The organism is Paracoccus sp. M683 (assembly GCF_007096355.1).
In the GTDB taxonomy this organism is placed as follows: domain Bacteria; phylum Pseudomonadota; class Alphaproteobacteria; order Rhodobacterales; family Rhodobacteraceae; genus Paracoccus.
On record NZ_VKDF01000013.1, the window covers coordinates 1 to 82,241 of the forward strand.

At 64.1% G+C, this 82,241-nt stretch carries 72 protein-coding genes and 7 pseudogenes; 30 read left to right on the forward strand and 49 right to left on the reverse strand.

Features of this window, described 5'->3' with window-relative positions; all coding sequences use genetic code 11:
* Together FNJ84_RS17650 and FNJ84_RS17655 are read right to left on the reverse strand one after the other, a co-directional pair.
* Positions 1-153: winged helix-turn-helix transcriptional regulator (locus FNJ84_RS17650; protein ID WP_143794630.1), on the reverse strand; the 153-nt coding region annotated here is incomplete at its 3' end.
* Between the two features lie 98 nt (positions 154-251).
* Positions 252-860 carry a DNA adenine methylase gene (locus FNJ84_RS17655; RefSeq protein ID WP_143794631.1) on the reverse strand — a complete coding sequence of 203 codons (609 nt, stop codon included), beginning with the start codon at positions 858-860 and terminating at the stop codon, positions 252-254.
* A gap of 125 nt (positions 861-985) precedes the next feature.
* Here FNJ84_RS17655 and FNJ84_RS17660 point away from each other — a divergent pair, with 125 nt between their 5' ends.
* The 11 genes from FNJ84_RS17660 (at position 986) to FNJ84_RS17710 (ending at position 12,639) form a co-directional block, all read left to right on the forward strand.
* Positions 986-1,366 (forward strand): hypothetical protein, encoded by a 381-nt coding sequence (locus FNJ84_RS17660; RefSeq protein ID WP_143794632.1) that lies wholly within the window; start codon positions 986-988, stop codon positions 1,364-1,366.
* 77 nt (positions 1,367-1,443) lie between these two features.
* The gene (locus tag FNJ84_RS17665) at positions 1,444-1,884 is read left to right on the forward strand and encodes a hypothetical protein (RefSeq protein WP_143794633.1); all 441 of its coding nucleotides are present in this window, start codon (positions 1,444-1,446) and stop codon (positions 1,882-1,884) included.
* Positions 1,885-1,931: 47 nt separating this feature from the next.
* A complete protein-coding gene (locus FNJ84_RS17670; protein ID WP_143794634.1) occupies positions 1,932-2,639 on the forward strand; it encodes a DUF6682 family protein in 708 nt (235 codons plus the stop codon).
* 12 nt (positions 2,640-2,651) lie between these two features.
* A complete protein-coding gene (locus FNJ84_RS17675) occupies positions 2,652-3,305 on the forward strand; it encodes a hypothetical protein (RefSeq protein ID WP_143794635.1) in 654 nt (217 codons plus the stop codon).
* 3 nt (positions 3,306-3,308) lie between these two features.
* On the forward strand, positions 3,309-4,886 hold the full coding sequence (locus FNJ84_RS17680) for a hypothetical protein (RefSeq protein ID WP_143794636.1): 1,578 nt from the start codon (positions 3,309-3,311) through the stop codon (positions 4,884-4,886).
* Positions 4,883-8,308, forward strand: coding sequence for a hypothetical protein (locus tag FNJ84_RS17685; RefSeq protein ID WP_143794637.1), 3,426 nt, complete (start codon positions 4,883-4,885; stop codon positions 8,306-8,308). Before FNJ84_RS17680 ends, FNJ84_RS17685 begins: the two co-directional genes overlap by 4 nt.
* A complete protein-coding gene (locus FNJ84_RS17690; protein WP_143794638.1) occupies positions 8,305-8,853 on the forward strand; it encodes a hypothetical protein in 549 nt (182 codons plus the stop codon). The genes FNJ84_RS17685 and FNJ84_RS17690 overlap by 4 nt, the downstream gene beginning before the upstream one ends.
* 102 nt (positions 8,854-8,955) lie before the next feature.
* Positions 8,956-9,450, forward strand: coding sequence for a hypothetical protein (locus FNJ84_RS17695; RefSeq protein WP_143794639.1), 495 nt, complete (start codon positions 8,956-8,958; stop codon positions 9,448-9,450).
* Positions 9,451-9,481: 31 nt separating this feature from the next.
* Positions 9,482-10,387, forward strand: a complete 906-nt coding sequence (locus FNJ84_RS17700; RefSeq protein WP_185968590.1) for a tail fiber domain-containing protein — start codon at positions 9,482-9,484, stop codon at positions 10,385-10,387.
* Positions 10,384-11,175, forward strand: coding sequence for a phage tail tip lysozyme (locus FNJ84_RS17705; protein ID WP_143794641.1), 792 nt, complete (start codon positions 10,384-10,386; stop codon positions 11,173-11,175). Before FNJ84_RS17700 ends, FNJ84_RS17705 begins: the two co-directional genes overlap by 4 nt.
* Positions 11,176-11,178: 3 nt before the next feature.
* On the forward strand, positions 11,179-12,639 hold the full coding sequence (locus tag FNJ84_RS17710; RefSeq protein WP_143794642.1) for a hypothetical protein: 1,461 nt from the start codon (positions 11,179-11,181) through the stop codon (positions 12,637-12,639).
* Positions 12,640-12,642: 3 nt separating this feature from the next.
* On the opposite strand, the gene FNJ84_RS17715 is transcribed toward FNJ84_RS17710, so the two are convergent.
* The gene (locus FNJ84_RS17715) at positions 12,643-12,864 is read right to left on the reverse strand and encodes a hypothetical protein (protein ID WP_143794643.1); all 222 of its coding nucleotides are present in this window, start codon (positions 12,862-12,864) and stop codon (positions 12,643-12,645) included.
* A gap of 138 nt (positions 12,865-13,002) precedes the next feature.
* On the opposite strand from FNJ84_RS17715, the gene FNJ84_RS17720 reads away from it, so the two are divergent.
* The 6 genes from FNJ84_RS17720 (at position 13,003) to FNJ84_RS17745 (ending at position 30,359) form a co-directional block, all read left to right on the forward strand.
* Positions 13,003-27,126 carry a PLxRFG domain-containing protein gene (locus FNJ84_RS17720; RefSeq protein WP_143794644.1) on the forward strand — a complete coding sequence of 4,708 codons (14,124 nt, stop codon included), beginning with the start codon at positions 13,003-13,005 and terminating at the stop codon, positions 27,124-27,126.
* An 80-nt stretch (positions 27,127-27,206) separates the two neighbouring features.
* Positions 27,207-27,452, forward strand: coding sequence for a hypothetical protein (locus tag FNJ84_RS17725; protein ID WP_143794645.1), 246 nt, complete (start codon positions 27,207-27,209; stop codon positions 27,450-27,452).
* 446 nt (positions 27,453-27,898) lie between these two features.
* Complete coding sequence (locus FNJ84_RS17730; RefSeq protein WP_143794646.1) at positions 27,899-29,491, forward strand: hypothetical protein; 1,593 nt, start codon at positions 27,899-27,901, stop codon at positions 29,489-29,491.
* A 37-nt stretch (positions 29,492-29,528) separates the two neighbouring features.
* The gene (locus tag FNJ84_RS17735) at positions 29,529-29,789 is read left to right on the forward strand and encodes a hypothetical protein (protein ID WP_143794647.1); all 261 of its coding nucleotides are present in this window, start codon (positions 29,529-29,531) and stop codon (positions 29,787-29,789) included.
* Positions 29,758-29,976: a hypothetical protein gene (locus FNJ84_RS17740; protein ID WP_185968591.1), complete on the forward strand. Its 219-nt coding sequence runs from the start codon at positions 29,758-29,760 to the stop codon at positions 29,974-29,976. The genes FNJ84_RS17735 and FNJ84_RS17740 overlap by 32 nt, the downstream gene beginning before the upstream one ends.
* Positions 29,964-30,359 carry a hypothetical protein gene (locus FNJ84_RS17745; RefSeq protein WP_143794649.1) on the forward strand — a complete coding sequence of 132 codons (396 nt, stop codon included), beginning with the start codon at positions 29,964-29,966 and terminating at the stop codon, positions 30,357-30,359. Before FNJ84_RS17740 ends, FNJ84_RS17745 begins: the two co-directional genes overlap by 13 nt.
* A gap of 37 nt (positions 30,360-30,396) precedes the next feature.
* Here FNJ84_RS17745 and FNJ84_RS17750 read toward each other — a convergent pair whose 3' ends face one another.
* From FNJ84_RS17750 to FNJ84_RS17760, 3 genes are all read right to left on the reverse strand, one after another.
* Positions 30,397-30,678, reverse strand: coding sequence for a BrnA antitoxin family protein (locus FNJ84_RS17750; protein WP_143794650.1), 282 nt, complete (start codon positions 30,676-30,678; stop codon positions 30,397-30,399).
* 95 nt (positions 30,679-30,773) lie between these two features.
* On the reverse strand, positions 30,774-31,169 hold the full coding sequence (locus FNJ84_RS17755) for a type II toxin-antitoxin system HicB family antitoxin (protein ID WP_143794651.1): 396 nt from the start codon (positions 31,167-31,169) through the stop codon (positions 30,774-30,776).
* A 47-nt stretch (positions 31,170-31,216) separates the two neighbouring features.
* Entirely contained in the window at positions 31,217-31,405 is a 189-nt protein-coding gene (locus FNJ84_RS17760) for a type II toxin-antitoxin system HicA family toxin (protein WP_143794652.1), read from the reverse strand.
* Between the two features lie 117 nt (positions 31,406-31,522).
* On the opposite strand from FNJ84_RS17760, the gene FNJ84_RS17765 reads away from it, so the two are divergent.
* From FNJ84_RS17765 to FNJ84_RS17780, 4 genes and pseudogenes are all read left to right on the forward strand, one after another.
* Positions 31,523-32,161, forward strand: a complete 639-nt coding sequence (locus FNJ84_RS17765; RefSeq protein ID WP_143794653.1) for a glycoside hydrolase family 108 protein — start codon at positions 31,523-31,525, stop codon at positions 32,159-32,161.
* Between the two features lies 1 nt (position 32,162).
* Positions 32,163-32,360 (forward strand): hypothetical protein, encoded by a 198-nt coding sequence (locus FNJ84_RS17770; protein ID WP_143794654.1) that lies wholly within the window; start codon positions 32,163-32,165, stop codon positions 32,358-32,360.
* On the forward strand, positions 32,357-32,575 hold the full coding sequence (locus FNJ84_RS17775; protein WP_143794655.1) for a hypothetical protein: 219 nt from the start codon (positions 32,357-32,359) through the stop codon (positions 32,573-32,575). Before FNJ84_RS17770 ends, FNJ84_RS17775 begins: the two co-directional genes overlap by 4 nt.
* Before the next feature lie 673 nt (positions 32,576-33,248).
* Positions 33,249-33,476: pseudogene (locus tag FNJ84_RS17780) on the forward strand (transporter associated domain-containing protein); the annotation flags it as partial.
* Between the two features lie 22 nt (positions 33,477-33,498).
* Here FNJ84_RS17780 and FNJ84_RS17785 read toward each other — a convergent pair.
* Positions 33,499-34,479, reverse strand: coding sequence for a calcium/sodium antiporter (locus tag FNJ84_RS17785; protein WP_143794656.1), 981 nt, complete (start codon positions 34,477-34,479; stop codon positions 33,499-33,501).
* A gap of 93 nt (positions 34,480-34,572) precedes the next feature.
* On the opposite strand from FNJ84_RS17785, the pseudogene FNJ84_RS17790 reads away from it, so the two are divergent.
* Positions 34,573-34,946 (forward strand): annotated as a pseudogene (locus tag FNJ84_RS17790) (IS5 family transposase); the annotation flags it as partial.
* A gap of 65 nt (positions 34,947-35,011) precedes the next feature.
* Here the strand turns inward: FNJ84_RS17790 and FNJ84_RS17795 are convergent.
* Positions 35,012-35,560 (reverse strand): annotated as a pseudogene (locus tag FNJ84_RS17795) (HAD-IC family P-type ATPase); the annotation flags it as partial.
* A 129-nt stretch (positions 35,561-35,689) separates the two neighbouring features.
* Here FNJ84_RS17795 and FNJ84_RS22440 point away from each other — a divergent pair.
* Complete coding sequence (locus tag FNJ84_RS22440) at positions 35,690-36,190, forward strand: transposase (RefSeq protein ID WP_231572757.1); 501 nt, start codon at positions 35,690-35,692, stop codon at positions 36,188-36,190.
* A 304-nt stretch (positions 36,191-36,494) separates the two neighbouring features.
* Here the strand turns inward: FNJ84_RS22440 and FNJ84_RS17805 are convergent, their stop codons facing one another.
* Positions 36,495-37,532, reverse strand: coding sequence for an FUSC family protein (locus FNJ84_RS17805; RefSeq protein ID WP_036732773.1), 1,038 nt, complete (start codon positions 37,530-37,532; stop codon positions 36,495-36,497).
* Positions 37,533-37,541: 9 nt separating this feature from the next.
* A complete protein-coding gene (locus FNJ84_RS17810; RefSeq protein ID WP_081791410.1) occupies positions 37,542-38,780 on the reverse strand; it encodes an HlyD family secretion protein in 1,239 nt (412 codons plus the stop codon).
* 117 nt (positions 38,781-38,897) lie between these two features.
* On the opposite strand from FNJ84_RS17810, the gene FNJ84_RS17815 reads away from it, so the two are divergent.
* Complete coding sequence (locus tag FNJ84_RS17815; RefSeq protein WP_161596482.1) at positions 38,898-39,323, forward strand: MarR family winged helix-turn-helix transcriptional regulator; 426 nt, start codon at positions 38,898-38,900, stop codon at positions 39,321-39,323.
* A 281-nt stretch (positions 39,324-39,604) separates the two neighbouring features.
* Here FNJ84_RS17815 and FNJ84_RS17820 read toward each other — a convergent pair whose 3' ends face one another.
* A complete protein-coding gene (locus FNJ84_RS17820) occupies positions 39,605-40,303 on the reverse strand; it encodes a hypothetical protein (RefSeq protein ID WP_036732777.1) in 699 nt (232 codons plus the stop codon).
* An 87-nt stretch (positions 40,304-40,390) separates the two neighbouring features.
* Here FNJ84_RS17820 and istA point away from each other — a divergent pair, with 87 nt between their 5' ends.
* On the forward strand, positions 40,391-41,848 hold the full coding sequence (istA, locus tag FNJ84_RS17825; RefSeq protein ID WP_051578232.1) for an IS21-like element ISPve1 family transposase: 1,458 nt from the start codon (positions 40,391-40,393) through the stop codon (positions 41,846-41,848).
* Entirely contained in the window at positions 41,845-42,600 is a 756-nt protein-coding gene (istB, locus tag FNJ84_RS17830) for an IS21-like element ISPve1 family helper ATPase IstB (protein WP_028720244.1), read from the forward strand. Before istA ends, istB begins: the two co-directional genes overlap by 4 nt.
* Positions 42,601-42,700: 100 nt before the next feature.
* Here istB and FNJ84_RS17835 read toward each other — a convergent pair.
* The 12 genes and pseudogenes from FNJ84_RS17835 to FNJ84_RS22450 form a co-directional block, all read right to left on the reverse strand.
* Positions 42,701-43,186, reverse strand: a pseudogene (locus FNJ84_RS17835) (YcbK family protein); the annotation flags it as partial.
* Between the two features lie 160 nt (positions 43,187-43,346).
* Positions 43,347-43,634, reverse strand: coding sequence for a DUF6127 family protein (locus FNJ84_RS17840; protein ID WP_028720243.1), 288 nt, complete (start codon positions 43,632-43,634; stop codon positions 43,347-43,349).
* Between the two features lie 19 nt (positions 43,635-43,653).
* Positions 43,654-44,730: a DUF2793 domain-containing protein gene (locus tag FNJ84_RS17845; protein ID WP_143794658.1), complete on the reverse strand. Its 1,077-nt coding sequence runs from the start codon at positions 44,728-44,730 to the stop codon at positions 43,654-43,656.
* A 10-nt stretch (positions 44,731-44,740) separates the two neighbouring features.
* Complete coding sequence (locus tag FNJ84_RS17850) at positions 44,741-48,592, reverse strand: glycoside hydrolase TIM-barrel-like domain-containing protein (RefSeq protein WP_370454609.1); 3,852 nt, start codon at positions 48,590-48,592, stop codon at positions 44,741-44,743.
* 59 nt (positions 48,593-48,651) lie between these two features.
* Positions 48,652-49,781, reverse strand: a protein-coding gene (locus tag FNJ84_RS17855) for an IS3 family transposase (protein ID WP_370454610.1) whose coding sequence is annotated in 2 segments (ribosomal slippage) — positions 48,652-49,535 and positions 49,535-49,781 — 1,131 coding nt in all. Because the reading frame shifts where the segments join, the coding sequence is not laid out codon by codon here.
* A 186-nt stretch (positions 49,782-49,967) separates the two neighbouring features.
* Positions 49,968-50,189: pseudogene (locus FNJ84_RS22445) on the reverse strand (acyl-CoA transferase); the annotation flags it as partial.
* Positions 50,190-50,192: 3 nt separating this feature from the next.
* Positions 50,193-50,729 carry a DUF6653 family protein gene (locus FNJ84_RS17865; RefSeq protein WP_052174853.1) on the reverse strand — a complete coding sequence of 179 codons (537 nt, stop codon included), beginning with the start codon at positions 50,727-50,729 and terminating at the stop codon, positions 50,193-50,195.
* Between the two features lie 74 nt (positions 50,730-50,803).
* Positions 50,804-51,436 carry a DUF6441 family protein gene (locus FNJ84_RS17870; RefSeq protein WP_089389384.1) on the reverse strand — a complete coding sequence of 211 codons (633 nt, stop codon included), beginning with the start codon at positions 51,434-51,436 and terminating at the stop codon, positions 50,804-50,806.
* Positions 51,433-51,744, reverse strand: coding sequence for a hypothetical protein (locus FNJ84_RS17875; RefSeq protein ID WP_036707952.1), 312 nt, complete (start codon positions 51,742-51,744; stop codon positions 51,433-51,435). The genes FNJ84_RS17870 and FNJ84_RS17875 overlap by 4 nt, the downstream gene beginning before the upstream one ends.
* Positions 51,744-52,079, reverse strand: a complete 336-nt coding sequence (locus FNJ84_RS17880) for a DUF2190 family protein (RefSeq protein ID WP_036707950.1) — start codon at positions 52,077-52,079, stop codon at positions 51,744-51,746. The genes FNJ84_RS17875 and FNJ84_RS17880 overlap by 1 nt, the downstream gene beginning before the upstream one ends.
* Positions 52,080-52,153: 74 nt before the next feature.
* Positions 52,154-52,942, reverse strand: coding sequence for an IS66 family insertion sequence element accessory protein TnpB (tnpB, locus tag FNJ84_RS17885; protein WP_081962565.1), 789 nt, complete (start codon positions 52,940-52,942; stop codon positions 52,154-52,156).
* A gap of 35 nt (positions 52,943-52,977) precedes the next feature.
* Positions 52,978-53,106: a hypothetical protein gene (locus FNJ84_RS22450; RefSeq protein WP_255435433.1), complete on the reverse strand. Its 129-nt coding sequence runs from the start codon at positions 53,104-53,106 to the stop codon at positions 52,978-52,980.
* Between FNJ84_RS22450 and FNJ84_RS17895 the strand changes: the two genes are divergently transcribed.
* A complete protein-coding gene (locus FNJ84_RS17895) occupies positions 53,064-53,549 on the forward strand; it encodes an IS5 family transposase (RefSeq protein ID WP_131023395.1) in 486 nt (161 codons plus the stop codon). The genes FNJ84_RS22450 and FNJ84_RS17895 overlap by 43 nt on opposite strands.
* Before the next feature lie 13 nt (positions 53,550-53,562).
* Here FNJ84_RS17895 and gltS read toward each other — a convergent pair whose 3' ends face one another.
* The 9 genes from gltS to FNJ84_RS17940 all read right to left on the reverse strand — a co-directional run bounded on the left by gltS (position 53,563) and on the right by FNJ84_RS17940 (position 66,270).
* A complete protein-coding gene (gene gltS, locus FNJ84_RS17900; RefSeq protein WP_036707945.1) occupies positions 53,563-54,768 on the reverse strand; it encodes a sodium/glutamate symporter in 1,206 nt (401 codons plus the stop codon).
* Positions 54,769-54,860: 92 nt separating this feature from the next.
* Positions 54,861-55,625 carry an enoyl-ACP reductase FabI gene (fabI, locus tag FNJ84_RS17905; RefSeq protein WP_035745640.1) on the reverse strand — a complete coding sequence of 255 codons (765 nt, stop codon included), beginning with the start codon at positions 55,623-55,625 and terminating at the stop codon, positions 54,861-54,863.
* A complete protein-coding gene (locus FNJ84_RS17910; RefSeq protein WP_035745643.1) occupies positions 55,622-56,791 on the reverse strand; it encodes an acetate/propionate family kinase in 1,170 nt (389 codons plus the stop codon). The genes fabI and FNJ84_RS17910 overlap by 4 nt, the downstream gene beginning before the upstream one ends.
* A complete protein-coding gene (locus FNJ84_RS17915) occupies positions 56,788-58,182 on the reverse strand; it encodes a bifunctional enoyl-CoA hydratase/phosphate acetyltransferase (protein WP_089389382.1) in 1,395 nt (464 codons plus the stop codon). Before FNJ84_RS17915 ends, FNJ84_RS17910 begins: the two co-directional genes overlap by 4 nt.
* A gap of 4 nt (positions 58,183-58,186) precedes the next feature.
* Positions 58,187-59,944 (reverse strand): alpha/beta hydrolase, encoded by a 1,758-nt coding sequence (locus FNJ84_RS17920; protein WP_089389381.1) that lies wholly within the window; start codon positions 59,942-59,944, stop codon positions 58,187-58,189.
* Between the two features lie 318 nt (positions 59,945-60,262).
* Positions 60,263-61,339: an alpha/beta hydrolase gene (locus tag FNJ84_RS17925; RefSeq protein WP_165456311.1), complete on the reverse strand. Its 1,077-nt coding sequence runs from the start codon at positions 61,337-61,339 to the stop codon at positions 60,263-60,265.
* Between the two features lie 8 nt (positions 61,340-61,347).
* Positions 61,348-62,460: an ABC transporter permease gene (locus FNJ84_RS17930; protein ID WP_089389379.1), complete on the reverse strand. Its 1,113-nt coding sequence runs from the start codon at positions 62,458-62,460 to the stop codon at positions 61,348-61,350.
* Positions 62,461-62,467: 7 nt separating this feature from the next.
* Positions 62,468-65,206 (reverse strand): ribosome-associated ATPase/putative transporter RbbA, encoded by a 2,739-nt coding sequence (gene rbbA, locus FNJ84_RS17935; RefSeq protein WP_036707940.1) that lies wholly within the window; start codon positions 65,204-65,206, stop codon positions 62,468-62,470.
* Positions 65,203-66,270 carry an HlyD family secretion protein gene (locus tag FNJ84_RS17940; protein ID WP_036707939.1) on the reverse strand — a complete coding sequence of 356 codons (1,068 nt, stop codon included), beginning with the start codon at positions 66,268-66,270 and terminating at the stop codon, positions 65,203-65,205. The genes rbbA and FNJ84_RS17940 overlap by 4 nt, the downstream gene beginning before the upstream one ends.
* Positions 66,271-66,568: 298 nt before the next feature.
* On the opposite strand from FNJ84_RS17940, the gene FNJ84_RS17945 reads away from it, so the two are divergent.
* Positions 66,569-67,156: a TetR/AcrR family transcriptional regulator gene (locus FNJ84_RS17945; RefSeq protein WP_255471282.1), complete on the forward strand. Its 588-nt coding sequence runs from the start codon at positions 66,569-66,571 to the stop codon at positions 67,154-67,156.
* 398 nt (positions 67,157-67,554) lie between these two features.
* Here the strand turns inward: FNJ84_RS17945 and FNJ84_RS17950 are convergent.
* Positions 67,555-68,667 (reverse strand): annotated as a pseudogene (locus FNJ84_RS17950) (phage terminase large subunit family protein); the annotation flags it as partial.
* 46 nt (positions 68,668-68,713) lie between these two features.
* Entirely contained in the window at positions 68,714-69,274 is a 561-nt protein-coding gene (locus FNJ84_RS17955; RefSeq protein ID WP_143794659.1) for a hypothetical protein, read from the reverse strand.
* Between the two features lie 111 nt (positions 69,275-69,385).
* Here FNJ84_RS17955 and FNJ84_RS17960 point away from each other — a divergent pair, with 111 nt between their 5' ends.
* Both FNJ84_RS17960 and FNJ84_RS17965 read left to right on the forward strand, forming a co-directional pair.
* The gene (locus FNJ84_RS17960; RefSeq protein WP_089389376.1) at positions 69,386-69,646 is read left to right on the forward strand and encodes a hypothetical protein; all 261 of its coding nucleotides are present in this window, start codon (positions 69,386-69,388) and stop codon (positions 69,644-69,646) included.
* A gap of 90 nt (positions 69,647-69,736) precedes the next feature.
* The gene (locus tag FNJ84_RS17965; protein ID WP_089389375.1) at positions 69,737-70,309 is read left to right on the forward strand and encodes a DUF3489 domain-containing protein; all 573 of its coding nucleotides are present in this window, start codon (positions 69,737-69,739) and stop codon (positions 70,307-70,309) included.
* 48 nt (positions 70,310-70,357) lie between these two features.
* Here the strand turns inward: FNJ84_RS17965 and FNJ84_RS17970 are convergent, their stop codons facing one another.
* The 15 genes and pseudogenes from FNJ84_RS17970 to FNJ84_RS18035 form a co-directional block, all read right to left on the reverse strand.
* Positions 70,358-70,555: a hypothetical protein gene (locus FNJ84_RS17970; RefSeq protein ID WP_089389374.1), complete on the reverse strand. Its 198-nt coding sequence runs from the start codon at positions 70,553-70,555 to the stop codon at positions 70,358-70,360.
* Between the two features lie 44 nt (positions 70,556-70,599).
* The gene (locus FNJ84_RS17975) at positions 70,600-70,815 is read right to left on the reverse strand and encodes a hypothetical protein (RefSeq protein ID WP_089389373.1); all 216 of its coding nucleotides are present in this window, start codon (positions 70,813-70,815) and stop codon (positions 70,600-70,602) included.
* Entirely contained in the window at positions 70,812-71,210 is a 399-nt protein-coding gene (locus FNJ84_RS22455; protein ID WP_255471283.1) for a hypothetical protein, read from the reverse strand. The genes FNJ84_RS17975 and FNJ84_RS22455 overlap by 4 nt, the downstream gene beginning before the upstream one ends.
* A 202-nt stretch (positions 71,211-71,412) precedes the next feature.
* Positions 71,413-71,922: pseudogene (locus tag FNJ84_RS22460) on the reverse strand (DNA cytosine methyltransferase); the annotation flags it as partial.
* A gap of 1 nt (position 71,923) precedes the next feature.
* Positions 71,924-73,264 (reverse strand): site-specific DNA-methyltransferase, encoded by a 1,341-nt coding sequence (locus tag FNJ84_RS17985; RefSeq protein ID WP_143794661.1) that lies wholly within the window; start codon positions 73,262-73,264, stop codon positions 71,924-71,926.
* 406 nt (positions 73,265-73,670) lie between these two features.
* Entirely contained in the window at positions 73,671-74,117 is a 447-nt protein-coding gene (locus FNJ84_RS17990; RefSeq protein ID WP_143794662.1) for a DUF6362 family protein, read from the reverse strand.
* Positions 74,110-74,304, reverse strand: a complete 195-nt coding sequence (locus FNJ84_RS17995; RefSeq protein WP_172321752.1) for a hypothetical protein — start codon at positions 74,302-74,304, stop codon at positions 74,110-74,112. Before FNJ84_RS17995 ends, FNJ84_RS17990 begins: the two co-directional genes overlap by 8 nt.
* A gap of 5 nt (positions 74,305-74,309) precedes the next feature.
* Positions 74,310-74,828: a hypothetical protein gene (locus FNJ84_RS18000; RefSeq protein ID WP_281827336.1), complete on the reverse strand. Its 519-nt coding sequence runs from the start codon at positions 74,826-74,828 to the stop codon at positions 74,310-74,312.
* 359 nt (positions 74,829-75,187) lie between these two features.
* Entirely contained in the window at positions 75,188-77,482 is a 2,295-nt protein-coding gene (locus tag FNJ84_RS18005; protein ID WP_143794664.1) for an AAA family ATPase, read from the reverse strand.
* Complete coding sequence (locus tag FNJ84_RS18010; protein WP_143794665.1) at positions 77,479-78,246, reverse strand: hypothetical protein; 768 nt, start codon at positions 78,244-78,246, stop codon at positions 77,479-77,481. The genes FNJ84_RS18005 and FNJ84_RS18010 overlap by 4 nt, the downstream gene beginning before the upstream one ends.
* Positions 78,246-78,671 carry a DUF6511 domain-containing protein gene (locus FNJ84_RS22465; RefSeq protein ID WP_255471281.1) on the reverse strand — a complete coding sequence of 142 codons (426 nt, stop codon included), beginning with the start codon at positions 78,669-78,671 and terminating at the stop codon, positions 78,246-78,248. The genes FNJ84_RS18010 and FNJ84_RS22465 overlap by 1 nt, the downstream gene beginning before the upstream one ends.
* A complete protein-coding gene (locus tag FNJ84_RS18020; protein ID WP_143794666.1) occupies positions 78,668-80,332 on the reverse strand; it encodes a DEAD/DEAH box helicase in 1,665 nt (554 codons plus the stop codon). The genes FNJ84_RS22465 and FNJ84_RS18020 overlap by 4 nt, the downstream gene beginning before the upstream one ends.
* A 14-nt stretch (positions 80,333-80,346) precedes the next feature.
* Positions 80,347-80,976, reverse strand: a complete 630-nt coding sequence (locus tag FNJ84_RS18025; protein ID WP_143794667.1) for a hypothetical protein — start codon at positions 80,974-80,976, stop codon at positions 80,347-80,349.
* Positions 80,977-80,995: 19 nt separating this feature from the next.
* A complete protein-coding gene (locus tag FNJ84_RS18030) occupies positions 80,996-81,871 on the reverse strand; it encodes an ATP-binding protein (protein WP_143794668.1) in 876 nt (291 codons plus the stop codon).
* Positions 81,843-82,073, reverse strand: coding sequence for a hypothetical protein (locus FNJ84_RS18035; protein WP_143794669.1), 231 nt, complete (start codon positions 82,071-82,073; stop codon positions 81,843-81,845). The genes FNJ84_RS18030 and FNJ84_RS18035 overlap by 29 nt, the downstream gene beginning before the upstream one ends.
* Positions 82,074-82,241 lie beyond the last annotated feature (168 nt).

Below are 82,241 nucleotides of genomic sequence, written 5' to 3' on the forward strand. Positions count from 1 at the left end.
CGGCGTGGCGAACTTCGGCTCGATCGTGCCCCCCGCCAGGTGCTTGGTAATCGTGTTGCGCGAAAGGCCGGTGCGCCGCGCGATCTCGCGGACCGACAGCTTCTGCCGCAAGTGCATGCGTCGGATGATGTTCAAAAGTCCCATGTGGATCACTCCCGTTACCCCCGCCGCTCAACGCTTTGGGGAAAGGTTCACATGGCTCACTTCTCAGTGGAAATTACGCGCCGATCCGCCTCAGTTCTGGGTGGAAATCAACAGGCATGATCGTCTGGCGTCATTTCGTGCCGGTAATCTTTCCCCCGACCACGTGTTTCCGGAAGATAGGGCGGATCGACATAGTGAACGGTCTTTGGTCCATCGTGCGCCTGCATCACCTGCACAGCTGGCCGCTGCTCAATCACTACACCGCGCATCCGCTCGGCCGAGACCCGCACCGTTTCAGGCATGCTTGCCCAGCCATGTACCGGAAGGGTGCCTGCCCGCATTCCTGCTGCGCGAAATCCGGTGCGCTTGTGGATCCCCGATGATCCGTGACCGAAATGCGATCGCGCCAGAACTCGGCGTGCGCGCTCGATATCTGATGACGCTTCCTGATAGCCCGTCTGATGTTCCGCGCGGGCGAATGGCGTCAGGGCTATGGCGGCTGCCAGCGCGTCGGGTTTGTCGCGGAGGACGCGAAACAGCGTCACCATGTCTCCATCCAGATCATTATAAACCTCAAGGCGGGATCTCTGCTTAGCCAGCAGCACAGCGGCGCCACCCCCGAAAGGCTCCACATAGCAATCATGCTCCGGGAAAAGGCCGATGATTTTGCCGGCCACCAGCACTTTTCCGCCATGGTATCTGATCAGTGCGCCCATAGGCTTATCGCTCCGGCGTCAGGTGGAATTTTGGTTCCGGTCTCTCCCGGATGTCACGACAACGGCGGCTCCACGCCCAATATCTCTATTACACCGTAGCGCCGGGCTTACTACCGAAAGCGCGCATGAGCCGTCTCTTTCCCGGATGCCTCTGCGGTGGTCGTTCACCTTCAGCATTCCACCCATCCGGTCGGTGGCCCTCCCCTAGCCAGTCTCGGGGTAGGAAGCTCCGCTTTTATGACCGCAGGTCAAACTGGCGTCGCGAATATCGTGCCCATTCGGGCGATTTTGGGAAGAAGGATGACGCCCGTGTCCTGGACGCAGGGAAAACCATCCTCGCCTCCGGATCAGCGTCGCTCGCCAAAGCCACCACCGCCAACATTCTGGCGCTGTCCGCGTCGCAGAACGGCAAGGATGTCGGAATCGGCGTGAAGCCCTCGGCCAACATCGCCTATGTCCCCGCGACGCCGGCGAACATCAAGCTGATCGTCACCTACAAGGCCTGATCAGCCAATCGCGCATCTGTGCGCCCGGACAGGGCGCGCGGTTGTCCTGCCACTCAAGCGAAGATTGGAGCCGATAAATGGCCGTCATCGAGAGCATCATTCGCCGCGCTGCCGGGACCATCGTCAAGATGGACGGCACCACCTACCATTTCAAGGATACCGGCGAGCATGACGGGGCTCACGTTACCACCGTCACCAACGTCAACCATGCTGGCCGCTTCCTCAAGCACCCCGAAGGCTATCGCCTGCTGGGCGATGACGGCAGCGATTTCACCGCGCCCAATCCCAGCGTGCAATCGTCCGAGACCCCGCCGATTGACCCGGACACCGGCGACAACATGACGGCGCTGGAAGGTGGAGACGGCAGCCAGACGCCCGCCCTGACCGTCGAGATCATCGATGCGATGACCGACGAGGAACTGGCTGAAGCGTATGAACAGGCCGAGGGGCGCAAGCCCGGCAACACGAAGCCCGAAACCATCCGGGCCAAGCTGAAAGAACTGATCGGCGCGAACTGATCCGCGCCGCAGTCGCAACACAGTGATCCAGAAGGGGATGCACGACCATGGCATTTACAGCAGCCGCAGTCATGAAGCGTGCATCCACCATTCTGCAGGACGCCGGCGCCGTTCGCTGGACCGCCATCGAACTGCATGACTGGCTCAATCAGGCTCTGGTGGAAATCGCCACCATGAAGCCCAATGCCAAGACCGCCGTGGTCGAACTCGATTTGGTGCCGGGCACCGTGCAGGAACTCGCCGCCGAATATACCTGCCTCTCGCGCGTCATGCGTAACGCTGGTGCCACGGGCGGTCGCGCCATCACGACCCTGTTCCGCCGCGAAATCCTCGACCAGCAGATGCCAGGCTGGCAGGACAGCACCGTCCTTCCCAATGCCGCAGTGGTCAGCATGGTCTTTCAGGATCTCGCCGCGCCACGCACCTTCTGGGTCGTTCCGGGCAACACAGGCACCGGGTCGATTGAGGCCATTGTCGGCATGAACCCCACGCCGGTCGCTCTGCCCGTGCAGGTGGCGGATCGCCTTCTGGTCGACAACTACACGAACAACGTGGATCTGCCCGACGCGTATCAGACCATCGTCCTCGATCTTCTTCTGTTCCGTGCCTTCTCGAAGGACAGCGCCGCGCCCGATGCCGCCGGCCGGGCCAATGCCCATTTCCAAAAGGCCGCCGCAGCCGTCCAGGCGCTGATTGCCGGGGAATCGGCCATGTCCCTCGCGGGTTCAGTCGCCGCTCAAGCCGCTGCCGGCTGATAGGGGGACACCATGCCCCTTGCGCGCCTCAACACCCTCTTGCCGCTCATCCTGCCAAAGGCGACGAACTGCCCCCCATCCGTCGCTGCGCAGCAGGCGCGCATGGCGGCCATCGAGTTCTGTGAACGCACGCGCTGCTGGCGACAGGTCAGCACCGTGACCGTGACAGGGCCGAACGAGGCGCTGACCGTCGCTCCGCCCGAGGCCGCGATCTACGAGATCGAAAGTGCCAGCTTCGGTGAAGGTGACACCCCGCTTTACCCGACGCAGCATACTGACTTGTTGGGCATGCGCACCGGACGCCCGGCCTATATCACGCAGGTCAGCCCCAATCAGGTGACCATCTTTCCGTTCGACCAGGCAGTTGACCTCGATATTTCGCTTTTCCTCAAGCCGCGGGTCGAGGATGAATATGGCACGGATCCGCTTGACCCGCTGTTCAACCGATACGACGTGGTGCCGGACTGGATGCTGACCCAGCACGGCCACAGGCTTGTCGACGGGGCCCTTGGACGCATCCTGGCAATCCCGAACCAGCCATGGACCGATATGGCCCGCGCCGGGTATCACGCCGGCCTGTTCAATGACGCCTGCAACGCCAAGTTCCACCAGCAGGTGCGCGGCCAACAGCGGGCGCGGGCGCGGTCCCGATTTCAGGATTTTTGATCCATGGCCAAGATCGAACTCAGGGGCTTTGCGGGGGAAATGCCGAAGGCCCAGCCCTTCTATCTGCCTGAGACGCACGCATCGTCCTGCCTCAATGCCCGGCTTGAGAACGGCGAACTGTCGCCCTTCCGCATGCCAGACGATATCCACACCCTGCCCGCATCCGCCCAGCAGATTTACCTGCACGGCGCGACATGGATCAGCGCCGGCACCGATGCCGATTTTGTTCCGGGCCCGGTGGCTCATGACCGGCTCTATTTCACACAGGACGGTGGCCCTGCATCGGTTCGCGTGGCCGGGCAGACGTATGATCTTGCCATCCCGACACCAATCACCGCGCCGACGCTGGCCCGTAATGGCACACTTGTCACGGCCGCTGCTGAGGATTTCGCCTATGCGTGGACCTGGGTGACGAGTCTGGGCGAAGAAACCGCCCCATCGCCCTTGTCAGCCCGCATCGCCATGTCGCCCGGCAATACCGTCACCCTTAGCAACCTGCCCGGCGCGGTGCCGCCCAATCGCCTGATCACGCACAAGCGCATCTATCGAGCGGCAACAACCGCATCCGGCGCAACCGAACTGTTCTACATTGCCCAGATCGCAGCCTCGGCGGTTTCGTATCTGCATGACCCTGCCGCTACCCCGGATCAGGAAGTCATCTCGACGCTGAATTTTGGCCCGCCGCCGGTCGGTCTCGAAGGTCTGACCGCGATGCCCAATGGCATGATGGCCGCCTTTCGTGGCAAGGAACTCTGGTTCTGCGAACCCTATCAGCCTCACGCATGGCCAGCGGCCTATATGCTGACCACCAATGACCTGATCATCGGTCTGGCCGCCTTCGGAACGTCGCTGGCGATCCTGACGACAGGGACGCCCTATGTGGCCCAAGGCCTGCACCCCGACCAGATGGTCATGGAGAAGTCGGAACAGCCATTCCCGTGCATCGCCAAGCGCAGCATCGTGGACATGGGATATTCGGCCATCTATGCCTCGACCGATGGTCTCGTTGAGATCAGTTCCGGCGCACAGGCCCGACTGATCAGCGCCGAGTTCTGGAGCAGACAGCAATGGAACGCGAAGCAGCCCTATAACATTCGGGCCGCGCGCCTCGGCACGCGCTATGTCATGTCGGCACTGCCGGAAGGCGAGACAACGCGCCGCATCGACCTGATCGACACATCGGGCCAGCAGCCCTTTCTGGTGCCAACCAGTTATCTCGCCCGCGCCCTCTATTCGCACATCGAATCCGGTCGACTCTATATCTTGCGCCCCGATGGCGTGACCATTGCGGAGTTTGACAGCCCAGACGGCGGCCTCTCGTCCTTCACCTGGCGGTCCAAGCCGTTCAGGATTGTGCCCGAGCAGTCGTTTGGCGCCGCCATCATCAGCACCGAAAGCGGCGATGGCGCTGTCACCATGAACGTCTATGCCGATGGCGCGCTGTTCCATTCGTCCGCGGTCAAGGACCAGATATTCCGCCTGCCCTCGGGGATGGCAAAGACCTGGCAGATCGAATTGACCGGAACCGCGACTGTGATCCGCGCGGCGATCGCCCATGTGATGGGAGACCTCGCCGGATGAACAACCCGACGCTTGATCGCGCCCTGCGGGCCAAGATCGAAGAAATTCTCGGCGAGCGCGGCACGAAGCCAAACCAAGCAGTTCGGTTCAGGGATATTGAGGGGCTGGCCTTCGGTGCAGGACTGGCCAAGCAGGTCAAGGATATCGCCGAGAAGGTCGCGCGTGACATCGCAGAAAGCTACGACGGCGCTGACACTGACCTCGCTGAACTGCAAGCCGAGGTTGCTGATCTGCGACACCGCGCCGATGCCGCAGCAACGGCCGCCGCCAACGCCGAGGCGGCCGCGGCCAACGCCACAGCTTACACCGACGCCGAGGTGCAGAGCGCACGCGATGATCTGGCGGTCGATTATCAGACGGCGGTCGCTGCGGCACAGGACGCGCTTGCGCACGCTGACGAAGCGGAGCAGTGGTCAATATCGTCTGAGGCCAACGTGACGCGGCTCTTTCCAGAGGATTTTCGCGACGACGGGGCCTTCTGGACCGAAAATCTTGGCCTTCCACCAACGGCGGCCAGCGTTCTTCCGCCATTCTCTCAAATCATGAGCGAGGCCCTTGTCGGAGATTTCATCAGGCTTGAGGCTGTGGCCAGCCGCGACCAGAGGGTCGTATCGCGCGGCGTGATCAGGTTTTCCGAGGGTCGGACAATCCGCGTGACGGCAAAGGTCCGAACTATCGGCGGCACGTCTGGAAAACTGCGCCTGCTATTCGCGGTCAAACGGGCAGACTACACAAACGCACGAAACCTGTTCTGGAGTAATGCCTTAACCACGTCCACAGCAGACACATGGCAGACGTTCACCTTTGATCAACTGTTGCCAGCACCGCAGGCCAACGAGGTCTGGTTGCAGATCGGGCTTTATGCCAATTCCAACGCTACCCCGGACGTGGATTGCGATATCGCGTTCATCCGCATTGAGGACGTGACCAGTCTGGTTGCAGGCGAACAGGCGGCAGCCGCCGCCGAAATCGCCAGGACCGACGCCATCGCCGCCAAGGGCGACGCTGAAAGCGCATCGGCGGCGGCTCAAAGCAGCGCCACCCTTGCGGCCAGCAGCGAGGCGGCAGCCGCTTCGCAAGCCGACGCAGCGGGCAACAGCGCCGACGCAGCGGGCAACAGCGCCGACGCAGCAGCCAGCAGCGCCACGCTGGCAGGCACAGAGGCAGATGCGGCGGGCAGCAGCGCCGTCGCGGCCAACACCGCGCGACTGGCGGCCGAGACGGCCAGAACCGGATCACAGAGCGCGCAGGCCGGGTCACAACTGGCGCGGGATGAAGCCGTCACCGCCCGACAGAACGCAGAAACTGCCGCCGCATCGGCACAAACCACCCTGACCCTCAATTCCAAGGTGTCCTCTCGTGGCGTCGGAGTGCTGGAGGATCAGTTCCTTCAGGCGTCGGAATGGTCTGAAATCAAACCCGCCGGCAACACCATCACCAAGACCGCCAATGCCCTCTATCCGATCGGGCAGACATGGGAATTTCAGACCGCCGGAACCAACGATGTAGGTATCCGCATTCTGGACAGCCCGTCATCCATCTGGTCCGGCACGAAGAACGCCAAGGCCTATGTCGCCGAGGTCGAGTTCACGCCGGTTTCCGGGTTACTGACGGGCGCGGCGGTGCGCCTGTTCTGGAAGAACACGGTCGGCACGGGTTTCGCGACGACGGCGCTGTTCAGCAATGATGCGCTGGCAGCGCCGAGTGATAATGGCAGGACGAACACGTTCCGGGCCCTTCTCAAGCGCCCGGCAGGATTTTCGGGAACCTTCTACAGCCACACCCTCATCGTTTATGCGGACGTGGGCCCCAATCGCTATGCCAAGACTATCCGCTTTCACAGGGTCAACCTTCGGCCCGCGACCGAGGAAGAATTGGGGCTCGGCGAGGTCAGCGCAGCGGTTCAGGCCACGCTGGCCGAAAACTACTTCACGCGCGCCGAAACCAACATCGCTATCGCAAATGCCGACCTGACCCTGAATGCCTCGCTGGGTGAGACGTTTTCGTCGGTCGAGAGTTCGAAAACCGCCATCGCCTCGCTGAACGGGTCGGTGGCGCGGTTCCGCAATGTCGTGACGGTCAATGGTGAACAGCGTGCCGGGATTGAGGTTGTGGCCTTTGACGGCGCCGGGTCAGGCACCGGATCGGTGATGAAGCTGATCGGTGATAACGTGATCGCCGAGGGCACACTGTCCGGCCGCGAGGTCGTGGTGCATGACGGATCGGCCAATATGTTCCCCGATCCCGCTTTCTTACTCAAATCCTTCTCGGGATGGACGCTAAACAGCGTTGCGGCCAGCAACTTCTCCCTGATCGCCACCTCTGCGATCCCCGGAGCGATTAGCGTCAACAATGCCAAATCCGAAGCCTGCCTTTACATAACGAGCCATCCGGGTCAGGGCGACGCCATCATGTCCAGCCCGAAATTTAGCGTCGCCCCTGGCGAGCAGTTCGAGCTTGGTTATGACTTGGCCGTGCAGTTAGGGCAATATCACATGTTCTCGCTTCGCCTGCGCGTTCACGACAAGGACGGTGCACTGCTGGCCACGCTTGGCGTTCAGACCGATACGGCGACCGCAGCGTGGCGGACCTTTTCCGGCACCGTAACGATCCCAGCCAATGCGACACATGCCGATATCCAAGTGGTCAGTAGGGACGTCACAGGCATGCAGACAGGCTATGCCGCCGCCAGCAACTTCACCGTGATCCGCAAGCGGACCGGCCGGACGCTGATCACGCCCAACAGCCTGACCACCGATCTGGTTGACACGAACGATTTCAACGCCTCTGGTCTGGCAGTGTTCGGCGGCACGCTGCAGTCCGACAACTTCAATCAGGCCAACGGCACGGGCTGGCGGATCACGAAGGCCGGTCAGTTGATTGTTCCATCTGCATCAATCACCACGGCAAATCTGGAAGATGCGTCGATCACCTCGGCCAAGATCGGAAACACGATCCAGTCGGACAACTTCAATCAGGCCAACGGCACGGGCTGGCGCTTGTCAAAGAACGGCGGCCTGATCGTGCCGCACGCTTCAATAGGGACGCTGGATCTGGATGGCCGCGCCGTGACCGTGCAGCATCGCAAGGTGGTCAGCGGCAATTCCTTCAGCGCCAGTTCGTCTCTGGTCATCAGCTCGACCCCGGCCTCTGATCTGATCGTCGGCTATACGATCAATCTGGGCTATTATGCCGGACCAGGCAGCGACGGAGCCGCCTCGACCAGTATCAGCATGTCGCTTAACGGAACCCAGTTGATCTACGGCCTGCTGCCCGGCGCATATGGCGTGATGAGCTTGCTGGCAGGCGGTCCGGCGCGGGCCGGGAACAACAACTTCACTGTTACCTACGAGACCAACGTTCACGTTGGCAACGCACCCACGTTCGAAATTCATCAGATCATACTTGAGGCTAAGCGTTGATTTTCTCGATCATCAACCCTGACGGATCCTGCGCGGCAGTCCTCGATGTCCCGGACAGGGAGACGGCAGAGCTGAACTGCGAGCCGGGGCAGACGGTATTTGAAGGCGAGCTGGATCAGCTGACTGAATATCTGCGTGACGGGGTGGTCAGGACCTATCCGCCCCGGCCCGGCCAGTGGGCGGCGTTCGATCTGGCCACTGAGGCGTGGTTCGACCCCCGAACCACCGCTGACCTGGAGGCCGAATTGCAGGCCCGCCGCGATGGCGCATCGCTGAGCAAGTCGGCTTTCCTCGTTTCCTGCATGTCTTGCGGCCTTCTCAGCCCAGCCGAGGCCAGCGAGGCAGCCCAAGGCCTGATCCCGGCATCTTTCGCGCCTGCTGTCGCTGGGCTAAATCCTGAGCAGCGGGATACGCTGGCGGTCATATGGCCATCCGTGACGCAGATCGATCGCACCGATCCATTTATTCTGGCGCTCGCCTCATCCCTCGGGATCAGCGATGAAACGCTCGACATGGTGTTCGGCCAGATCCCATTTAGTCCCTGAGCCGCTCACACCAGCCTATTCCGTCAGCGCCGACAATCGGCTATCATCCCGCAACGATGCATGCAGGACGCCCCGCATCACCTCTCATTCAGGCGACCGCGCATGTCGGATTCCGAAGCTGACCGCAAATCCGGGCTGCACCTCAGCAGGCAACCGCAATACTTCCTTCTCGATTGGGCGCGGCAACGCTGTGGCTTAGGCGATGACCTGTGGCCGCGAGAATCCGAGGCTGTCGGGGTCCGCGACGCCGATGGCAGGGTCCGCGCTGTCATGGTGCTGAACGCCTTCTATGGCGACACCTGCACCGCGCATATCGCATCCGACCACACCCGCGTATGGGCCAGCCGGAAAATCCTCGCAGGCCTGTTCGGCTATACCTTCATTTATCGGCGCATGAACCGCATGCAGTTGATCGTGCCGGTCAGCAACAAGCGCGCGGTCATCCTGGGCGTGAAACTCGGGTTTCGCCCCGAGGGCGTCGTCCGAGCGCATTGCGCCAATCATGAGGATGGTTTCCTCATGTCCATGTTGAAGCACGAATGTCCGTTCATTGAGGATGACGTGATGCCCGAAGAATTGGAGAACGACCATGGGTAAGGGCTCAAGCGCACCGTCGCCAGATCCTAAGATGGGTGAAGCCGCGCTTCTCTCGGCCAAGACCGGCCAAGACTATCTCAAGATCATGCGCGGGCAGATGGACATCGCCAATGAATGGGCGGCCACTGATCGCGAACGCCAGCAGGACGTGTTCATCCCGCTTGAGGACGAATACATCAAAGAGGCCCAGAATTGGGACAATCCGGGCCGGATCGCGCAGCGCGTCAGCGAGGCGCGCAGCGATGCACAGTTGCAAGGTCAGCTGGCCGAAGAAGGCGCGAAGCGGCAGGCGATGGCCATGGGGGTCAACCCCGGCTCTGGCCGGTTCCTCGCCGGGTCGCGAGCTGCGAAGATGAACACGGGGCTGGCCCGGCTCGGCGCAGGGAACACCGCGCGGCGCATGGTCCGCGCCGAGGCCGACCAGCGCGAGGCGAACGCGATCAACCTTGGCAAAGGACTTGCCGTCAACCCCGGCACATCGCTGGGACTCGCTAACGGGGCGGCAAGCAGCGGTTATCAGGGCGCCATGCAGGGCTATGGTCAGCAGGCCAATATTCTCGGCCAGGAGTTTGATCAGCGCATGTCGAAATGGCAGGCCGATCAATCATCCAGCGCCGGGCTGTGGGGCGCGATCGGCACCGTTGCTGGCATGATGCCGATGCTGTCCGATGAGGATGCCAAGACCGACAAGAAGAAGCCGGGCCGGTCATTGCTCAAGGCGGTCGAGGACATGCCCGTAGAGGAATGGTCCTACAAGGACGGGCGCGGCGACGGTGGCCGCCACGTTGGCACCTATGCCCAGGATTTCCAGCGGGCAACTGGCGTCGGTGATGGCAGGACCATCAACGTGGTCGACGCCATCGGCACGACCATGGGTGCCATCAAGGAACTGTCCAAGAAGGTGGACAAGCTTCAGGGGCGGAGGATCGCGGCATGAGCCGTTCCTTCGCCGCATTCGCAGAGGGCTTTGCCAGCAGCCGGCGCGCGCGCGCCGATGCAGATGAACGCACGGCGCAGCGTCAGATTGAACGAGACCGGATCACAGCGGATCGTGATCTTGCGGCCTCTAGTGGTCGCCGTGTCATTCCTGATGCCGATTATCGCCCCCGCGAGGGTTCCGCGCCGCCATATCGCGATATGGCCGCATATGTCACTGATGGTCTGATCAACCGCGGCATGTCCCCGATGTTCGCCGACGCCTTTGTCATGAATTTCGATGATGAAAGCGGGCTGGATCCCGATATCACCGAGGGCGCGGCCAACGTTCACGGCACCTATGGGCGCGGCCTTTACCAACTGACCGACACCGCGCCGGGCGTGGGGCGCAGATCAGCCTATGAGAAATGGGCTCAGGATCGCGGCGACGATCTATACGGCGTCGATTCGCAGTTGGATTACCTCATGCACGAATTGAACGGATCAGAGGCCGCCGCTTGGAAGAAAATTCAGCGCGCCACGACGCGCGGTGAGGCGGCGTCCGAGATCGTTCGTTCGTTCCTGCGGCCGGCACGCGAGCATCGTGATCGCCGCATCGCAAAATATATGGGCCGCGATCTTCCGCGTTCTGATGCATCGGGGCGCCGCCTGCCTGCACCGGAACTGCCCACCGCCACCCCCGGCGCCGATATCGCTTCATCGTCCTCGGGCGCCGCGGGGCGCAAGTTCACCATGAACCCCGGCGCTGCCGGGCCGTGGCTGTCGTTCGGCCGCGCAATAGGAGCGTAAGACATGAGCAGCGCCGGTATCGCCAGCTTCATCGACGGTTTCATCAGCGGGCAGGACATTCGCCGGCGCCGCGCGGACGAGGACAAGGACCGCGCATGGGATGAAAAGTCCCGTGCGCGGCAGGAAACGGCGTGGGGCCAGGACGATCAGGACCGCGGCCGCCGCATGGCGTGGGAAGATGAAACCCGTGGTCGCACCCGGACGGAATGGGCTCAGGGCGACGTTGACCGTTCCCGGCGGCATGCCCGCGAGGATTGGAGCTTTGACCGTGACAAGGTCGAAGCGGGCCGCGACGATACCCGTTTCGGATGGGAGGGCGAGCGTGAGGCGGATCGCAGGTCTGATCGCGGCCGCCGCATGGCGGTGGAGGATTACGAACAGGATCGGCGGCGCGCTGCAGATCAGCGCGAGGACCAGTTGCGCGAGGATATTGCCGCCGCCTATGACGAGGCGGAGCAGATGCACACGATCAGCAATGCGCCCGGCCCCGTGATCCCCGACACGGCCCCGGCCCAACCCCAATATGAAGGCGGCCGCAATTTCGTCCTGCCGGGGACAGAGATCGCGCCGCAGCAGCGCGCCGCACCGCCCCAACAGTCCGCGCCGCAGGACCGGCGTTTCTCTGCTCAGTCGGAACCCGCCGCCCAGCCAACCGGGGCAAGGAATCAGCAGCCCGCCATCGCCCCGGCCAGCTCGGGACGCACCGTGGTGCCAGCCGATGTCGACCAATTCGATGCCAAGGCCGTGAAAGCGGGTAGCAGCTTCATGGACGCCTATCGCGACGGCCCGGCGCAGAAGATCATTGGCGCCTATATGCGGGCGGGCGATATCGACAAGGCCGAGAAGTTCGAGACCTTCATGGATAATGGCCAGACCAAGGAAGCCCTCGGCCACTGGTCCAAGGCGATCTATGCGGCGCAGGCCGGCAATGCGCGCTCGTTTGCCGAAAACCTCGCCCGCGCCTACAACACGCGCGGGTATTTTGACGACGGAATTGATGCGGTCATCGAGAAGTCGGAAATCGTCCAGGACGACAAGACCGGGCGCATTTCCGGCCACATCACCTTTGTCGACACCCGCACGGGCGAGGAAATGCAGATGCCCTTTGACGGGCTCGATGATCTTTACCGTTCCGGCATTGGCATGCTGTCGCCCGAGCAGGTTTTCGAACGGGGCTATGAGCAGGTGCAGAGGGCCGATGAGCGGCAAGCCGCGATCGTGGACGCCTATCAAAAAGGGTTCGACAAGGAGCCGACCGACACCGACATGGACCGGATCACCGATGCGCTGGACATGATCGCCAAGTCGCCCGAGGGTATGGGCATGTCGGCAGATGAGCAGATGCAAGCTGCGCTTGCCTTCGTGGCGCAGTTCGACGGGAAAGGTCGCTATGTCGGCAAGCCCGCCGGTTCTGGCGAGGCCGCAACCGCACCCAGCAACGACGTTCCGATCTTCATCCGCTGATCATCAGCAATCAGAATACCAACCGCCGCGGCCATTGAACCGGCTGTCGCAATCCAGATCGGTTGATGCGTCGGGCGGGATCACCGCCAATGCGACGATGGTAAACCCGCCGACCGCGACAAAGAACCAGACCTGAAATAGGAACTGGTTCGCATTCGTCTGTGCGTTCCGCACCGTCAGGGCGGCGCCAATAGCGAGGATGACAAGGCCGATCAGCAGCATCATGCGCAAAATCCATTGTTGATGCCTTTATCATGCCTTGCGCGCCGCCGGGTGTCCATTCTTCCCTCGCATCGGTCGTTCTGTTAGTCTGACGCAATAACGGGCCAGGACGTGCCAAAACCTCAACCGATGGGGCTTTCATTGGCACGCCTTCCCTTCTCGACCGACCCGTATTCCGAGCAAATCGAACAGGAAAAATCCGCACTGCGTGGCCGGGGCGTGGTCCTGCCCGGCGATGAGCCGGTGAAGGAGAAGCCAAAGGTCGACGGGGCAAGCACGAAAGCCGAGATCGAGGCGATTTCGCGAGAATCGAACGTTCCGGCAAACGTTCTGATGGCGCTGGCCGAGAAGGATGGCGCGGGCGATGGCGCCGCGGCGATCGAAAGCGCGCGGCGCAACGCCCAATCGCTGCGCGGGAAGGATCTGGCGGCCACCGTTGATGGCGCCGTCCTTGACCGCGCCGAGGCCATCCGAAAGGCCGTCTATCCCGATGCCCCGAACACGGTCTCGGTGAAGAAGGATGACCCTTTCGAGGGCGAAGGCGTCGGAAGTCTGCTGAAGCGGCGCGGCCAGCAGTTAATCGCCGGGGCAACAGATGCAGTTGCGGGCGTGGCCGAGGGCGCGGCGCTGGCCGAGCGGGCGCGGCGCGACGATGCCAACGACCTGATGACCGTTCAGGCAGAGGAATTGTCCAAGCGCATCGACGCAATGCGGGCAAACCTTCCGAAGATGACGCCAGCGCAGCGCGAGAGCGCGGAACGCATTCTTCCGAACCTGGAACAGAAGCTGTCGACCTATCAGCGCGGCATGGATGCAACCCGCAAAGGGCGCAGTCTGGCCGACACCGGCGCCTATCAGGCTGGCACCGCCATCAAGGACGCATCGAAGGAAACGTTCGGCGAGCCTGACAAGCGCGATGATGGCCTTTGGAGCCAAGTCGCCCGAGGCGGCGGCAACGTTGTGGGCATGATCGGCACAGCCCTCTCACCCGTTGGCGCGGGCGGGGCGGCGCTTTCCGGCATGGGCATGACCCAGCGCCAGATGTATGAGGAAGCGCTTGCATCAGGGGTCGACGAGAAAACGGCCACCCAGGTCGCCCAGATCGGCACCGCCATCGGCATGACTGAAATGGTGCCGGTGCTGAACGCGATCAAGCCTTTGGCCAAGCCGCTGCAGCAACGCATCACCGGCACGCTGTCCCGGCGCCTGATGAAGATCGCGGAATCCTCGGGCGAGGAAGCCGCACAGGAGGCGCTGTCGCAGCTCATGCAGAACGCGACGGCGAAGGGCTATTATGACCCGGATCGCGGGATCATGGATGGCGTGGGCATGGCGGCGCTGGTCGGCGGGATCATTGGGGGCGGCATGGGCACCGTGGGTGCCATGCGCACGCCTGGGGAAAAGCCCCAGCCCGAGGCCTTGCCTGCCCCTGATCGTCTCGCGTTGCCTTCGCCCGGCGCCTTTGCCCTTCCCGCGCCGTCAGATCGAAGCCGCGCTGGCCTGAATTTCCCCGGCGCCCCCCGGATCGTCAATCCGCAGGGTGGCGCGGCTGCGCCCGCCTCTGACCCTTTCCCGCAGGTCGATGAGAAAGGACGGCTGGAAAAGGCGCTTGAGCGCGCCCCCGGCGCTGCGCCTGTGGCCGCCGGCATTCCGGGTGTCGAGCCAGGTTCGACCATCACCGTCACTGATGGGCCGACCGGAGAGGTCTTTTCCGATGCGGTGTTCATCGGCGCCACGGATCGCGGCATTGAGGTAGAGATTGCGGGCGAGCGCCTGACGATCGATCCGAACGAAATCACCAGTGGCGCGGTTTCGATCGCCCCTGTCGCTGCCCCGGAACAGGAGGCCGGAACTGATGCAGACATCATTGCCCGCGATGAAGGTGAGCCCGCGACTGAACCTGTCCTGCCTGACAGTGCCGATGACGCGCGTGATGGACGCGGAGCGGGCGACGCTGGACCTGTGCTGCATGGGGATACTGACGCCCGCGCTGGCGCAGGAAATGCGGAAACTGATGCTGAGCGAGGCGATGCTTCCGTTCTCGCATCCGATGATTCCGGTCTTGCAGGCGGTCTGGCTGTGGAGCCTGATGCCGGGCAGCGCGATGCAGCACTGACACCGCGTGATCCGCTGGGCGCAAAGGCTCAGTCTGCCGTCGATCAGATCACACCGCCCGGTGCGCGCCGCGTGACGATCGAGGACGAGATCGCCGCCATGTCGCCGGAACAGGCGCGAAAGTCCCTGACCAGCCTCCAGCAGGCCGCCAGATCGCAGGGCTGGAACCTTCGCAGGACGCGGATGCGCGATGCGCTTGAAAAGGTGATTGCCGCCGCGCCGCCCGCCGTGATCGACACGGAAAGCGAGGCGCTGACCGGCGAAATCATCACTCCCGAGGACGATGCGGCGCGTCAGCAGGATGCTGCCAAGCAAGCCGGTTTCGAATTGACCGCACCGCCTGTGCCTGCCCGCGCCCCGTGGTGGACCAACGCCGACGAGGCAACCCGCGCGGCCATTGTGAAGGAGGCCGGGCCCATCGCTGCGCGCGACCTCAAGGATGCGATGGTCTGGGATCGCATGACCAATGATGGCAAGCGTGCGCTTCAAGATGCCTATGGCCGGCTTTACCGTGCAGGCAAGATCGAGAATGCGGGAACGATCGAGGCACCGCGCCCCGCACTTGCCGCGATGGATAAGGCATCGCTCGTGATCGAGCCGATCCGCGCCAAGGCTGCGATCCTGCGGGGCTGGACCGGGCCCGATGCGCCCGAAGTGCCTGGCGTGTCCATCAAACACGACGCCAAGGAAGGCGGCTGGATCTTCTCGCGAAAGCATGAGGACAAGGTTCGCAGTGCTTTGGGCCTTATGGGCACCCCAGCGCCCGAAGTCATCGCGCAGGCGCCAACCGTGGCCGATGCCGCAGCAGAAACGGCACCTGATCCAAATGACGCGCCGGAAACCGTGGAATCTGGACCTAAGCCGCTGCCCAAACCGAGCGAACGCGCCGAAATGATGGCCGAAGCCATGGGGCTGGATGACCCTTACTCCGCAGGACGCATTCAGGAGGAAGCAGAGCGCGAGGGTTGGGAAAATCTGGCATTCCAGTTCAAGATCGAAAAACCAGATGGTCGGCATTCCTATGCGTGGACGGACTCGCAAGGCAAGGTGATCGCGCGGATGAAGCGCATGGGCATGCCTGCCGCGCTCAAGGACGGTCGGTATCGTGATGCCCTGTCGGCGGCGATCCCGGTGGCCGAGGCGAAGTTCAAGCCCGCATGGGCGTTCCGTAAAGCGTGGGAGGCGCCGGGCGAAGTCAGGGCACCGCAGAAGAACACACCGGCTCAGGATAGGCCAAAGCCGGGTGATTCCGCCTATACCCGCGACGACGCGGTTGCCGACCTTCACGCACTGGAAGGACAGCGTAACGGCGGGATGATCGCCGATGCGAGGCTGGAAGAACGCATCAACAAGCAGCGAAATCTAGTCGAAAGCCTGTCAAAGTCGGAGGCCGACACGACAGCGGGCAGCCGCGAAGATCCCGCGCCGGCGCGGGAACGCGCATGGAGCAACCCACCCGCGCCCCTATCCCCGCAACCACACGGCCCGCGCCGTTTTGATTGGTGGTGGACGAACAACCCGAACAAGCGCGGTGTGGCGCTGGCAAACGCGCGCCTTGACACCTCGCTGAGTCGGAAACTCTCGGGGGAGGTGAGCGACGCCCTGACGCCGGATCAGTATGGCGCGCTGACGGATGCCATCTTTGGTCCGCATGCCGAAAACAAGCCCACAAAGTCTACGCCGAAAATCCAGCAGGCGCAGGCGCAAGCGGCCCAGGTGGAAGAACCTGCACAAGTTGCGCCGAAAGTAGCCCAGCCCACGCAGGGCGTTCTGGGGGTTCTGTCGCAGGAGAAGCAGGACCGTGCGGCGGAACTGAAAGCCCGGCTGGCCGCCAAAGCGCGCAATCAGGCCAGCAGCGGCATTGACCCGGAATACATCACTCTGGGCGGCGAACTGGTCGCGCTCTATATCGAGGCCGGCGCCAAGCGGTTCGGCCAGATGCTGCGCGATTTCGCGGAATCGACCGGGCTGACGCTGCGCGAGGCTCAGGCGCCGATGCGCGCAGCCTATAATCATGTTCGCGACGACATGGACCTGAACGGACAGGACGTGTCCGACATGGACGATGCGGCGGCCGTCATGGCCGAGGTTCGGGCGGCGCTGGCCGAGGCCGACGCGGCACCTGACCAATCCGCCATCTCGCAATCCCCGGCGGAAAATGATAACATCGCTGCAGGACAAGAGCCCGAGGAAGCGAGCGATGATCGGCGAACTGATGGCAGCAATGCGGGAGCAAGCCCCCGGCGAGGGCCGGAAGCTGACCAAAGCGGGCGGACCCAAAGCCTGGGAGAACCGGGTGCGAGAGGTGGTCGCCCGAACGCGCGCGACGATGGACCCGGACGGGAAGATCGCGGCGCAAGGGCCGAACGAGGCGCAGATGCTGAACGAGACGATCTTTCACGAGTCGCTGGCGGAACTGACCGCGCCGACCGAGGCGCCCGAAACCATGTAATTCCCGAGGGCGGTCTTGCCCTCGCCGGGGGCGACAAGACGCGCGCCCGCAATGCCGTCAAAGCCATCGAGACACTGCGCACGCTCGAACGCGAAGGACGACCGGCAAGCCGGGACGAGCGCCAGGCCCTATCACTCTATAGCGGATCCGGAACGCTGGCGCCCGCGCTGCCCAACAGCGAGGGCAAGGTCCGTTTCCCCGATATCGCTGCCGATCTGGACCGCCTCCTGACGCCAGAGGAACGGGCAACCGTCGAAAAGACCAGCCAATATGCCTTCTACACGGCTGAACCCGTTCTGCGGAATATGTGGAACCTCGCGATGCAGTTGGGCATCACAGGGGGTCAGGTGTTCGAGCCGGGCATGGGCGTCGGTGGCTTCGCCGGAACCATGCCGAAAGGCTTCTTCGGCAAGTATTCCGGTATCGAACTGGATCACATCACGGCCAAGATCGCGGCCGCTCTCTATCCCAATCACCACATCAAGCATGGCGACTTCATCAAGACGCCCATGCCTCAGGACTATTACGATCTGGCCATCGGCAACCCGCCTTTCGCGCGCACCCAGATCAAGGCCGACCCTTCATATCCGCAGGGGTTCATGATCCACGACTATTTCTTTGCCAAGACGCTGGACAGCGTAAGGCCGGGTGGCCTGCTGATGTTCGTGACCTCGGCCGGGACCATGAACAAGATCGACAGCAAGGCTCGCGACTATATGGCCGACCGTGCCGATCTGGTCGGCGCGATCCGCCTGCCGAACACGGCCTTTGCCGAAAACGGGACGCAGGTCACGACCGATATCATCGTTCTGCGCAAGCGCCATGCCGGGGAGGCCGAGGCAGATCCGTCATGGCGGGAATCGACGGCTGTTGCGCTGCCGGACAAGGACGGCGGCACGGTGGAACTGGCGGTGAACCGTTATTTTCAGGCGCATCCCGAAATGATCTTGGGCGAGCAAGGCGCATTTGACACGCTGGTCGGGCGGCCGCGTATCGGCGTGCGGGCCAAGCCTGAGGCGGATCTTGCCACCGATCTGGCAGCTGCTGTCGCGCGCTTCCCGCGCAAGATCACATCTATGGGCGATCCGCAGCAGATGATGATCGGGCCTCGCGACGCCAAGGCGGGCGAGACAAAGGCCGGCTCGTATTACCTGAAGGATGGCGACCTGTGGCAGTTCGACGGGTCCGAGGGCAAGCCGGTTCAGCGCCGCGCCAAGGGCCAGTCTGGTCTGACCAAGGCCGACTATGAACTTGTCACCGACCTTCTGCCGTTGCGGAATGCGTTGCGCGAGGTCTATTCCGCCGACCTGGCTGGAGCGGACGCCGTAAAGGCACGAAAGCGGCTGAACAAGGAATATGACGCCTTCGTTTCCAAGCGCGGGCCGATCAACAAGGTCGAAACGACATTGCGCCGCCCCAGTGCCGTGCAGATGGAGGGACTGCGTCAACAGGCGGCAGAGGACGCCCGCGCCGCCGGCGCCTCGTTCGATATCGGCAGCTTCGATGCCGGACCGATGATAGAGGGAGGCGCAACCCTCGCCCAGATCGCCCGCGCGAGGCGCGAGGCATCCCAGCAGACCGGATACCGGGAAGGCGATTTCGACCCTGATGCGGTCGATGACATTGAGGTCAACAGCTTCCCGAACATCGACGCATTCAGCGATGATCCTGAGAATTTCAGGCTGCGGGCGATCGAGAAATATGATCGCGAGACCGGCATCGCGACCAAGACGCGCGTGTTCACCGAGAATGCGATCAACAAGAGTGTTCGGCCCAAGATCAACTCGCCAGAAGATGCGCTTCTGCACCTGCTGGCTGAGACCGGCCGCGTGGATATCGACCGCATTGCGGATTTGTCGGGGTCAAGCGCAGCAACGGTTCGCGAGGAACTGGCTGACAAGGTATTCGAGAACCCGGCCACGGGCGAATTTGAGACCCGCGCGAAATACCTGTCGGGGAACGTCCGGGCAAAATTTCGCGAAGCGGAAGCGGCAATGCGCCGTGACGACCGTTTCAAGACCAACGTTGACGCTCTGGCGGCCGTCCTGCCCGATCCTATCCCGCGATCAGCAATCGTCGTTCCGTTGGGTGCGCACTGGTTCGACCATGGCCTCTACGGCGAATTTGCCAAGGCCAAGGGTCTGAACCTCAAGGCCGAGTTCAAGCCTGCTCTGGGCTTGTGGGTGGTCGATGGCGACACGCGATCATTGGACGCACGGAACGCATGGGGGACCGAGGATCTGCCATTTGCCGATCTGATGCGCCGGGCCATGAACAACAAACCCATGCGCGTGACAAGGACGGTCAAGAGCAGCGACGGCAGCACGTCCACCACCGTCGATGAGGAAGCCACACAGGCGGCAGCCGAGAAAGCGACCGAGATCAAAGCCGCATTTCAGGAATGGCTGTGGTCGGACGAGGCGCGCGCGGACCGGCTTGAGGAACAGTATAACGAAACGTTCAATGCCGAGGTCGCGCCATCATACGATGGTGGATATCTGACGACGCCCGGTGTCTATTCCGATTGGTCCTGGCGCCCGCACCAGACAGCGGTGATCGCGCGTATCCTGCAATCGGGGTCGACCTATATGGCCCACACGGTCGGCGCCGGCAAAACGTCTGCCATGATCGGGGCCGGGATGGAGGCGCGGCGCCTCGGGCTGGCCAGGAAGCCTTGGTATGTGGTGCCAAACCATATGCTCGTGCAGTTCGCGACCGAATTTCAGCACCAGTATCCGCTGGCCGATATCCTTGTGGCAGACGAAAAGCGGTTCCACACCGACCGGCGCAAGCAGTTCGTCGCTGACGCAGCGACCGGAGAGTTCGATGCGGTGATCATCACTCATTCCGCGTTCGAGAAGATCCCGGCGAGCGAGGCGGCCAAGGGCCGCGTGGTGCAAGGCATCCTTGATGATATCCGCGAAATGGTGGATTCGGGAAACGACACCGGAGACCGCGGTAAGGATGCAGGCCAGCAGCAGGCCACGCTTGGCGCGCTTAACTCCATCGCCGCCCAGCTTGGCATCAAGATCGAGAAGGAAAAGGGTGTCAGCACAGCCAAGAAGATCGCGCAGGTTCTGGAACAGGCTGAACAGCGGCTGTCGAAGCTGACCAGCGACACCCGCAAGGATGCAGTGTTCGATTTTGATGAGATCGGCGTGGATATGCTGTTCGTCGACGAGGCGCATCTGTTCCGAAAGCTGTCCTTCGCGACGACCAACGGCAATATCAAGGGGATCGACCCGGCCGGTAGCCAAGCGTCCATGGACCTGTTCATCAAGTCACGGATCGTGAACGAGCGAAATCCGGGGCGCGGGCTGGTCTTGGCATCGGGAACACCCATCACCAACACCATGGCCGAACTCTATACGCTTTCGCGGCTGATGCAGCCGGAGGCGCTGGAGGAACGCAATATCACGGCGTTCGACGCTTGGGCTGCAACCTTTGGCGAGGTGGCTTCTGAACTCGAACAGACCCCCGATGGCGGCTACAAGGAGGTCTCGCGCTTCTCGAAATTCGTGAACACGCCGGAATTGTCGCTGATGGTGCGGCAGATCATGGACGTTGTGACCTCTGCCGACCTCGAACAGTATGTGACCCGACCGAAGCTGAAGGATGGCGGGCGAAATCTTGTGGTGGTCGACGCAACACCTGAGCAGCAGGCGTTTCAGGGTGCACTTGCGGCACGCATGACCGCGATTTCCAAGCGCAAAGGGCCGGTGCAGAAGGGTGATGATATCCTGCTTTCGGTCATCAACGACGGGCGACTGGCCGCAATCGACATGCGTCTGGTCGACCCGTCGAGCGATGGCGCCGGCTCGAAGCTGGAGCGCATGATCGGCAATATCTTCAAGAGGTGGAAGGACGGTGCTGACGCTGGCTTTCATTCGGTCAAGCCCGGCGGCGGCTATGCCGACAAGCCCACCATGCGCGGCCCATCCACGCAGATCGTCTTTTCCACGCTTGGAATCGACGCCAGCAAGCACAACCCGGATTTCTCGGTGCATCGCTTCATCAAGGCCGAACTGATGCGCCGCGGTGTTCCAGAGCGGGATATCGTGCTGGCCAAGGATCTGAAATCGCATGCCCAGAAACAGCGGGCATTCAACGACATGAACGAGGGCAAGAAGCGTATCCTCGTTGGGTCGAAATCCATCTTCACGGGCGTTAATGCGCAACGCCGCATCGCCTCAATCCACAACCTCGATCCGCTCTGGTATCCGGCCGACGATGAACAACGCAACGGTCGCGGGCTGCGCCAGGGCAACATGAACCCCGAAATCGAGATTCTGGATTACTCTACCAAGGGCACCTATGACGCAACCATGTGGCAGATGATGGCGCGCAAGGCGGCGTTCATCGAGGCCTTCTATCGGGGCGACCCGACCCAGCGCGACATGGAAGACATGGGTGAGGCCAGCCAATTCGAGCAGGCGAAGGCCATGACGACGCGCGATCCGCGCATCCTCAAACTGACCGACATGAAGGCTGCGCGCGACAAGCTGCGGCGACGTGCCGGCGCTGTGGACACCCAGCGGGCCCGGTTGCGCAGCGAGATCCGCACCAAACTGCGGGAAATGGAGTTCTACGACGAGAAGATCGAGCGTGCCGAGCCAATCGCGGCCAGTGTGCCGGACCTGAGCGGCGACAAGTTTGCAATCAAGATCGGGGGCAAGAACTTCGACAGCCGATCGGACGCCGGAAAGGCGTTGATCAATGTAGCCGAGGAAATGGCTGCAGCCAACGTCTATGTCGAGGAACAGCGCGTCGGCGAGATCGGCGGATTTACCATCGAGGCCATGCACCGGATCACGGACGGGTCGACCAGCTTCTCGGTCAGGTTCGCGGCTGATGAAGATCAGGATGCGGGATGGAGTGATGATGCTGTCGGGCTGGTCCGCAGGATCGAAAACGCGCTGAACGCGCCGGCGAACAAGCTTGACTATTACCGGAAGAACCGCGCGCAGTCCGAAAAGGCCGCAGAGGCCGCCCGCAAGTCCCTTGCCGAGGTGAAGGACTTTGCCCAGGCCGACGAACTCGCGCAGACAGATAGTGATATCGCGGCTCTGGAAGCCGAACTGCTGGCCGACAGCGCCAGCAACGACGCGCCGAAGGAATCTCGCTTCGGCGATGAACCTGTTGCCACCCTGACCGGGAACGAGTTGGGCGAGTGGTCCGATATGCTGGACCTGCAGCGCAAGGCGCGGAAATGGTATCGTGAAAACCTGCAAGGTTCCACGGTCGTCAACCTTGCCACGGGCTGGCCGATCAAGTTCACCCGTGCGGGAAGCGGCAAGATAGGCGGCAAGCGGCCCGACTACCTGTTGAAGGCTGTCCCCGGTTTGTTTGACCTTCTCGAAAATGCGAAACTGGATGGACAGCCAGAAGCTGATCGGTATGCCCGTGAAGGGATGAAGGCATTCCATCGGTTCGTAGCGCCTGTTTCGATCGACGGAGATACCAAGCTGGTCCACATGGTCATTCGCGAAATGCAGGATGGCCGCATGTTCTATGACTTGAACTTGGGTTCTGATGTCAGCGCCCGAGCCGAGGGCCCGATGGACGCGCGGGAAGCCCGCATGGAGCCAGAATTACAAATCAGCGCCGACACGCTCAATATAGCGTTTGCCGACGCGGAAATCAATTCCGACCCTAAGCTGACGCCCGCGCTGGCCCGACAAATAAACGAGGTGGCCCACGCAGAACTGGCCAAGGTCGGGATTGGCAGGCAGGTAAGCGCCGAGGCGGGCGGCGCCGGCAAGGCAACCGGCAGCTATCACGCGGGCGTCATCCGTATCCTGCGCAATCGAGGGCGAGGCTGGAAGCACACGCTGGATCACGAGATCATCCATGCGCTGCGCGACGGCGACCTGTGGGGCGGCAGTCATGGCCTTTTCACCGCCGAGGAATGGCGCACACTGGTCAAGGCAGCACGGAGCGATGCAGCGATCAAGGCGCGCGTCGAGAAGGCATATTCCGACAAGTCGACAGTCCAGCAGACCGAGGAAATGGTTGCGGAACTCTATGCCGATTGGGCGCAGGGGCGGCGCACAGAGGCATCTGGCCCCCTTGGCCGCGCATTCCAGCGGATCCGCGACTTCTTCAGGGCTGTCGCCCGCGCCCTGCGGGGCGAGAACATGAACGAGGCCGCCGCGATCATGGAGCGCATCGCATCGGGCGAGATCGGCGGGCGCGGTCCTGACGGGCCGGGCGGTGTCGACCGGCAGGCGATGCGGGAACAGCGAGAAATGGGGCCGTTTGGGGCTGTCATTCGGGGACATGAAGGTAACTGGAAAGATGCCGCGCTAGCTTTGGAGGCGATCAAGGACGGCGAGGCCGTCGATGCGCTGACCCATCCTGAAGTCGGAGGCATAGCCCTTGTATGGGGAAAGGAAGGAACGAGCCGTAGCGACGGATACGGCCTGTCCAAGCTGATCGCCTGGCATCCCGAAATCTTGGACGATCTTCAAGGCCGGATCTCGCGCATGGTGGTGACAAGTCGGTCGGATAACCGCATCCAGCTTGAAAGCAAACGTGACCGCGCGGGCGTTCGCCTTGATTGGGATGGAAAAACCGGCAAGTGGCTAATCGGAGCATATGAGAAAGGAGCACCGCGTCTCACCGAGAAGTTTACAGGCACTCTCAGTGAATTGTGGGGCGGCATGTCTCCGCAACCCCGGCGCGGCAATGGTGACTATACCACGACATCGCGCGAGGTCAAAGAGCAACGCGACATGGGCGGCACGACGCCGGAACAGGATCGTTCCTTGGTTCGGTCCATCCTCGACGGTGTGGCAGGTGCCGCGAAGGATGCCGGCCGCATTGCCAAGGGCCTGCCCGGCGAGATCAGGAAGCGCGGCACCAAAGAGGGCTTGTCCAATGCCCTGACTGACGCCATGGCCATGGGTGACAAGGGGAAAACCTCGATTCTGTCTCTGGTGCCGGGGCGGGCCCTCTTTACCGAACTGTCGAGCGAATTGCCCTCGGCGCGCACCTATCTGCGCACCAAGGATAATATGGACGCTCTGCGTAACGAATGGCATGCCCGCGCTGATGAGACGGCGCAGGGCTGGCGCAAGCTGCTGTCCGATGCGGACATGAACGCGGAACTGATGGACCTCATGCACGAGGCCACGCTGGCCCAGGTTGACCCCTCGGAGCGGCGCCAGTCCACCATCGATGAAAACGACCGGCGGCTTGTCGATGAGTTCGCCGCGCACCCGCGCGTGCGTCAGGCGGCCCGTGATCGGATCGCGGCCGACGAGCGCGACGCCGCGCGCTGGTCCGATCTGCGCACCCGGTTCAACAAGTTGCCCAAAGCCTATCAGGATATGTTCCGCCGGGTGCGCGACGACTATTCGGCGATGGCCGATGCGACCGAGGAAGCGGTTTTGGACAACGTGAAGAAGTCCATGGCGGCCGCGACGCGGCGGGCGCAACAGGTCTTTGACCGCCGTATGCGCGAGATCGCGGACGAGGGGTTGAAGGGCGACGAGAAGGCGCGGGCCGAGAAGGACGCGAAAGCAGCACTGACCCGCGCCAAGGCCCGCGGTGCTTTCGCCGCGCGACAGAAGGTGTCCGGGCTCAGGTCTCGATTCGAGGCGAACCGGCTGCAAGGCCCGTATTTCCCGCTGGCGCGCTTCGGCGACTTCTTCGCCACCGTCAGGGACGCATCCGGCGAAGTGGTGTCCTTCTCTCGCTTTGAGCGCGAGCGCGATCTGAAGGCCTTTGCCGCCGAGATGAAAGCCACGCCGGGCTTGACCGTGGAACAGGGCGTGCTGTCGAACGCCAAGGACGTGCGCGGTTCGGTCGACCCCAATTTCGTGGCCGAGGTCGAGGCGATGCTGGGCGATGCTGGCGTCGGGGGCGACGTGATGGATCAGGTCTGGCAGCACTGGCTTGCGACGCTTCCCGATCTGTCGTTGAGGACGAACCGCATCCACCGCAAGGGCCGGACCGGGTTCAGCGCCGACGCCTTCCGCGCCTTCGGTCGGCAAATGTTCCATGGCAGCCATCAGTTGACCCGCCTCAAGTATGGCGTCGACCTGACCGAGGCTCTGGACAAGATGGATCGCGAGGCGCAACTGGCCAAAAATCCGGTGCGGGCCGGACTGGTCGTCAACGAGATGAACCGCCGGCACCAGTTCACCATGAACCCGACCAATGCGAGTTGGACGCAATGGTTCTCAAGCGGGGCCTTCGTGTGGCACCTCGCAATATCGCCGGCTTCGGCCATGGTCAACATATCGCAGACGACGGTTGTCGGCATCCCGATCCTGTCAGCAGCGTTCCAGAAGCAAGGTGCGACCGGCGCATCGCGCGAACTGGCGCGGGCGCTGGCCGACTTCACGCGCGGCCGCGGCCTGGCTGGAAAAAGCAGCAAGGTCAGCGATGATGAAATCCGGGCACTCGCTGCGGCCTATCATCGCGGCATGATCGACAAGTCGCAGGCGCATGACTTGGCGGGCGTGGGCGAGACAGGGGTGGAATACAGCGATGTGCGCGCGCGCTGGATGGCGAAAGCATCGTTCTTCTTCCACCACGCCGAGAGGCTCAACCGGGAAGTCACCTTCCTTGCCGCCTATCGAATGGCCCGGAAGGACGGACGGTCCCATGATACTGCGGTCGATCAAGCCGGGGATCTGACGTGGAAAACCCATTTCGATTACCAGAACACGAGCAAGCCTCGCTTCATGCAGGGGGATTTCCCCAAGGTGCTACTGACCTTCCGCAATTTCACGGTCAACATGCTGTGGCGCCTGTTCCGCGACACGCATCAGGCGATCAACGCCGAGAAGCCCGCGGATCGCGCCGTCGCGCGGCGCCAGGTGCTGGGTATGACCGCCTCGATGATGCTGCATGCAGGTATCAAGGGGACTTGGGGCTATGGTATCGCGATGATGCTGGCGGGCCTGTTCTTCGACGGTGGCGACGACGAGGCAGAGGAAGAATTGAAGCGGATATTCGTCGGTTCGCCTGATGATACCGGCGCTGCTGCGGCGCTGCGCCGCAATATCGGCGGCCTGATGTTGAACGGACTGCCCGGCCATGTCACCGGAACCAGTCTGTCGGAGCGCATTGGCATGCCGAACCTCTGGTTCCGCGACAGCGGAAAGAACCTTGAAGGCAAGGACGCCTATCTTGAAATGCTTCAGGGTTTGGTTGGGCCGGGCGTTGGCCTGTTGGCGATCCCCTATGATGTGGCATCGGCCGCGTCTGATGGTCATTACTGGCGCGCGCTGGAGAAAGCCGTGCCCGGCGCGGTCGGCGACGGCATGAAGTCCGGTCGGTATCTCTATGAGGGCGTCACGACCTGGAACGGTGATGACGTGGTGCCCGATGTTTCGGCCTATCAGGCACTCGTTCAGGCAATCGGTTTCACGCCTGCAGAGGTCGCGGAACGATACGAGGCCAACCGGCGAATGATGAATGAGCAAGAGCGGCTGATGAACGAGCGTGGTTCGATCCAAGGCGCAGCAGCGAAGTCGATCATCAGCGGCGAGCCTTTGTCACCGAAGATCATGGACCAAATCAGGGATTGGAACCGCGAGGTGCCGGAATACCCGATCACGGCTGATACCATCCGGCAATCGGTGCAGGGCCGCCGTCGATCGAGCCAGCGGAACGAGTATGGTATCCAGTTGAACCCCAAGCTGAATAACCGGATCCGTGGTGAGCAGGCGGCCATGGTCTACTAGGTCTAGCGCCGCAAGCCACCATCAGGTATAGTTTGTCCATCTGAGCGCATGACGTGCTTTCGCCTTTCGCGGAGCGTATCATGGCAGACTATCCCGTAACCGTTGCAGACCAAGACGATTGGAAGGCGCTGCCAGTGCCGGCCGCCGATGCTATCGTCCAGTGTCAGGGCCGACCGATCAAGATCACGGTCAGCGTGGACCTGAACGACGTGGCGGGAATCAACCTGCAGCCCAATCAGGTCGTTCGCATTGCTGCCGGACAGCAAGCCCGAATTCGGCCGAACGGCGGATTCGGTGGGGTCGCGGTTATGGAGGCCCTGTCCTGATGCTCGGCCTCGGCCTTGATGACATGCGGCTTTCCCCCGGCCGTCATAGGATATCTGGCGGATCCCAGCCGCCGGCCGACGTTGCGCCCGCATGGACAACGAACCCGATGCTGGCCGGGGGCACTGTCGTTGGCGACACGCTGACGGCGACGCCCGGCACTTACACGGGCAGTCCAGCTCCAACCATCCAGTATCGCTGGCACCGTCGTATCGGCGCCGACCCTTGGGTGCAGATTGCCGGGCAGAGCAGCGACACCTACGTCATCGTCGCAGGAGATGAAGGTTACAACATCCGCGCGCAGGTGCGACTTGTAAATAGCGCGGGCGCTACAGGTTGGACGGCGGCTACGCCCAACATCGGCGTCGATACGACGGTGCCAGGGGCAAGCGTCCTGGATCCTGCTACGGCGCGGTTCATGTTCATGCCGTATTCTTTCGCAAGCAACATGCTTTACCTGCCTTGGCGCGATGGTGTGGCCGACCATGGTATGTCCGATCTGTTCCGGCCGGGCTATTCAGGGCCGGCCGGTGTTGCCCCGGTGCCGGGCCTGCCGGGATATAGCGTGAGCCAACTGGTCGCGCCATATGAGCGGCTGTTGCCGGAAATGATAGACGGCAGCCTGACCTATAATCCGGGCACTGATCCAATCGCGGATATTGCGGGGTATGATGCGCTGGTCATCAGTCTGGGCGATTGGGGTTGGCACTCTGATACTGGTGGACACCTCTGGCAGCCTGACCAATGGGGCCGCACGGATCACCATGACGGCTTGGCTGCGAACGTTGCGGCTGCGCTGGATCTGGTCGAGGCTGCCGCCACGGCGGGCGCTAAAGGGATTCTGATTTACGGTCAACCGCCGTTCCTGCCGAGCGAAACGGATTTCAGTAACGATGGCCTCTGGCGCAGTCATATCGACGGCTATGAGGGCGCGCATCAATACCTCGCTGACGCCATCAGGCAGTGGCTCGATAATAACGGTCACGCGGACATGTTCTGCCGGATCGTCCCGGCGCATCGCCTGCTGGCCCGTATTTATGATGATGTGCAGGCTGGTGGCATCGTGCCCGGCGGGGTGACGGATCATCGTTATTTTCGGAGTGGGTATGATACGACCGGCGGCGCATCGACCCATCAATATATGCTGTCAGAACCCGGCATCTGGGCCATGCAGGCGCTTTTCGCCCTGGTCGCCTATAATCACTTGTCGTCGCCGCTTCCGTCGCCGCTGCCGATGACAACCTATGTCGATGCGGCTATGGCGGCCTATCTCGCAGGCATCGCGACCGAGATCGCCGACGACTATGCCTATGCAGGCCGTGGCGGATCGGACCGAAGCCCCGTTGGTCTGGTGGCCTCGACCGGCGCAACCCCCGCCGAAATATTCGCGGCCGCGCGGATCGTCCAGATGGATGCAGTGTCTGATGCCAAATGGGCGGATTCGGCGCGGACGACCCCCGCTGTCGATGGCGGACCGGTCGCCGCAATCGGCGATAGCTGGGCTGTCACAGACCCGGCCCGCGTGCCGATTCTTGATGGCGACGTGATCCATTTCGCCGGCGACCCCATGCGGGCGAATGTCTCGCCGGCAATGACACCGGCCTATCAGGCGATGTTGGTCGATCTGCGTTATATGTCCGGGGATCACCGGATCATCGAGATGGACGGTTCAGAGGTCTGGATCAACAGCGGCGGGCAGTGGGCTCAGGCGTCTGGTGGGGCCAACCCGCAAGCAAGCTTTGGCGGCGGCGTCGATGGAGATCGCGCGCTGATCGAGGTGATCTGGTCGGGCGGTCAAAAGACCATCCGGCTGACCAATCTCGCCCGGCTGTCTGGCGAGGATCTGGTGCGGCAGTCGACATGGACCAGCGCGCCGATACCGGCGGCGGTCAACTGGGCGCAACTGTCCAGCACGGCCTATGGCGAGGATCACCAGAGCTGGATCAACTGGGTGCTGGTTGCGGATCAGGTGCCTACATATGATCAGCGGATCCTGCTCTACGATTGGATTGCCGCCCGCGTCGGACAAGAGGTGTGGTGATGCGCGGCCATACCTGTCGCAGCCGGGGCTGGTGCTGATGGACCCATCCGCCATTATCCAAGAAATAGGTGGCGGCCTTTCGGCGGTCGTCAATGTCGCGCTGGCGGTGGCCCTTGTCGCGCTGTGGCGGCGCAACCTCACCCTGACCGACCGCAACGACTCCCTCAACGACAAGATGCTCGAAATCACGCAGACGATGGGCCGCGAGAACCGGGAACTGATCGTCGCGACCAACACCACCCTGACAGCAGCAACGGGGGCGATCAATGCAGCAGTCAACCGATTGGATCGGCGTTGATATGGGCAAGCTCTGGAAGGCGATCTTCGGCAAGAACACGGGCGAGCGCGAGGCGCGTGTGGATGATCTGCTGCGCGAGCATCATGCCGCCTCTGATCCGCAAATCGCAGCGGTCAAGCAGCAGGCCAATGCAGCGCAGAGGCTTGTAAATCAACTTCAAAGGGACGTGACGCAATGGCCACGCTGAGTTCAGTTCTTTCAATCGTGACCATTGTCGGCATGACCTGTCTGGCATGGGGCTATCGTCACGCGCTGGCCGTGCGCGGCACCGCGACATGGCATTTCACCATGAGCATGATGGTTCTGGCGACCACGTTCAGCCTGCGCCGGGTCTATTGGGACGTGGTAGCCCCCATCGTTCGGCATCGCTGGCCCGAGACATGGGCCGAGATTTTCGCGATCCACGGCGGCACAAACATCAACATCCTGTTCAACCTGGTCGCGCTGATGGCGATTTATCACGGCCTCAAGGCGCGCTGGTTGCTGTTGCCGGACGATGAGCGCGCGCGGTGGCATTGGTGGTCGGCATGGACGCATCCTGATGGCATCTATTTTCTTCGGCGGCGATAAGCGGCTGCGAAATTGCGGAGTTGGCCGGGGTTAGGGGTCAGTCCATAGCCTTGCGCAGAGCTTCGTTCATTCGGGTCTGCCACCCCTGACCCGTCTGCCTGAACGCTTCCACGATGTCCGGATCGAGGCGCAGCGAGACCGCAACCTTCGGGTTGCTGGATTTCGGGCGCCCGGCTCTGCGGGCTTTTTCTGCCAGGGCGGGGAACACCTCGGCAAAAGGCTTGGCGCGGGCCAGTTCTTCGTTGGCCCATTCGGGGGTGTCGGGGTCGGAGGCGATCATGGCCTGAACCTCAGGTTCGGTCGGTTTCTTCGTCGTCATCATAATTCCCACACAATTTGCTACGCCGGTCCGCTATCTGTAATTACTGTATATGCATTAATTGATCACAATGAAATAATGCATATACAAAAATATCACGTCCCGATCAGTTCACGGCGGGCGGCAGAGGCCAGAAATGACGACCGATTCATACCGCGGTTCCTGGCCGTCTCGTCAATGGCGCGCAGCAAGCCGCGCTCTATGGTGATGTTGACACGTTGGACGGCGGTATCGGCGGGGATATAGGGCACCGGGATCAGGACAGCGCCATCGGCAAGTTCGGCAGCAACATCGTCCCGCTTGCGGATCGCATCGAGTGATGCTGGCTCAACATCAGGCATATCCTCGAACCATAAGTCGAGGGCTTCGGCGGCGGCGGCAGGAATGCCGTCCCAATCGTCGGCGGCGGCGAATGCGCCGGGAAGATCGGGGAAGGTCAGGCCAAGGGCGCTGTATTCGTCCTCGTGAACAATGGCGATGTAGTAACGCATGAGTTTGCTCCATGACATGGGTGCGGAGGGGCGATGGATCGGCCGGGCTATAAAAGCCCGGCCTGTCTGTAGATGCTTCTGACGGTCCCGAGCGGAAGGTCCTTCTTCGGGTGAGGCAGGATGACGGTCCTGTCGCCCTTCCGAAGCTTGAGGTGCGAGCCTGTCTTGCTGACTTCCTCGAACCCTTCGCTCTTGAGCCGTTTCAGGAGCTTTCGGGAATTGGTCTCTAGCTCCATCGCCCCTCCTTTCTGAATACATTTATACACACCGGCTATTATGGTGTCAATTATAATATGTATATAAATACACAAAATTTCATCAACCTGCCTGTGAGAAATCAAGGGAAATCCGACATGAGAGATAATTTCGACCGGTGCTTGCGCGCCGTGCTGGCGCATGAGAGCGGCTGGGCGGATCACCCGTCCGATCCGGGCGGCGCGACGATGAAGGGTATCACCATCGGCACCTATCGCGCATGGAAGGGTCGAACGGTCAGCAAGACCGAACTGCGAAATATCAGCGATGCCGAGGTCTCCGAGATCTATCGCAAGAACTACTGGGACAACGTTCGCGGCGATGACCTGCCGTCCGGGCTTGATCTTGTGGCGTTCGATGCAGCGGTGAACAGCGGCGTTTCGCGGGGTGCAAAGTGGCTGCAAGGTGCCGTTGGCGCTGCGGCTGATGGTGCGGTCGGGCCGAACACGGTTTCCGCCGCCCGCGCCGCCGATCCGTTCCGCGCCGTCAACGCCGCCTGCGATGCACGGCTTCAATTCCTGCACCGCCTCAAGACGTGGCCGACCTTCGGCAAGGGCTGGTCGCGCCGCGTGGCCGAGGTCCGCGAGATGGCGCTGTCGATGGCGTTTCAGGCGAATGTCATTCCCCCCGCCGGACCCAACACCCCAATTGGCGAACCGTTCGCCGTCACCAATCCGCTGGCCACGTTCTTCGCCGCGCTGGCCCGCATTCTCGGCAACATCTTCGGAGGCAAGTGACATGTTTCTTTATATCCGCATGGTCCTGTATTTCGTGTTCGCGTGGCTCGCAGGCATGGGATACGGCGAAATGAGCGCAGACGGGGCGTTCTACCGCGTACCGCTCGATCTGCTGACCCAGATCATCGCCGGGGCCGTGGGCTTCGTCGGCACGTTCATCGTCGGCAGGATCGCCGAGGGCCGGGGCGGCAAAACATGATCGCCCTGCTGCTTAGCCGTGCGGGCCTCTTGGCGCTTGCTGTGGCGGGCGTGGCGGCCCTTGGCGGCTGGGTCTACTGGCAGGGCGGCAAGGACGCCCGGCGCGAGGCTGACGGCTTGCGCGATCATATCACCACAAGAGAGAGGATCGACAATGCGCTGGATCGCCCTGCTGGCTGTAGCTGGCTTGACCGCCTGCAATCAGCCTGCGAATGACAGCGGCCTTTGCGCCGGGCTGTCGCGCCCCGTGACTGCGCTGCGCGGCGCGCTGATCGAGAATTCCGCGCAGGTGCCCGAGCCGGTGGGTGAGGCGGGGGCTGACGTGGTTCTGGGATTCAACGCAGGTTGTGGCAAGTGATCGCCGCCGGGGGGGCGTTGACCTGCACATTGAGCAGATGAGCGATGGCGTTTGGTGGATCGGTATCACGCACACTAGCGGGTCAGTCGATCATCTGACGCTAGCAACGCGTCGGGGAGCACTTATCTCAGCGACACTCGAGGTCGATGTGTGACCCATTCCAACTGACGCGGAGAACGGGATGAACTGTTTCATGATCCGGTGGGGCCTCGGCGGCGGCTATAGCGACTATCATGGCCGCTGGTGGCTGCATATCGGCCCGCTTCTGCTGCTGGCCTGACACATTCCACGAGACGCACCTGATCGTCCCAAGATCGGCTGATATTTGCTGCACATTATGCAGCGCATTTTGCGGCGCGTCCATTTCAGATTGGCTAATACCTGCGCGATTTCATGAAAAATTGTGGCGGAGGGGATGGGCCTGACGTCGAACCTTCTCCAGTCTAAGTCATTGTTTTTATTGATCGCACGCACCCTCGACGGAATGGCGAGACCCGACCTCCTGTATGACCTGCGACGCGGGCCGACGGATCCTACCTGATCGCGGGCTGGATGCCGGTCGACGAGTTCGCCGATCTGCTCTCGCTCGACTTGGACGAAGATCGCGACTTCGAGACAGTTGCAGGACTTGTCCTCGACGAAGTGGGCCAGTTGCCGGAAGTGGGGCAGCGCATCGACCTGCAAGGCTGGGGGGTCGAGGTGGTCGATATGGACGGTCGGCGCATCGACAAGCTTCTGGTGCAGAAGGCGGCGGCCTGAGCCCGCCGCCGCTATCCTGGATTTAGGGCCAGATCGCCCAGACATAGACGAGGTAGCCGGCGAGCAGGACCGCGCCCTCCCATCGCGCGATCCTGCGCCCGGTCCAGGCGAAGGCGACCAGCGCCAGCGAGACGCCGATCATCACGAGGTTGTCGAAGCTCACGATCTCGGCCGGGACCACGCCTGGCGCGATCAGCGCGGTGAAGCCGCCGATGCCAAGGATGTTGTAGATGTTCGAACCGACGATGTTGCCGAAGGCCACGTCGCCCTGCTTTTTGAGCCCGGCGACGATGGAGGTGACGAGTTCCGGCATGGAGGTGCCGACCGCGACGATGGTCAGCCCGATCACTGTCTCTGAGATGCCGAAGCCACGCGCGAGCGATACGGCGCCGTCGACGAGGAACTTGCCGCCGAACACGACGAGCACCAGTCCGGCGACGGCGATCAGGGCTGAGACGAGGAGCGACGCCTGTGGTGGCGCCGGAGGGGCGAGCGCGGGATCTACCTCCTGCAAGGCGATGCTCTTGTCGTAGACCGCTCCGTGATCCGGGGTGGCGGCGCGCTCTTGCCGGAAGGCAAGAAAGATGTACCCAACGAGCGCAAGGATGAAGACCGCGCCTACGGCCCGCCCCATGGGCATCACCGCAGCGGCTGCCGCGAAGGCCACGGCCACGGCCAGCATCACCAGACCGTCGCGCTTGAGAGCCGACGACGCCACGATAATCGGGCTCAGGAGTGCCGCGATGCCCGCGATCAGCAGGATGTTGGCGATGCTGGAACCGACGATGTTGCCGTACGCGATCCCCGGCGCATCCGAAAGCGCGGCCTGCACGGACGTTACGAGCTCGGGCGTCGAGGTGCCGAAGCCCACCAGCGTTAACCCAATGACAAGTGGCGAAACGCCCAAGCCCGTGGCGACCTGCACGGCCCCGCGCACCAACAGTTCGCCGCCTGCAATCAGCAAGACAAGGCCGCCAATAAGCGGCAACCAGATTTCCAACACGTTCAAACTCCGTACGTTTTTTGATTGAGACCCTAGGGTCAGTCCCTATAAATCTTTCTTGCACGCCAGCATGTTGACTGATTCATGCTGGTCATGAACCAGAGCAATACAAGATACTTCTGGCTGAGCGCGGAGCAGATGCGACGCATTCAGCCCTTCTTTCCCAAAGCGCGAGGGCGTGCCCGATCTGACGATTGCAAGGTGCTGAGCGGCATCATCTATGTCAAGCGAAACGGTCTTCGCTGGCAAGATGCGCCAGCGGTCTATGGCCCTTACAAGACCCTGTATAACCGGTTCGCCCGCTGGTCCCGGATGGGCATCTTCGCCAGAATATTTCAGGAGCTGGCGCAACCAGGCGCTCAAGGCGACACGCTGATGATGGACAGCACATTCCTGAAGGCGCACCGCACCGCGGCCAGTCTTCGAAAAAAGGGGATCGTCCGCGCGCGATCGGACGCACGAAAGGCGCGGAGGGGATGGGCCTGATATCCAACCTTCTCCATGTCGGAAACGAGTTGGAGAGTCGTCGCGTTCAACCGGCGCGCCGCGGGATCTTCCTGCGGTAGGCATGCCGTTGGACGGGAGCAACGATGCTGGCGGCCGTCGCGACCTGATCTCGTGACGTTGGCTTGGCTTTGCCGCGCCTGATAGGGTCCCTCAGCAAGCGCAGGCCGTTGAGCACCACCAGAACCGTTCCGCCTTCGCGACCGATCACGGCGAGCGGTAGGGGAAGCTCGAAGAACAGGCCGCCCGTGACAAGGATCGCCATCGCACCCATGGCGAAGGCGAGGTTCTGCCGGATGATCCGCGAGGTGCGGCGCGCCAGGCGATGGGCTTCCGCAAGACGCCCCATATCCTCCGAAAGAAGAGCCACGTCCGCCGCCTGCAGTGCGACGTCCGACCCGGCGGCGCCCATAGCGATACCCACATCGGCGCGAGCCAGGGCCGCTGCGTCATTGACGCCATCGCCGACGAAGGCGACCTTGCCGCGGGCAGCCAGTTCGCCAGCCATCCGGACCTTGTCCTCCGGAAGCATGTCGGCGTGGATTTCCTCGGGCCTCAGGCCAAGCTCTTCGCCTATGCCCGTGCGCCGTCATTGGAAAAGGTGATTGCCGCCGGCGCCGATTTCATCGTCCGCTCAGGTTGGCGCACCATACGCATCGTCATTATGGATGGCCATCCGGTCGACTGGAATGCCGTTTATGCGCCGATGCGGATTGGCCAAGTCCGCGAGATCGATGTCTTCATCGAACACTCTGGCCACAAGCAGAAGGGACGCGGCAAGCCTCTGTTTCAGGCAAGGCTCATCATCAAACGGAAAGATGCCGAAGCGGCGGAACGCTCCTTGAAGTCGGCAATAAGTAGACATCAGCGCCGCCGTTCCAGTCAGGTCATGCTGCCGACAACCGTCGCGGCGACGGGGTTCGTCATGTTGCTGACGTCGATCCCGGCAGCCGACATGACGGCTAAAGCCGTTCTGGACGTCTATCGGCTGCGCTGGCAGATCGAACTCGCCTTCAAGCGTCTCAAGAGTGGTCTTGGCATCCACAAGCTTCCGGCCAGGGACGTGCGATTGGCCAGAACCTGGCTGACGGCGCATCTTATCCTGGCGCTGATGATCGAAGAGGCCGTCACCGACGTTCTCGACTCTCCCCCCTGCGACGACGAAACCGTGGTCAACCAGGCCCATGTCGCTGTGGCGGCTGCATAGCCTCCTACGGCATGCGATCCTCACCGTTATCTTGACGGTGCGAACGGCGAGCGAAATCTCGAACAGCTTCGCCGGCATCATGCGCCACATTTGCGATCCACCGAGACGCAGGAAGAACCAGGCTGCTGATGCAAGGAATGCAACCATCCCCTTGACTTAACGCTTGTGGGGCATGGCCTTCCCTTTCGTAGGTAGTTTGCGGAGGGGTGTCAATCAGGCGACAGATCCGGATGACGCTGGACCCGACTGCACCGGGCTGAAGACCTGCACCGATCGCGGGCACGCCGCTATGCTGGCGGGACAATCACGGCTCCGGGACAATCAGCCTGTCATGCGCTTCGTCGCCGATCAACAGGCGTTCGAGGAGGGCTGTCAGGAATGCGGCTCCGACCGCTCCGACAAGCGTGAGCACGATGCGCAGCGTGCTGGCCGAAACCGGGTTCTGCGTCGACAACGCGCCGGCCACGAGCGAGATCATGACCGAGAAAGCGAACTGGTAGACCATCGGCGGATGGGAGCCGTTCATCATCCGGCTCGCGAGAAAGAGACCACCCAGGAACACAAGGATCAGCAGGACGGGAAAGTGCGCCATGTAGTCGAAGGAATAGAGGATGGCGAACGAGATCGCCGCGCCAATCATCGTGGCGAGAGTACGTTCCCACGCCTCGGCATAGAGCTGTTCGCGTGTCGGAAATACCAGCACGAAGACGGCGGCGACGGCGAGCATCAGATTGGCCGCATCGAGAACGGCATAGAGCCAGAACGACAGGAGCAGCAGGACGCCGCCCCGGATGAATGCGCGCAGCACGTGATGGCCTTCGCTGGCCGGCTGGTAGATCTCGACCATCATTTCCTTCGCACGCGGCGGGAACACAGCGTAGAGAAGGGGTATGGCGACAAGGGCGCACAGGCTCGCCTCGATGAAGCCGTCGCGCATGTAGTCCATCATCACGGCGGACGACATGCGCATGACGGACATCAGAACCGCGACGATCGCGACCAGCATGCCGATCGGGTTGCCGGTGCTGAGGATGATGTAATAGGACAGAACGCACAGCGCGCCCGTCAGCGTGATGAGAACCAGCGGCATCGGCCGCGCCAATTCCACCAGCCCGGATATCAAGATCACCATGATGATCATCGCCACAGGCCCGCCGACCGCCTTCTTCGGATCGAACGCCTTGCGCATGCCGGCCATCAGGCCGACGATCAGCGCCGGGGGCAACATCGGCATCGGTGACTGAAGCAGGATCGCCAGGCCGAAGCCGACGACCGCCGCGCTCGACAGCCGGACCGCGAACAGCGGATCGTCATCGACATGCGGGCGCGGTGCGACATACATGGATCGACCTCAATACAGATAGGATAGCCAGGACTGTATCTTGAGAAGTGTCGAGGCCACGCCCGAGATCGGCGTTCCGGTCCCTCCCGCATAGACGACGACGCTGACCTTGGCGCCTGCCTTGACGGTCAATGGCCACGCCTGCATGCCGCCCTCAAGCTCGATGTGGACCGGCATGCGGCGGGCCGGCTCGAACCACTGGTTTTCCGGACGGTTCTGCATCAGGCCGCCGGCCGAGGTGCGGCCCGGATCGATACCCCATGCGATCGAATGGACGCGCCCCCTGAAGGTCTGGCCCGGCATGGCGTCGAACAGGATTTCCACTTCGTCGCCGGGTTCGATGTTGCCGATCTGGTTCTCACGCAGATCGGCGGTGATCCACGCTCCGCGCGAATCGAAGAAGGTCATTACGGGCGAGCCCGCCGCCGCGAACTGACCGATGGCAAGTTGCAGGTTGGTGACGACGCCACGGGTCGGCGCGGTGACGGTCGAATAGAGAAGGTTGAGCTGCGCCTGCTCCAGTTGGAGTTGCGCCGCCATGATCTGCGGATTTGACGCGCCGCCGTCCTTGCCCAGTTGCAGCAGGGCGCTTTGCAGGTCGGCCTCGGCGGCTTCGAGTTGGGCTTCGGCGACACGCAACTCGGCCCTTGCGTTGTCGACCTGCGCCTGGGCCACCACTCCTCGCTCGAAGAGCGACGCGGTCCGGTTGGCGGCGGTGCGCGCGTTCTCGAGACTGGCCCGCGCCTGGGACACGCGTGCCTGAGACGAGGCGATCGCCGCTGCCGAGGCGTCAGTCGCCTGAACGGCCTGCGCCAGACCAACCTCCGCCTGACGGACCGCCAGTTCGAATGGACGGCGGTCGAGCTGGAACAGCGGCTCGTCCTGATCGACGATCGTGTTGTCCTCGACGAAGACTTCGGTCACCTGCCCGGCGACCCTCGGGGCAATCTGCGCAACATAGGCCGACACCGTGCCTCTCGACGAATAGGGCGCGAGCCGGTCCGAGACCGCATACCAACTGACGAACACCGCCAGGACAACCACGAGCAGCGCCGCGATTTTCTTTGCGGGGTTTCCTCGATTTCCGGGCAACGGCTCCGCATTGGGAGCAGCTTCGTCCTCGAGGGTGACGGGAGCCGATTCAGGCTCCGGCTCACTTGCATCTTGCCTGGTGACCAGTGGTGTCGCCGGCGCGTGTTCAACGTCACCGGCATCGTCTCCAGGCTGTGGGGTCCTCTCGGTTGTCATGCGGAACAATCCATCTGGCGCTGTGGGCAAGTCGGCATTATATGTGCTGTCAAGTAACTCTATGGTAGAGCCATATAGATGCAACGGCACGACATGACAAGGGCAGCGGATTCCCGATTGGAAAAGGAGCAACAGTTGCGGCGCGATTTGCGGTCGGTGCTTCGCAAGGTGCTAAGGCTGGACGCCACCGTCGCACGCAGGCTGGGTATCCACGGAACCGATCTCGCTTCGCTGGAATTGCTGGAGACGGCCGACGAGCCGGTGACGCCGACAATGCTGTCGGACTATCTCGGCATCTCGACCGGCTCGGCGACCGCGGCGATCGACCGGCTGGAACGGGCGGGCTTCGTCCGGCGCGTTCCCAACAGCCACGACCGGCGCGGCATCATCATCGAACCCGTAGAGGGCCAGCAGGAGCGGTTGCTTTCGGCATACCATCAGCTCCGGTCGCGCTATGCCGAATTGATCGAAGGCATTTCCGACGACGAACTCGACGTGATCAACCGCTTCCTCAAGGGGATAGAGCGGATAGAACTGTCCTGAAACCCGGATTCGACAGTTTCGCCGCAGATGGAAAGACACGCCGCCGCATGCGCACGCCGGTCTCCCGCGCCGTCGCTTCGAGATCAACGGATTGCGACAGCCGCGTTATCAGAGACTGCCAGTCCGATCAGGGCCTGCCAGTTAATGTTTATGGAATCGGTCGTTCGCATCTGCCCGAGGAATTGCATCATGATTCCAAGTGCCCACCCTTAAGTTAGCGCCTATGGGGATGCCCCCCCCCGCAGCCAAAAAGCCCGGCGTGGCCGGGCTCGGGCAGTCGATCAGGAGAATCGGATATTGAGGCGATAGCGGCCGCGGCGGTCGGACTGGATCAGCTTGCGCCATTCAGGCTGCGTCTTGAACAGGTCCGACATGCGCGTGCAGGAGGAGCCGGCCTCGGCCAGCACCATCTTCCCATGCCGCCATGGCAATTCGCTCGAGGCGGCATCATGGAGAATGCGCACCACGCGCGCCTGGATCGGCCCGAGCAGGAAGGTCCGTTCGCCCAGAATGATCTCGCTGAACTCGTGGCGTTGCTGGAAGACGGTCTCGGATGTCCGTCTTCTGCCGCCCAGCCCATGCCTGGCCTCGGCGCGATGGCGCTCCTCGCGCCGAACGACCAGTTCTTCCTTATGCACCAGGATCCCGTCCTCGGGCTTCAGCACGACGCAATAGCGATCCTTGGGAGCGTCGAAGTGAGAGACCCGGATCGATCCCTCATGGAACAGGCGGTAGACATCATGGGTGCGAAGATCCTGAAGCCCATGGAATGGCGACCGATCCTCGGGAATGGTGAACCACTGTCTGTCGTCTTCCACCTCGTAGCTGCCCTGCTCGAGGAGGGCGCCATAAAGGCGGACCGAGACCTTCAACAGGCCGTTCTCGGCGAGATAGGCCAGATCGCGTGAGAATGGCGGTGCGAAATTAGTCCACGTTAGCGGCGGCATGGTGCTGCTGCGGGCGGCGTAAAAGTCGTCCACCTTTTCCCTTTCTGCGGCTGCAGGGAGGATGGGAGGATCTACAGCGTGGAACTCTATCTCAAGGTTCGTCAGGCCTGTGCTGCTGGTATGAGCCAGCGTCAGGCGGCGACGGAATTCAACATATCGCCGCGCGACACGGTCGCGAAGATGATGACGTTCTCGGTTCCTCCGGGCTACCGGCGGACGGCCGAGGTCAAGCGCCCGAAGCTTGATCCGTTCATCCCGATCATCGAGGATTGGCTGGAGGCGGACCGGACCATGCCGCGCAAGCAGCGGCATACGGCGAAGCGGGTGTTTGACCGGCTTCGCGAGGAATGCGGGTTCACCGGGGGCTACACGATCATCAAGGATTATATCCGGGAACGTAAGCGTCGGGGCCAGGAGGTATTTGTGCCGCTGGCGCATCCCCCGGGGCACGCGCAGGCCGACTTCGGCGAGGCAATGGTTCGGATCGGAGGTGTCGAACAGAAGGCGCATTTCTTCGTGCTGGACTTGCCGCATAGCGACGCCTGCTACGTCCGTGCCTATCCGGCGGCGGTTGCCGAGGCCTGGGTGGACGGTCATGTCCATGCCTTTGCCTTTTTTGGGGCGGTTCCGCAGTCGATCGTCTACGACAATGACCGCTGCCTGGTGGCGAAGATCCTGCCGGATGACACCCGCAAGCGGGCGGCGCTGTTCAGCGGGTTTCTGTCGCATTACCTGATCCGGGATCGCTATGGCCGCCCTGGCAAGGGGAACGACAAAGGCAATGTCGAAGGCTTGGTGGGCTATTGCCGCCGCAACTTCTTGGTGCCGATGCCTGAGTTCGCCAGTTGGGAAGAATTCAACCTCTGGCTGGAGGAGCGTTGCAAGCGGCGTCAGCACGATGTCCTTCGCGGCGAGAGCGAAACGATCGGCGAGCGACTGCAGCGCGATCTCGCCGCGATGCGCCCGCTCCCGGCGGCGCCCTTTGATGCCTGCGATCAAGCGACCGGCCGCGTGTCGTCGCAATCGCTGGTGCGCTACAAGACCAACGACTATTCGGTGCCTGTCGCTTACGGCCATCAGGATGTCTGGATCCGGGGCTATATCCATGAGGTGGTGATCGGCTGCCGGGGCGAAGTGATCGCCCGCCATCCCCGGTGCTGGGATCGCGACGAGATCGTCTTCGACCCGCTCCATTACCTTCCGCTGATCGAGCAGAAGATCAATGCGTTGGATCAGGCGGCACCATTGCAGGACTGGGACCTGCCAGAGGAGTTCGCCACCCTGCGCCGGCTGATGGAGGCACGGATGAACCGGCACGGCCGACGCGAATATGTCCAGGTCCTGCGGCTTCTGGAAACCTTCGATCTGGCCGATCTGCATGCGGCCGTGAGGCAGGCGCTGCAGATGGGGGCGATCGGCTTCGATGCGGTGAAGCATCTCTTGTTGTGCCGGGTGGAGCGCCGGCCACCCCGGCTGGATCTGGACTGCTATCCCTACCTGCCCAGGGCCAGGGTCGAGAAGACCGAGGCCCGCTCCTACATGCGGCTGCTGTCTGTCAATGCGGAGGGCGTGGCATGAGCGACGCCCCGGAAATCCTGCTTGCCCATCACCTCAAGACGCTGAAACTGCCGACCTTCCTACGAGAACACCAGAAACTGGCCCGGCAATGTGCGGCGGAAGGCGTGGACCATGTCCGATATCTCGCCCGGCTCGTCGAACTGGAACTGATCGATCGGGAACGGCGGATGGTCGAGCGGCGCATCAAGGCCGCCAGGTTCCCGGCCGTCAAAAGCCTGGACAGCTTCGACTTCACGGCCATCCCGAAGCTCAACAAGATGCAGGTGCTGGAACTGGCCCGGTGCGAATGGATCGAGCGGCGCCAGAACATTATTGCTCTCGGCCCCAGTGGCACGGGCAAGACGCACATCTCGCTCGGCCTTGGTCTGGCCGCCTGCCAGAAGGGCCTGTCCGTCGGCTTCACCACCGCCGCGGCCCTGGTCAGCGAGATGATGGAGGCCCGCGACGAGCGCCGTTTGCTCCGCCTTCAGAAGCAGATGGCCGGATACAAGCTTCTCATCATCGACGAACTCGGCTTCGTGCCCTTGTCGAAAACCGGCGCCGAACTCCTGTTCGAGCTGATCTCGCAACGCTACGAGCGCGGATCGACCCTGATCACCAGCAATCTGCCTTTTGACGAATGGACCGAGACATTCGGCTCCGAACGCCTCACCGGCGCGCTTCTCGACAGGCTGACCCACCACGTCAGCATTCTCGAAATGAATGGCCAGAGCTATCGTCTCGCCCAAAGCCGCGCCCGAAAGGCCGGCTGACCCCTTTCAAAAAATACCAACGGCACAAGCACGGAACTCTGGTCGGGCTACGCCCTCCCGACGTTCCGTGCTTGTGCCGCTAACTGGCAGACTTTTGCGCCGCCGCGTGGCCGGGTTTTACTCCGCCGTTGACAGCCAAGACCTCGCGCGCCGGCGGGGTCTCGGCCACGAAGGGAACGGCACGCACCGGGAACCGCTCGCCCCACTGGCGTGCCGGCCCGAGATCGACATGGATGAACCCCGATCTCGGGTAGAAGCCGAAGCCGAGGAATCCGACCTCGCGCGCCGCGGCCTCGAAAGCCACCGGGTCGTGGTTCGCCATGGCGATATCGAAGGCGGCGCCGTCGAGGTGCTTCGATCGGGTCGCGCCGCCCACGGCGCGGTTGTGCTCGGGGCTGCGATAGGCGGAACGCACGATCAGCGGCTTGCCGAGCCGGTCGCGCAGCGCCTGCAGCTTGTCGAGCGCAGGTTCGTTGATGAGCAGCTTGCCAGTGCCCCTGCATGCGATTTCGGCCGGGCTGAAGTTCGGCCAGCGCCAGGTGCTCTCCGGCACGTCGCGCCAGTGGCGGTGGAAAGTCGTGGTCATGGGGTCCTCCAGAAAAGAGTTTCCGGCCCCTCGCAGGGCTCGGTGCGTTCGCCGCTCGGGAAGGTCCACTGGACCTTCCCGTCTGCCTGCCAAGCAGACCACGGCTCACCCCGCCACGAGGGCGGGTGCGGTTGGGCTGATGGGTTTGGGTGTTGAGCGGCTACGGGCCGCCGCCGAAGATCTTCAGCTTGATGGCGATGCCCGCGAGCAGCGCCAGCATGACGGCGGTGGTGATCATGCGGACGGCGGTCTGCATGGCGGTGCGGCGCACCAGCCGGATGCAATCGACCAAGGATCGCAGGTCGCGGATGTCGAGCGCGGCCTCGTCGCCGTCGAGCCCGACATCGGCCAGCGCGCGCTTCGCGCCTTCCTCGGCCGCCCGGGTCAGGATCGCCTCGAACTCGGCGTCGGGCATGCGCACGAAGCCCTCGGATCGGGGTGGGTTCATCGGGTCCTCCTTCCGCCGCTCAGCCGACCTTGCAGCCCCAGAAGGACGTGTGGTCGGCGGCGAAGTAGCCGTCCGCGACCCGGAAATACCCCTGCAGCTCGACGGTGTCGCCCGCGGTCAGCGGCACCATGGTCTGCAGCCAGATCGCGGTGGCGAGCGAGACGTGGGTGGCGGAGATTTCGCCAAGTGAGCCGCGAATTTCCGTGGTGCCATTCAGCACGAGCCGGCCGCTCATCCGCGCGGTCGTACTGGCGTTGACCTTGTAGAGCAGCGTCGCGCCGAAGAGGTATGTGCCATCCGAAGGCGCCACGAAATTGTTGTTCGCGGCGTCGAAGGCGCCCTGATCGTTGTAGTCGGTGTTGTTCAGGCCAATCTTCGTCCAGGTTCCGACGCCCACGTAGTTGTCGTAGTTCGTGTACGCCTTGAACCGCGGCAGTCGGGGCTGATCGACGATGCCGGTGGCGTTGTTGACGCTCAGCCCGTCGAAGAAGGTGCTGCCGTCGGCCGAGACTGCCAGCCGAAACCGGTCGGAGCCGAACAGCCCCACCAGCGCCTTGGTCACGAAGCCGGTCTGCAGCGTAAGGCCGAGATCGTCGCCCGCAGCCTCCTTGTTCATGGTGTAGAACAGGTTGCCAGTCCCGCCCTCGGCCACGGTCTTCGCCGTCCAGAGCGCGGCGTTCAGCTTGGCCGAGAACGGATTCGACGCATCCGCCGTCGTGCCCAGCCCGAGCAGCGCCATGTTCTGCAGCGCATCCGGGGTGGCCCCGATCCAGCCCGCGCCGTCGTAGATCAGCAGCAGACCCTCGTCTTCGACCCAAGCCCGCCACCCGGTCCGAGGCGGCAGGCGCAGCCACGCGCCGTCGGTCCAGAGCGCGACGTTCAGGTCCCAGCCCGCCCAGTCGCCCGTCGCGCCGGTGGCGACGATGTAGCGGTCGCCGTCGGCCGGAGAACCGGGCGGAGCCGTCAAATCCCGGTCGAGGACGGAGAGCTGGACGAGACCGTCGAGGATCCGCAGCGCCTCATTGTGGGTGACATGCTTCTGGGCCTGCGCCGCGAGGATGTAGGGCAGCAGGAGATGGGTCGTGGAGTCGGACATGGGATGGCCTTCAGAGTCTCAGCGTGACGGTTTTCTGCGCGCCCCGTCCCACGAGGGCGGAGAGCTGGTAGATGCGGATGTCGAGCGTGTCGCCGGGGCCGAGCGGCGCGCCCCAGTCGGCACTCTGCTGGGCGGCGGTGTAGACCGCGCTGGTGGTGGTCGTACTGAGGACCCGTTTCACGGTGGCGCCATCGAGGATCTCGACCTCGTAGGCTTCGAGCTCCTCGGCCAGCGGCACCTCGAGTCCGCCCCAGCTGTCGGCCGCGAGTGCCCGGGACCGGCGTGTCCAGCGGATCGTCAGATCGCCGGGCGTGCGCGGCGTGCGCCATGGCTGCTCGACATGCGCGACCGAGAACGGCCGCAGCCCCACGCCCTCAGGCGGGAAGGCCTGCGCCACATAGGTCTCGTCGCTGACCGGGCGGCTCGCCGGGCCGATGCGCCAGTTCCATGGGATGCCGAGATCAGCCTCGGCGATCGGCAGCGATGCGAGGCTGTCGTCGATCACCGCGACGCGGGCGCCCGCAGGCGCCGGATTACCCATCGCACCCTCGGTGCCGCGCTGACCGCGCAGCAAGCGGGTCACCCGATACCGACCCGGCGCCAACAGCTCGGCCGCACCCGCCTGCACGATCTCCCAGACGCCGGGCGCACTTTCGATCGCGAGTGCGTTCGCCCCGCCGAACAGCGTCAGGTCCGTGACGCTTTCGAGCGTGCCGGTCAGCAGATCGACCACCAGCGCATTGCCGAGATCGAAGCGCGCGGTGGGGCCCTGATAGAAGTCCGAGACCAGCGCCCCGATCCGGGCGCGGCTGCCGAACGTGGTCAGCAGATCGAACCCGTCCGTGGACGGGCTGCGGAACACCGCCATCTCGCCCGGCCAGGGAACCGCGTGGGCGGCGACCAGCGGCCGATGCGCGGGCTGGTCCTCGGTCAGCTGCGGCAGGTCCATCAGCACCGCATCCGGCGCGCCGAACACGACAGCCCGCGTCAGCGACGCCGCGCGCGGATCGCCGGGCGGCAGATCGTAGGTCGCGCGGTCCTGGCGGACCGCCTCGATGCCGCGCGCCTCGGCGTCGGCGATGGAGACGAGCCGCAGATCCACCAGCCGCCCGTCATGGGCGAGCCGGATCGCGTCGGCCGGATCCAGCGCCAGGCGCGAGGGCGGCAGACGGAAGGCCGCCGTCTCGCGCCCGACCCACGCCTCCATCAATGCGCGGCGGCATCGCCGCTCGGCTTCCTCGGGCGGAACGGCCATCGGGAAGGACTCGGACGCGATCCGCGTTGTGTCCACCGTGATGCGCCGCGCCTCAACGAGGGCCGCGTCGTAATCCTCGTCGGCGCGGGCGACCTGCCATTTCAACGCCTGCGGCAGCTCGGTCTCCTGGCCGCGCGTCAGTTCCAGCAAGTCGCCCTCACGGGCGGCCACGAGATCGTCGGCACCGAGCGTGGCGACGGAGGCCCGGCCGCGCATGATGAAACGGATCACGCCCTCGGTCTCCACGGCGTCGAAGCCGAAGTGGCGCGACAGCGTGGTGATCGAGGCGCGCGGGCTTTCGAGCGCGCCGATGGCGTAGCCCTCGACCGCGCCCCAGAGACCGGAGACGTCGATCCGGTCCTCGGGCAGCCCGGCGCGTAGGCAGAGGTGCCGGACCAGAGCCGCGAGCGACACCGCGCCGAGCCGCCCGGTCAGCCAGTGGCCGAGCCGCCAGTTCGCCCCGTCCGTCCAGACGTCGGTCAGCGCCGGAAAGAACGGATAGGGCCGCGCGTCCCAGGTCCAGGCGGCGCATTCCGGCACATGCACCATGCGGCCGCCATAGACCGAGGACAGCGGATTGTTCGCGGCCTCGCCCCACCAGAGATAGGTCGCCTCGAGATACGCCCGCTGGATAGCGTCGTCGCGCCATCCGCGCGAGAAATGCGGCGTGAAGCTCTCGGATGACTTCGGGTCGAAGAAGACGTTCGGCTGGTTGGTGCCCCGGTCGATGGCCGGACAGCCGAGTTCGGTGAACCAGATCGGCTTGGACTGCGGCGCCCATGCCGTCGGCGTTCCGGACTCGACCCCGCCCGGGCGGTCGTAATGCGCGTTCGACCACCAGGCGCGCAGATCCTTGTAGCGAAAGACCCAAGGCTTGCTGGCCGCGCCGTCGGTGATCGGGGTCCGCACCTGCCCGGTGCGATCCGTCGCACTGGCATAGAACCAGTCGACGCCTTCGCCGCCCGCGATGTTCCCCTGCAGGTAGGCCTGGTCGTAGATCGCGGGCCAGCCCTCGGCCGCGTCGGCATGCTCGAAGCCGTCGCGCCAGTCCGAGAGCGGCATGTAGTTGTCGATCCCGACGAAATCGATCTCCGGATCCGCCCAGAGCGGATCGAGGTGAAAGAACACGTCGCCACTGCCGTCGCCCGGCTGGTGCCCAAAATACTCCGACCAGTCGGCCGCATAGCCGATCTTCGTCCCGGACCCGAGGATCGAGCGCACATCCGCGAGGAGGTCCCGGTAGGCCAGCACCGCCGGATAGCTGCTGGCGCTCGAGCGGATCGTCGTCAGCCCCGGCATCTCGGTGCCGATCAGGAATGCGTCGACCCCGCCCGCCGCCGCGCAGAGATGGGCGTAGTACAGCACCATGCGGCGCAGGCCCCAGTCGCCCGATGGCCCGGTCCAGGAGACCGACTGACCCGAGACGCTGAAGCTCGCGGGCGTCGCCGCGCCGAACAGCGCCGCGACCTGACTTTCGGCCGTTGCGGTCTTGTCCACGGTCCCGGCGAAACCTGCTGCTGGAGAACAGGTGATCCGGCCCCTCCAGGGAAAGGCAGGCTGGCCCGATGCGGCGGCATTGTCGGAATACGGGTTGGGCAGCGTGTTGCCCGGCGGCACGTCCATCAGGATGAACGGATAGAAGGTCACGCGCAGCCCGCGCGCCTTCATCTCCTGGATCGCCTGCAACACGGAGAAGTCGGACGGCGTGCCGCCATAGACCGGGCGATCCTGATCGTCTCGGCTGACGAGGAAGGCGCTGGCGCGGCTGACGCCATTGACCGACCAGCTGACCGGCGTGGTCGACTTGGCCGACACTTCGACGCCGGGCCGTACCTTGCAGGAGCCCGCGCGCAGATCGTCGCCGAACCACGCCACCACGAGGCTGACGCTTTCGACTGCCGGGGCCATCGCCTGCAGCCGGTCGAGCGCCTCCACCATGTCGGTGGAGTCTGCCAGCGCGTTCAGGTTCTCGGGCACTGTCGCGCCGCCGTCGGTCTTGCGGATCGCCTGCGTCGCGTAGGTGAACTCGCCCGAGGCCGGGATCAAGGTGACGGCGCGGGTCAGCCCCTCGGCGGTGTCGGCGTCGGCGAGCGGCCGAAACACCTCGAAGGAGAGCTGCGGCAGGCGGTTGCCGTAGGTCGAGAGCGCCAGCTCCTCGAAGACGACATAGGCCGTGCCGCGATAGGCGGGCGTGTTGGCCGCTCCCATCCTGGCCGCGATTAACGGGTCCGCCGTCTGGGTTTCGTCGCCCGGATACCAGCGCCAGGTGACGCCGGAGAGGTCCATCGGCTTGCCGTCGGCCCAGATGCGGCCGATGCCGGTGATACCCCGCCCTGCCGGGCCTCCTCCGCCTCCATTCTCTCCACCGGAGAGAATGGTCCCTGCGGGACCGGCTTCGGAGCCCTCGCAGAGCGCGACCGCGAAGGAGGCGTAGTAGAGATACTCGGTCGTCTTGACCTTGCCGCCCCCGCCGCCCTTGCCGCCGCCCTGCGTGGTGGTCTTCGTCTCCTCGCGGAAATCCGTCGCCCAGATGATGTTGCCGCCCATGCGCATGCGCCCATAGAGCCGCGGGATCACCGCGCCCTCGGTTGAGGACGTGATCCGCAAGCTGTCGAGCCGCGCGCCCTCTGGACCTGCACCGCTTCTGTTCCGGTCAGGTGCTCATGTTAAGCGGCCCTCTGCTCGAAGGCCACGGGTGATTTCCAGCCGAGGGCTGAGTGTTTGCGGCGCGGGTTGTAGAAGCCATTGATGTATTCGAAGAGGGCGATCTCGACGTCGCGTCGGGTGTGCCATTCGCGCCTCCAGACCAGTTCGGCCTTCAGGGACTTGAAGAAGCTCTCGACGGCCGAGTTATCATAGCAGTTGCCCTTGCCGCTCATTGATACCTTGAACCCGTTTTTGCGGAGAAGTTTCTGGTAGTCATGGGCGCAGTATTGCGCGCCGCGATCCGTGTGATGAATACAGCCTGGTGGCGGGCGGCGCAGGGCAACAGCCATGTTCAGCGCCCTGATCGCCAGATCCTGTTTCATCCTGTTGCTGATAGCCCAGCCAATCACGCGCCTCGAGAACAGGTCGATGATGACGGCCAGATAAACCCAGCCCTCACGCGTCCAGATGTAGGTGATGTCGCCCGCCCACTTCTGGTTCGGGGCACTCGCCGAAAAGTCCTGTTGCAAGAGGTTCGGCGCGATGTTGAAGGCGTGATCGCTGTCGGTGGTGCGCTTGAACTTGCGGCTGCGGATGATGCGGATGCCGTTCTGGCGCATCAGACGGCCTACCCGACGCTGTCCGACCCGCAGGCCCAGCTCGTTCAACTCTTCGGTCATCCGCGGCCTGCCGTAGCTGCCCAGGCTCAGCCGATGCTGTTCGCGGATATGCGCCAGGATCACCATGTCGCGCCGCTGACGGATGGACGGGGGCCTGCGCAGCCACGCGCGCAACCCGCGATCCGTTACGCCCATCATGCGACAGAGATGGCTGCGCGAAAGGCTGCCCCGATAGCTGGCAATGAACTGAAACCTCACGGCTTTTGAGCCGCGAAGAACTGAGCCGCCTTTTTTAATACTTCCCTCTCCTCGCGCAATATACGGTTCTCTTTCCGCAGCCGTTCATTCTCGCGCAGAAGATCGGCGTCCCGGTCAGGCACCTTCGCCTCATCGGAAATCGCCCGTATCCACTTGCCGAGCGTCGAAAGCCCAACCCCAAGATCAGACGCAACCTGACGTCTCGTCAGGCCGCTGGTGAGCGCGATGCGAACCGCATCCCGCTTGAACTCGTCGCCGTGTGTCGCTGCCATATCCTGTCTCCTTTGGTGAGAGCATCGCTCTCAGAAGACCGGAACGAAACCGGGGCAGGTCCAAAGCTCTCGGCGTCACGCGCCATGATGGTTATGTTGACGCCTCCGCCTGCGCCGTAGCTCTGCGCCTCGCGCCGCGACAGCACGCGCTCGCCCCGCTGCAGGATCGCAGGAACCTCGTCGTGGCGCAGCGCACTGAACGACAGCCTCGATCTCGGCGCGGTGCTGGTAGTGGTAGCGTAGTGGCGAGAGCGTGACCTCCGGCTCGCCTGGCTCGCCGTCGCGCAGGATCAGCAGGCCTTCGGCCGGGACGCGCTCGGGCAGCACCTCACCGCGCAGGGCGGTGGCGGGCAGCGCCAAGAGCCGCGCGTGCAGCGCGGCGAGGATGGTTTCGCGGGGAGTGGGCATGGTTTACGGGCTGTCTGGGTTTTTGGGATGAGCCTTCCGGTCATCCGGGTGTAGGAGAGAGCGATCTTCCTCGATCTCGGAGTAGACCCAGACCATCCTGTCCAGGAGCCAAAGCTTCGACAGCATTGCGATAGCAACGCCAGTCATCGTCAGGGACAGATTCAACGCCGCAAGCCCGACGACCAGAAACACTGCGCCTGTCGACGTCGCAATCGTCAGGGCTCTGACCACCGGGACATGATGCGCGAGCGCCGCGTCCTTGCCCCGCAGCAGCCAGATGCGCTCGCCTAGGACACCCTTCGACATCCAGTTGTTGGTGGACGCCGGAGGTGGGAACAGGCGCGGGTTCAACCATGTCCAGATCAGCACTGCGCCTATTGGAAGCAGCGCCCACCAACCAATCCAGACGCGACTCCAGACGGCAACGGCAAGCAGGGGCAGGATCGAAACCCGCGACCAGCCACTCCAGGGATTCGCATGCCGCGCCCAGACTGTAGCGTTCATGGCCATGATCCGTTCGGCGCCAAAGCCGTTTAGCATTTCTGTGCCCCCGATCCTGCCAAATTACTGTAGCGCCGATGCAGGTCGTTGTCCGCCCGCCGGAGGTCCTGCCATTAGCCGATCCGCCCCTCGACCCAGTTCGCCACGATCAGCCCCGGCACGCTGTCCACCGCTCTCTCCGCATCCCGCGCCAGATCCAGCCGCTTGGGCAGCTTCACCTGCGGGACCAGCAGGAAGATCGGCGCGGTGACCTTGCCGCGTCCGGTCTTCGAGCGCGACACCACCGCCTGGCCCTTCGTGTTCAGCCGCCCCTCGGCCACCAGCAGGCTCGGACCGGTGCGGCGATAGACGAAGCGCAGCCGCAGCCCGCGTCGCCGTTCCCACTCGCCAGGAGTGATCCGGCCGCCGCGCAGGGACTTGCCCGCGGCGGGCAGCGGGATCGCCAGCCAGAACCCGTTTTTCGAGCGGATCAGCGGCCCGGCGTCATGCGCGCCGACGATGACCGGCGCCTTGGACCAGACCAGAGCTGCGGCGTCCAGGCTCTCGCCCGACCTCGGGAAGGTCTGGCTCCGGATCGAATTGGCGAGCCGTGTGCCGAGCCCCGCGCCGGTGATCTGCAACCGCCACGCCGACTTCAGCCCGGTCCCGGCCTCGCGCATGGCGGCGGTCACGGCGCGTTCGCCCGCGGCGACCTCAGCCGCCATCATCGCGACGATGTCGGGATCGATGTCGAGCTTCAGTTTCACGCGGGCCTCAGATCCACGGTCCAGACGAGCCGCTCGCGGTCGCGGACGGGCTCGCCCTGAATGAGGAAGGCGTCCCCATCGATCTCGATCCTATCGCCGGGACGCGGGTTCGCCACCTCGGCGACGCGCAGGTCGATCCGCGTGGTCTCGGACCAGAGCCGCGCATCGCCGAAGTCGGTGACCGCATCGGCACGCCGGGCGACGACGCGCACCAGGACGGGCGTGCCGCCGTCGGCGATGTAGACCGCGTCCCGGCCGATGTTCGGATCGGCGAAGAGCGCACCGACGGCGGCGGCGAAGGCGCTCATCAGAAGGCCGCGTTCAGCCGTACCCGGCCGATGGTATCGCTCGCGCCGCTCGCCACCGCCTCGACGGCCACGCCGATGAGGGTGTTGTCGGTGGCAACCGTGGTGCAGCGCTTGTTGGTGTCGTCCCAATAGATCTTGGCGCCGACGGTCCAGGCCTGGGAGCCGACCTTGGTGATGTCGAACACGCCGACGAGCGAGGTCTCGACGGGCTCGCCGAGGGCGGCCGCTCCGGCGGCGATGCCGAAGATGGAGCCGACGAGCAGACCATCGCCGGAGGCGACGGCATAGGGCGCGGTCAGGGTGATGGTGTTGCCGGGCTGGACGAAGTTTTTCATGGACGTGATCCTCGTGGAAAGACGAAGGGCGGCCCGTCAGGACCGCCCGTGTGTCAGGGTTCAGGATGGGTGCGTTACGCGCCCGGGTTCTTGTAGAGACCGCGCCAGTCGATCGCCTTGGCGCCGAAGTCGAGGCGGCACTTGATCTCGACGCCGTCGACGTCGAAGCCGTTGCGCGTCTCGATGTAGGCGCCCTGCTGACCCTCGAGATAGGCGTACTCGATGGTGTCGATCTGGTTCGGGCTGGCCGCGAGATACCAGGCGGTCTCGCTGGCCGCGTCGAGCCGGGGCTCGCTGATCGGCGCCAGTGTGCGGATCGACTGCGGCACCACGCTGGACGTCGCGGCGGGCACGAGGTTCTGCGCGACCAGCTGCTCGGCCTTCAGTTCCAACGAGGCGGGCACGATCAGGAAGGCGGGCCGGACGTTCAGCACCGTCTTCTTGTCGAGGCCCGTCTGCTTGGCCATCGCCGCCCGCGCCGCGCCCACCGCATCGACCGCCAGCGCCGCGCCGGTGCCCGCGAGGTTCTTGTGCGTGGTGTGGAACAGCGCGTTGCCGTCGGCCATGGCCGGGTTCGAGGTAATGATGCCCCAGACCACGTCCGACTCCAGCTGCGCGATGGAATTGCCGTACATTGCCGGGATCCGGGTGAAGGCGTCGAGATCATCGTTGATCAGCGTCTGGCGCATGACCCCGTCGCGCACCTGTGGCCAGACGAACTTGCCGCCCTCGAGCCGCTTGTGAACCAGCACTATCCCGGTCTGATCCCAGATCAAGAGCTTGATCCGATCCGCCCGCTTCGCTCGGAACACAAAGGCGGCTCCGCAGAACGGGTCTCTGGATAGTCCGGACCGGTTGTCCATGGCGCGACTTGCCGGCGGATTTCGGCAAGTGGAACTCAGTGTTCAAGCGGTTCCGGCGATGGGTAAAGGCCGATGCGTTCTACCGCATGTTCCGAGCCCTGGCTGAAGATGCCGATTTTGGATACGCCATGATCGACGGCAGCATCGTCAAGGTTCACCGCCACGGACAGGGCGCAAAAGGGGGACGCAAAGCCAGGCCATCGGGCGCTCTCGCGGAGGGATAACAACCAAGATCATGGCTTTGGCCGATGCGGTCGGCAACCTGACCGACTTTCGGCTGCTGCCGGGACAGGCCCATGATCTGCGCGGCACAGGGGCGCTGATCGATGGCCTGACGTGTGGCCAACTTCTTGCCGACCGGGCGTTCGATGCCGATTGGCTGCGCGAGGCGCTAACCGGTGCAGGGATCGAGCCGGTCATTCCGCCAAAGTCCAACCGCCGCTTCCCCGCCGAATTCGACCGCGAAACCTGCAAGTGGCGGCACCTGATCGAGAACCTCTTCGGCAGGCTCAAGGAATACAGAGGCATCGCCATGCGCTGCTGCAAGACTGATGAAAGTTTCAGCGCCTTCATTGCTCTCGCCGCAACCGTCATCCGACTCCGGTGAACGTCAACACACCCTAGCCGACCAGCGCCGAGATGATCAGCGCGTTGACGATATCGATGAAAAAGCCGCAGACCAGCGGCACGATCACAAAGGCCCGGTGCGCCGCGCCATGTTGCTGCGCCACGGCGGTCATATTGGCGATGGCGGTGGCGGTTGAGCCGAGCGTGATACCGCCAAACCCGGCCGAGATCACCGCCGCCTCATAATCGCGCCCCATCGCGGGGAACACGACCCAAATCGTGAATCCGACCGTCAGCAGGATCTGCATCACAAGGGCGGCGGTAATGAACAGAAGGACGCCGTTCAGCTCCCAGACCTGCAGGCCCATCAGCGCCATGATCAGGAAAAGCCCGAGTGACAGATCCGAGATCAGCGCCAGCGCATCATCGACCCCAGGCCAGATCCGCCGCACTAACCGCCTCGGGGCCAGCGGCAAAAGGTTGCGCAGCACGATCCCCGCGACAAGGCAGCTGACAAAGGCTGGAAGCGTGACGCCGGCCGCCGTGATCGCCTCATGCAGCGCCAGCCCGATCAGCACGGTGACATTCAGCGCCAGGATCGACCAGAGGATGCAGAAGTAATCCATCCGGACCGCGCGCCCCTCATTCGGAACGCCGATGTCCAGATCGCGCTTGTTTTCCGCCTTCAGCCCGCCCCGCCGGATCAGGAGCGCCGCAATCGGCCCGCCGATCACACAGGCCGCGATTAGCCCGACAGTATTGGCCGCGACCCCCAGTTCCAGCGCATTCGTGATCCCCAGCTTTTCGGCGAATATCGGTGCCCAGGCCAGCGTGGTGCCAACGCCGCCGGTCAGCGAAACCGAGCCGACCATCAGCCCGGTCTTCGGCTCCATTCCAAAGAGCCTCGCCAGCCCCATCCCCGCGAAGTTCTGCAAAAGGATGAAGCTGGTCGCAAGGATCAACAGGATCACCAACGGCCTGCCCCCCGCAAGCAGCGTGCGGATATCGGATTTCAGCCCGATACCGGCAAAGAACACCAGCAGCAGGAAATCACGGATCCCCACCTCGAATGAGACCTTCAGATCGAACAGCGCCCAGAGGAGCCCCGTTACCGCGATACAGAGAAAGCCGCCCGCCACCGGCTCGGGGATCGAATAGCGGCGCAGAAGATCAATGTTCAGGGTCAGGATCTTGCCCGCGATCAGCAAGACCACGGCAAGATTGAAGGAATGGAAGGGATGAACCGTAAAGAAGGTCACGCGGCGGCGCCTGTCAGAATGCTGTCAACTGATGTTGATTCCGCTTTGCCCCGGATCCGCCTTCCGGTCAAGGGCGGGGCCCCGCGCCTGCCTCAGGCGGTGGTGTGAAATCCGTTATCGGCATAGACCACCGATCCGCTCATGGGACTTGCGGCCTCGGTTGCCAGAAAGGCCGCCAGCGTACCGATCTCTTCGATGCTTACCAGTTTTCCCGCAGGCGTACGGGCGCGAATCTTATCCATCAGCGCATCGAACCGGTCGATCCCCGAGGCGGCGCGGGTCTTGACCGGACCGGTTGAAAGCGAAAAGGCACGAATCCCTTCGCCCGCCAGATCGGCCGCCGCATAGCGGACCGAAGCCTCCAGCGCGGCCTTTACCGGACCCATGAGGTTGTAATTCTCGACCACCCGATCCGCGCCGTAAAAGCTGACCGTGATCAGCGAACCACCCGCCTGCATCAAAGGCCGCGCCAGCCGCGCCATGCGCAGGAAGGAGTGGCAAGAGATATCCATCGCCGTCGCAAAACCTTCGGCCGAAGCGTTGACAACGCTGGTGTGCAGATCCTCGCGCGGGGCGAAGGCGATGGCATGAAGCAGAAAATCAAGCCGCCCCCATTCAGCGGTAATGCGGTCAAACACGGCTTCCAACTGGCCGGGTTCACGCACATCGCAAGGAAGGAACAGCGGCGCACCCACTTCCTGCGCCACGGGTTCGACCCATGGCCGGGCCTTTTCATTAAGAAAGGTCAGCGCCAGCTCTGCCCCCGCCGCGCGAAAGGCCCTGGCGCAACCGGCGGCGATGCTGGCCTCATTCGCCACGCCAACCACGAGGCCGCGTTTGCCTTTCAGATCAATCATGTCGCTGCCTCTTCGCTGACGGCCTCCTGGGCGATGATGCTTTCCTCATCGGTCGGAATGACAAGAAGCTGCACCCGGCTGGCGGCGGTGCTGATCCTGCGCGACCCTGCTTCATTGGCATCGGGGTCAAGCTCTGCCCCAAGCCAGGCCAGCCGCGCGGCGACACGGGCGCGGATACCGGGCTGATGCTCGCCGATTCCTGCCGTGAAGACCAGCGCATCGATCCCGCCCATGCTGGTCGCCAACCGTGCCACCTCGCCCGCGATGCGCAGGCAAAAGAGGTCGATCGCCTCGGCAGCCTCTGGGCGCGTGCTGGCCATCAGCTCGCGGCTGTCAGCCTCGAAACCCGACACGCCCAGAAGGCCGCTTTCACGATAGAGCATGGTCTCGACCTGTTTCAGGCTTTGCCCCATTTCGCCCATCAGATGCAGGATCACGCCGGGGTCCAGCGCACCCGAACGCGTCGCCATCGGGATGCCGTCCAGCGTCGAAAACCCCATCGAGCTGTCGATGCTCTTGCCGCCCCGGATCGCACAAAGGCTTGCGCCGCTGCCCAGATGTGCGGCGACCACCTTTGCATCGGTGGCCAGATCGCCCAGTTGCCCGGCGATATAGCGGTAGGAGAGACCATGAAAGCCATAGCGCTTGATCCCCTGATCATAAAGCGCGCGCGGCAGGGCAAAGCGGCGGATCAGGGGCGGGTTGGTGGCATGAAACGCCGTGTCGAAAGAGGCTGTCTGTGGCACATCGGGGTAAAGCCCCCGCATCGCCCGGATCAGCGCAAGGCTTTGCGGCTGATGCAGCGGCGCAAGCCGCGCCAGCGCGTCGATCTGCGCGATCACCTGATCGGTGATCCGGGCTGGTCCTGTGAAGACATCGCCGCCATGCACAACCCGATGGCCGATCACCGCAAGGCGCGAAAGATTGAAATGCCCGGCCAGCCAGGCAAAAGCCTGGTTCAGCACGGCTGTCAGATCGCCGGGATCCGCTGTGATCGGGCCTGAAAAGGTCTTGCCCTCGCGCGTCAGGCGCACTTCGAAAGGCTCATCGCGGAAATCGATCACGCCCGACGCCAGCGGGCGCGGCGCGGCGGCCTCCAGTGCGTAAAACCCCAGCTTGATAGTCGAGGATCCGGTGTTGAATGTCAGGATCAGATCGCGGGTCACGCCTTCCCCTCCGCTTTGCGGACCGCGACCATCTTGGCCAGCGCAGCCGAGGCGATGCGGGCCGATAAAGGATCCGCCCGGCTTGTCAGAACGATTGGCACCCGTGCGCCCAGAACCAGCCCCGCGGCCGTGGCGCCCGCGAAATAGATCAGCTGTTTGGCAAGCATGTTCCCGGCCTCGAGATCCGGCACCAGAAGAATATCGGCCTCGCCCGCCACCTGCGAGACGATGCCCTTCGTCGCCACCGCCTCGGGGCTGATCGCATTGTCGAAGGCCAGCGGCCCGTCAACCAGCGCGCCCGTGATCTGGCCTCGAGCCGCCATCACCGTCAGCGCGGCGGCATCCAGCGTGGCGGGCATCGTCGCGTTCACCGTCTCGACCGCCGCCAGCACCGCGACCTTCGGCTGATCGCGCCCCAGAAGCCGCATCAGATCGACGGCATTCTGGCAGATGTCGCGCTTATGCTCTAATGTCGGTGCGATATTGATCGCGGCATCGGTGACGATCACCGGCTTGCGATAGGCGGGCACATCCATCGCATAGACATGGCTGATCCGGCGTTCGGTGCGCAGGCCGCCGCTTTTCGAAACCACCGCCGCAAGCAGTTCATCGGAATGCAGGCTGCCCTTGACCAGCACCTGGACGTTGCCACAGGCCGCCAGTTCCACCGCCCGCGCCGCCGCTGCATGGCTGTGCTCTGTCTCCTCGATCCGGAAGCCGTCAAGCGAGACCCCGGCCTCGGCGGCCGCCGCGCGAATCTTTGCGCCGGGACCGATCAGGATCGGGTCAAGCAGGCCTTCGTCGCGCACCTCGATCGCGCCAAGGATCGCGGATTTCGAACAGGGATGCACCACCGCCGCCCGCACCGGGGGCAATGCGCGGGCCTCTTCGACAAAGCCCTGCCAGCGCCCCTTCGGCAAGACCACCGCCTCGGGAAGGTCACCCGGCACCCAGGTCACCTGCTCGACCGGGGCCAGCACCAGCGCCTCGCCCGAAAGCACCACCTCGCCCCGCTGATTGCGGGCGGTGGTCGTCAGGCGGACACGGTTCTTGCCCTCGATCAGCTCGGCCACTTCAACTTCGGCGGTGATGGTATCGCCTGGCGAAACCGGCTTGTTAAAGCGGATCTGCTGGTCGAGATAGATCGTCCCCGGCCCCGGCAGGCGGGTGCCCAGCACCGCCGAAATCAGCGCCGCAGTCCACATGCCGTGCACCACGACATGGCCAAACGGCCCATGGGCGGCGAAACCGGCATCCAGATGCGCGGGGTTGGCGTCGCCGGAAACAGCGGCGAACAATTCAATATCCTTGGGGCCGACGTGGCGGACAAGACTGGCGCGGTCGCCGATTTTCATCTGGTGAAACAGATAGTTGGTCAGAGTGCCGGTCATCTTGTCACCTCTGGAAAACATATGTGCCGGGCGCATCTGCCAGCGCGTTGCCCATTGCGGGCGGCGCGGCGGGGGCACCCGAACGCGCGGCAAGCCAGGCCTGCCAGGGCGTCCACCACGAACCCTCGGTTGCAGGATTGGCCTCGACCCAGGTCTCCGGCGGCAAAAGCGCGTCGTCATGGGCGCGGGTCGCCAGCCGGTAGCGGCGGCGCGGGTGACCGGGAGGAGAGACGATCCCCGCATTATGCCCGCCCGACGTCAGCGCGAAAGTCACCTCGCAATCGGTGAACTGGTGGATTTTGTAGACCGACTTCCAGGGTGCGACATGATCGCGCTCGGTCCCGACGGCAAAGATCGGCACCCGGATGTTCTGCAACAGAACTGTCTTGCCCCCGGCGGTGAAGCGTCCCGAAGAAAGCTCATTATTCAGATAAAGCCTGCGCAGATATTCGGCATGCATCCGATAGGGCATCCGGGTGCTGTCGGCATTCCAGGCCATGAGATCATTCATCGCCGTCCGCTCGCCCATCATGTAATCGCGCACCATCCGGGACCAGATGAGGTCATTCGAGCGCAAAAGCTGAAACGCCCCCGCCATCTGATCGGCAGAGAGATAGCCGCGGTTCCACATCATGCTTTCAAGAAGATGCAGCTGGCTTGGGTCGATGAACAACGCGAGCTCGCCCGGTTCGGCGAAATCGACCTGCGCGGCAAGCAGCGTCAGCGAGGCGAGACGCGCGTCCCCCTTCCCCGCCATGGCAGCCGCAGCGATCGACAGCAAAGTGCCACCCAGACAATAGCCGGTGGCGTGGATTTTCTGATCGGGCATTAGACGGGTGATCTCATCCAACGCGGCCATCACGCCCAGCCGGCGATAATCCTCCAGCGTCAGATCACGATCCTCTGCACCCGGATTGCGCCAGGAAATGGCGAAAACCGTGTGGCCCTGCGCCACCAGCCAGCGGATCAGTGAATTCTCCGGGCTGAGGTCGAGGATATAGTATTTCATGATCCAGGCCGGAACGATCAGCACCGGCTCGGGGTGCACGGTTTCTGTCGTGGGCGTATACTGGATCAGTTCGATCAGGTGGTTGCGGAAGATTACCTTGCCCGGCGTCACCGCCACATCGCGACCCGGTGTAAAGGCCTCGACACCCTCTGGCGGCTCCTGCCGGATCTGGCGGACGACGTCCTGCAGCCAGTTCTGCCAGCCCTTCACAAGGTTCATGCCTCCGGTAGCCCAGGTCCGTGCCACAACCTCGGGATTGGTAAAAGGGTTGTTCGAAGGCGCACAGACATCAAGGATCTGTTTCGCGGCAAAAGACACCACATCCTCGTGGTGCTTCGTCACGCCTGGAACCTCATGGGTGACGTTATGCAGCCATTGCTGCTGCAGCAGGAAAGCCTGCGACATCCAGCTGAAGGGCGGTTTCGCCCAGGCTTCACCGGCGAAACGGCGGTCGCCCGGCAAGGGCGTGATGACCGGCGCGGCCTGCGGATCCATCGCCGAGGCCATCAGATGCGCCATGAGACGCTGCCATTTGCGGCCCGCCTTGACGCCCAGTTCCATCTGCTTGCCCGGTGCCTGCGCCAGGTGAAAGGCCCAGTCGACATGGGCCATCATCAGCGAGCCGGGCGAGACCCCGCCGCTGAGCTGTCCCGAGAGCGCCTCTCGTATGCGGTCAACGGCCTGAAAAGCCTCGATGCCAAGGCTTTCATCGCCGGTTGCACCCGAGCCATCTGATTTGGGAGTAAGGACCATGTCGCGTCTCCAATTTACCGGCGGAAGTTAGCACAGAACTATCAACGAGTGTTGATCGAAATCAAAGAGTTCAAGATTTTTCTTGAACATAGGCATTGCGCCCAAGGCCCGATGCCGACGACATGTCGTAAAGCGCCGTCAAACCGCCGAAACAGCCGCCCCCGGACTGAACAGGCAAAGCATCGGCGTCCGGCGGCGGACACGGAATCCCCTGTCCCTGCCCTGATCATCATGGACGATTACCGGCAAAACGGCGCGACGTCGAGGCCATGACCCGGCCAATGCCGCTGGCACCAACGCCGGGCCAAGGCCGCGGCCTCAATCCGCCAGCACATCACCGATGCCAGTGAAGACACCACCGACCTGATTGAAGACAAAGGCCCCAGCCAAGCGTACCTCACCGAAAAGGGTGCTTTCAACCACAGCCCCGGCCTCGCCGGAAAGCAGGCCGACATAGCGGCTGTGGGCGGGATCATCGGTCGGAATATCGGTAATATCCACGATCCGTATTCCGGTCGCGACCGCCAGGCGCTGGACCGCCGGATCACGCACATCGACAAGCCCAAGCCGTATCCGACGTGCCGAAAGCCGCGACGACAGTTTCAGCGCCAGATCGTCCGAGGAGACGAGCACCGTGATGGGATGCTTCATCGGCCCAAGGCTGACCATCTGGGCGCGGAAAAGATCGATATCAATATCCGGGGCGGCAAGGATGACCTCGATCCGGTCCAGCACATCGTCCCGCCCGGCAAGACGCAGTTGCACCAGCGTCTCCATCGTCAGCCGCGCGCCCATGCTGTGAGCCAGCACCGGCACCGCGTCGGAAGCGGACCGACCCTTTGTCAAAAGCCGCAGCAGATCGGCAAGCGCCGCGCGGGAAAAGTCAGACGCGTCACGATCAGCCAGATAGGCGCCCGGATCGCCTGCCGAGGGCCATGTAAAAAGGACGGGCTTTTCCTCGATATGCGCATCGACCGAAAGCTGCGCGGTACGGAACAAGGCCTCATGAAAGCGGGTGTTGAAGCCGTGGACATAAAGTCCGACCCCCTCGCGCGAGAGACGCTTTGCAAAGGCGTCACGGCTAAGCGTCTGCCGGCTGCGCATCACGAAATTCCGGTCGGCGCTGCTGCCATTGCGATCCGGCCATTCAATCTTTCCCGGCCGATGGCCAGGCGGCACCGAGACCTCGTATTCCAGCCAGCTTGGCCGGATGGAGCGAGAGTCGCCAAAGGCCCCCGGCAGATTTGCCTCGGGCGCGCGGGTGGTCATGGTCAGCACCCGGACAAGGCGGGCGCCCTCGGGCAGGGCACCGGCATCGGGGGCCAGAACTTCCGGCCCCGGACGCGCAGCGCAGCCTGCAAGCGCAAGCGTCAGGATCAGAAGCAGGCGGCCCAACATATGCCTTACCGCAGGAATTTCTTGAATCGTATCAGTGCCACCCAGAACAGCGCCACCCCGATCGCCGCCAGCGCCGCGAACTGGGGCCAGACCACGTCAAGCCCCGCACCTCGGAACAAGATGCCCTGCGAGAGGATGATGAAATGCGTGTTGGGGGCTGCAAGCATGATGGTCTGGATGATCTCTGGCATGGATTCCCGCGGCGTCATCGCGCCTGACAGCACCTGCAGCGGCAAAAGCGCCATCATCAGCAAAAGCGCGAATTGCGGCATCGACCCGGCGATGGTGGCAAGGAAAATTCCAAGCCCCGTCATGGCGAAAACCATCAGCACCGCGCCCGCAAGAAACAGCACGACCGAGCCCTGCACCGGAACCGCCATCAGCGCCTGCACCACAACACTTAGCGAAAAGATCGACCCCAGCAGCACCACCAGCCCCATCGACCAGATCTTGGAAAACATGATCTCGGTCGTGGTGACGGGCATGACCAGCAGGTGCTCGACCGTGCCATGTTCCTTTTCGCGGATCAGCGCCGCGCCGGTCAGCACCAGCGACAGCATGGTGATCGACCGGATCACGGCGGAAATCGCGCCGAACCACTTCGGATCCAGCGAGGGATTATACCGCGCGCGGAGCGCCAGATCGACCGTCAGCGCGGTCTCGGCCCGGTAGCCCGCCACATATTCCGAAACCTCGGAGGACACGATCTGCTGGATATAGCCGCCGCCGGTGAAGGCCTGGCTCATCCTTGTCGCGTCGATATTCAGCTGGATCGCCGGGTTTTTTCCGGCCAGCACATCGCGCGCGAAATCCGGTGGGATGTTCAGCGCAAAAGTATCCAGCCCCTGATCCATCCGCCGATCCATCTCGGCCGTCGTGGTCATCTGCGGCTCGACAAAATAGGGCGGATAAAAGGCCGAGGTGATGCGGGCGGAGAGATGCGACTGATCCTCATCCACGATCGAGATCGCGGCATTCGTCAGCGCCTCGGGCGAGACGTTCGCAGAGGTCCAGATCGAGAGCGAAAAGGAATAGACGATCAGCACCAGCATCACCGGATCGCGCCAGAGCCCGCGCAATTCCTTGACGCCCAGATTGAAGGTGTTGCGCAGGTTCATCCGCCCCTCACTTCGCCTGTTTTTCCAGGAAGGCCGCCGCCAGCCCGATAATCACCGGAATGGCGATGCCCATGGCCAGCATCGGCCCGGCCAGTTCCGCCATTCCGAAGGCCTTGGAGAAAGCCCCCCGCGCGGCGGTGATAAACCAGGTCGAGGGGTAGATCTCGCCCAGAACCCGGCCAAAACCCGACAGCGAAGAGACCGGGTAGATCAAACCCGAATAGCTGACCGCCGGGATCATCGTCAGCATGGCGGTCGCGAACAGCGCCGCGACCTGACTTGCGATGAAGACCGACACCAGAAAACCAAGCGCCGTGGTCGCGGTGACATAGATCAGCGCCGAAAGGGTAAAGCCCAGAAAACTGCCGTTGAAGGGCACTGCGAAGAATGTGACCGCCATGGCCATCATCAGGAAGAAATTCAGCATGGCCAGCGCGATATAGGGCAGCTGTTTGCCAAGCAGAAATTCCAGCCGCGTCACCGGCGTGACGTAGAAATTGATGATCGAGCCCAGTTCGCGTTCACGCGCGACCGAAAGCGTGGTCAGGATCGCCGGGATCATCAGCAAAAGCAGCGGGATGATCGCCGGGACCATCGCATTCAGGCTGCGCACGTCGGGGTTGTAGCGGTATCGGGTCACCAGTTCGAAACTGCCGCCGCTCGCCTTGTCACCGTAAAGCTGACGCGCCTGACGTGTGATCCAGTCGGCATGCATGCCCTGCACATAGCCCTGCACCGTATTGGCGCGGCTGGGGTTGGCGCCGTCGAACCAGGCCCCGACCTGCACATCCCTGCCTGCCGCGATATCGGCGGCAAAGCCGGGCGGGATCTCGATCGCCAGCGCCAGCTCGCCCGAGCGCATTCTTGCGTCGATCTCGTCGTAACTTGTCAGGGCCGGCTGTTCGATGAAATAGCGCGATCCCGCAATATCGGCGATATAATTGCGGCTGGTGGTGGTCTGGTCGCGGTCAAGGGCGGCGAAGGTCAGATCCTCGACATCCATGTTGATGCCCAGCCCCACCACGATCATCAGAAGAAGGCTGCCGACCAACGCCATGGTCAGCCGGATCGGATCGCGCTGCAATTGCAGGCTTTCCAGCTGCGAATAGCTAAGCAGTCGCCGCAGGCTGAAGCCGGATTGCTGCGCGTGATGGGTCACCCCGGCTGCGGGGGCCTCGGGCGCGGCCTCGGGCGCAGCGGCGGGGGCGGGTGCCGTCTCGCCAATCGCCTCTTCAAGATAGGCGATGAACGCGTCTTCCAGCGTGGCGCAACCTTTGGCTTTCGTGATCCCCTCGGCGGTGTCCGAGACCAGCACCTTGCCCGCATGCATCAGGCTGATGCGGTCGCACCATTCCGCCTCGTTCATGAAATGGGTCGAGACAAAGATCGTCACGCCATCCTTGCGCGAAAGTTCCGCCAGAATGCGCCAGAAGCCGTTGCGCGCCACCGGGTCCACCCCCGAGGTCGGCTCGTCAAGGATCAGGATCTCGGGCGCATGGATCATCGCCACCGCCAGCGAAAGCCGCTGGCGGATACCCAGCGGCAACGCCTCGGGCAGGCTGTCGGTCACGTCGCCCAGATCGAACCGGGCGATCATCTCGTCAACCCTGGCGGGGATCTTCTCGGCCGCCATATCGAAAAGCCGCGCGTGCAGATCAAGGTTCTGACGCACCGTCAGCTCGGAATAGAGCGAGAAGGCCTGCGACATGAACCCGACCCGGCGGCGCACCGACAGATCGCTTGCATCGACCTCATGGCCGAAAAGCTTTGCCCGGCCCTCACTCGGCTCCAGAAGCCCGGTGAGCATCTTCATCGTCGTCGTCTTGCCGCAGCCGTTCGAACCCAGAAAGCCGAAAATCTCACCCCTGGGGATGCGGAAGGAAACATTGTCGACCGCCACGAAATCGCCAAAGCGCTGCGTCAGCCCCTCGGCCTCGATGGCGATATCGCTGTCATCGGTGGTCCGCGGCGGGATCACCACGGCACTGTCTTCGCCCCGGTCTTCTTCGGGCAAAAGCGCGATGAAGGCTGCATCAAGCGTGTCGGCCCCGGTCCGCGACAGCAGATCGTTGGTGGTGCCGGTGGCCAGCACCCGGCCCGCATTCATCGCAACCAGCCAGTCGAAGCGCGCGGCCTCTTCCATATAGGCGGTGGCGGTGATCACGCTCATCCCCGGCCGTGTCGCGCGGATGCGGTCGATCAGATCCCAGAACTGGCGGCGCGACAGCGGATCGACGCCGGTGGTCGGCTCGTCAAGAATCAGGAAATCGGGATCATGGATCAGCGCGCAGCACAGACCCAGCTTTTGCTTCATGCCGCCCGACAGCTTTGACGCCGGGCGCGACCGGAACGGCGTCATGCCGGTCGCAGCCAGCAGATCTGTGATCCGCCGCTCGCGTTCGGCCTTGTCATGACCGAAAAGCGAGCCGAAGAAATCAAGGTTCTCTTCGACCGAAAGCGTCGGGTAGAGGTTCTTGCCCAGACCCTGCGGCATATAGGCGGTGCGGGGGCAGACGCGGTTGCGATGCGCCACATCGCGCATATCGCCGCCCAGAACCTCGACCTTGCCCTGCTGGATCACACGTGCCCCGGCCAGCAGCGACAGAAGGCTGGACTTTCCGACCCCGTCTGGCCCGATCAGCCCGACCATGCGCCCCTCAGGGATCTCCAGCGTCACATTGTCAAGCGCCGTGACCTTGCCATAGCGCAGCGTCAGGCCGGAGACCCCGGCAACTGAGCCGGTCATTTCACGACATTGGAAAGAAAGTCAGGCCAGGCGGCATCCGGATCAAGCCGCAGATAGGCCATGCCCGGCAGGCCGGTTTTGACATCCTCGATATGCCGCGACAGCAGCTCGGGGTCGATGCGGGCACGGACGCGGAACATCAGCTTTTCGCGCTCATCGGCGGTCTCGACCGTCTTTGGCGTGAACTGCGCCACATCGGCAACATAGGAAACCGTGGCCGGGATCACGAATTCCCGCGCCGCATCCATGACAAGGCGCACCTCTGATCCGACCTGCACCCGGCCGACCTGCGATGTCGGCAGAAAAACCGTCATATAGACATCGCCCAGATCGACAAGGCTGAGGATCCGCCCGCCAGAGCCGACAATCTCGCCCTCTTGTGCGATGCGATACTGGATCCGGCCCGTGCGCGGCGCTTTCAGCGTGGCGTCGTCCAGAGAGGCCTGGATCGCATCAATCGACGCCTTTGCCGCCTCGACGGCCGCACTTGCATCGACCACCTGCGCCTGCGCGCTGCTGACCCCCGCCAGCGCTGCCGCATGGCTGGCTTCGGCCGAGGCCACACCGGCGCGGGCCTGGGCGTCCCGGGCGCGGTCATCATCCAGCACCTGCTGCGAGATCGCACTGGTCTTTGCAAGCTGCTCAGAGCGTTCAAGCCTGCGCGACGCGGCATCGGCAACCGAGCCTGCCTGATCAACCGCGGCCCGGGCCGCGCGCTCTTGTGCCTCGGCCTGAGCGACCAGCGCCCTTGCTGTCTCGACGCCGATTTCGGCGCGGGCAAGCTGCGCTTCGGCCTGACGTTTTTGTGCGTTCAGCTGCACCACGTCCATCTGCACCAGCACATCGCCTGCGCTGACCATGTCACCTTCGGCAGCGGTGATTTCGGCGATTCGGCCGCCGGTGAGCGCCGCGATATCCACCTCGGTCGCCTCGATCCGGCCATTGGCGCTGGCAAAACCCGCCGGCAGACCGGCGGGTTGCAGCCGGTCCCAGGCCAGCCAGCCAAGCACGGCGACAACGGCCAGGCCGCCCAGAATAATGGTGTTTCTGCCGGGCTTTGCCATGATCTGCCTCTGATTGCTGTGCTGATGGATGCTTCGCGCATGTCCCGATGCGGTTTTCGCCCTACGCTCCCCTGTTGTCAACGCTCAATGACAGGGTAAAACCCTGTATTGTCGCGCAAAAGCGGCTGCTGGTTGTTTGCTGTTGAAAAACCAGCTAAACAACACGACCCGGTGTGGGCTGCACCTTGCCGCACCTCTGCTCCGGGGCAGCATTTTCAGTTTCTTCGCGTCGAAGCCACCGGACGAACACAAGCCACCCATGCCAAGGACGCTCAACTCAGCCAACTCGACCGACCGCATGCCGGGGCAGGCAACCGGGAAAGAACGCATTCTTGCATCGGCGATGCTGCTTTTCGCGCGGATGCCCTATTCCGACACCAGCCTGCGCGACATCGCCGCCGCGGCTGGGGTCGATGTGGCCTATGTCCATCGCGCCTTCGGGTCGAAGGCCGAGATATTCCGTCAGGCCTTGCTGGCGCTTGCGCCCCTCGATGACATCGCCGCAGGGGGCCCCGATGGCGCGACCATGATCAACCGGATCTGCGATCTGGCCTTCCTGCGTGATCCGCGCAAGGTAGAAGATGTCAGGCCGCTTCATTTACTGACACAGTCCAGCCTCTGCAGCGAGGCGCGGGCGATCATTGCGCAATTCTTTGGCACGTCACTAGCCCTGCCTCTAAGCAGGGCGTTTGGCCATGCGGATCCGGGACGGGCGCATTTCGCGCTTAGCCTTCTCAGCGGTTTCGTGACCCATCGTGCGATTTTCGGGCCTGCGGATTTGCTGGCTATCCCCGAGGCGGATCAGCGACAGATGCTGCAAACCGCCCTGATGAACGCAATGCTGCCTGGTTGTTCAGATGGGGTATTCGGCTGGCGTCCCATCTAGACCACTATCCAAGTCAGCTTGCCAACTGCGATCCTGTATAAGTCATGTTGGGATTTCCGCGTTTCGTGCGGAGATTTCAACACGATTGATCGGACGCCTCAGGTGCTTTCAGGCGGCTATATACGGTCGGTCAGATGGCCGCTTGGATCGAGTGTCGGTCTCGTAGGTAGCGCGCCCCCGCACCAAACAAATCAAAGATATCAAAATGTTGGATCCCGACTTAAACCGTCGGGTTTTTGCTTTTGAAATTCTTGTCAACACCTGGTCAACATTTGCAGAGGCCCCCATCGAAGGCCCTGCGGATGGGCGAGTGCTTCCATTTTCCCGATCAATGGAAATCCCGACTCGGAAACAGCTTCCGTGCCTGTTCGCGGGGATGGCGCGCTGTTGGTCTCCTGCTGCCGCCAGTCGGGCGCTTCCCCGGTCTCGACCCATGTCTCGCCTAGGATGGTGTTGCGGAACGCCTTGATCGCCTCGTCCGACCCCTGAGCTGCGTCCCACGCCCGAACGATCCGCTCCCAGCTCAGCCAGCCGATCGGCGAATAGAGCGCCGAGAGGTGATACCCGACCGTGGTCGGATCGGCGGCCGTGGCGGTCGCCCGCCACTCGCCGCTTTCCAGCATCGCCGTCTTGTGGTGTTCCGTGATTGCCGCGTCGCAGCCCTCGCAGTGATATTCCGCCGTTTCCGGCTTACCCTTCTGCCAGCGCAGCCGGTCGAACTTCAGCCATTACATCGCGCCGCAATGCGGGCACGGCACGAAGTACCGGCGCTGGTCGCTCACCTCGTATTCCCGTTCGATCCGGCTCAGCCCCCGGATGGTGGGCGTCGACACCAGCAGCACCTTGCGCCGATGGGCGAAGGTCAGCGACCGTGCCTCGGCCAGCGTGACCGGGTCGCCTTCCTCGTCGGCCGAGGCCGGATAGGCGTCGACCTCGTCGAGGAAGATGTACCGCGCCGGGGTCGATCGGAGCCCGACCGCCGAGTTGGCGCCGGTCATGATCAGGATGCCGCCCGCGAACTCCTTGGACAGCATCGTGTTGCCCGCGTCGCGGGATCGTGCGGGTTTGACCCGCTCCCGCAGATCCGGGCTTTCGTCGATCAGCGGGTCGATCCGCTGCCGCGAGTTCCGCTTGGCCAGTTCCACCGTGGGCTGGACCGCCAGCATCGGACCCGGCGCCTGGTGGATCGCGAAGCCGATCCAGTTGTTGCCTGCCTCGGTCGCCCCAACCTGTGCGGCCTTCATGAACACGATCCGCTGCGTGGGATCGCCGGGCGACAGCCGGTCCATGATCTCGCGCATGTAAGGCGTGCGCGCCGTCCGATATCGCCCCGGTTCCGCCGAAGCGCGGCCCGAGAGCATCCGGTGCCGGTCCGCCCATTCCGAGACGGTCAGGTCCGGATCGGGCCGCAGCCCGTTGCCCCAGGCGCGCAGGATCTCGCCCGCGCCGTCGAAATCGGTCAGGCCATCTTCCGGCCCTGCGCTTACGCTCCGGGCATTCGTCCCTCGCAAGGGTCCACTGGACCCTTCCGTTTCGCTGTCGCGAAATCGGTCCTCATCACCGGAAGTCGGGCCGGACCTCGGCAAGCTCGTCGAGGTGGGCGCGTACATGTTTCTCCAGCACCTTCTGCATCGCGGCTGGCTCGACACCCAGATCGGCCGCCATCAGCGCAGATGCGCGCGCAGGCCAGTTCACCCACGCGTCCCGCACCTCGCGCGCCAGCCGGAACACCAGCGCCAGCGCCCGGACCCGGTCTATCAGCTCCCCCTTCAGCCTCGAGAGCCGGATGCGCCGTTCCTGCGCCTTCAGCACCTCGTTCGCGGTCTTCGCCTGCAGGAAGGTCGTGCCGCCGCCCACCGCCGGAACCGCCAGCCCCTGTTCGCGTAGCGTGTCGCCGACGGCCGCCACCGCCGCCTCGGGGACAGGCTTCAGCTTCGCCGCGGGCGGCTTTCTCGTCTTCGACGGGTCCGTCGTCTCGGCACGTCTGGCGTCGCTGGCCACCGCGTCGATGCTGCCGTCGGGATAGAGGACCAGCCGCTCGGCCGTCTTCGCCTTCTGGATCGCGCCCCGCGACAGCCCGACATGGGCGGCATACTGGCGCTCGCTCATGCCCTGCATCGACGGCTCCGATTATCGTTCAATATCATGCGCTTATCTCGTTGATGAGCATCGCGGACAGAGCGAACGTGTCTCCAACGAAACGATGCAACTCACCACGGAGCCACCACGATGACCCGCCGCGCGACTGACAGTGAGACCGCTCCCGCCACCGGTTCGAGGGAGCGGTCGAACAAGGCCCTCGACGCCTTCCTCGCCGCCAAGTTCGAGATCGACGCGATGCTGGAACGCCTCGCCACCCTCAGCGCCGACCACTTCGATACCAGCCCCGACGAGATCCACTGGGGCCACGTCGGCACTCTGAACCACTACCGCGCCAAGCTGCGCGAGATCAGCGATATGGCCTTCCACGAAGGCGAACACGCCGAGTGAGATGACCCACTCCCGGTCCCGCCCGCCGCCTGGCGGGCTCGGCCTCGTAGAAGGGCCCGCATCCCGCGCGCCCCGATACGGGAGACGACGATGACCCAGCTTTCCGACACCCAATCCCTGATCCTTAGCGCCGCAGCACAGCGGCCCGAGCACATCGCCCTGCCGCTGCCCGAGAGCCTGCGCGGCGGTGCCGCCGCCAAGGTGGTCGGCGCGATGCTCTCCAAGGGTCTCCTGCAGGAGGTCGACGCCGACCTGCGCAAGGGCGAACCGATGTGGCGCGAAACCGGCGACGGGCACGGCACAACACTGGTCGCCACCGATGCAGGGCTCGCCGCCATCGGCATCGAGCCCGAGGACACGAACACCGCGCCTGTGGGCGTCGACCACGCGCCGAGCGACGCGCCCGCGACGGACACCCCGACCGCGCCTGAAGCCGCGCCCAAGGCGCGCACGCCGCGCGAGGGGACGAAGCAGGCCACGCTGATCGCCATGCTGCGCGCGCAGGAAGGCGCGACCATCGAGGAGATCACCGCCACCACGGGCTGGCAGTCGCACACTGTGCGCGGCGCGATGGCCGGGGCGCTGAAGAAGAAGCTCGGGCTCGAGGTGACCTCGGAGAAGGTCGAGGGGCGCGGACGGGTCTACAGGCTTTCGGCAGCCTGACTCCGTGAGACGATTGCTACGCCGCCGCCCCGACCGGGCGGCGGTTTCTCATTGCCACGACAGCAGATCGCGGGCGGCGGCCTGCAGGATGTCCTGCGCCATGCGCGGCTCACAGGTGTAGATGCCGCCCGGCTCAGGTTCGCCGACATGCTCCGCAAACCAGTCCCGCCCCTCGTCCGAGATCGGACGCAGGACGACGATGGTCCCGAGATCGTTGATCTCGATATGTTGCCAGCCTTCGGACATGCCCGAAGGCTACCAGTCCGACCAAGCGCTTGTCAGCGAAACGGTCACCAGCCGCGCAGGCGTTCGAAGAGCCGTCGCAGCAGATAGCCGCGCGCCAGCGAGACGCCGACGAAGGCGAGGCCGATGGTCAGATGCTCCGGGAGCCCCGTCTCAATCCCGAACCACGGGAACACGACGATCTGCGTGGCGATGGCCAAGACGTAGCCGACCACGACGTTTGTCGCGGTCTCGACCAGCGACATGAGGCGGGACTGCTTCATGCCGCTGCCTCATCCATCGGCCAGAAGTTGAGCTGCCAGAGTTCGCAGCGCATGCGCCGCAACCAGGGGGACCACGCCGTTGCCACAGAGCCGAAGCCGGTCCACCCGGTGGGCCAACCCATCAGCGCCTCGACGAACAGCGGGTTCAAGGTCCGGCGCGGCTCGGAGGTATCGCTCCCAGCCATCGGCGTCAACAGGACCTGGCGGCCAAGCAGGCCGTTCACCGGCGTATTCGCCAAGCTCGTTGCCCCGTCCTTGTGATCCCGCGCCGTCGGGGTCATCCACAGCCCCGCCGAATGGGTCAGATCGGCCGACCGGCGATTGCCCGCGCTCGGCTTGGCACGCCCGTTCGCCATCGGCGTCGGCCACATCGCGGCCGTCGTCGCGAGATTCATCCCATGGTGCCCAGCTTCTTGAGAGGGCGTGGGCTTCGTCTGCCGGTTCTCGTTGGCGCTGGCCCTCGGCGTCGGCCAGAGCCGCAGCAGTTCCGTCCGGTTCCCGCCACTCGACCGGGTCCCAGAGCAGGCGCGCGGGGTCGGCCAACTCGTCTCCTTCGCGGATGGCGAGGATGAACAGCCGTTCGCGCTTGTGGGGCGCACCGACTTCCGCCGCCGTGAAGAGGCCTGCCGCAAGCTTGTAGCCCATGCCGACCAGTCCTGCAGCGACTTCGGGGAAGCCGAGGCGGAGATGATGGGCGACATTTTCGAGGAAGACGAAGTGCGGCTGGACCTCTCCGATGATGCGGGCAACATGCGGCCAGAGGTGGCGCGGGTCGTCCGCGCCCCGGCGTTTGCCTGCGACAGAGAACGGCTGGCACGGATAGCCCGCAGTGACGATATCCACCGCGCCGCGCCATGGGCGGCCGTCGAAGGTTCCAACGTCGTCCCAGACAACAGCCTGATCCAGGGACGCGTCCTCCATCCGCGCCACGAGAGTGGCTGCGGCGAAGGTCTCCCGTTCGACATGGCCCACAGCACGATATCCGGGGATGGCGATCGTGAGCCCGAGGTCCAGCCCGCCTGCTCCGGAGCAGAGGGAGAGGCCGAAGAGGCATGCGTCTGCCGTTCCGGAAGCGCGTCCGGTGGAATGTAGAGCCAGGTCATGCATGTCACGCGGCGGGTTCGGGGAAGGTTTCAGGTTCGGCCGTGCTTTCCGCCAGCCGCTCGGTTCTCACGGCCGCGAAGGTCCGGCCGTCCCCGTCGAGGATCGCATCGCGGCCGGTTTCGGCCTGCCAGCGTTCGACGGCGACATCGACATAGGCCGGGCTGATCTCCATCGCGAAGACGCGGCGGCCATTGGCCTCGCCCGCCATGATCTGCGAACCGGACCCCGAGAATGGCTCGTAGCAAAGGCCGCCCCGCGCCACATGCTGGCGCATCGGGATCCCGAAGGCGTCGAGCGGCTTCGGCGTCGGATGGTCGGGCCTGTCATCCTTGGCAAAGCTGGGCAGCGCCCATGTCGACGGCGGGGTTTCCTCGGCCACTTTGGGCGGGCGGTTCGGACGACGCCAGCCCATGAAACAGGGTTCGTGCTTCCAGAGGTAGTGCGACCGGGTAAGAACCCCGCGGTCCTTCACCCAGATGATCTGCTGATGCACGAAGGCCCCGGCCTTTTCCCAGCAGGCTTCCAGCATCGCCTGGCGGCGGGAGGCGTGCCAGCAGTACCAGGCGGCGTCCTCGGCGATCGCCTCGGCCACGGCTGCAGCGATGAAGCCGTCGTAGAGATCGGCCCCCTGCGAACTGTCGTCCCAGGTCGTGCCGTAGGAGGCAGACCAATCCTTGTTGCGGGTCGGGTGGTTCGAGCCGTCGTAGTCGACGAGATACGGCGGGTCCGTCGCGAACAGGATCGCCCGCTCGCCGTTCATCAGGCGGCGCACGTCGGCCGCGCTGGTGCTGTCACCGCACAGGAGGCGATGGTCGCCGAGGATCCAGAGATCGCCAATGCGCGACGCAGGATTGCGAGGGGGTTCGGGGATGGTCACCGGCGGCACGGAGCCCCCGGCGCCACCTACTTCACCGTCGTCTTCCGCGACGTAGGCCAGCAGCTTGTCCAACTCGCCATCGGAGAACCCGACCAGCGACAGGTCGAAATCTTCAGCCAGCAGGTCGTTCAGTTCCGCCGACAGCAGCGCCTCGTCCCAAGTGCCGAGTTCGGTCAGCTTGTTGTCCGCGATCCGGTATGCCCGCCGCTGCGCCTCGGTGAGGTGACCGAGCACGATCACCGGCGCTTCGGTCAGCCCGAGCTGCGTCGCGGCCAGCACGCGCCCGTGCCCGGCGATCAGTTCGCCGTCCTCGGCGACGAGGCAGGGCACAGTCCAGCCGAACTCGGCCATGCTGGCGGCGATCTTGGCGACCTGATCGGCACCATGCGTCTTGGCATTGCGAGCATAAGGCTGCAGCCTCGCCAGCGGCCACATCTCGATCCGATCCGGGGCAAAGCTAAGCGTCATCGGCGGGTCATTCCTCGGATCAGGGTGGATACCCCTATTTTCCGGACTCCGGGGTCCAGACTGGACTCCACGCGGGGTCCAGCGGCCACCAGGGGTGTCCAGCTTCAAGGGTTTGATTTTGCAGTGTTTCAGCTGAGTTCAGGCGGCGGTGGCTTCCGGCTGGCTTCCCAAAAATCCGGCCCTGTCGCTAGCGATGTGCCGCGCTTCGCCCGCCAGCATACGAATGTCGCGCAGAAGGAACCGCGAACTCAATGGGTTAGCCCATTGGGCCCCGGCTGGACCCTTCGCTGGACCCCGGAAGCCAGCGGCGCGGCCTCTGCCTGCGCGCTCCTCTCCCGAGCATATTCGTTTTCTAACGGCCTCGTCGAAATGTGTAAGGGCCTGCGATGTACACCCGAAAATTTCCTCAGAGGACGATTTTTCTTGACAGGCGATTGGCGTTTTCGATGACGAACTGCTGCGACCGACGGGGCGACGGCACGCGACCGTTCAGCCGCCAGGTGATCACCGCAAGGCCGTACTGCCAGCGCTTGGTCGCGGCCGTGCGCGACAGGCCGAACTGCCAGCAGATCGGCTTCCACGCCATTCCGTCGGCGCGGGTCCAGACAAGGCGCCCATCCTCGGGCTCCAGCCAGCGCAGCCAGAGCATCGCCTCCTCGGCCTGCGTGATCTGACGCGGGCTGGGCCTCGGGCGACGCATCTGCGGTTCCTGACCGACCTTGTCGGCGAAGCTGTGGAAATACTCGGGCCATGCGTTGAAGAAGCCCTGCGGCATCACGCCCGGCATCTGCCGCATCACGCCCGCCGCAAGCTCCAGCCGATCCCGCACCTGTGCTGTGGTCCACTCACCCATGGCGCGCCTCCCGTTCCCGCTTGCCGTAGAGCCGCTCGCCGAGCTGGCGTACCAGCTCTCGTTCGGGCCAGGTCAGGCGGTCGTCGTCGATGGCGACGGCCAGCAGGCCCTGTTCCTTCCAGCCGTCGCGCTTGACCTCGTCGGGGTTGCGGCGGCGCCCGCCGTAACCCTTGGGCGTGAACCGCATGCCGCTCATTGCACACCTCCCCGGGTCTCCAGCGCCCAGAGCAGGATCGCGATGGCGTCGGCCTCGTTGTCGTCGGCCGGGGTGAACCCGCGCGCCCGGGCGGCCGCCATCATGGCGTCCTTGTTCGCGTTGCCCTTGCCGGTGGCGTGGCGCTTGATGGTGCCGACCGGCACGCCCTGATAGGCGACGCCCGCAGTCTCCGCCCATGACGTCAGCGTGGCGAGCAGCCCGCCATAGACATGCGCCGCGTCGGTGCCGACATGCCTGCGCACCTCCTCGAAATGGATGGCGGTGATGGCTCCGGCGTCGTGCGCCAGCTGGTCGAGCCAGCCCCGGAACCGCAGGTAGCGCATGCCGCCGCCATCGTATCGGCTGGGCCGGAACGACACCGTGCCGCTGGTGATCAGGCCATCAGACGCCTGCAGGGCCCACCCGGTCGTGGTGCCGAGATCGAGGGCGAGAACGACAGGCACGCCGGGGAACGGGGCGCTCATGGGTGTCGGGTTCAGAGATACGTGGGCCATGATCGGCTCCTTTCCGGGTTGCTGCTCGATGGGGTGACGGGCGGGACATCCAGCCTTTGAGATCGCCCAGGGGTAGGTGGTGACCCTCCCGCGCTTGGCGGGGAGGTCACCTACCCCTTTAGGGGGGCGTTTTCCGAATTCTGAAATCTGCTCCAACGCATTGATCCGAAACAGAACTTCCAGAATCCTGACTAGAATTCGGAAAGGCCCTTCCGGATTCTGGAAAGCACCTTCCAAGCCACTGAAATCAAATCGGAAAAGCCAGAATCCAGAATTCGCGCGGGGAGCAGAATTCGCGGATTCTGCCCAGAATCCGGGGCTGCGGAGCCAGAATTCGCGGCGGGGAACGGCGTGAGTTTTCATGCTTCGTCCTCCTCCTGATAGACCCAGACGGAGGGGTTCTCGACGGGCAGGACGGCCCCGGTCTGCGGGCATTTGTAGTGGCTGGGCAGCGCCGGGATCAGCTCCGGCGTGACCTCGCCCGTGTCGGGATCGACGGTCTCGCCGCCCGTGCCAAACAGCATTCCCTCGACGCAGAGATAGCCGTATTTGCTCCGCTCAGCGGCCAGGCCGATGCGCGTGGCGGCGGGGCCGCGGATGAACTTGACCTTGCCCTTGGTGGCGAGAACGCTGAGCCGGTCGTGGACGATGGTCCGCCCGCCGAGCCCCCCGGTATTCTCGAATGCCTCGGAAAACTGGGCGAAGGTGTAGAGCTTGCCGCGCCGCGCCTCCTCGTAGAGCAGACCGAGGATGACGTCGTTCTTGCGCATGCGCTCGGCGTCATGCTTTGCGCCCACCTCGGCGCGCACGAGGCGCTCGTTCATCGGGTTGATCTGGACCCATTGGCCGCGCACCTTGTCGATCAGCTTCGAGGGCAGCGCGGGGCCGTTGCGCAGCTCAATCTCCAGCTTGCGCTCAGACGCGTCCTCGTCGGGGCGGTGCAGGATCAGCCCGGAGGTGTAGAAGCCCCGCAGGGCGCTGGCGCCCGAGAGCGCGAGGAACGGATCCTCCTTCACCTGATGCTTGCTCAGCTTTTTGGTGTGGTGAATCAGGATGATCCCGCAGTCGGGGTTCACGTGGTCGCGCAGCACCTCGACCCGGTCCTTGAGAAAGAACATCATCGCGGCGTTGTCGTTCTCGCCACCGCCGTCAGGTCCGCCGTCGAACAGGTTGCGGATCGGGTCGATGCACAGGATGTCGACGGGCTCGGCCGGGAACGCCTGCTGGATCGCCTGCGCGACCAGCGGGCTGCCACCCTCATCGAGGAGCAGTTTCAGCTTCGGCGTGACAACAAGATTTTCGCGGGCGGCGGCCATCACCTCGGGCGGCAGGCCAATCTGCTGCATGCGCTCGCGCAGATAATGGTACTGGATCTCGGCCTGGAGATAGAACACGCGCAGCGGCCGTGGCGGCGTGAAGCCAAGGAACGGCACACCGGCAGCCATGTGCACCAGCCAGCTGATGACGAGATCGCTCTTGCCAACCTTGGGTGCGCCGCCCAGCACCAGCATGCCGCCCGGGGTCAGGACGCGCGGGCCGATGATGTCGTCGGGCATCGGCGTGCCGTCGTCCAGCAGCGCCCCCAAGGTGAAGGTGGCGATCTCCCTTGCCGCAGGAGCGCCGTCGTTCCGAATGAGCGGCGGGCCGTTCCTCGCGATGTGCAGCGCCCAGAGCCGCTCGTATTCGACCCAGAGACGGTCTTCCGGCCAGCTCGGCCGGATCATCGCCGCGTTGTATTCGCCGATCGCGCGCCAGGCTTCCTCCCGGCTCATCCGCCCCTCATGCGCCATGCGGACATAGTGGCCGATGGCCATGCTGACGCCTTCGAACCGCGTCCAGGCATCCTGGCCGCCCTCGCGGACCGGCGTGATCAGGGCTGCGTCCACGCCGGGTTTCTCGCGCGGCTCGGCCGTCGCCATGCCGACGCCAGGCATGGGCGGCATCTCGCCCGCGCGCTCGAGCATGTCGGCCAGATCGAACTCGAGATCGCTGGCTTCCCGGATCAGGACGAGCCGTTCCTGGCCGCCCTTGTGATAGACCGTGCCGGGCACGCGGATCGGCTGGTGCGCCGAGCGGAAATGCATGTCGCCGCCGACCTTGAGCGCGATATCGCCCCGCAACTGGCAAAGCCGCGCGAGTTCGGCGCCGTCGGCGGGCTCGGTCAGCTTCCACCAGACGTGGAGCTTGGTCGCGCCATCGGCTGTGCGCCCGCCGCTCTCGACGATCAGCGTCGGTCGCCCGATATGGTGGACGAGGTGATCGAGCTTGGCTGGGATGTCGCCTGCGTCCAGATCGACGACGACGCTCTGCATCTGCAGGACATCGGCGGCACGCGCCTGTCCGGTTTCCGCCACCGTGCCGGGAATGACATAGACCGCCGCGCCCTCGCGCGCGCCCCAGGCGGCGAAGGTGGCGAGCTTGTCGGGCGCCGCGCCGTTCGCGTCGATCCAGATGTTGTGGGGCCGGCCGTCCTTGCCCTGACCCTTGTCCACGAAGCCACGGACAGGGATCAGTCCCTCGGAATAGCCGAAGACCACGTCGACGAAGCGCGCGATCTGCGCAGGGTCCGGTTCCACGGCGAAGGGATCGGGCAGCGGCGCCGCGTCGTTGAAATCCCGCCACGGGTTGAAGTGGATGATCTTGTCGTCACTCATGCCGCCAACCCCCAGCACCGTTCGGCATGGGCGCAGAACCGGCATTCGAAGAAGTCGCGGTTGGCGGCGATGCGGGGCAGCAGCTCGCCCGCGTCGGTGGCCTGCAGGATCCGCACCGCGCGGTCGGACATGCGCTGCGCCAGATCGGCATCGAAGGCGACCTGCTCGTGATGCAGCTCGGCCGTGTCCTTGTTGATCGCTGTGAACAGCGCCGGTGCGGCCGATATCCCCGGCACCGAAGGCTCCATGTAGGCCTGGTAGATGGCGATCTGAGCGGCGTAGACCGGCTTGGAGACAGCAACCCCGTCCTTGACGCAGGCCCGCCAGTTCTTCGCGTTCATCGTCTTGCACTCCCAGAGCGCCGGGGTGCGAAGACCGAGCGCGGCCGGGGTGCCGGCGATGATCCCGTCGACATGGCCACGGATGCGGCCGCCCGCGACAGAGAAGCCGAACTGTTCGCCATCGGGGCGGTTGCCCTTGCGGGTGTAGAGGTCGAGCCCCGCCGCCCGCAGCCAGCGGATCGCCAGATCCTCGAGTTGATGTCCGATCTCGAAGATCCGCAGGGTCTGGCCGCCGAAATCCACGCCATCATCCTTGGGCGCACCCGCGAACTCGAACTGCAGCGCGCGTTCGCAGGCATGCCCGAGACGGGATGCGCCGAGATAGGTCCGGGGCGGCGTGGCGTCCCGCTCGGCGATCAGCGCCGCGTCGACCAGCGCGTTGATCCGCTCGGCCATGGAGGGGCGCGGGTTGAAATCCAACATCAGAACGGCACCTCGCTCCCGGCGGCGATGCGCGACATCTCGGCGCCGTAACCTTCCAGCACCTCCTCAATCAGGGCGGTGACATCGGTTTCGGTGAGATCGCGCAGCCGCTTGTCCCAGCCGATCAGGTCCATTGTCTGACCCAGCCGCTTCATCACCATCGCTATGGCGAGGCGTTCTTCATCGGTCGTTCCCTGCATGGTCAGTCCTTTCCGGTGGCGGGCCGCGAAGAACGCCTGGCAGTGCATCGAGCAGAACCAGCGGTATTCGCGGGGGCGGGGTTTGTTGGGGTTGAAGAAACCGAAGCCGCGCGCGGGGCGCAGACAGACGGCGCAGGGCTTGAGGCGCGGGTGCCAGAGCCGAATACGCTCCGGGCAATCCGCAGGCGCTGCGGGCGGGGATGGGACTTGCGCGACATGGCTCACGCCGCCCTCCGCTCGGGCTCGGCCGCCGTGACGAGGCGCCGGATGTCGCGCTTGTTGAACTGGAACGAGATCAGCGCGGAGGCGCGATAGCGCGTCAGGCCGTAATCGCGCCGGAACTCCGGCGGCAGGCAATTCAGCTGCTTTTCCGTCGCGTCCTGCTTCAGCCAGCCCTTGGACTTGAAGGCGCTCTCGTCGGTCTCATGGGTGTTCAGCCAGTCGTCGGCCTGCGCGAGACAGACGATGCGCTCGCCCACGCTCAGGAGCCGCGTCGCCTTGCCCTTGGCGCCCCCGACCGCGTGCCAGCGGCCCTCGAGGAAGAACACGCCGCCCCAGGCGTGAAAGCCGTTGGCCATCAGCGCGGCGTCGTCGCCGAACAGGTCCACCCACGCGAAACTCGATCGCTCGAGAAGATCGAGCTCGGTCATGACGATACTGTCGATTGGCTCCCCGCCTTCACGCGGCAACTCGCACCCGCAGATCGGGCATTCGGTGACCGCGATCGGGATCTCGGCCTTGCATTCGGGGCAGAGCTTCGTGGGGGCTTCCCCCGGCGTCGGAACGCGGCCGTCGAGATCGACATCCTGTTCCAGCGTGCCGTGCGTGAGACTCGACGTCCCGAAGTCGAGTACAATGCAGTCGATCTTCACGATGCCGGGGTGTTCCTCGGGATCGACGGTGCGCAGCCCGCGCCCGACCATCTGGATCATGGTGGACTTGTAGGAGCTGGGGCGCAGCAGCACGACGCAGGAGGTGGGCGGATGGTCCCAGCCCTCGGTCAGCACCGCCACGTTGACCACGACGCGGATGTCCCCCGCGGCGTAGTCGGCGAGGATCGCCTTGCGGGTCTCGGCCGCCAGATCGCCGTGGATCAGCGCGGCGGAAACGCCCGCCGCCCTGAACGCCTCGGTGACGTGCTCGGCGTGGGCGACGGTGGAGCAGAACACCACGGTCTGACGGTCGCCCGCCTTTTCCTTCCAGTGGCGGATCACCTCGTCGGTGACGGGGGCGCGGTCCATGATGCCCGCCACCTCCGCCATGTCGAAATCCGACATCGTCTTGCGGACCGAGCGCAACTCGTCCTGCACGCCCACGTCGATGACGAAGGTGCGCGGCGGCACGAGGTGGCCCGAGGCGATCAGCTCGCCCAGCCGCACCTGGTCGGCGACATTGTCGAAGACCTCGCGCAGGCCCTTCCTGTCGCCCCGGTTCGGCGTGGCCGTGACCCCAAAGATGCGGGCGTCGGGATTGGCCTCGCGCACGCGGTCGATGATGCGGCGGTAGCTGTCGGCGACGGCATGGTGCGCCTCGTCGACGACCAGCAGGTCGAGGCGCGGCATGTCGGCGAGGTTCGAGGCCCGCGCCAGCGTCGGCACCATGGCGAAGGCGACCTGGCCGCCCCAGGACTTCTCCGTGGCGTCGATCACCGAGGTGGCGACGCCCGGCACCACGCGCTGGAACTTGGAGCGGTTCTGCGCGGTCAGCTCGTCGCGATGCGCCAGCACGCAGGCCCTGGCGCCGTCGCCGATCATCTCGCCAGTGACCGCCGAGAGCATGATGGTCTTGCCCGCGCCGGTGGGCGCCACGCCCAGCGTGTTGCCGCGGGAAGCGAGCGCAGCCACGCTGCGCTCGACGAAGGTCTTCTGGCGGGGGCGCAGGCGCATGGCCGGTCTCCCCCTTACTGCGCCCAGCTCGGCCGACCGGCGGCGCCGGGGGCGGACGCGGGCTGGCTGGGCTGATGTGCCGCTGCCGCAGGGGTGGGCTGCTGCGGGGCATGTCCGGCTGCACTCTGTCCGCCGAACTGCAGCGCCGCCGTCCCCATGACCTGCGGGTAATCGCGATGATCCGGCGTGACCGCGCTGCGGATCTCGTTCTTGTCGTCGCCGCTGGCGTCGGTGCCGATGTCGATGCGGGCGATGAACTCGATCCCGTCGAGATCGGCAAAGCCGTTGATCCGCCGCGCCGCCTGCGCCTCCGCCGACATGTCCTTGTCGGAAATCCCGCGCGCCGAGTTCAGCATGCCGCGCACGAGGCTGCGGCCCATGTTGGCCCAGTCGGGCCCCTTCGGGCTGTAGAGCCCGATCAGGGTGAAGATCTTGCGCCGGGCGTACTGGCCCTCGGTCACGGTGAATTCGCCGTTCAGATAGACAGCCCCGGTCGAGCCGCGCGCGGCATAGCCGCCGGTCCAGCCCTGCGAGGCATCATCGAAACCGCCGGGGCGGATGGTCAGGCGCACCTTGGCCAGCGTGCCCTTGGGGATCAGGTTGGTGTTGCTTTGCGCGTCGTTGAAATCGTTCCAGGAACCCATGGGGAACCTCCTTTTCTGATCAGGATTGCGGTTGGGATGGGGCGTCAGCCGCCGGGTCGGCGGGTGGCGGGGTGTAGGTCAGGCGCTTGGGCGCTGGCGCGACGGGGGCGCGGATCTTTGTCATCAGGCGGCCGAGGTGAGGCTCCTCGACCTGATCCAGCCGGCCGGAGCGGTCCTTGGCGGGAAAGCCCCAGGGGTTGATCGTGTGGCAGACGAAGGCGCGATAGGGATCGCCATCGGCCTTAAGCTCGGCCATGGTGATCACCTCGTCGACGATCCCCGGCAGCTCCAGCCCGGTCTTCGAGCCATCGATCTGCGGCTGGAACACCTTGCGATTGAAGTCGTCGAGCTTCTCGTCGAGGATCCCGACGAACCAGACGTTCTTCGCCCGCGTGTGCTGGAGATGCGTGAGCCAGCCGATCATCTCGCGTCCGTGAAGCCCGTAGGCCCCGCGCACATCCGGCTTGCCGGTCTTCTCCGAAAGCGCCTCGGGCTGGCCCTTGCACCAGCCGAAGCACAGCCGCCCCGCCACGGTGATCGAGTCCACGAAGATCGTGTCGTAGCGGTCGAGCGCGGCCGGATCGCCGAAGCGGTCGCAGACTGCCTTATAGTGCGCCGGGCTGTAGGGCTGCTCGTCGCGGAGCGCCGGGTTCGGCCCGCCGATGAACACCGCGAAATCCCGGCATTCCGTCCAGGTTCGCGGCCGGATGCTGTCGCCCGCCCAGCCCTCAATTGCGAGATCGCCCGCCTCGAGATCCATGAACAGGGTCGTCGATGCGTTCAGGGTCCAGAGGAGCGACGTTTTGCCAATTCCGCTGACCCCGAAGATACAGCCCTTGATACCTCTGGGCTCTGCAAGTCGTTGATCAGCCGATATGATTGGAAGTCCGGACATCCACATGCCTCCATGTTTTTCTGTTGAGAACCGAGCAAATCGCCGGACGGCTGACGCCGAGCTCATGCGCGATGCGGTAGGTGGAGGCGCCGTTCTCCCGGAGTCGGAAGGCGCGTCTGACCAAGTCTTCGTTCAGCTTGGCCCTCGGATTGCCGGTGCCCAGCAAGAGTGGCGGCTTGGATCCTCGATCCTTGCCGATCATGTCCGCCAGATTGTCCTGCTGGGTAAGCGTCGCCTGTGCCCCACCTTCCGCATTTTCACGTGACCTGAGATTTCGCGCCTGATGGAGATTGGGCGGGAGTTTCGCGATGGCGACTACGGTGGAGTTTCTCAGGGACTATGGGGTGGACATCCGGCCGAACGGGCAGCG

Coding starts and splice junctions, on each gene's coding strand:
- FNJ84_RS17915 (WP_089389382.1), bottom strand. CDS start 58,182: ATGACCGGCACTCTGACCAACTATCTGTTTCACCAGATGAAAATCGGC.
- FNJ84_RS18035 (WP_143794669.1), bottom strand. CDS start 82,073: ATGATCGGCAAGGATCGAGGATCCAAGCCGCCACTCTTGCTGGGCACC.
- tnpB (WP_081962565.1), bottom strand. CDS start 52,942: ATGGACAACCGGTCCGGACTATCCAGAGACCCGTTCTGCGGAGCCGCC.
- FNJ84_RS18005 (WP_143794664.1), bottom strand. CDS start 77,482: ATGAGTGACGACAAGATCATCCACTTCAACCCGTGGCGGGATTTCAAC.
- FNJ84_RS18030 (WP_143794668.1), bottom strand. CDS start 81,871: ATGTCCGGACTTCCAATCATATCGGCTGATCAACGACTTGCAGAGCCC.
- FNJ84_RS17730 (WP_143794646.1), top strand. CDS start 27,899: ATGCTTTACCTGCCTTGGCGCGATGGTGTGGCCGACCATGGTATGTCC.
- FNJ84_RS18020 (WP_143794666.1), bottom strand. CDS start 80,332: ATGCGCCTGCGCCCCCGCCAGAAGACCTTCGTCGAGCGCAGCGTGGCT.
- FNJ84_RS17845 (WP_143794658.1), bottom strand. CDS start 44,730: ATGTCCGACTCCACGACCCATCTCCTGCTGCCCTACATCCTCGCGGCG.
- FNJ84_RS17945 (WP_255471282.1), top strand. CDS start 66,569: ATGCCGGGGCAGGCAACCGGGAAAGAACGCATTCTTGCATCGGCGATG.
- FNJ84_RS17930 (WP_089389379.1), bottom strand. CDS start 62,460: ATGAACCTGCGCAACACCTTCAATCTGGGCGTCAAGGAATTGCGCGGG.
- FNJ84_RS17705 (WP_143794641.1), top strand. CDS start 10,384: ATGAGCCGTTCCTTCGCCGCATTCGCAGAGGGCTTTGCCAGCAGCCGG.
- FNJ84_RS17755 (WP_143794651.1), bottom strand. CDS start 31,169: ATGCGTTACTACATCGCCATTGTTCACGAGGACGAATACAGCGCCCTT.
- FNJ84_RS17940 (WP_036707939.1), bottom strand. CDS start 66,270: ATGGCAAAGCCCGGCAGAAACACCATTATTCTGGGCGGCCTGGCCGTT.
- FNJ84_RS17970 (WP_089389374.1), bottom strand. CDS start 70,555: ATGTCCGAAGGCTGGCAACATATCGAGATCAACGATCTCGGGACCATC.
- FNJ84_RS17765 (WP_143794653.1), top strand. CDS start 31,523: ATGAGAGATAATTTCGACCGGTGCTTGCGCGCCGTGCTGGCGCATGAG.
- fabI (WP_035745640.1), bottom strand. CDS start 55,625: ATGATTGATCTGAAAGGCAAACGCGGCCTCGTGGTTGGCGTGGCGAAT.
- FNJ84_RS17990 (WP_143794662.1), bottom strand. CDS start 74,117: ATGGGTGAGTGGACCACAGCACAGGTGCGGGATCGGCTGGAGCTTGCG.
- FNJ84_RS17700 (WP_185968590.1), top strand. CDS start 9,482: ATGGGTGAAGCCGCGCTTCTCTCGGCCAAGACCGGCCAAGACTATCTC.
- FNJ84_RS17675 (WP_143794635.1), top strand. CDS start 2,652: ATGCCCCTTGCGCGCCTCAACACCCTCTTGCCGCTCATCCTGCCAAAG.
- FNJ84_RS17685 (WP_143794637.1), top strand. CDS start 4,883: ATGAACAACCCGACGCTTGATCGCGCCCTGCGGGCCAAGATCGAAGAA.
- FNJ84_RS22440 (WP_231572757.1), top strand. CDS start 35,690: ATGCGGATTGGCCAAGTCCGCGAGATCGATGTCTTCATCGAACACTCT.
- FNJ84_RS18025 (WP_143794667.1), bottom strand. CDS start 80,976: ATGGGTTCCTGGAACGATTTCAACGACGCGCAAAGCAACACCAACCTG.
- FNJ84_RS17775 (WP_143794655.1), top strand. CDS start 32,357: ATGATCGCCCTGCTGCTTAGCCGTGCGGGCCTCTTGGCGCTTGCTGTG.
- FNJ84_RS17805 (WP_036732773.1), bottom strand. CDS start 37,532: ATGTATGTCGCACCGCGCCCGCATGTCGATGACGATCCGCTGTTCGCG.
- FNJ84_RS17740 (WP_185968591.1), top strand. CDS start 29,758: ATGCAGCAGTCAACCGATTGGATCGGCGTTGATATGGGCAAGCTCTGG.
- FNJ84_RS17865 (WP_052174853.1), bottom strand. CDS start 50,729: ATGCTAAACGGCTTTGGCGCCGAACGGATCATGGCCATGAACGCTACA.
- rbbA (WP_036707940.1), bottom strand. CDS start 65,206: ATGACCGGCTCAGTTGCCGGGGTCTCCGGCCTGACGCTGCGCTATGGC.
- FNJ84_RS17960 (WP_089389376.1), top strand. CDS start 69,386: ATGACCCGCCGCGCGACTGACAGTGAGACCGCTCCCGCCACCGGTTCG.
- FNJ84_RS17760 (WP_143794652.1), bottom strand. CDS start 31,405: ATGGAGCTAGAGACCAATTCCCGAAAGCTCCTGAAACGGCTCAAGAGC.
- FNJ84_RS17810 (WP_081791410.1), bottom strand. CDS start 38,780: ATGACAACCGAGAGGACCCCACAGCCTGGAGACGATGCCGGTGACGTT.
- FNJ84_RS17725 (WP_143794645.1), top strand. CDS start 27,207: ATGGCAGACTATCCCGTAACCGTTGCAGACCAAGACGATTGGAAGGCG.
- FNJ84_RS17710 (WP_143794642.1), top strand. CDS start 11,179: ATGAGCAGCGCCGGTATCGCCAGCTTCATCGACGGTTTCATCAGCGGG.
- FNJ84_RS17995 (WP_172321752.1), bottom strand. CDS start 74,304: ATGCGGTTCACGCCCAAGGGTTACGGCGGGCGCCGCCGCAACCCCGAC.
- FNJ84_RS17750 (WP_143794650.1), bottom strand. CDS start 30,678: ATGACGACGAAGAAACCGACCGAACCTGAGGTTCAGGCCATGATCGCC.
- FNJ84_RS17875 (WP_036707952.1), bottom strand. CDS start 51,744: ATGAGCGCCTTCGCCGCCGCCGTCGGTGCGCTCTTCGCCGATCCGAAC.
- FNJ84_RS17665 (WP_143794633.1), top strand. CDS start 1,444: ATGGCCGTCATCGAGAGCATCATTCGCCGCGCTGCCGGGACCATCGTC.
- FNJ84_RS17745 (WP_143794649.1), top strand. CDS start 29,964: ATGGCCACGCTGAGTTCAGTTCTTTCAATCGTGACCATTGTCGGCATG.
- FNJ84_RS17695 (WP_143794639.1), top strand. CDS start 8,956: ATGTCGGATTCCGAAGCTGACCGCAAATCCGGGCTGCACCTCAGCAGG.
- FNJ84_RS17735 (WP_143794647.1), top strand. CDS start 29,529: ATGGACCCATCCGCCATTATCCAAGAAATAGGTGGCGGCCTTTCGGCG.
- FNJ84_RS17670 (WP_143794634.1), top strand. CDS start 1,932: ATGGCATTTACAGCAGCCGCAGTCATGAAGCGTGCATCCACCATTCTG.
- FNJ84_RS18000 (WP_281827336.1), bottom strand. CDS start 74,828: ATGGCCCACGTATCTCTGAACCCGACACCCATGAGCGCCCCGTTCCCC.
- FNJ84_RS17880 (WP_036707950.1), bottom strand. CDS start 52,079: ATGAAAAACTTCGTCCAGCCCGGCAACACCATCACCCTGACCGCGCCC.
- istB (WP_028720244.1), top strand. CDS start 41,845: ATGAGCGACGCCCCGGAAATCCTGCTTGCCCATCACCTCAAGACGCTG.
- FNJ84_RS17715 (WP_143794643.1), bottom strand. CDS start 12,864: ATGATGCTGCTGATCGGCCTTGTCATCCTCGCTATTGGCGCCGCCCTG.
- FNJ84_RS17680 (WP_143794636.1), top strand. CDS start 3,309: ATGGCCAAGATCGAACTCAGGGGCTTTGCGGGGGAAATGCCGAAGGCC.
- FNJ84_RS17975 (WP_089389373.1), bottom strand. CDS start 70,815: ATGAAGCAGTCCCGCCTCATGTCGCTGGTCGAGACCGCGACAAACGTC.
- FNJ84_RS17655 (WP_143794631.1), bottom strand. CDS start 860: ATGGGCGCACTGATCAGATACCATGGCGGAAAAGTGCTGGTGGCCGGC.
- FNJ84_RS22455 (WP_255471283.1), bottom strand. CDS start 71,210: ATGAATCTCGCGACGACGGCCGCGATGTGGCCGACGCCGATGGCGAAC.
- FNJ84_RS17840 (WP_028720243.1), bottom strand. CDS start 43,634: ATGAACCCACCCCGATCCGAGGGCTTCGTGCGCATGCCCGACGCCGAG.
- FNJ84_RS17770 (WP_143794654.1), top strand. CDS start 32,163: ATGTTTCTTTATATCCGCATGGTCCTGTATTTCGTGTTCGCGTGGCTC.
- FNJ84_RS17955 (WP_143794659.1), bottom strand. CDS start 69,274: ATGCAGGGCATGAGCGAGCGCCAGTATGCCGCCCATGTCGGGCTGTCG.
- FNJ84_RS17985 (WP_143794661.1), bottom strand. CDS start 73,264: ATGACGCTTAGCTTTGCCCCGGATCGGATCGAGATGTGGCCGCTGGCG.
- FNJ84_RS17660 (WP_143794632.1), top strand. CDS start 986: ATGAGCCGTCTCTTTCCCGGATGCCTCTGCGGTGGTCGTTCACCTTCA.
- istA (WP_051578232.1), top strand. CDS start 40,391: ATGAGCCAGCGTCAGGCGGCGACGGAATTCAACATATCGCCGCGCGAC.
- FNJ84_RS17965 (WP_089389375.1), top strand. CDS start 69,737: ATGACCCAGCTTTCCGACACCCAATCCCTGATCCTTAGCGCCGCAGCA.
- FNJ84_RS17920 (WP_089389381.1), bottom strand. CDS start 59,944: ATGGTCCTTACTCCCAAATCAGATGGCTCGGGTGCAACCGGCGATGAA.
- FNJ84_RS18010 (WP_143794665.1), bottom strand. CDS start 78,246: ATGTTGGATTTCAACCCGCGCCCCTCCATGGCCGAGCGGATCAACGCG.